This window comes from Superficieibacter sp., assembly GCF_032071645.1.
Taxonomy (GTDB): Bacteria; Pseudomonadota; Gammaproteobacteria; order Enterobacterales; family Enterobacteriaceae; genus Superficieibacter.
Window position 1 is genome coordinate 280,577 of the sequence record NZ_DAMAPU010000003.1, and the last position, 115,343, is coordinate 395,919.

Consider the following 115,343-nt stretch of genomic DNA (forward strand, 5'->3'; position numbering starts at 1 on the left):
GCCTGTCTGTAGACAAAACGTCTGGTGAATCCCACCTGCGTCACCACATCACTGCCGACGGTTACTACCGTGGCCGCAAGGTAATCGCTAAGTAATCACGCGATACTCGAAGAATTTCGCGTTGTCGGACGGCGGCTTCTCCCGAACGCAGGTATCTGTGTGAACGGAGGGCGTAAGCAAAGCCCGCATTCTTAGAGCGCGAAAGACCAAGAGTATAAGCGTGGTGACGCTTAGTGAGGAATTCCCCGCCCGTGCGGGGATAACCAAACCGGGCAGCGACGATACCTTGACTCATCTAACCCTGGCGTTAGATGTCATGGGAGGCGATTTTGGTCCTTCCGTGACGGTGCCTGCATCTTTGCAGGCACTGAGCTCTAATTCGCAACTCACACTCCTCCTGGTCGGCGATCCCGACGCCATCACGCCATTACTTGCCAGAGCTGACTTTGAACAACGCTCGCGTTTGCAGATTATTCCTGCGCAGTCGGTTATTGCCAGTGATGCTCGCCCCTCGCAGGCTGTACGTAACAGCCGGGGCAGCTCTATGCGCATTGCGCTGGAGCTGGTGAAAGAAGGACGTGCCGAGGCCTGCGTCAGCGCGGGCAATACTGGCGCGCTGATGGGCCTGGCGAAATTATTGCTCAAACCGATTGACGGCATTGAGCGTCCGGCGCTGGTGACGATCCTCCCGCATCAGCAGAAGGGCAAAACCGTGGTGCTCGATTTGGGCGCTAACGTAGACTGCGACGGCAAAATGCTGGCGCAGTTTGCCATAATGGGCGCAGTCATGGCCGAGGAAGTGGTTGGCATTGCCCATCCTCGCGTGGCCCTGCTTAATATCGGTGAAGAAGAAACAAAGGGGCTTGATAACATTCGTCAGGCGTCTGAACTGCTGAAAAAGGTGCCCTCGATTAACTATATTGGCTATCTTGAAGCCAATGAACTGTTAACCGGGAAAACGGATGTTATGGTCTGTGATGGATTTACAGGCAACGTCACACTCAAGACCATGGAAGGCGTTGTCAGAATGTTCCTTTCACTGCTGAAGTCTCAGGGTGAAGGCAAAAAAAGGTCGTGGTGGCTGTGGTTATTAAAACACTGGTTACAAAAAAGCCTGACAAGGCGATTCAGTCACCTCAACCCCGACCAGTATAATGGTGCCTGTCTGTTAGGATTGCGCGGCACGGTGATTAAGAGTCATGGTGCGGCCAACCAGCGAGCGTTTAGCGTCGCCATTGAACAGGCAGTGCAGGCGGTGCAGCGGCAAGTCCCCCAGCGGATTGCCGCTCGCCTGGAATCTGTATTAGCAAAAAGTGACTGAGCGTACATGCATACGAAGATTATTGGTACCGGCAGCTATCTGCCCGAACACGTGCGAACCAACGCCGATCTGGAAAAAATGGTCGACACATCTGACGAGTGGATTGTCACCCGTACAGGTATCCGTGAGCGCCGTATCGCCGCGCCGAATGAGACCGTTTCTACAATGGGCTTTGAGGCCGCTAAACGTGCGCTGGAAATGGCGGAGGTCAGTGCCGATCAGATCGAGCTGATTATCGTTGCCACCACGTCGGCCACCCATGCGTTCCCGAGCGCAGCCTGCCAGATCCAAAGTATGCTGGGGATCAAAGGCTGCCCGGCATTTGATATCGGTGCTGCCTGCGCGGGCTTTACCTATGCCTTAAGCGTGGCCGATCAGTACGTTAAATCCGGCGCGGTTAAACATGCGCTGGTGATCGGCGCTGACGTGCTGGCGCGTACCTGCGATCCGAGCGATCGTGGCACTATCATCATCTTTGGTGATGGCGCGGGCGCTGTGGTACTGAGCGCATCTGAAGAGCAGGGTATTATCTCTACCCACCTTCACGCTGACGGTAGCTACGGCGAACTGTTAACGCTGCCTAATCTTGACCGCGTCAATCCTGACAGCTCGCCTTACCTGACCATGGCAGGTAACGAAGTCTTTAAGGTGGCGGTAACGGAACTGGCGCATATCGTTGACGAGACGCTGGCCGCCAATAATCTTGAGCGTTCGGAACTCGACTGGCTGGTGCCGCATCAGGCAAACCTGCGTATTATCAGCGCGACCGCGAAAAAGCTGGGTATGTCGATGGATAACGTCGTCGTGACCCTCGATCGCCACGGTAATACTTCTGCGGCTTCGGTGCCCTGCGCGCTGGATGAAGCCGTCCGCGACGGACGCATTAAAGCAGGCCAACTGGTGCTGCTCGAAGCCTTCGGCGGCGGGTTTACCTGGGGTTCCGCGCTGGTTCGTTTCTAGAATAAGGACAATAACATGACGCAATTTGCATTCGTATTTCCGGGTCAGGGTTCGCAGACCGTTGGGATGCTGGCTGACATGGCCGCCGCTCACCCGGTAATTGAAGACACTTTCCGCGAAGCTTCTGCGGCGCTGGGCTACGATCTCTGGGCATTAACCCAGCAGGGCCCGGCGGAAGAACTGAACAAAACCTGGCAGACCCAGCCTGCGCTGCTGGCGGCTTCCGTCGCGCTGTATCGCGCATGGCAGCAGCAGGGCGGCAAAGCCCCTGCGCTGTTGGCCGGTCATAGCCTCGGTGAATATTCTGCGCTGGTTTGCGCTGGCGTGATCGACTTTGCCGATGCTGTTCGTCTGGTCGAACTGCGCGGTAAGTTCATGCAGGAAGCGGTGCCAGCGGGTACTGGCGCAATGTCTGCCATCATCGGTCTGGATGATGCGGCAATTGCTAAAGCCTGTGAAGAATCGGCTGAAGGCCAGGTGGTGTCGCCGGTGAACTATAATTCTCCGGGCCAGGTCGTTATCGCAGGGCATAAAGAAGCCGTTGAGCGCGCGGGCGCAGCCTGTAAAGCTGCCGGTGCTAAACGTGCGCTGCCGCTGCCGGTTAGCGTGCCGTCCCACTGTGCGCTGATGAAACCTGCAGCTGAAAAACTGGCTGCCGAACTGAAAAATATCACCTTTAACGCGCCGTCCATTCCGGTGGTGAATAACGTAGACGTTAAGTGCGAAACGTCGCCTGACGCCATCCGTGACGCGCTGGTGCGCCAACTGTACAGCCCGGTACAATGGACGAAAAGCGTAGAATTTATGGCTTCTGAAGGTGTTCAGCACCTTTATGAAGTCGGTCCAGGCAAGGTGCTTACCGGCCTGACCAAACGTATTGTTGACACCCTGACCGCATCGGCACTTAACGAGCCGGAAGCGATGTCGGCGGCGATTGCACAATAAAAAGAGGAATATCATGAGTTTTGAAGGAAAAGTTGCCCTTGTGACGGGCGCAAGTCGTGGCATCGGTCGCGCCATTGCGGAAACGCTGGTTGCTCGCGGCGCGAAGGTCATTGGCACGGCGACCAGCGAGAACGGCGCACAGGCTATCAGCGACTATCTCGGCAGCAATGGCAAAGGCCTGATGCTGAACGTGACCGATCCGGCATCTATCGAAAACGTGCTGGAAAAAATTCGCGCAGAGTTTGGCGAAGTGGACATTCTGGTGAATAATGCCGGCATCACTCGTGATAACCTGTTAATGCGAATGAAAGAAGATGAGTGGAATGATATTCTGGAAACCAATCTTTCATCGGTTTTCCGTCTGTCAAAAGCCGTATTGCGCGCTATGATGAAAAAGCGTCATGGGCGTATCATCACCATCGGCTCCGTGGTTGGGACGATGGGCAATGCTGGTCAGGCCAACTATGCTGCGGCAAAAGCTGGCCTGATTGGTTTCAGTAAGTCGCTGGCGCGTGAAGTCGCGTCACGCGGAATTACTGTAAACGTTGTTGCTCCGGGTTTTATTGAAACGGACATGACGCGTGCGCTCTCCGATGAACAGCGTGCGGGTATTCTGGCGCAAGTTCCGGCGGCGCGTCTTGGCGATGCAAAAGAGATCGCCAGCGCGGTGGCATTCTTAGCTTCTGATGAGGCGGGTTACATCTCTGGTGAAACCCTGCACGTCAACGGCGGAATGTACATGGTTTAACCACGAAGCGCTGTGAGTGCTCAGGATACGCGCAAATCGTACTATCCTGAGCACATTCATGTGCAAAATAGTTTGCGTTATTGGGGTGTTCACCCGCAAAATAGCGTAAAATCGTGGTAAGAACTGCCGGGATTTAGTTGCAAATTTTTCAACATTTTATACACTACGAAAACCATCGCGAAAGCGAGTTTTGATAGGAAATTTAAGAGTATGAGCACTATCGAAGAACGCGTTAAGAAAATTATCGGCGAGCAGCTGGGCGTTAAACAGGAAGAAGTGACCAACAATGCTTCTTTCGTTGAAGACCTGGGCGCAGATTCTCTTGACACCGTTGAGCTGGTAATGGCTCTGGAAGAAGAGTTTGATACTGAGATTCCGGACGAAGAAGCTGAGAAAATCACCACCGTTCAGGCTGCCATTGATTATATCAACGGCCACCAGGCGTAAGTGAACATCTCCAGGCGGTCATTCGACCGCCTGAGTTTTATCGTATAGCCCCAGAATCTTTATTTTTCCCTCCCTGGAGGACAACCGTGTCTAAGCGTCGTGTAGTTGTGACCGGACTGGGCATGTTGTCTCCTGTCGGCAATACCGTAGAGTCTACCTGGAAAGCTCTCCTTGCCGGTCAGAGTGGCATCAGCCTGATCGACCATTTCGATACTAGCGCCTATGCAACGAAATTTGCTGGCTTAGTAAAGGATTTTAACTGTGATGACATCATCTCGCGTAAAGAACAGCGCAAGATGGATGCCTTCATTCAATATGGAATTGTTGCGGGCTGGCAGGCCATGCAGGATTCTGGCCTTGTCGTGACGGAAGAGAACGCGACCCGTATTGGTGCCGCTATCGGTTCCGGTATTGGTGGTCTCGGCCTTATCGAAGATAACCACACCTCGTTGGTTAACGGTGGTCCGCGTAAGATCAGCCCGTTCTTCGTACCGTCCACAATTGTGAACATGGTGGCAGGTCACCTGACCATTATGTTCGGGCTACGTGGTCCAAGCATTTCCATCGCCACCGCCTGTACATCCGGCGTGCATAACATCGGCCAGGCTGCGCGAATGATCGCTTATGGCGACGCTGACGCGATGCTGGCGGGTGGGGCTGAAAAAGCCAGTACGCCGCTCGGCGTTGGTGGTTTTGGCGCAGCGCGTGCGCTTTCGACTCGCAATGATAACCCGCAGGCGGCAAGCCGTCCGTGGGATAAAGACCGTGATGGTTTTGTGCTGGGTGACGGCGCGGGCCTGATCGTGCTTGAAGAGTACGAACACGCAAAAAAACGCGGCGCGAAAATCTACGCAGAACTCGTTGGTTTCGGCATGAGCAGCGACGCTTACCACATGACTTCTCCGCCGGAAAATGGCGAAGGTGCTGCGCTGGCAATGGCGAACGCTATTCGCGATGCGGGCATTGATGCGGGTCAAATCGGCTACGTTAACGCGCACGGCACCTCGACGCCTGCGGGTGACAAAGCGGAAACCCAGGCGGTGAAAACGGTCTTCGGTGATGCCGCCAGCCGCGTAATGGTCAGCTCAACCAAATCCATGACCGGTCACCTGCTGGGTGCGGCGGGTGCAGTAGAATCTATCTACTCTATCCTTGCCCTGCGCGATCAGGCCATTCCGCCAACCATCAACCTGGATAACCCGGATGAAGGTTGCGATCTGGACTTTGTTCCGCATGAAGCACGCCAGGTGAGCGGACTGGAGTACACTCTGTGTAACTCCTTCGGCTTTGGTGGCACCAACGGCTCGCTGATCTTCAAAAAGATCTGACGTCGTTACCGAAAGCATCATTTTAAAGGCCCGCTTCGGTGGGCTTTTTTAATTCAGTTTTCTCCACTTGTCCTTCGGTCATCATCCTGCGAGACTGTCCGGCCACTAAGGAGCCTCCATGTTCTTGATCAATGGCGAACGGCAAAACACCCTTGCCGTGACAGACAGGGCAACACAGTTTGGCGATGGCTGTTTTACCACCGCCCGCATTGCCGCAGGCCGGGTCGCGTTTCTGAGCGCCCATCTCAACCGCCTGCGCGTCGCCTGTGAACGGCTGTTTATTCCCTTTACGCAATGGGAAGAGCTGGCCGGGGAAATGCAGCAAATGGCGCAGGCGAAAGGCGACGGTGTGCTAAAAGTCATCCTCAGCCGTGGTGCGGGCGGCCGTGGCTACAGCGGCAAAACCTGCCAGACGCCGTCGCGTATTCTTTCCGTTTCCGATACTCCTTCTCACTATACGCACTGGCGTAAAGATGGCATTCGCCTGGCGTTAAGCCCGGTAAGGCTGGGATGCAACCCGCATCTTGCCGGTATCAAACATCTCAATCGTCTCGAACAGGTGCTTATCCGCTCACATCTTGAGCAGACTGATGCAGATGAGGCGCTGGTGCTTGACAGCGATGGCTGGATAACGGAATGCTGTGCCGCCAATTTGTTCTGGCGCAAAGGGAATGAGGTTTTTACGCCCTTCCTCGATCGCGCAGGCGTGGCGGGCATTATGCGCCAGCATTGCCTGACGCTGCTGGCAGATTCGCCGTGGCGCGTGAGCGAAACGCGCGCGCGGCCGGAAGCGCTGGCAGAGGCGGACGAAGTCATTATTTGCAATGCGCTGATGCCGCTGGTGCCGGTTACTGCTTTTGCCGAACGGCGCTGGTCAGCGCGTGAGCTGTATCATTTTTTAGATCCACTTTGTGAGCCACCGATTACATCATGAAGAAAATGTTGCGTTTTATTCTCCTGTTACTGATTGTGCTGGGCATCGCAGCTGGCGCGGGCATGTGGAAAGTTCGCCAGCTGGCGAGCAGCAAACTGCCGATCAAAGAAGACACGATTTTCACCCTGCAGGCGGGCACCGGGCGTGTCGCGCTGGGTCAGCAGTTATATAAAGAAAAAATTATTACCCGTCCGCGCGTCTTCCAGTGGCTGCTGCGCGTGGAGCCGGATCTCTCGCATTTCAAGGCGGGTACTTATCGCTTCACGCCGGGGATGACCGTGCGCGACATGCTGAAACTGCTGGAAAGTGGGAAAGAGGCGCAGTTCCCGCTGCGTCTGGTGGAAGGGATGCGCGTCAGCGGCTACCTGCGCCAGCTCCGCGACGCGCCGTACATTAAGCACACGCTGAAAGACGATAGCTATGCGACGCTTGCGCAGACGCTAAAACTGGAACATGCCGACTGGGTTGAAGGCTGGTTCTGGCCGGATACCTGGATGTATACCGCCAACACCAGCGACGTGGCGCTGCTGAAAAGGGCGCACGACAGAATGGTCGCGGCAGTCGATAAAGCCTGGGAAGGGCGCGCGGAAGGTCTGCCTTATGCCGACCAGAATCAACTGGTGACGATGGCCTCAATTATTGAAAAAGAGACAGCGGTAGCCAGCGAGCGCACAAGGGTTTCCTCGGTATTTATTAATCGTCTGCGCATCGGTATGCGTCTGCAAACCGATCCGACCGTGATTTACGGAATGGGAGAAAGCTATAACGGCAAGCTTTCGCGTAAGGATCTTGAGACGCCAACCGCGTATAATACCTACGTCATTGCCGGTATGCCGCCAGGCCCGATTGCCGTGCCGGGTGAAGCGTCGCTGAATGCCGCTGCGCACCCGGAAAAAACGCCGTATCTTTATTTTGTCGCCGACGGCAAGGGTGGGCATACCTTTAACACCAATCTTGCCAGCCACAACCGGTCGGTGCAGGACTATCTGAACATCCTCAAGGAAAAAAATGGGCAGTAAATACATCGTCATTGAAGGGCTGGAAGGGGCGGGGAAAACCACCGCCCGCGATGCCGTGGTGCAAACGTTGCAGGATCTGGGCATTGGCGATCTGCAATTTACCCGTGAGCCAGGCGGCACCATTCTGGCCGAAAAGCTGCGCAGCCTGGTGCTGGACATCCGCTCAACGGGCGACGAGACGATTGTAGATAAAGCCGAAGTTTTAATGTTTTATGCGGCGCGCGTGCAGCTCGTTGAAACAGTGATCAAACCCGCGCTGGCAGCCGGGAAGTGGGTAATTGGCGATCGCCACGATCTCTCAACCCAGGCGTATCAGGGCGGCGGGCGCGGCGTGGACCGCGAGATGCTGGCGACCCTGCGCGACGCGGTGCTGGGGGATTTCCGCCCGGACCTGACGCTTTATCTTGATGTGACCCCGGAAGTGGGCCTGAAGCGCGCCCGCGCGCGCGGCGAACTGGATCGCATTGAGCAGGAATCGCTGAATTTCTTTAACCGCACCCGCGCCCGCTATCAGGAACTGGCGGCGCAGGACCCCAGCATCCGCACCATTGACGCTACGCAGCCGCTGGAAAAGGTGCTGAGCGATATTCGCCAGACCGTTACCGGCTGGGTTGAGGAGCTGAAAGCATGAGATGGTATCCGTGGCTACGTCCGCATTTTGAATCGCTGATTACCGGCTACCAGGCCGGGCGCGGTCATCATGCGCTGCTGATCCACGCGTTACCTGGGATGGGCGCAGATGCGCTTATCTATGCTATCAGCCGCTATTTGATGTGCCAGCAGCCGGAAGGGCATAAAAGCTGCGGAAAGTGCCACAGCTGCCAGCTTATGCAGGCGGGGACACATCCCGACTACTATGCGCTGGCCCCGGAAAAGGGCAAAAGTTCGCTGGGCATTGATGCGGTACGTGACGTCAGCGAAAAGCTGTATGAATACGCCCGGCTGGGCGGGGCGAAGGTCGTCTGGATTGGCGATGCCACGCTTCTGACCGACGCGGCGGCGAATGCGTTGCTGAAAACCCTGGAAGAGCCGCCTGCCAACACCTGGTTTTTACTGGCCTGCCGCGAACCGGTGCGCCTGCTGGCGACGCTGCGTAGCCGCTGTCGTTTGCATCACCTTGCGCCGCCCACGGAACAGTACGCGCTGGCGTGGCTTTCCCGGGAGGTGACGGCGTCACAGGATGCGTTGCTGACCGCGCTGCGTCTGTGTGGCAATGCGCCCGCAGCGGCCCTGCAACTGCTGGAAACTGATGCCTGGGCCGCCCGCCAGCAGCTTTGCCAGAGCCTGGAAGCCACGCTAACCCGTCACGACTGGCTCACCCTGCTGCCGGTTTTAAATCATGATGACGTGGCGACGCGTCTGCACTGGCTGGCGACCCTGATGCTGGATGCGCAAAAAGTGCAGCAGCATATTACCCGCTTAACCAATGCCGACAGCCTCGCGCTGGTCACGCATCTTGCCAGCGAGCTTTCTGGTGCCAGGCTACGCGCCATTGCGCAGGACATCTGCGCCTGCCGCGAACAGCTGCTCAATGTCACCGGGCTCAACCGGGAGTTAACCCTGACCGACCGGCTGTTACGCTTTGAACACTACCTGCGCTCCGGCGTAGCGCTTCCCGTATCCCATCTTTGAGAGAGACATTATGTTTTTAGTCGACTCACACTGCCATCTTGATGGCCTTGATTATCAATCGCTGCATAAAGACGTTGATGACGCGCTAGCAAAAGCCGCTGCCCGTGACGTGAAGTTTTATCTTGCGGTGGCGACGACGCTGCCCGGCTACCGTGGAATGCGCGAGCTGGTGGGCAACCGCGCGGACGTCGTTTTCTCCTGTGGCGTTCATCCGCTCAATCAGGACGAGGCGTATGACCCGGACGAACTGCGTGCGCTGGCGGCGGAAGAGGGCGTCGTGGCGATGGGAGAAACCGGGCTGGATTATTTTTACACCCCGGAAACCAAAGCCCGTCAGCAGCAGTCTTTTCGCGATCATATCCGCATTGGCCGCGAGCTGAATAAGCCGGTGATTGTGCATACCCGCGATGCCCGCGCCGACACGCTGCAAATCCTCAGCGAAGAAAAAGTGACGGATTGTGGCGGCGTACTACACTGTTTTACAGAAGATCGTGAAACGGCGGGCAAACTGCTGGATATGGGGTTTTACATCTCGTTTTCCGGGATCGTCACCTTCCGTAACGCGGAACAGCTGCGTGATGCCGCGCGTTATATTCCGCTCGACCGCCTGCTGGTGGAGACGGATTCTCCCTATCTGGCACCGGTGCCGCATCGCGGAAAAGAGAATCAACCTGCGATGACCCGCGATGTGGCAGAATAATGGCCGTGTTAAAAGGCGTGACCCTTGAACAACTGGCGCAACAAACCACGGAAAACTTCGCCAGCCTGTTCCATATCGATCCGCAGCGCCTGCCATCTGCCTGAAAAACTAATTATTTTAATGCTCGTAATTAATCTGCAAACCGCGTAAAGTTCACCGCCGAAAAACGGGCGGTGAAGCGCAATAATTAGTCTCTTTACGGTTCATTTTCCGGGGTTATAAAAATTTTCTAATGATTGATGGCTGAAATGTGATTGCCATCAAACAAAAAAACTGTGATTTATTTTACTCTGTGTAATAAATAAAGGCTCTAAGAAGCCTGATCCCTTGTGAGGCTCTCCCCCCTCACTCATGCGTGAAAACGTAAAAAAGCACAAATACTCAGGAGCACTCTCAATTATGTTCAAGAATGCATTTGCTAACCTGCAAAAGGTCGGTAAATCGCTGATGCTGCCGGTATCCGTACTGCCTATCGCGGGTATCCTGCTGGGCGTCGGTTCTGCAAACTTCAGCTGGCTACCGGCGGTGGTTTCTCATGTCATGGCGGAAGCGGGCGGTTCCGTTTTTGCTAACATGCCGCTGATTTTCGCTATCGGCGTGGCGCTGGGCTTCACCAACAACGATGGCGTATCCGGTCTTGCCGCCGTGGTTGCCTATGGCATCATGGTGAAAACCATGGCGGTGGTTGCACCGCTGGTGCTGCATTTACCTGCGGAAGAAATTGCTGCCAAGCACCTCGCCGATACCGGCGTACTGGGCGGTATCATCGCAGGCTCGATTGCGGCCTACATGTTCAACCGCTTTTATCGCATCAAGCTGCCTGAGTATCTGGGCTTCTTTGCGGGCAAACGCTTCGTACCGATTATCTCCGGTCTGACCGCGATTGTTTTCGGTGTCGTTCTGTCCTTCATTTGGCCGCCGATCGGTACGGCTATTCAGACCTTCTCCCAGTGGGCTGCCTACCAGAACCCGGTAGTGGCATTTGGTATCTACGGCTTTATCGAACGTAGCCTGGTACCCTTTGGTCTGCATCACATCTGGAACGTTCCATTCCAGATGCAGATTGGCGAATACACCAACGCCGCAGGTCAGGTGTTCCACGGTGATATTCCGCGCTACATTGCAGGCGACCCGACGGCGGGTAAACTGTCCGGCGGCTTCCTGTTCAAAATGTATGGTCTGCCTGCTGCCGCGATTGCTATCTGGCACTCCGCTAAGCCGGAAAACCGCGCTAAAGTCGGCGGCATCATGGTCTCCGCTGCGCTGACCTCGTTCCTGACCGGTATCACCGAACCGATTGAATTCTCCTTCATGTTCGTTGCGCCGATCCTGTACGTGATCCACGCGATTCTGGCAGGTCTGGCGTTCCCGATTTGTATTCTGCTGGGAATGCGCGACGGTACGTCGTTCTCACACGGTCTGATTGACTTTGTGGTGCTGAGCGGCAACAGCAGCAACCTGTGGCTGTTCCCGGTTGTCGGCCTGTGCTACGCGGCAGTGTACTACACCGTATTCCGCGTGCTGATCAAAGCGCTGAATCTGAAAACGCCGGGTCGTGAAGACGCCAGCGAAGATGCTAAAGCAGGTGCCAGCAGTGAAATGGCTCCGGCGCTGGTTGCCGCCTTCGGTGGTAAAGACAACATCACCAACCTGGATGCCTGCATCACCCGTCTGCGCGTGAGCGTGGCGGACGTTGCGAAGGTCGATCAGGCTGGCCTGAAACGTCTTGGCGCGGCAGGTGTGGTCGTTGCAGGTTCAGGCGTGCAGGCGATTTTCGGTACCAAATCTGACAACCTGAAAACTGAAATGGATGAGTACATCCGTCACAGTTAAGTCGTAAGTTTGGGGAGACAAAAAGGCAGCCTGCGGGCTGCCTTTTTTATGACTATTTTTCGACGTCGGCTGGCCGGGATAACCGGCGAGGCAGTGTTCAGCACTGCCGTCTCCGGACAGCGTGGCGCTGTAGTTAATCGACCACGACCCTCTGATACGCCTCGCGCATAGCCATAAATGCCGCTCTCCACGGGCTTTATGGGTCGGGTTGTCTGCTATTTAGCGCTGACGGGAATTGTCAAACTCATAGAAATGGAGGGAGGAAATAGAGCGGAAGGGAAGAAGGGAGCCAACAGGCTCCCTTAATGCAGCATCATCAGAAGCTGTAATTCGCGGTCACGGAGAAATTACGCGGCGCGCCGTACACAATGCCACGACTGTTGACGTTGGTGTCGTATTCTTTGTCAAACAGGTTGTCTACGTTGGCCTGAACAGAAAAGTCTTTGGTCAGCTTGTAGCGGGCAAACAGATCCACCAGCGCGAAGCTACCCTGCTCAGAGCGGTAAGTGCCGGTCGGTACGGAAACGTCAGACCAGACGTGATTCTGCCAGTTAACGCCGCCGCCAACGGTAATATCCTCGGCGATCGGCAGGCGATAACTGGTAAACAGTTTTGCGCTGGTGCGCGGCAGATCCGGGTTCACCGCCTCGCCTTCGCTGTCTTCAGCCACGTAGCGGGTAATGCCGAAAGTCATCTGCCAGGCATCGGTCAGCGCGCCGTTGACTTCAAACTCAATACCTTTACTCACCGTGCCATCCACTTCTTTATACGCAGTTTCACCGCTGGTGCCGGGGATCAGCGCCCCCGTTGACTGCGCCAGGTGGTCCTGCTCAATGCGGAAGATCGCCAGCGAGCTGGTCAGACGGCTGTTCATCCAGTCGCCTTTCACACCGGCTTCGTAGTTGTTGCCGGTGATTGGCGACAGATACTTACGCTCGATGTTGCGCTGGGTCTGCGGTTTAAATACCGAGGTATAGCTGGCGTAGGTGGACCAGGTATCATCGATATCAAACACAATCCCGGCATACGGAGAAGTATTGTTTTTCTCCATCTTCTGATTCAGGGTATCCAGATTGTATTTGGTGTAGCGCGCGCCGAGGATCACATGCAGCGGATCGGCCAGCGAAACGCGTGTCGCCATATAAGCGGATTTCTGATGGATGGTATCGTTCTGCGCAACGCTCAGCGGGTTCCAGTCGGTTTCCGGGAAGTTAGCGTCGTAAGTGTAGAAGCTGCCCAGTTCGGTATCGCCGATGTTAGCCCATGAACTGTAGTAGGTGTTGTTTTGACGGCTGTAGCTGGTACCGATCATCAGTTCGTGCTGGCGACCAAACAGTTCATAAGAGCCGTTGGCGAAGGTGTCCAGCGCATCAACTTTACGTTTACCGGTGTTATACCCCGTGCCGCCAACGTATGGATAAGACGCGCCGTACGGGCTGACCATCACGCCGGTGGTTTTATCGACCAGGCCATCAAGGTAAAGCTGCTGGCTGTCGAGATCCATTTCGGTGTGGGTGCCATTGACCGTCAACTGCCAGTCGTTGCCAAGCTTCTGATTGAGGGTCACGAAAGTCCGCTGGGATTCTTTATCGTTATACGCCCAGTCAGGCGCGGCGCTGTAGCTGCGGTCAGGCTTCACTTTGCTGCCGTCGGTGTACCAGCGCGGCGCACCGCCCCAGGTCGGGCTGTTGACGTTTGTTTGCTGATAGTCATAGCCCACGGAGAAACTGGTGTAATCGGTCAGATCGACATCCACCACGCCATAGAAGAATTTTTTCTTCTGATTGTAGTTGTCGAGCCAGCTGTCGTTATCCTGGTAGCCAGCAACCATACGGCCACGGATTTTACCGCTGTCAATCAGCGGGCTTTGCAGATCCATCACGTAGCGCTGTTTGTTCCAGCTACCGTATTCGGCGGACACGTCGCCTTTAAATTCACGGCTGTCGGCGTGCTTGCGGACCATGTTGATGGCGGCGGACGGGTTGCCGGTGCCGGTAGTCAGGCCATTCGCGCCACGAACCACTTCAATACGCTCATAAATCGCGGTATCTGACAGCGCATCGCCAAGATTCCAGCGCGATTCGAACAGCGTCGGGATGCCGTCAACCATATAGTTGTCGATGGCAAAACCGCGCGCGTAGTAGGACGCGCGGTCGGAGTCGGCAAAGCTTTCGCTGATGCCGGTGGTGTTTCTCAGCACATCACCCAGAGACTGCAACTGCTGATCTTCCATGCGCTGTTCGCCAATCACGCTCACCGACTGCGGAATATCGCGCTGGACCAGGTTCATTTTCGTCCCTGCGGTCGTCGCTTTTACGCTGTAATCGCTGTCTTCGGCATCGCTGCTGGCTGGCGTAGCGGCATCAACAACGATGGTATCTTCTTTTTTACTGTCGGCGGCGAAGACGGTGGTGGGCATGAGTGCAAAAGCGATGCAGGCTGCCAGCAATGTTGGCGTGGCGGCAGGCAACTGCTCCCTGGATGAATGAGTGAAAGACATGATAAACCCTTTGTTATGGTCAACGTTTTAGTTCAGAGCCGATGCGATGCCGGCTTTGAAGTAAAGTAAATAGGTCAGGTCGCATTTGCGCATGTAAATGCAAATGCGAAATATACGCATTTAAGTTCAGCGTGTAAACAGATGTAACCGATGTTTCTGGAACGGAGTTTTACTTACCCGGCAGCCATCAGATGATGACTTAAGGGGCGGCGGGCGGTGAAAGGGCGAAGAAAACATCGGATAAAGTTGAAAGAGCGTGAGTAAGTCGCTCATACTCTTAGGGATGTTGTATCCTGTAATCACAGGTACGCACAGCAATAATGAATTAAGGAAAAGGACATGGCTGAAGAGACAATTTTTAGTAAGATTATCCGCCGCGAAATCCCGTCGGACATTGTGTATCAGGATGAACTCGTCACCGCGTTTCGTGACATCTCTCCACAGGCACCGACGCACATCCTTATCGTTCCCAACATTCTGATCCCGACCGTTAATGACGTTAGCGAAGCGCACGAGCAGGCGCTGGGCCGCATGGTCGTAGTGGCGGCGAAAATCGCCCGTGACGAAGGCATTGCTGAAGATGGCTACCGCCTTATCATGAACTGCAATCGTCATGGCGGGCAGGAAGTCTGGCATATTCATATGCATCTGCTGGGCGGTCGCGTGCTGGGACCGATGCTGGCGCACAAAGGCCACTAATATGATAAGAGGACGTTTTGCGGCGCTGCTGGTCATCGCGCTACTGGCCGGATGTCGCTCATCGCACCCGGAAATTCCGGTCGGCGAGCAACAAACGCTGGTCATGGAAGCCACCGTGCTGGCGGCAGGCATCAGCGCGCAGCCGCCTGAACTCAAAAATTCAGACATTCAGGCCAGTGCGTCCTCTGCGCTGTTCAATGAACGCAATGAACCCATTACCGTCCACTACCGTTTCTACTGGTACGACGGCAGGGGGCTGGAAATGCACCCGCTTGAAGCGCCGCGTAGCGTCACCATTCCCGGTCATTCGGGCGTAACGCTGTTCAGCACCGCCAACGGCCTGGGTGCAGAGAAGGTCAGACTTTATCTCTATTTATAACAACAATCCTCTGCGGCTTTCGAGGTTGAGAAAGACGACGAGCAAACTACGGGGTGAACCTTGATGATAACCATGCGTCGCTTTGCGCTTATTAGCGCCCTGGCGATATTTCTCGCGGGCTGTGTGCCTAAAGATCAGCAACCGGCACCGGTGGACACCGTCCAGCCAGGAACCCAGCAGCCACAGCCTGCTCAGCCGACACAGCCGCCGCCGATCGTACCTGGTGTGCCGACGATCCCGCAGCAGCCTGGCCCGATTGAGCATCAGGACGACACTACCGCCCCAGCGCCGCGCGAACGTCACTATGACTGGAACACGGCGTTCCAGCCGCTGGCCGCGAAAATGCTTCAGGCGGACGGTGTGAATGCCGGTAGCGTCCTGCTGGTGGACAGCGTTAATAACCGTACCAATGGTTCGCTGAACGCGGGTGAAGCCACCGAAGCGCTGCGCAATGCGCTGGCGAACAACGGGAAATTCACGCTTGTTTCTGCCCAGCAGCTTTCAATTGCAAAACAGCAGCTTGGCCTGTCGCCGCAGGACAGCCTTGGCAGCCGCAGTAAAGCCATCGGTATTGCCCGCAACGTTGGCGCACACTACGTGCTTTACTCCAATGCTTCCGGCAACGTCAACGCGCCGACTCTCCAAATGCAACTGATGCTGGTGCAGACTGGCGAGATTATCTGGTCAGGTAAAGGTGCCGTTCAGCAACAGTAAACTCACGCGTGACCAGCTACTGGCACGCTTTTTTCCCGGTTTCCGTCCCGCCGCCCCGCAAGCGCATTGCGGATTAAGCGGCGGGAGCGGCATTATCGAAAAGGGGCAGCAGCGTTACGTGCTGCGCCAGCATCACGATCCGCACGCCCCGGAATTCCACTTCCTGCGCCAGTATCATCTTCTTCGCCGCCTGCCCGCCACGCTTGCCCCCGCGCCGATTTTTTATACGCCCGGCTGGATGGTGGTGGATTATCTGCCCGGGGAAGTGAAAACCACACTGCCGGACTCTCGCCCGCTGGCGCAGGTGCTGTATCATCTGCACCAGCAGCCGCGCTACGGCTGGCCGGTAACGCTGATGCCGCTGCTTGAATCTTACTGGCAACATTGCTCTCCCGCGCGTCGCACGCTTTTGTGGCTGCGCCTGTTAACGCGGCTGAGAAAGCAGGGCCAGCCTGCACCGCTGCGTCTGGCTCCGCTGCATATGGATGTGCATCCCGGTAACATCGTCCATACCGCCAACGGTTTGCGGCTGATTGACTGGGAATATGCCGGAGACGGCGATGTGGCGCTTGAGCTGGCGAGCGTGTGGGCAGACGAGCACAGGCGGCGAAAGCTGGTTGCTGAGTATGCCGCTGTTGCGCGTATCCCGCCGGACGATCTCTGGTGGCAGGTGCAGCGCCTGCGACCGTGGGTATTGATGTTAATGGCTGGCTGGTACGAATGCCGCTGGCAGCAGACCGGCGACGGGCAATTTGTCGCTCTCGCCGATGACGTATGGAATCAGTTAAAAATAAAACAACAGGAGAGGTAAGCGTGGGTCCGGTAATGTTGGATGTCGAAAGCTATGAACTGGATGCGGAAGAGCGCGAAATTCTGGCGCATCCGTCGGTAGGCGGATTAATTCTTTTTACCCGCAACTACCACGATCCCGCGCAGCTGCGCGAACTGGTGCGCCAGATCCGCGCGGCTTCGCACCACCGGCTGGTGGTGGCCGTCGATCAGGAAGGCGGACGGGTACAGCGTTTTCGCGAGGGCTTCACCCGGCTTCCCGCTGCGCAGTCCTTTGCCGCGCTGCACGGCCTGGAAGAGGGCGGCAGGCTGGCAGAAGAGGCGGGTTGGCTGATGGCCAGTGAAATGATCGCCATGGATATTGATATCAGCTTCGCGCCGGTACTGGATGTGGGGCATATCTGCACTGCCATTGGCGAACGTTCTTATCATGACGATCCGCAGCAGGCGCTGGCAATGGCGCGGCGTTTTATTGACGGGATGCATAGCGCCGGTATGAAAACGACCGGTAAGCATTTCCCCGGCCACGGTGCGGTCATCGCCGACTCGCATAAAGAAACGCCGCACGATCCGCGCCCGGAAGCCGACATCCGCGCCCGCGATATGACCATCTTCCGCACGCTCATTGATGAAAATCGCCTCGATGCGATCATGCCCGCGCACGTTATTTACACCCAGGTCGATCCGCGCCCGGCCAGCGGCTCCCCGCACTGGCTGAAAACGGTACTGCGTGACGAGCTGAAATTTAACGGGGTAATTTTTTCCGACGATCTGTCTATGGAAGGCGCGGCGATCATGGGCAGCTACGCCGAGCGCGGACAGGCATCGCTGGACGCGGGTTGCGATATGATCCTCGTCTGCAATAATCGTAAAGGGGCGGTCAGCGTGCTGGATAATCTGTCGCCGATCAATGCGCAGCGTGTTACGCAATTGTATCATAAAGGTTCATTTACTCGTCAGGAGCTGATGGATTCCGCGCGATGGAAAACCGTCAGCACGCAGCTGAATGCCCTGCACGAGCGCTGGCAGGAAACCAAAGCAAGCCACTAATCCCTTCACGGGAGATGATGTGTTGTGAGGATGCGATGATTATCTATTTACACGGTTTTGACTCAAACAGTCCCGGCAACCACGAAAAGGTGCTGCAACTGCAATTTATCGATCCCGATGTGCGGCTGATTAGCTACAGCACCCGCCATCCAAAGCATGATATGCAGCATCTGTTGAAAGAGGTTGATAAAATGCTCCAGCTCAACGCTGACGACCGTCCGCTCATCTGCGGCGTCGGGCTTGGCGGTTACTGGGCCGAGCGCATCGGCTTTCTCTGTGACATCCGCCAGGTGGTGTTTAACCCGAACCTGTTCCCGGCGGAAAATATGGAAGGCAAAATCGACCGCCCGGAAGAGTACTCGGATATCGCCACTAAGTGCGTCAGCAACTTCCGTGAAAAAAATCGCGACCGCTGCATGGCTATCCTTTCCCGTCAGGATGAAGCCCTCAACAGCCAGCGCAGCGCGGAGATGTTGCAACCTTTCTATGAAATTGTCTGGGACGAAGAGCAGACCCACAAATTCAAAAACATCTCGCCGCATTTGCAGCGGATCAAAGCCTTTAAAACCCTGGGATAAGCCCGCTCAGCGTCCTGAAGGCCAGCCATGCGCTGGCCTTTTTTATGCCCTGTAAAAGTGCCTGTTCAACTTTTCAGCGGCAAAACTTGATGTACATCAATTTTGGTATGACCAATGAGCCGATCGTGTTATTCTGATGCAGGTGATAAAGTTTCAGGTCAGTAACTTGTTGTTAATTAAACGTTATTTCCATAACTTTTAATTAACAATTGGTTAATAATTTTAGGGGGTCACGTTGACTACACCATTGAAGAAAATTGTGATTGTAGGTGGCGGTGCAGGCGGTCTTGAGCTGGCAACGCAGCTGGGCAAAAAACTGGGGCGCGGCAAAAAAGCCAAAATTACCCTGGTGGATCGCAATCACAGCCATCTGTGGAAACCGCTGCTGCACGAAGTGGCAACCGGCTCGCTGGATGAAGGCGTGGATGCCTTAAGCTATCTGGCGCACGCGCGTAACCATGACTTCCAGTTCCAGCTCGGTTCCGTCACGGATATCAACCGTGACAGTAAAACGCTCACCCTCGCCGAACTGCGCGATGAGAAAGGCGAACTGCTGATGCCGGAGCGTAAGCTGGCCTACGACACGCTGATCATGGCGCTGGGCAGCACCTCCAACGATTTCAACACCCCGGGCGTTAAGGAAAACTGTATTTTCCTCGACAACCCGCATCAGGCGCGTCGTTTCCATCAGGAAATGCTCAACCTGTTCCTGAAATTCTCCGCTAATCTCGGTGCCAGTGGCAAAGTTAACATCGCCATTGTCGGCGGTGGGGCGACCGGGGTAGAGCTGTCGGCGGAACTGCATAATGCCGTGAAGCAATTGCACAGCTACGGCTACAAAGGGCTGACTAACGAAGCGCTGAACGTCACGCTGGTGGAAGCCGGGGAGCGTATTCTTCCGGCGTTGCCGCCGCGTATTTCCGGTGCGGCGCACAATGAACTGACCAAACTCGGCGTGCGGGTACTGACCAAAACGATGGTTACCAGTGCCGATGCGGGCGGCCTGCATACTAAAGAAGGCGAGTATATCGCCGCCGATCTGATGGTCTGGGCGGCGGGCATTAAAGCGCCGGACTTTATGAAAGACATCGGCGGACTGGAAACTAACCGCATCAACCAACTGGTGGTAGAGCCGACGCTGCAAACCACCCGCGACCCGGATATTTACGCCATCGGCGACTGCGCTTCCTGCGCCCGTCCTGAAGGTGGCTTCGTGCCGCCGCGCGCCCAGGCCGCCCACCAGATGGCAACCTGCGCGCTGCACAATATTCTTGCGCAGGACAAAGGCAAGTCGCTGAAAGCGTACGTCTATAAAGATCACGGTTCGCTGGTTTCGCTGTCCCGGTTCTCTACCGTCGGTAGCCTGATGGGGAATCTGATGAGCGGGTCGATGATGATTGAAGGGCGCATCGCGCGTTTCGTTTACATCTCGCTGTACCGGATGCACCAGATTGCGCTGCACGGCTACTTCAAAACCGGCCTGATGATGCTGGTGGGCAGCATTAACCGGGTGATCCGCCCGCGTCTGAAGCTGCACTAAACTTCCTTCCTGCCACACGTTTCCGGCACATAATCCTGTTAAACAGGATTATGTGCTTAAGAGTTCTCTGAATCCTGCTGTTATCCACTATATTCAGCCCTGTTCTGATTGGCGAAATATTCCCTTGATTGCAAAATTATGACTAATTGCAACGAAGGAGGATCTCCCGTGAATAAATCCATGTTGGCGGGTATAGGGATTGGCGTCGCCGCTGCGCTGGGTGTGGCAGCCGTAGCCAGTCTGAACGTCTTTGACCGTGGCCCGCAGTATGCTCAGGTAGTGTCCGCAACGCCGATTAAAGAAACGGTGAAAACCCCGCGCCAGGTATGTCGGAACGTCAATGTGACGCACCGCCGCCCGGTGCAGGATGAAAACCGTATCGCTGGCTCGGTGCTCGGTGCAGTTGCCGGTGGCGTCGTCGGTCATCAGTTTGGCGGCGGACGCGGTAAAGATGTCGCGACCATCGTCGGGGCGCTCGGCGGTGGATACGCCGGTAATCAGATCCAGGGATCGATGCAGGAAGGCGATACCTACACCACTACGCAACAGCGCTGCAAAACGGTGTATGACAAATCGGAAAATATGCTCGGTTATGACGTGACTTACAAAATCGGCGATCAGCAGGGAAAAATTCGGATGAAGAACGATCCGGGTACGCAAATCCCCCTCGACAACAACGGTCAGCTGGTCCTGAATAACAAAGCGTAAAAAAAGCGTTATCTGCTGTTTGCCCCTCATCGCTCAGGCTGAGGGGCTTTTTTGCGACCGTTACAGCTCCAGCATTCGCGGCCACAGGCTGAAAGTGGTGCGGATGATCTGCTGCAAATCTTCAAGCGTTGCGCCTTCACGGGCGCTAATCGACATCCCCTGTAAAATACAGTTTAAAAACTGCGCCAGAGCGGGAATATCTTTCTGCGCAGGGATCTCGCCACGCTGCTGACGGGACAGTAAAAACTGGCGCAACGTTTGCTCCTGCTGGGCGTGACGGGTTTTCAGCGTCCGCGCAATTTCCTTTGATGAAGCAGCGAGCGTCGCCGACGTGTTGATCATAAAGCAGCCCGCAGGGGTTTCTTTGCTGGTAAAGCAGGTGGCGACAGCAGTGAAATAGCCCGTCAGAGCCTGCTCAACGCTTTTCTCTTCGCTGAACAGTTCCGCTTCGTAGCGGGCAGCGAAACGTGAAATATAGCGGTCGAGAACAGCACGAAACAGCCCTTCTTTATTAACAAACTCTGCGTAAAGGGTGGGGGCTTTTGCGCCAGTCGCTTCTACCAGATCGGCAAGCGACGTCGCTTCGTACCCGTGTTCCCAGAAGAGTGTCATGGCCTTGTCCAGCGCCGCTTCCCTGTCGAACACCTTTGGTCGGCCACGGCATTTTTTTGTGCAACTTTGAATGTCAGTTGTCATGGTGCCGTCGTACCTGTATCGGTTAAATGAATAACCATTATAAAAATAAATGTATCCGGGCACCAGCGCGGCGACGAATAAAAAAATTATAAGGTTATTTATTTGAAAGATAAGTGTTTTATTTTACTTTAACGATCGGTAATAAATTAATGTTGACTGTGATATAGATCACGCTTATGATTTACCTATCGATCGTTAAGTTAATCCTGACGACCAAACATTCATCTGCAAAAGGTCACTATCATGAAAAACGTAAAAACCCTTATCGCTGCCGCTGTTCTTAGCTCCCTGTCTTTCGCCAGCTTCGCCGCCGTTCAGGTGCAGTCTACGCCAGCCGATCAGCAAAAAGTCGGTAATATCTCTGCCGATGCCGGGACTAACCTCGGTTCGCTGGAAAATCAACTGGCGCAGAAAGCTGATGAGATGGGCGCGAAATCATTCCGCATCACCTCTGTAAGCGGTCCGAATACGCTGCACGGCACCGCCGTGATTTATAAATAAGAATTAACCCTCTGCCTGATTATGCAGGAAGCCCCACGGTGGATGCCGTGGGGCTTTTTTTTATGCCCGGATCAGGATCAGGCGACGGCGTTTTCTTCAAGCTGGCGCATAAAGTTGCGCACCCATTCCATGCGGATTTTGCGCTCGCCTAACTCCTGGAAAAATTTCAGGCGGGTAGGGCCGTCGAGGCGGAAATGCTGCGGCTGCTTTTGCAGCAGGCCAATCAGCCAGGCCGGGTTAACGTGGTTGGTCGGCGCAAATTCAATTTGTCCGCCTTTGTCATTCCCCTCCAGCTTGCGAATGCCGAGGCGCTGCGCCTGCTGGCGTAAGAGGGCGATATCCAGCAGCGTGCGCGCCGGGTCCGGCAGCAGCCCGAAGCGGTCAATCAGCTCGACTTTAATTTCCTCAAGCTCGTTTTCGCTCTTCGCGCTGGCAATGCGCTTATAGAAAGAGAGGCGGGTGTTGACGTCCGGGATAAAATCATCCGGCAACAGCGATGGCATCCGCAGTTCCACTTCCGTTTGCTGGCTGGTGAGATCTTCCAGCGACGGCTCGCGTCCGGCTTTCAGGGCATCGACGGCGTTTTCCAGCAGGTCCATATACAGCGAGAAGCCAATGGTTTCCATTTGCCCGCTCTGATCTTCGCCGAGCAGTTCGCCCGCGCCACGGATCTCCAGATCGTGGGTCGCCAGCGCAAAACCCGCGCCTAAATCTTCCAGCGAGGCAATGGCCTCCAGACGTTTGTGGGCATCGGTAGTCATCGCTTTCGGATGCGGTGTCAGCAGCCAGGCGTAAGCCTGATGATGCGACCGGCCCACGCGCCCGCGTAGCTGATGAAGCTGCGCAAGGCCGAAGTGATCGGCCCGCTCAATAATGATGGTATTGGCGGTCGGAATATCAATGCCGGTTTCAATGATGGTGGTACATACCAGCACGTTAAAACGCTGATGGTGAAAGTCGTTCATCACCCGCTCCAGCTCGCGCTCGCGCATCTGCCCGTGACCGATGGCAATGCGCGCCTCCGGCACCAGTTCGGCGAGGCGCGACGCGGCTTTCTGAATGTTTTCCACGTCGTTGTAGAGATAATAAACCTGCCCGCCGCGCAGCACTTCACGCAGGATCGCCTCACGCACCACGAGGCTGTCGTACTCGCGCACGAACGTTTTCACTGCCAGACGACGCGCGGGCGGAGTAGCAATAATCGAAAGATCGCGCATTCCGCTCATCGCCATATTCAGCGTGCGCGGGATCGGCGTGGCGGTCAGGGTGAGAATATCCACATCCGCACGCATCGCTTTGATCCGCTCTTTATGCCGCACGCCGAAGCGGTGTTCTTCATCGACAATCAGCAGCCCCAGATCGCGCCATTTCACTTCCGGCTGAAGCAGCTTGTGGGTGCCGATCAGAATATCAATCTTACCCTCGGCAGCCTGCTCCAGAATTTGCGCCTGCTCTTTGGCGCTGCGAAAACGCGAAAGCATCTCGATGCGCACCGGCCAGTTGGCAAAGCGGTCGCGGAAGTTATCAAAATGCTGCTGGGCGAGCAGGGTGGTGGGGACCAGCACCGCCACCTGCTTGTTGTTTTCGATGGCGAGAAAAGCCGCGCGCATCGCGACTTCAGTTTTACCAAAGCCGACGTCGCCGCACACCAGACGATCCATCGCCAGCGGCTGGCACATATCGCTGAGCACTGCGTTAATCGCCACCGCCTGATCCGGGGTGGTTTCAAACGGGAAGCTGTCGCAAAAAAGCTGGTACTGTTCGCGGTTATGCTTAAAGGCGAAGCCTTTTTTCGCCGCGCGCTGGGCGTAAATATCCAGCAGTTCTGCCGCCACGTCGCGCACCCGTTCGGCGGCTTTCTGCCGTGCGCGGGTCCAGACATCGCTGCCGAGCTTATGCAGCGGGGCATTCTCTTCCGCGCCACCCGCATAGCGGCTAATCAGATGCAGCGAGGAGACCGGCACATACAGTTTGGCGTCGTTGGCGTAGGTCAGCATCAGATACTCACCTTTAATTCCGCCCGCTTCCAGAGTGGTCATCCCTGCGTAGCGCCCGACGCCGTGCTCCAGATGCACCACCGGCTGACCGATATGCAGCTCCGCCAGGTTGCGGATCAGGGTTTCCGGGTTAATGGTCCGACGGCTATCCTGACGGCGGCGTGCCACCCGTTCGCCGAGTAAATCGCTTTCGCAGATCAGCGCCCGGTTGCGCAGGGTATCAATATACCCGTGTTCGGCGGAGCCGATCATCAGGTAGCGCCCGTTATCCACGGCCTCATCCAGCCGCAGGATACGCTTCGGCGAAAGCTTAATCCGCGCCAGCAGTTCGCCGAGCGCTTCGCGGCGGCCTTCACTCTCCACCGAGAAAATCACCGGGCCGCTGAACGATTCAACAAATTTGCGCAGGCTGTCGAGCGGCGATTTTTGCTGCGCCTGCACCGCCAGATCCGGCAGGGTCTGGTAACCCAGATTGGTATTCGCGGCTTTCTCGGCCAGCTTTTCGGTTTTTAACTGCACGCGCGGCCAGTGCTTCAGCTCGCTGAACAGCTCCGGTGTCCGCAGCCAGAGCTGTTCCGGCGGCAGAAGCGGGCGCATCGGATCGACTCCGCGATTCTCAAACCGCGCCTGGGCGTCGGCGTAAAAGCGTTCGGCGCTGCTCTCAACGTCGCCGGTATTCACAATCAGCGTATTGGCCGGAAAATAGCTAAACAGCGGCGGTAGTGGCTCGCTGAAAAACAGCGGTTGCCAGTATTCGATCCCCGCAGGCAGGGTGCCTTTGCTCACCTGCTGATAGACATGCTCCGCGTCGCGCTTGACGTCAAATTTATCGCGCCACTGGCTACGAAACAGCTCAATAGCCGTTTTGTCCGTCGGAAACTCGTGTGCCGGAAGCAGATTAATGGCGTCCACTTCTTCGAGGGTGCGTTGGGTATCAGCATCAAACAGCCGCAGACTGTCGATTTCATCATCGAAAAAATCCAGACGGTACGGCTGGGCGCTGCCCATCGGAAAGAGATCCAGCAGCGCACCACGCGTCGCGTACTCGCCGTGCGCCATCACCTGATCAACATGACGATAACCGGCGGAATCCAGCTGCGCGCGTAATGCATCGCGCGACAGACGCTGGCCTTTTTGCATCACCAGCGCGTGACCGTGCAAAAAACTGTGCGGGCAGACGCGCTGCATCAGGGTACTGACCGGCAGGATCAGCACGCCGCGCTGCATGGTCGGTAGCTGGTAAAGCACTGAAAGGCGCGAGGAGATAATCTCCTGGTGCGGCGAGAAGCTGTCGTAGGGCAACGTCTCCCAGTCCGCGAGGTTCATCACCAGGCTGTCAGTGAACTGGTTGATTTCATCGTGCAGGCGCAGAGCATTTTGCATATCGGGTGCGACCAGCACAACCGGACCTGCATGGCGTTCGACGATCCCGGCGATCTCTGTCGCGCAGGCCGCGCCGGTCAACTCTCCCAGTTGGCGTTGATCGCCCGGTTTTGCGGGCAAGGAGTAACGGTGTTGTTCAGGCATAGGTCGTGTCGGGGTCTCTGATAAGTTTGCCGGGAAGATATGGGGACAACTCACGGATTCTCAATGCAAACTATTATCCGCGTTCATTTCGCATATGCAAAGCGTAGAACAATTAGCGATGCGGTGAGGGAATCTGTACACGTCATATTTCAGGTTGTCGGTTAGCTCTTTTCGCTAAATTCCGCCAGATGAACTGCATCGCCGTCTGCATCCCGCGTGAATTATTGAGAGTATTACATCGCTGCAAACTCGCCGGTTTTTTCTGCCCATCGCCAGCTCTCCTTTGTTCGGGTATTGGTCATCGTCAGCATGTGCCAGGAACGGGTACTGGCGTAAAGCGCAAAAAAATGCGACAGCACCGTTCCTAACTGGTGCATTTCACCCTCACAGCAGAAAGGCGCTGGATTAACATACAATGTGGATGAAAGTCCGCGTACCGCGACACCCCGAAAAATACGGTCTGTGGGCCGTGTTTCCAGCTTTTCCAGCGCATCCAGTTTTTCCTCAGACAGGCGTGCACAGAATGGTGTGTGAATGGCACAACGATCAAAAGTACGTAAAATATCGCGTAATCCCTCTATATCGTTCATGGAGAGATAATTTAGCGTCATCGTATTGAGCAGCGACCAGTGCAAAGGTCCGTCCGGTACGGGCGGTACGGGTTTTGTGGGCACGGTAATATTACGGAATGTCGCAACGGATGCATTTTTATCAGCCGCGACGCAGATATCACCTGCGGCCAGGCGGCAGGGATGTTCTGCATTCGTGCAGATAAGCGATATCTGAACAGGTTCAGAGCCGAGCAGAGTGGCATCCGGTATGCTATTGTCACCATGACGGAATGAAATAAAGTGCCCGGAAGCTTTGTTGAGCAAAGAACGCTGAATGCTGTACTGCCAGTAAATGATTCTGCGTTCCCGGTGATATTCAACAGGACGGCGAAAATCGTCTGATGACTGCCATCTGTGCAGACTGCTGTGGCGGGAGAGAGCGTTAAGATCATCCTCCCTGAATGTGCTGCGTTCCTGCCCCTGTACACGTTCAACGCTGAAGATATCAAAATATTCAGGTAAGGTATGTCTGACCCGCAACGGCCAGGCCTGGTGTGATTTATCAGGCGTGACAGGAACCGCATCATGGATAAACAGGTTTACAGCAGGAGCACAATGCAGGCGCAGAGACGAATTTTTCAGTTGAACGGTCTCAGGCAGAGGTCGGTCGAAATGAAGACGCAAAGTGAAGGTCCGGGTGAGGAACTCACCAGGCAGCCATATCCCGCTCAGATCAAAAAAGAAAAACGCATCAGGAAAGCAAAACCAGTCCTGCATTACCCGGAAGCCATTGTGGAGTTTTCTATTTTGCGGCAGCAGCGATTCATGGCGATTAAACCCGGACGGTTTTAAAGCCAGATCCGGCTGTGGATAACAGCGTCCATCAATAATCAGTTCGCATTCGCTGCGGTAGCGGCAAAGCCACAGATAAATTTGCCAGCGGCTGACAGGATTTTCATCTCCCAGCCATAAACTAAGGGTATTCAGGTCTGATGTCGTGACGGCACCGCCAGATAACGGCATGAAAGTGATATCAATCATTCCCCTGGCAGGCGTGCTGCGATTTTTTATAACCGTTATTTTTAATGGCAGTAAACGGATATTACGGCACAGGGAAAATATACAGGTCGGCTCTTCTTCAGGCAGGTCGTCCTGTGCGCCGGGCATCAGATAATTGTCTGTGGCTGTCTCTTTCTCCTGGGATTGGCTCATGACCTGCGTATTACGGGGTATATCGCACGCCACAGAGAGTGTGTGATCCGGCGTGTATTCAATAATAGTCATCGAGGGAACAGGACGAAGGTAATTTGGGCAGAGATGATTAATAAGAGGAACGGTAATTTCGGGGAATTCGTCATCAATCTTTTCGCGTAACCTCGCAGAAAGAAAAGCAAATCCCTCCATTGCTCTTGCTGTATCGGGGTCAATGTTTTTACTGTCCAGAAAACTTTCCAGGCAGGGATTTTCCTGCGCCAGGAGTCTGGCATATCTGCGAATATAGTCTAACTCTGCCCGATAATACTTTTCCTCAGAGGTCATCATATAACTCCAGAATATTTAATGACGTTTTATATTTTCCCTGATTATGCATCACGAATAACAATAAAAATAATAAATGGCACCTTAGCATAGAGTAAAAGTAAAGCGTGAATCTCTCATGCGTTATTTTTTCTGAAAATGAAATTTAAAATATATTAATTGACAACAAACCACGTAGAGCCATGATTGATTCATTTATTAACAACAGTACCAAATTGCCCAGAGAGACAGGCAGATCATATTCAGGCTGATGCACTGTCCCGGCGTTCTGGCATTTTGTTTCTGCTGGCATAATTTTGCTGAGGACACATTTATGTCACAGACCAATCTCCGGTTTACCGTTGAAGTGGACGGACAATCCGCAGAAACTTTTGCCGTTAACCGTTTTCATCTTTCACAGTCTTACTCTTCGCTGTTTAAGCTGAGAATCGATGTTGTCAGTAAACGTTGTGCACTGAAAGCCAGTACGCTTCTTGAGCAGACGGCGCGACTGACCATCTGGCAGGGCGACACACCTTTACGGCATGTGCAGGGCGCGATTACCGGATTTGAACGCGGTGAATACGACGGGAATAAAACCCGTTACAGTTTGTTGGTTCGCCCCTCCCTGTGGCGAAGCAGTTTGCGGCAGAATTTTCGTCATTTCCAGCAGCAGGATATTCAGAGCATTATCCAGCGACTGCTGGATGATAACCGTGTAACGGATACCGCATACCTGCTTGATGAAAAGCATCCGGCGCGGGAGTTTTGCGTACAGTATGGCGAAACAGATTATGATTTTCTCTGTCGCCTGATTGCAGAGGAAGGCATCTTTTTTTATGAGGAACATGCGCGAAAAGGCTCTCGGCAGAAGCTGGTTTTTTGTGATCGCGTGGTCTGCCTGCCGGATACGTTTCCGGTGCCATTCAACCCGCAGCCGCGCAGTACCATAACCGAATGTGTCAGCCGCTTTCTTTACCGCGCGCAGGTCCGACCGGCCTGTGTCATTACACAGGATTACACCTTCAAAGCCCCCCACTGGCAGGCCCGGTATCGTCACAATGCAATGGATCTTAACGGGCAGCGTAATCAGTATGAAATACTGGATTACCCGGGACGTTTCAAGGATGAACAGCATGGGGAGGATTTTTCCCGCTATCAGACAGAGGGCTGGCGTAATAATACAGAAACCGCATCAGGCAGCAGTAATTCACCCAAACTGTGGCCCGGAACGCGTTTTACGCTAACCGACCATCCGGCAGAGGATCTGAACCGGGAGTGGCAGGTCGTGGTCAGCGAGCTGCACGGTGAACAACCCCAGGCCACACCCGGAACGCCCAGGGAAGGTACCACGCTGGTCAATGAATTTCAGGCGATACCGGCAGACAAAACCTGGCGTTCAGCGCCCTTACCCAAACCCAGAGTGGACGGTCCCCAGCCAGCCTTAGTCACCGGGCCTCCGGGCGAGGAGATTTTCTGTGACGAGCACGGACGGGTGCGGGTGCAATTTTTGTGGGATCGCTATCATAAAGCTAATGAAGACAGCTCATGCTGGATACGGGTATCCCAGCCGTGGGCCGGAGCAGGTTTTGGTCATCTTGCCATCCCGAGGGTGGGACAGGAGGTCATTGTCGATTTTCTGAATGGTGATCCCGACCAGCCTGTTATTATGGGGCGCACCTATCACGAAAGTAACCGCTCGCCGGGAAAATTACCCTTAACCCGAACCCGGACAACAATCCGCTCGAAGACCTATAAAGGTGACGGATTTAATGAATTGCGTTTCGAGGATATGGCCGGGCGGGAAGAGGTTTATATTCATGCGCAGAAGGATATGAACCATGTGATAAATAATGACAGAACCAGCCTGACCAAGCGGCATTCTGTGGATAAAATTCAGGGGAACAGCGCAGTTCTGGTGGATGAAAGCCAGGTTACCCAGGTCGGGGGGACACAGAATACCTGTATAGGGGGTGATTGTGTTCTGTCGGTGGGAAATAATTTTACAGACGGGTATCGCAGCATGAAATTAACAGCTTTTCAGGATAATGCCGCAACTTTACTAAAACAAATGGCATTTTCGATAGGTGCTAATGGCATTTTACCTGGAGTGGGAAATATGACCACATTCATACAGGGAAGTCGGATGGAGCATATTAATATGTCTGACACCAGTTCAGTTACGGGAGCAAAACTGATAAATGCGGGTGAAAGAGTTTCCATTAGTGCTGGAACATCTTTGAAGTTTATTTCAGGGGCAAATAGTAAAGAAATATGCGGTGGTGTGAAAATAATTCAGGCCGCTGAGGGAGTGGAGATATATGCTGGAAATGCGTCGCTGATACTAAAACATGATGGTCAAGTAGATATCAAAGGTACTAAGCTGACAATAGAAGGCAGTGAAGAGATTTTGATTAAAAGTGTCAAAGTTAACATTGAGGCCAAATAGTTGAAAAAAAGAAGATTGATTTTTTCTATAATATGTTTTTTTATCGTATGTATAGAACTAGGAATGAGGATTACTATTTGGCAATCAGTTAATTCAATTACTACCAGTTCAGACAAATATAAATTAACTGTTACGATGTATGGTGAAATCGGGTTTGGCTATGTGAGTTGTCTTGCATATGATGAAGAAAATTATTTGGCCATACCTTATTCAATATGGTTAGTAAAAGATGTCTTTCTCCCAAAACTTATTTGTCAGTATCGAAGTGAGCACATTGATTTAAGAGTCATTGGTTCTGATGCTCAGGCAAGTTACCACTGGAGTTTCAAACAGTGGCAGTTTATAGATACAGCTAAAGAAATACAAGAGAAAACTCATGAGTGACACATTCAGTAAGAAAAACGATGCTGGAGAATTAGAGAGATGGTTTTTAAAAATAACTATATCCGGGGGAGAACAACCATTACCAAATGTAACTGACATTGGCGTTGATAGTTTACGGATAAATTATTGCTTATGGAGTCAGCAAGAGTATGAGGATCAGTTTCCGGTTCCATTAAAAATTAACAAAATATACAACCTTGAGAAAAATAGCAAACTCTATCCCAGCGAAGGCGCTTTCCCATGGATTATTTCCGATGATGAATCAGTTCCTTGGAAGTGTCAAATCAGCCAAGAAGAATTTGAAAATAGCTGCTACCTTATAATTTGGGCAGATCCAATTGGTTCTGCTGCTTTTTTTGACAGGGAAAGTAAATACTGGAAAGGAGTATTGAAATTAAATATTTTACCTTCAAAAAAAGCTGAAGAAGAAACTAACAATAATAATGTAAATCACGTGATTGAGGCAAGAATTAATATTGCGCAGAGTGTCATTTCTTATTTTATCGATTTAGTCCAGGAATTTAGTATGGATAACTATAAAGAGTTAAAAGATATTCATGACGATCTCGCACAAGGAAAACTAAGTGCATTGGGGAAGTTAGGTGTTATGGGACCTTCACTCGGGATAAATGATACCTGTTTTGAAGCAGGCGCAATTGATAATTTTGAGGCAGTTAGACATAATAAATTTGGATTTGGTGTAGACCTTTATGACTATCAGTATTATGAAGAACAGAGAAAAAAAGCGTTTGGCCCAGAGGGTAATTGTATTGAGTACTCCTCTGGGATCCCTTATGCATCTCATAATAACGCTGGTGGAAATGTTTCTCACACTAAATATTATAATAATAAAGTTGAGTGGAACCAAAATGGATCCGCGATTAGTATTTATGATTTCAAAACACCAATAAAAAAACTTTATGCTGAGATGATCCGTATAGGTAATGATGGTCGTATTTATAGCAATGAAGGGTTTTCGAACATAAACTGGGGGGTTATTGGGCGTCAACTTAATCTCAAAAAAGGTGATGCTAATTATTTTGCAGCACTTGACCCTTTCTCCAGTAATGAGCCACACGATGATTCTGCAACTGACATTGGGTATGAAATAGCTGACACATTAACTGATGAATTCAGTGACATCCCTGCAAAATTGGATCGACACGCTTTATTTTTGTTGGTTCTCAAGTCACTTACTGAAAATGACTATTTCACCTATTTAGGAGCAGAGTGTAGTAAAACGTTTGGTAAGTTAAGGTATTCACAGATTTGTAATTCAATTAAAAATAAAACTGAGGAAGAAAGAATTTCTTACTTAACTGAATTTAAAGAGAAATGGTTGAAAAACAAAAAATAGCTATAACCATGCGAGTATACATATAGAGTTAAAAGGCATAAAAATATGAAAGCAAGCTTTAAAAACTATCAATGCTATCATCGCTTCATAACATGAAGAATCTATAAGTGAACTTCGTATTTATATTCGTTAAACTTATGAAATGTTTCATGCAAAACAAATAAGGAAATTTATGCGTAGTGTAATAGTCAAATCAAGTTCCACATCTACCGGTGGAAACGTATTACAGGGTACAGATATTCTTATAAACGATGGTTATCCCGTAGCCCTCATCGGTATGCAGGCATCCTGTCCTGTCTGCAAGAAAGGCATCGGTGATATTGTTGCGAAAGGGCCACACCAGCAATTTGTCAACGGTACGGCTATCGCTCTTGAAGGGGACATTGTGGCCTGTGGTTGCCCTGAAGGCAGCAATGTGGTTTTACCGCTGACGCGTTTAACCCAGGTTAAATGAATTTTTTATTTTTGTAGGTTGACTCGCTACGATGCAACCTTTTATTCATTACGGGAGCAGTAAAAATAATTCCCCTGCCTGAGCCACAAAAGCGATAACCTCATGGACATGATGCAATAAGTTATTGGATAAATGAATGATTAAATGAGAAGTCCGTTGAGCACTGAGTTTGCCGTCCGAACCGCCGTTACCGGGCTTTAGGTTGTCCTTATTCAGAAATTCATTACTATGGTGATCGACCGTAGTCGGGTACAGGACACAAAGCCAGAGCACGCATGGCTGAACTTCAGCCTTCAAAGCCCGGAAGAACGGTTTTAATGCGATTGCAAATACGCCCGTCACCCGTGGTGTCGTGAAGACGTTCAAGCTGCCCGGTAATGAATACACCCATAGATAACAGCAGGATCCCTTGTTGGTAGCAAGTCAGGCATCTTCAATCATTATGGGCACATAATAGCAATTTGTTTTATCAGATAATTTTGACAGTCTGATGACGAACTCTTACCGTTTGCCTCATTTACGCTGTGCGTTTTCGCTTATATACTTCCCCCCTCTGCCTTCGCAACCAGACGGATTACATGTACCAACCTGTCGCACTATTTATCGGCCTGCGCTATATGCGTGGGCGCGCAGCGGACCGCTTCGGTCGCTTTGTCTCATGGCTTTCAACTATCGGCATTACGCTCGGCGTGATGGCGCTGGTGACGGTGCTGTCGGTGATGAACGGCTTTGAACGCGAGCTGCAAAACAACATTCTGGGGCTGATGCCGCAGGCGGTACTCTCTTCGACGCAGGGATCGCTCGATCCACAAAAACTGCCCGCCCAGGCAGTGAAACTGCAGGGCGTTAATCGCATCGCTCCGGTCACTACCGGTGACGTGGTGCTGCAAAGCGCCCGCAGCGTGGCGGTTGGCGTGATGCTGGGTATTGACCCGGCGCAAAAAGATCCGCTCACGCCCTATCTGGTTAACGTCAAACAGACCGATCTGCAACCGGGCAGCTACAACATCATCCTCGGCGAGCAGCTGGCGGGGCAGCTTGGGCTGAACCGTGGCGATCAAATTCGCCTGATGGTGCCGTCTGCCAGTCAGTTCACGCCGATGGGACGCATTCCCAGCCAGCGCCTGTTTACGGTTGCCGGGACGTTCGCGGCCAACAGTGAAGTTGACGGGTATCAGATGCTGGTGAACATTCAGGACGCCTCGCGCCTGATGCGCTACCCGGCGGGCAATATCACTGGCTGGCGGCTGTGGCTCAACGAGCCTTTACAGGTCGATACCTTAAGCCAGCAAACGCTGCCGCAAGGCACCCAGTGGCACGACTGGCGCGAGCGCAAAGGCGAACTGTTCCAGGCCGTGCGCATGGAAAAAAATATGATGGGGCTGCTGCTTAGCCTGATCGTCGCCGTCGCCGCCTTCAACATCATCACCTCGCTGGGATTAATGGTGATGGAGAAACAGGGCGAAGTGGCGATCCTGCAAACCCAGGGGCTGACGCCGCGCCAGATCATGGCGGTGTTTATGGTTCAGGGGGCCAGCGCCGGAATTATCGGCGCGTTGCTGGGGGCGGTGCTTGGCGCGCTGCTTGCCAGCCAGCTTAATAATTTAATGCCGATTATCGGCGCGTTTCTGGACGGTGCCGCACTGCCGGTGGCGATCGACCCGTTGCAGGTGATTGTCATCGCGCTGGTGGCGATGGCGATTGCACTGCTGTCCACGCTGTATCCTTCCTGGCGCGCTGCCGCCACCCAACCCGCTGAGGCTTTACGTTATGAATAAAATCCTGTTGCAGTGCGACAACCTGTGCAAGCGCTATCAGGAAGGCAGTGTGCAAACCGACGTCCTGCACGATGTCAGCTTCAGCGTAGGTGAGGGTGAGACGATGGCGATTGTCGGCAGTTCCGGCTCCGGTAAAAGTACGCTGCTGCACCTGCTGGGCGGTCTGGACACGCCGACCTCCGGCGATGTTATTTTCAACGGCCAGCCGATGAGCACGCTCTCCTCTGCGGCGAAAGCGGAACTGCGCAACCAGAATCTCGGCTTTATCTACCAGTTTCATCATCTGCTGCCCGATTTTACCGCGCTGGAAAACGTGGCGATGCCGCTGCTGATCGGTAAAAAACGTCCGGCGGAAATCAACGCCAGAGCGCGGGAGATGCTGAAAGCGGTGGGGCTGGATCACCGCAGCAGCCACCGTCCTTCCGAGCTTTCCGGCGGCGAGCGTCAGCGCGTGGCGATTGCCCGTGCGCTGGTCAACAATCCGCGTCTGGTACTGGCCGACGAACCAACCGGTAATCTGGATGCGCGCAACGCCGACAGCATTTTCAAACTGCTCGGTGAACTGAATGCCTCGCAGGGCACCGCGTTTCTGGTGGTCACTCACGATTTACAGCTCGCCCGCCGCATGAGCCGCCAGCTGGAAATGCGCGACGGCCGCCTGAACACCGAACTGAGCCTGATGGGAGCAGAATAATGGCCTCGCCTTTATCCCTCCTGATCGGCCTGCGTTTTAGTCGTGGACGTCGCCGCAGCGGTATGGTGTCGCTGATCTCCATCATCTCCACCATTGGCATCGCGCTGGGCGTGGCGGTGCTGATCGTCGGCCTTAGCGCCATGAACGGTTTTGAGCGCGAATTGAACAACCGCATTTTAGCCGTGGTGCCGCACGGGCAGATCGAACCCGTTAACCAGCCGTGGAACGGCTGGAATGACAAACTCGCTAAAATCGAAAAAGTGCCGGGCATTCTGGCGGCGGCTCCCTACGTTGACTTTACCGGGCTGGTGGAGAGCGGGGCAAATATCCGCGCTATCCAGGTGAAGGGCGTCGATCCGCAGCAGGAAAACACACTCAGCGCACTGCCGCAGTACGTGCAAAACAATGCCTGGTCCAGCTTTAAGGCCGGGGAGCAGCAAATCATTATCGGCAAAGGCATTGCCGATGCGCTGAAAGTGAAGCAGGGCGACTGGGTGTCGATCATGATCCCGAACGCCAGCGCCGATCGCAAACTCCAGCAGCCGAAGCGCGTAAGATTACACGTCACCGGCATCCTGCAACTGAGCGGTCAGCTCGACCACAGCTTTGCGATGATCCCAATGCAGGATGCCCAGCAGTATCTGGACATGGGCAGCAGCGTGACGGGCATTGCGCTTAAGGTCAGCGACGTATTCAACGCGCCAGCGCTGGTGCGCGCGGCGGGTGAAGTGACTAACGATTACGTTTATATCAAAAGCTGGGTGGGCACCTACGGCTATATGTATCGCGACATTCAGATGATCCGCGCCATTATGTATCTGGCGATGATCCTGGTGATCGGCGTGGCCTGCTTTAACATCGTCTCCACGCTGGTGATGGCGGTGAAAGATAAAAGCAGCGACATTGCGGTACTGCGCACGCTGGGGGCAAAAGATGGCCTGATCCGCGCTATTTTCGTCTGGTACGGCCTGCTGGCGGGGCTGCTCGGCAGCGTGATCGGCGTGGTCATCGGGGTCACAGGTGCCTTCCAACTGACGGCTATTATTAAAGGAATCGAAAAGCTGATCGGCCATCGGTTCCTGTCCGGGGATATCTATTTTATTGATTTTCTGCCTTCAGAATTACACTGGCTGGATGTGCTGTATGTTCTGGTTACGGCGCTGCTGCTTAGCCTTCTGGCGAGCTGGTATCCGGCGCGGCGCGCCAGTAACATTGATCCTGCAAGGGTATTAAGCGGGCAATAATTTACACAAGGAGCGGGCGATGTATTACGGATTTGATATTGGTGGCAGCAAGATTGCGCTGGGCGTCTTTGACAACGAGCGGCATCTGCAATGGGAAACGCGCATCGCCACCCCACGCGACAGTTATGAATCATTTTTACAGGCGGTCACCGGGCTGGTTAACGATGCGGACGCCCGTTTCGGCTGCAAAGGTTCGGTGGGGATCGGTATTCCAGGAATGCCGGAAACTGAAGACGGCACCCTTTACGCCGCCAACGTGCCCGCCGCCTCCGGGCAACCGCTGCGTGCAGACTTAAGCCGCCTGCTGGACCGCGATGTGCGGCTCGATAACGACGCCAACTGTTTTGCGCTTTCGGAAGCGTGGGACGAAGAATTTACCCAGTATCCGTTGGTGATGGGGCTGATCCTCGGCACCGGCGTTGGCGGCGGGCTGGTCCTTGACGGCAAAGCGATCACCGGGCGCAGCTACATCACCGGCGAGTTCGGCCATATCCGTCTGCCGGTAGACGCCTTCACCCTGATGGGCTTTGATTTCCCGCTGAAACGCTGCGGCTGCGGGCAAATCGGCTGTATCGAAAACTACCTTTCCGGTCGCGGCTTCGCCTGGCTGTATCAGCATTTCTATGATGAAGCGCTCAGCGGCGAAGAGATCGTCGCGCGCTGGCAGCAGGGCGATGAAAAAGCGCGTCAGCACGTCGAGCGCTATCTGGATCTGCTGGCGGTGTGCCTGGGTAACATAATGACCATTGTCGATCCCGATTTACTGGTGATTGGCGGTGGATTGTCTAACTTTAGTGCTATAGCAGAAGGACTCGCGGCGCGTCTGCCGCGTCATCTGTTACCGGTTGCCCGCGTGCCGCGAATTGAGCGCGCCCGGCACGGTGACGCCGGAGGAATGCGCGGCGCGGCGTTTCTCCATCTTACTGAATCGCCGCAGAGGTAATTATGCAGTCGCGCCGCCTACATCGCTTAAGCCGTTTTCGCCGCAATAAACGCCGACTGCGCGAGCGTCTGCGTCAGCGGATTTTCTTCAGAGACAGGGTGCCAGAAGAGATGGAAAAACCGAGAGTTGTGGTTCTGACCGGTGCCGGTATTTCAGCCGAATCGGGCATTCGCACTTTCCGCGCGGCGGATGGTCTGTGGGAAGAGCATCGGGTTGAGGATGTGGCGACGCCGGAAGGGTTCGCCCGCGATCCGGCGCTGGTGCAGGCGTTTTACAATGCCCGCCGCCGCCAGCTTCAGCAGCCTGAAATCGCGCCGAACGCGGCGCATTTAGCGCTGGCGCGGCTTGAAGAGGCGCTGGGCGACCGCTTTTTACTGGTGACGCAAAACATTGACAACCTGCACGAGCGCGCGGGCAATAAGAACATCGTCCACATGCACGGCGAACTGTTGAAAGTGCGCTGCTCGTGGAGCGGGCAGGTGCTGGAGTGGACCGGCGACGTCACGCCGGAGGACAAATGCCACTGCTGCCAGTTTCCGGCTCCGCTGCGTCCGCACGTCGTCTGGTTCGGTGAAATGCCGCTCGGCATGGACGAAATCTATCACGCGCTGGGAATGGCGGACGTGTTCATCGCCATCGGGACGTCCGGGCACGTTTACCCGGCGGCAGGTTTTGTGCATGAAGCCCGGCTGCACGGCGCGCATACCGTCGAGCTAAACCTTGAACCCAGCCAGGTCGGCAGCGAGTTCCAGGAGAAGCATTACGGGATGGCAAGCGATGTGGTGCCGGAGTTTGTCGAGAAGTTGCTGAAGGGATTATAGCTGTCCTGGACGGGAATTCTCGCCAGCACGACTACCCCAGCGCATCCGCATCCGGCGGCTGAAATAGCGGGATAAACCGATCCATTTACGCGCTTCCAGGCGGCGGTGGTTTTGCCGCTACAGGGCAATCCCACCATCAAATGTAACGTTGTCATGATCGGGTGACGTCCTTTTCTGGCAGGTACGCCCCCCGCACAGGCGAGGGGCACAGCCGTTTAGCGTCCTGCTTTCAGCTTCTGATAATACTCTTCATAAATCGCGCTGGCGTCGCCGACATCATTCTGCCATTCGCCTTTGCTGATGGTAGCCGCATCCGGGTACAGCGATTTATCATTAGCGACGTCCGGGCTAAGCAGCTTGCGTGCTGCAAGGTTAGGCGTCGGATAACCGATGGTTTCTGCCACTTCCTTCGCCACTTCCGGGCGCAGCAGGAAGTTAATCAGCTTCAGCGCGCCTTCTTTGTTTTTGGCGTTCGCCGGGATCGCCAGGCTGTCCATCCAGAAAATACCGCCTTCTTTCGGCCAGACGATTTGCAGCGGCGTGCCTGCCTGACGGGCGACAAACGCCGAACCATTCCACACCATTCCCAGATTCACTTCGCCTTCCATATACGGGTTAGCCGGGTTATCGGAGTTAAACGCCGCCACGTTTGGCATCAGTTTTTGCAGCTCTTTATACGCCGCTTCGATCTCCTTTGGATCGGTGGTATTCCCGGAGTAGCCCAGCTTGCGCAGCGCAATCTGGAACACTTCGCGCGCGTCATCGGTCAGCAGCAGGCTGCCTTTATATTCCGGCTTCCACAAATCGGCCCAGCTGGTGACGCTTTTAGGATCGATTTCATCGCTGTTGACGCCAATCGCCGTGGCGCCCCAGATATAGGGGATGGAGTAATCGTTGTTGGGATCGAACGGCTTATTGAGCATTTCTGGATCGAGGTTGCTGAAATTGCTCAACCGGGATTTGTCGATCTTCTGGATCATGCCTTCTTTGCGCATTTTGTCGACGAAATAGGTGGAGGGCACCACCAGATCGTACGCGCCGTCTTTATAGGTTTTAAGCTTGGCATACATGGTTTCATTCGACTCATAGGTCGAATAAATCACCTTGATGCCAGTCTCTTTGGTGAACTGCTCCAGCAGTCCCGGCGGCACATATTCGGTCCAGTTGTAGAAATAAAGCGTTTTCGCGTCGTCAGCATGGGCGGCGCTCATGCCGAGAGCCAGCGCGCCCGCAGCCAGCAGATGGCGTGACCATTTTATCATCTTAACGTCCCCTCGTTTTATCGCGTGCAATAAGCTGGCTGGCAATGACCATAACCAGCGACAGAACCAACAGAATTGTTGCCAGCGCGTTCACTTCCGGTGAAACGCCGACTTTAACCATCGAATAAATCTTCAGCGGTAAAATTTCATAGGCCGGTCCGGTCACAAATGACGAGACCACCACGTCGTCCATCGACAGGGTAAAACTCAGCAGCCAGCCCGCAGCAACGGCGGGCATTGCCAGCGGCAGAATGATTTTACGCAGGATCGTCATCTCGCTGGCACCCAGATCTTTTGCCGCCTCCAGCATCCGTACATCAAACCCTTTCAGGCGCGAATAGACCGTCACCACCACAAAGGGCAGGCAAAAGGTGATATGCGAAAACAGCAGCGACCAGAAGCCCAGCTCAATGCCGAGCATCATAAACAGCACCAGCAGCGAGATAGCCATCACGATATCCGGCGACATCATCACCACAAACAGCATTCCGCTGACAAATGGCTTGCCGCGAAAACGGTAGCGGTACAGCGCCACGGCGGTCAGCGAGCCGATAAGCGTCGCCAGCGTTGCCGAAAAAATCGCCATCGTCAGCGAATGCTGGGCGGCCTGTAACAGGCTATCGTTATTCAGCAGCAGGCTATACCAGTTGGTGGTAAAGCCCTGCCAGTTAATGCCGAAGCGCGAACTGTTAAACGAATTGACGATCAGAATGATGATCGGAATATACAGATAAGCATAAATGGCGGTCATGAAACCGCCGCGAAGCAGGCGTCCGATCATTCCAGTTCCACCTTCTTGTTCAGCAACCGCGCGGCGCGCCAGTAAACCAGCAGCATCAGGCCCATCACCACCGTCAGTGTAATGCTGGTGGCGGAACCAAACGGCCAGTCGCGGATATTCAGGAACTGGCTTTTGATGACGTTACCGATCAGCAGGTTTTTCGCGCCACCCATCAGGTCAGACACGTAAAACAGCCCCATCGCCGGTAAAATCACCAGCAGGCAACCGGCGATAATCCCCGGCATGGTCAGCGGCAGAATAATGCGCACAAACGTCTGTAGCTTGTTTGCGCCTAAATCTTTCGCCGCTTCCAGCAGCGGTTTATCGAGCTTCTCAATGCTGGAATAGAGCGGCATCACCATAAACGGCAGCAGAATATACACCAGCCCGATAATTACCGCGCCGGGGGTGAACATAATGCGAATGGGCGTTTCAATAATGCCGAGCCAGAGTAAAAACTCGTTCAGATACCCTTTGGTGCTGAGGAAAATTTTCAGCCCGTAAATACGGATCAGCGAGTTGGTCCAGAACGGCACAATCAGCAGAAACAGCAGCAGCGGGCGGACCTTCTGCGGCAGTCGCGCCAGAAACCAGGCGAACGGATAGCCCAGCACCAGGCAAGCGACGGTAGCAATCAGCGCCATATTCAGCGAGTGCATCAGCACCTGAAAATAGAGCGGGTCCAGCAGACGGGCGTAGTTATCCAGCGTAAAGACCATTTTGACGAAATTAGCGTCGTCCCGGGTCAGGAAGCTGGTGGCGATGATCATCAGGTTGGGCAGAAAGACAAATACCACAAGCCAACCCACGATAGTGGCGATCACCACCTTCTGGAATTTACTTGTGTTCTTCATCAGCCAGTACAACCTCCCAGCTTTCTACCCAGTTAATCGCCATTTTCTGATCCAGCGAGTGGTCAAAATCCGGGTCGTCTTCGTTAAAAAATTCGCTGACCAGCACCATCTTGCCGTTTTCCAGCTCAACGACTGATTCCAGGGTCATGCCTTTGTAGTTACGTTCCCGCACGTAACCGACCAGCCCTTCAACGTCGCTGTTATCGTTAATTTCTTCCACCCGCAGGTCTTCCGGGCGTAGCAGCACGTTCAGGTTTTGCCCTTTTTCGACGGCGAAGTTAACGTCGATATTGCATTCGCGGCCTTCAACGCTGGCGCGCACCCGGCGCGCGTCCAGACGCTCAATCACCGTGGCGCTGAAAATATTGATTTCGCCGATGAAACTGGCGACGAACAGATTTTTTGGCTCTTCATAAATTTCGCGTGGCGTGCCGTCCTGCTCAATGCGCCCGTCGCGCATCACCACAATGCGATCGGACATGGTCAGCGCTTCTTCCTGATCGTGGGTGACAAACACAAAGGTAATGCCGAGCTTGCGCTGGAGCGCCTTTAGCTCGTTCTGCATTTGCTTGCGCAGTTTGTAGTCCAGCGCTGAGAGGGATTCATCAAGCAGTAGCAGACGGGGTTTATTCACCACCGCGCGGGCGATAGCGACACGCTGCTGCTGACCGCCGGAAAGCTGGTGCGGCTTACGCTGGGCGAACTCCTCCAGCTGCACCATATGCAGCGCGTCATTAACGCGGGGAGGGATTTCAGCGGCAGGGGTTTTTTGCATCCGCAGGCCAAACGCCACGTTTTCAAAAACGGTCATATGCGGAAAAAGGGCATAGCTTTGAAAGACGGTGTTAACGTGACGGTTCTCCGCCGGAACATCGGTAATATCCAGATCTTCCAGGCGAATGGTGCCGGTATCGACATTTTCCAGCCCGGCAATCAGGCGCAGAACGGTTGTTTTACCGCAGCCAGAGGGGCCAAGTAGCGTAAGGAATTCACCGTTATTGATAGTCAGGTTAAAATCACTGATAACGTGTTTACCATCAAAACTCTTATTGAGTCCCGCCAGTTGCACCAGTGGTGAAAGCGAACGCGGTTGTGTATTCAATTTATGACTCTGTCCCATGTAGACGTACCGGAACGCTGGCCGATACGGGGTTTGTGATTAACCACCTTAGGGTTTCTGCACATAATGTAAGGGCTGGCATTCTACGGCAAACCTTTGAAATCGCCAATCCTTGATACGTAATGGTACGCTACCTTTAATACAAAGGTCGGCTTAACGGAAAATATTCTCGTTTGCCCGCCTAAAAGTGACCTGACGCAATATTTGTCTTTTCTTGCTTACTGATAATGTTGTCACAAAAAGTGAGGGTGACCGCATGGAAAAATTACTTGAGCGTTTTTTACAGTACGTTTCTCTGGATACGCAATCGAAGCCTGGCGTGCGCCAGGTGCCGAGTACCGAGGGGCAGTGGAAGCTGTTACGGTTGCTCAAAGACCAGCTTGAAGACATGGGGCTGGTTGACGTTACCCTTAGCGAAAAAGGCACCGTGATGGGCACGCTGCCTGGCAACGTTGAAGGCACAGTACCGACAATTGGCTTTATCTCCCACGTAGACACCGCGCCAGACTTCAGCGGTAAAAACGTCCATCCACAAATCATTGAAGGCTATCGCGGTGGCGACATTGCGCTTGGCATTGGTGATGAAGTGCTTTCTCCGGTGATGTTCCCGGTGCTGCACCAGATGCTGGGGCAAACGCTGATCACCACCGACGGTAAAACCCTGCTCGGCGCAGACGATAAAGCAGGGATCGCCGAAATCATGACCGCACTGGCGGTGCTGAAAGCGAAAAACATTCCCCACGGCGATATCCGCGTGGCCTTCACGCCGGATGAAGAAGTCGGCAAGGGCGCGAAGCATTTTGACGTCGCTGCCTTTGGCGCGCAGTGGGCCTATACCGTCGATGGCGGCGGGGTGGGCGAGCTGGAGTTTGAAAACTTCAACGCTGCCTCGGTGACGATCAAAATTGTCGGCAACAACGTGCATCCGGGAACCGCAAAAGGGGTCATGGTGAATGCCCTGTCGCTGGCCGCGCGCATTCACGCCGAAGTGCCGACTGAGGAAAGCCCGGAAGCCACCGAAGGGTACGAAGGTTTTTATCATCTCACCAGCATGAAAGGCAGCGTCGATCGCGCGGAAATGCACTACATCGTGCGCGATTTTGACCGCAAGCAGTTTGAAGCCCGCAAGCGCAAGATGATGGAAATCGCCAAAAAGGTTGGCAAGGGGCTGCACCCGGATTGCTACATAGAGCTGATTATTGAAGACAGCTACTACAATATGCATGAAAAGGTGGCAGAGCATCCGCACATCATCGACATTGCCAAACAGGCGATGATCGACTGCGACATCCAGCCTGATATGAAGCCGATTCGTGGCGGCACCGACGGCGCGCAGCTCTCCTTTATGGGGCTGCCCTGTCCGAACCTGTTTACCGGCGGCTATAACTACCACGGTAAGCACGAGTTTGTGTCGCTGGAAGGTATGGAAAAAGCGGTGAAGGTGATTGTCCGAATTGCCGAATTAACCACCCGTCATCAGTAAACATTCAGGCCGGGCACTCGCGCCCGGCCTGTTAAAAACGACACCCGTTAAAACCTACAGCGAATTTACTTTAGACGAGCATCTGTCCAGCAGTTCCACGCTGCCATCTTCATTCTGCTGCTCCAGCAATACATCAAACCCCCACAGGCGATGCACGTGCTTCAGCACCTCGCGCCGTCCTTTGTCCAGCGGCACGCGGTTTTGCGGAATATAGCGCAGGGACAGTGAACGGTCGCCGCGCAAATCCACATTCCAGACCTGAATATTCGGCTCCAGATTGCTTAAATTGTACTGCGACGACAGGCGGGTACGCAGTTCCCGGTAGCCTTCTTCGTTGTGGATCGCTGAAATCTCCAGGTAATTGTGGTGATCGTCATCGACCACGCTGAACAGGCGGAAATCGCGCATCACTTTCGGTGACAGGAACTGGCTGATAAAACTTTCATCTTTAAAGTCGCGCATCGCAAAATGCAGCGTCTCCAGCCAGTCGGAACCGGCGATATCCGGGAACCAGTACTTATCTTCTTCCGTCGGCGACTGGCAGATGCGTTTGATATCCTGGAACATGGCAAACCCCAGCGCGTAGGGGTTAATCCCGCTGTACCACGGGCTGTTATACGGCGGCTGGAACACTACGTTGGTATGGCTGTGCAAAAACTCCAGCATAAAGCGCTCGGTCACTTTCCCCTCATCGTAAAGATGATTGAGAATGGTGTAGTGCCAGAACGTCGCCCATCCTTCGTTCATCACCTGGGTCTGTTTCTGCGGATAAAAATACTGGCTCACTTTGCGCACAATACGCAGGATCTCACGCTGCCACGGCTCCAGCAGCGGCGCATTTTTCTCCATAAAGTAGAGCAGATTTTCCTGCGGCTCGGACGGATAGCGGCGCGCTTCCACTACCGCTTTCTCTTCCTCGCGCTTCGGCAGGGTACGCCACAGCGTATTCACCTGGCTTTGCAGATACTCTTCCCGGCTTTTTTGCCGCGCTTTCTCTTCCTGCAGTGAAATCTTTTGCGGACGTTTGTAGCGGTCCACGCCGTAGTTCATCAGCGCGTGGCAGGAGTCGAGCAACTTCTCGACCTCATCCACGCCGTAGCGCTCTTCGCATTGGGTGATGTAATTACGGGCGAAAATCAGGTAATCAACAATGGAGCTGGCATCGGTCCAGCTACGGAATAAATAGTTATTTTTAAAGAAGGAGTTATGCCCGTAGCAGGCGTGCGCCATCACCAGCGCCTGCATGGTAATGGTGTTTTCTTCCATCAGATAAGCAATGCAGGGATTCGAGTTAATGACAATCTCATAAGCCAGTCCCTGCTGACCATGCTTATACAGGCGTTCGGTTTCGATGAACTTTTTGCCGAACGACCAGTGCGGATAATTGATCGGCATCCCGACGCTGGAATAGGCGTCCATCATCTGCTCGGAGGTGATCACTTCAATCTGATGCGGATAGGTATCCAGCCGGTAATGCTTCGCCACCCGGTCGATCTCCTGCAAATACACTTCAAGCAGCTCAAACGTCCAGTCGGGTCCATCGCTCAGACGTGTGGTGTCCTTATTCATGGAATCAATCGTAGCCATTAGCGCGCCCTCATTGTTGGCGACTCTCTCTGTCTGGAGAGCCTCATTTCAAGCATAGAACACCGGATAAAATGCGTGCAGGGCGACCTGACTTTTCTTTGCCGGTAACCGGCGCAGAAAAGGGTGAAAACAGGGATTTTCCAGGTTTTTATGCTGGATTAAAAAATCGCGCAGCAGGAGATCGCAAAACATGCCGATCCATAATCGACGGGCGCGGTGTGAGGTAGCTCACCATAAAAAAGTCGAATGTTGAATATTATATTTAACTAGGTTATCAATTTGTAATTAGGTGATTGTTCTTTTACTCATAACGGAGTGGATATGCACGTTGTCGTACTGGGAAGTGGCGTAGTGGGCGTAACCAGCGCCTGGTATTTACGCCAGGCAGGACACGAAGTAACGGTGATCGACAGAGCATCCGGCCCGGCGCAGGAAACCAGCGCCGCCAACGCCGGGCAAATCTCCCCCGGCTACGCCGCACCCTGGGCCGCGCCGGGCGTACCGCTTAAGGCGATTAAATGGATGTTTGAGCGCCATGCGCCGCTGGCGATCTCCCTCGACGGCACGCCTTTCCAGTTGAAATGGATGTGGCAGATGCTGCGCAACTGCGACACCCGCCACTATATGGAAAACAAAGGCCGGATGGTGCGCATCGCCGAGTACAGCCGCGACTGCCTGAAGGCGCTGCGCGCCGACACCGGCATTCAGTATGAAGGGCGGCAGGGCGGCACTCTGCAACTGTTCCGCACCGCGCAGCAGTTTGAAAATGCCGCGCGCGACATCGCGGTGCTGGAAGACGCTGGCGTACCGTATCAGTTGCTGGAAGCCGGGCGGCTGGCGGAGGCAGAACCGGCGCTGGCGGAAGTGGCGGACCACTTAACCGGCGGCCTGTGTTTGCCGAATGACGAAACCGGCGACTGTCAGCTTTTTACCGAACGGCTGGCGGCGATGGCGGAGCAGGCGGGCGTGGTGTTTCGCTACAACACCCCGGTCGATCGATTGCTGTATGAAAACGGAAAAATTTATGCCGTGAAATGCGGCGCGGAAAACATCAAAGCCGATGCCTACGTGATGGCCTTCGGCTCTTATTCAACCGCCATGTTAAAAGGGCTGGTGGACATCCCGGTCTACCCGCTGAAAGGCTACTCGCTGACCATTCCCATCGCCGAAGAAGACGGCGCGCCGGTTTCCACTATTCTTGATGAAACGTACAAAATTGCCATCACCCGTTTTGATCAGCGCATCCGCGTCGGCGGGATGGCGGAAATCGTCGGCTTTAACACTAAACTGTTAAAACCGCGCCGTGAAACGCTGGAGATGGTGGTGCGCGACCTGTTCCCGCGCGGCGGGCGAGTAGAAGACGCCACCTTCTGGACCGGGCTGCGCCCGATGACGCCGGACGGCACGCCAATTGTGGGGCGCACTCCCTATAAAAATCTGTGGCTTAACACCGGACACGGCACTCTGGGCTGGACGATGGCCTGCGGTTCCGGCCAGTTGATCAGCGATCTGATCTCCGGGCGCACCCCGGCGATCCCGTTCGACGATCTGGGCGTGGCCCGTTACACCGATGGATTTGCGCCGTCCCATTCCACACGATTGCACGGTGCGCACCAATAAGGAGTAGTTATGTCCCGACCTGTCCTCGCCACGCTGGATCTCAGCGCGCTGCGGCAGAATCTGCACATTGTCCGCCGCGCCGCGCCAGCTTCCCGCGTCTGGTCGGTGGTCAAAGCCAACGCTTACGGTCACGGGTTGGATCGTGTCTGGGGAGCGTTAAATCAGACCGACGGTTTTGCCCTGCTGAATCTGGAAGAGGCGATTTTGCTGCGCGAACGCGGCTGGAAAGGGCCGATCCTGATGCTGGAAGGCTTTTTCCACGCCGATGAACTGGAGCTGTTTGATAAATACCGGCTCACCACCAGCGTGCACAGTAACTGGCAGCTCAAAGCCATTCAGCTCGCGCGCCTCCATGCGCCGCTCGACGTGTATCTTAAAATCAACAGCGGCATGAACCGGCTGGGCTTTATGCCGGATCGTGTCCACAGCGTCTGGCAGCAGCTACGCGGGCTGGATAATGTCGGCAGCATCACGCTGATGGCGCACTTTGCCGATGCCGAAAAGCCGGAAGGCATCGCCCGTGCCATGCAGCGGGTGGAGCAGGGGGCAGAAGGCATCGACGCCCCGCGCTCGCTGTCCAACTCAGCGGCGACGCTCTGGCATCCGCAGGCGCATTTTGACTGGGTACGGCCCGGTATCGTGCTGTACGGCGCATCCCCCTCCGGTCAGTGGCAGGACATCGCCAACAGCGGCCTGAAACCGGTGATGACGCTTAGCAGTGAAATCATCGGCGTCCAGAATCTGAAAGCAGGTGACACCGTGGGTTACGGCAGCCGCTACCGCGCGCCCGGCGAACAGCGCATTGGCGTCGTGGCCTGCGGCTATGCCGACGGCTACCCCCGCCACGCCCCCGACGGCACCCCGGTACTGGTCGACGGCGTGCGCACGCGCATCATCGGTGCCGTCTCAATGGACATGCTCACCGTAGACCTCACCCCGTGCCCGCAAGCAGGCATCGGCACCACGGTCGAACTCTGGGGAAAAGAAATCAAAATTGACGACGTCGCCGCTGCATCCGGCACCCTCGGCTATGAACTTATGTGCGCTCTGGCTCCAAGAGTCCCGGTTGTGACGGTGTAACATTTGCTTGTCAGGACGGCGGCGACAGAGCCGCCCTGGCGCATTCACCGACGCGGTGCCGCAGTCGATCCAGAGAAATTAAAGTGAACGGAACAACCACGGAAGCCGCCTGTATCCAGACCCTCAGAAACCGGGAAAACGGAACACCCGGTTAGCCGATCTCCTCCTCCGCCACTCTCACTCCCACTTTGCGCACATCATTATCCTCTTTCTCCGCCACCGTCCACACCATCCCGGCGAACTCCACCTGATCCCCTACTACCGGCACCGCCCCCAGCAGCCGCTGCACAATCTCACCCAGCGATTGCTGATTATCGCGAAACTCCTCGCCGCCTTCGAGGCCATAAATCAGCGCCACGTCGGCAAATTTCGCACTGGCTTCAAGAATAAAATCGCCGAAAAAGCGCTGATCGAGCGCCACCGGCGGCGACTGGCTGAACAGCTTGCCAAGCGCGGGTAAATCCCGCTCGCGGCCAATCACGCACAGAATATCGTTCTCGCGCAGCCGGGTACTGCCGGTGGGATGCAGCAGGGCGTTATCGCGAAACAGCGCGGCAATGCGCGTCTCGCGCGGCATATGCAGATCGCGCAGCGCCGCGCCCACGCACCATTTATCGGCGCTAAGCTGGTAAACAAACTGCTCCCACGGATTATCCGGGTGAATATCCAGACCGACGCGCGACGCAGGCCAGCCAACCGGCGGCACCACCACTTTGGCCTTTTTCGCCGCCCAGGACAGCGACGTCCCCTGAAACAGCAGCGAAATCAGCACCACGAAGAACGCGACATTAAAAAAGAGCCGTGCGTGCTCCAGCCCGGCCATCATCGGGAACACGGCGAGAATAATCGGCACCGCTCCGCGCAGGCCCACCCAGCTAATGAAAATGCGCTCGCGCAGATTAAACCCGCGAAACGGCAGCAGGGCGGCAAACACCGACAGCGGACGGGCGATAAAAATCATCCACGCCGACAGCACCAGCGCCAGCGCGGCAATCGGCAGCAGATCCGAGGGCGTCACCAGCAGCCCCAGCACCAGGAACATGCCGATTTGCGCCAGCCAGGCGAGACCGTCGAAGTTTTGCAGAATGCCAAAACGGTTGCGGATCGGTCGATTACCCAGCCACAAACCGCACAGATACACCGCCAGAATGCCGCTGCCATCCAGCGACGTGGTCAGGGCAAACACCAGAATGCCGCCGCTCAGCGCCAGCAGCGGATACAACCCCCCGGGCAGAACGATGCGGTTAATCATCTGCTGAAGCAGGTAGCCGCCGCAAAGCCCGATGGCGATGCCCAGCCCGAACTGCTGAAGGATATGCACTATAAAGATCCAGCTGAGCGACGACTCGTGCTGCTGGATCATCTCAATCAGGGTGATGGTCAGAAACACCGCCATCGGGTCGTTACTGCCGGATTCAATCTCCAGCGTTGAACCGACGCGCTCGTTCAACCCTTTACCGCCGAGCAGCGAGAACACGGCGGCAGCGTCAGTCGAACCGACAATCGCGCCGATCAACAGACCTTCAATCATATTGAGGTGAAAAAGCCAGGCCGCCATCATGCCGGTCAGCCCGGAGGTGATCAGCACCCCGATAGTGGCCAGCGACAGCGCGGGGCCAAGCGCCACGCGAAACGAACTGGCCTGGGTGCGCATCCCGCCGTCAAGCAGGATCACCGCCAGCGCCAGGTTACTGATCAAATACGCCAGCGGGTAGTTATCGAAGGGGATACCGCCGACACCATCAATCCCTGCCAGCATCCCGATGGCAAGGAAGATAACGAGGATGGGAATACCAAGACGCGACGAAAATGAACTCAATAAAATGCTACAGGTGACTAACACCGAACCCAAAATAAACAGACTAATTATCGCCGTGGCGTCCAAAATTCACGTACTCCTCATCCGCGTGAATGGTCTTTACAAAAAACTTACCATACTTGCGAGTAATTAATGGGATTAATACGTGCCGTGAATGCTTTTTTTTATTCGTTTAGCACCGGATGACCGGTCAACGTTAACGTGCTGGCACCGGGGGTGTGAACCAGCGTGGCCTGTGCGCCGAGCGGCAGGGTAACGGTGCGCGGCTCATGACCAAAATCCAGCCCGCCGATCAGCGGCACCGACAACCGCGAACGCAGATACTCCGCCATGCTCTGTAAGCCATATCCGGCATCGTAATCATTCGCCGCCGCGCCGCTAAAACTGCCGAGGACGATGGCACGCTGGCGGGCGAGAATGCCCGCGTGGTGAAGCTGAAGCAGCATCCGCTCGACGCGGAACGGGTGCTCGTTAATATCTTCAACCACCAGAATGCCGTCGCTAATCGCGGGCAGCCACGGCGTACCAATCAATGACACCAGCATCGCCAGATTGCCGCCCCACAGGGTGCCGGATGCCCGACACGCCGGACCCTCGCCGTTCCACTCCACGCTAAACGTGGCGTTGCGCAGCGCCCGCCAGAAATGGTCTTCGGTAAACGTGTTCAGCTCGTCGCCCCCAAAATTGGCGGCAAGCATTGGTCCGCTGAATGTAATGACCCCGGCGGTCGCCAGCAGCCCCATCTGGATGGCGGTGAAATCGCTGTGCCCGCAAATCAGCAGCGGCTGCCGTTGCTGGCGCTCGGCCAGCGCCGACCAGTCGATATTTTCCAGCAGCCGACTGGCTCCGTAGCCGCCACGCACCGGCATCACGATACGGTTATCTCCGCGAAGCGTCGCCAGCGCATTGACGTCCGCCAGCCGCTGTTGATCTGTCCCGGCAAAGCGCTGGTCGCGGCGGGCGATCACCTCGCGGTTCTCCACCCGATGACCGGCCTGTTCGAGCCGCTGAACGCCGCGCAGCGCCGCCGTCTGGTTAATGCAATAGCCGGAAGGGGCGATAAGATGAATCAGAGACATGGCATTTCCTTGCTGGGAATGAAACGGTTATCATGCATTTAACCCCAGGCGTTGTCATCCGCAGCGGCGGATCGCAGGTATTAAAAGGACTGATGCGTGAAATTGAGATGGTTTGCTTTTTTGATTGTATTACTGGCGGGATGTTCTTCAAAACCGGATTATACCAATCCACCGTGGAACCCGGAGGTGCCGGTCAAACGGGCGATGCAATGGCTACCCATCAGCCAGAAAGCGGGCGCGGCGTGGGGCGTGAGCCCACGGCTGGTTACGGCGATCATCGCCGTGGAGTCCGGCGGCAATCCGACGCTGGTCAGCAAATCCAACGCGGTTGGCCTGATGCAGTTAAAAGCGTCAACGGCAGGGCGAGAGGTCTACCGGCATATGGGCTGGAGCGGCCAGCCCTCCACCAGCGAGCTGAAAAACCCGGAACGCAATATCTCAATGGGTACGGCTTATTTGAGCATACTTGAACACGGCGTGCTGGCGGGCATCGAAGACCCGGAAGTGATGCAGTACGCCCTGGTGGTGTCTTACGTCAACGGCGCGGGCGCGTTGCTCCGCACCTTCTCTTCCAACCGCAAAAAAGCGATTGAAGAAATAAACGATCTCAGCCCGGATGAGTTTGTCCAACACGTCGCGGAAAACCACCCCGCGCCGCAGGCTCCGCGCTATATCTGGAAAGTGCAGAAAGCCATGGACGCGATGTAATCAGCGCACTTTTTTGGCGCGCTCGCGCGCTTCCCGCTCCAGCGAAAAAATAATCCGCTGGAGCTGGCGTTCGGCCGCCGCGCTGACGTTTAAAAAGCGAAAGCTCAGGCGTGGCGTGCTGATCGTTTCATTTTTGCCATCCACCACTTTACGCTCAGTAATGGCAATCAGCTGAACGTCAAAATGGAAGCGCCCCCATTCCCCCATATCCAGCTCAATCTGCGACAGCCGCACTCCCGGCTGCAAACTCTCCGGCGGCGCTTCATCCATTAACGCGCCCATGCCGCCCAGCGACAAATCATACAGGCGAAACCGCATGTTTTTATTATCGGCAAGGCGGGCGTGACAGAAATAGGCCGGATGCAGCGGGGCGCTGATGCGAAAATATTCCCGGCGCTGCAAAAACCACAGCGATGGCGGAAGCGGGGTGACGAACGCCGGAAGCTGCTGCCAGTCGGCGCTGCGCAGCGCCGGAAGATGAAACTCGACCTTCGCGCCCTGGGTTTCGGCGGTAATTTCGATATTCTGCGCGCGCTGCACGGCGCTGTTCTCATAATCCTGGCTGCCAAAATCAATGATCAGTTGCTCCTGCGTCACCTCCAGAATACGACTGATAAATTGCCCGGATGCCCAGCTTACGCGGATGGGGATCTGCTGTTTATGCAGATCGCGCAGCACGCCCAGAACGGCCAGCGGATTTTGTTTCAGAAACTGTTCACTGTAATGACTCACGCCGATGGCTCCCTCATGACAATCCTTCGCTGAAGTATCGGCGGGCTGGCGCAGAACTTCATAGCAGCAATCAACTATTTTGCCAGTGAGAAAAATTTTCTCCCTGGACGCACAATTATCAGGATCGCCCTATACTTGAAACGTTAGCGCAGGGAAACAACACCTGCTTTTTGTGTCACTTACAGGAGGATGGACAGATGGGTATTATTGCCTGGATCGTATTTGGGTTAATTGCGGGTATTATTGCCAAACTGATTATGCCGGGACGCGACGGGGGTGGTTTCATCGTCACCTGTATTCTGGGTATCATCGGTGCGGTCGTGGGTGGCTGGCTGAGTACGCTGTTCGGTATCGGCGGTCCGGTAAGCGGCTTTAATCTGCCAAGCTTCCTGGTCGCGGTCGTCGGAGCCATTGTCGTGCTGCTCATCTACCGCATGGTTCGCAGGTAATACAGACCGGGCAGCGCACGCTGCCCGGTACCTTCATCAGAAGTCGTAACCCACCGTTGCCATCACACTTCTTTCTGCTCCCCAGTAACAGTTCCCCGTTCCGTAGCAGCCCGCCACATAGTCGCGGTCGGTCAGATTATTGGCATTCACCTGCACAAACGCCCCTTTCAGCGATGGCGTCCACGCGCCCAGATCGGCACGCACGGAAGCATCCAGCAGGGTCGTCGACGGCAGGCGCTCGGTATTACGATCGTCAGCCCACTGCTTGCCGATGTAGCGGATACCCGTTCCCACGCTGATACCGCCCGCAAACTGATAGTGCGCCCAGAACGACGCCATTTGATCCGGCGTGAGCTGCGGGGTATTACCGTCATTGCCGTCCAGCGAATCCTGGAAGCGCAAACGGTTCCAGGTATACGCGGCGATAGTGCTCAGTGCCGGGGTTATCTGATTACGCGCTTCCAGCTCGACGCCCTGTGAATGCACTTTGCCCGCCGGAATAAAGGTGGCGGTGGCAATATTAATATCGCGCGTCGCCACGTCTTTCTGGGTTAAATCGTAAATCGCCACGCTATAGAGATCGGCGGTGCCCGGCGGCTGGAACTTCAGCCCGGCCTCATACTGCTCGGCGGTGGTCGGCTTCAGCAGGGTGCCGTCGCTACCGGCAAGCGTCGCCGGGGTGATGGCTTCGCTGTAGCTGATATAAGGCGACAGACCGTTTTCAAAGGCGTAGAGCAGCGAGGCGCGGGTGCTGACGTGATCGTCCGAACGGCGATTAGACGTATTGAAGGTGTCGCTGACCTGTTCGGAGACGATGCGATCAAAGCGCCCGGACACATCCAGATGCCAGCGGTTCCACACCATCTCATCCTGCAAATAGGCCCCGGTCTGGTAGTAGCGACGATTATTGTCATCGCGGTAAGTCACTACATGCCCGGTCTGCGCGGTGTAGCCGGTGTACGGATTGAGCGCAGCGGCACTACCCGCGCCGGTCCACAAATCGTTACGGAAGCGATGGTATTCCCCGCCAAACGTCAGAGTATGCGCCACTTCGCCGGTGCTGAAATCGGCCTGCAACCGGTTATCGGTGGACCACGCATCCAGCGATCCGCGCGAGCCGCTGTAGCCACGCGACAGCTCGTCGCTGCCGTCAATCCAGCCGACCTGATATACCTGATCCAGCGACACGTTGGAGTGGGTGTAGCTGCCGCTGGAATGCACAGACCAGACATCATCAAACTGATGATCGAACTCCACGCTGTAAATTTGCTCCCGGCGCTTATAGCCGTCGCCCGGATCGCCTTCGTTGGTCTCATTCGACAGCTTGCGCCCGTTGTGCGCGTAGCGGGTGCCGTCCAGCGGCAGCGAACCGTGGTAACCGCCGGAAGGATCTTTTTGCAGATAGGCCCGCAGCAGCAGGCTGGTATCGGAATCCGGCTGCCAGAGCAGAGAAGGGGAGATGGCGTAGCGCTCTTCGCGGGTATGATCGTACTGGGTGTCGCTGGTGCGGGTCATGCCGATGATCCGGTAAGCCCACTGGTCGTTAATGGCATCGGTATAATCAAACGCGCCGCTTTTGGTATTTTGCGTCCCCCCGCCGAGGCGGAAATGGCCTTCCGGCGTAAACAGCGGACGCTTCGAGGTTAAATTAACCAGGCCGCCCGGCACGCTTTGCCCGTACAGCGCCGACGACGGGCCTTTCACCACGTCCACGCGCTCAACAAACCACGGATCGATCTGAATGACGTTATGGCTGCCGCCATCGCTCATCAGGCGCATTCCGTCGAGGAACAGGTTATCAACGTCGCCGCCGTGGAAGCCGCGCAGCGAAACGGTATCAAAACGGGTCGCGCCGCCGCCGAAGTTTGAATACACCCCCGGCGTGTAGTTCAGCGCCTGGCTGATAGTATTCGCGCCCTGATCGTCAATCTGCTGACGCGTGACTACCGATACCGACTGGGCGGTGGCGATCAGCGGCCGATCGCTTTTGGTCGCCCCGCTTGAGGTTTTGGCGGTATAGCCTTTGGTGGGAGCCTGCGCAGACTCCGTCGGCGCCGCCGTCACCACTACGGTTTCTTCTGCCAGCGCGAGGGCAGGAAACGCCAGGGCCAGCGCCCAGGCGAGCGACGAGCGCTTGATTATACGTTTTGAGGTCATCACAAATTCCGAATTTTGCTGAAAAGAAGGAGAAACAAATGAGAATTATTATTGTTAGCATTCCGTGACACAAGTCTTTTTACAGAGCAAAACGCCTGCAAAATCAGGGGAGATAAGTGCTAATGCCACGTCAGCAAAGGGAATTTCTGATACCAGAGGTTAGACCTGCTACCAAATCTGGTAGCAGGTCAGCGGGTTTACTGCGCCTGTTTTTGCGCTACCGCATCGTCGTTAGCCGCCTGCGGACGGGAAGCGGGGACGTTATCGCAGGGTTTTTCTTTCGGACAAACCAGATCCAGCATCTTCAGCGTTACGCCGTTAGTCCAGCCGAAACCGTCCTGCAACGGATATTCACCGCCGCCACCGCCGGTCCCGGTAGAGCTGACATCGTATTTCTCAACCAGCTTTTTCTCGCGGTCATAAGTATGCTGGACGTTGGTCAGGAAGCGCCAGGTCACGTCCATCGCCACTTTATCATGACCGTAATTTTGCAGCCCGGCGGTGGCGACCCATTGCAGCGGTGCCCAGCCGTTGGGCGCATCCCACTGCTGACCGCTTTTCACGGTTGTGGTGGCAAGACCGCCCGGTTGCAGCAGGTGCGAGGCGGTGGCGGCAGCGACTTTATCTGCCCGATCCTTCGCCGCCGCGTTAACGTACAGCGGGAACAGCGCCGCAGCCGTCAGTTGATGACGCACTTGCTTCGTTTTCAGATCGTAATCCGCGTACCAGCCGTCTTTGTCATTCCACAGCCAGTGCTCCATCGCCTGCTGACGCGCGCTGGCCTGGGCGTCATACTGGCTGGCTTTCGCCGTATCGCCCGCCGCTTTACTGGCGCGAGCCAGCACTTTCTCCATTTTGAACAGCAGGGCGTTCAAATCGACCGGCACAATGCTGGTGGTACGCAGAGTGCCAAGCTGGTTGGGATCGTCCATCCAGCGCGAGCTGAAATCCCAGCCGGAGGCGGCCCCGGCGCGTAAATCGCGATACACCTCGGTGGCCGGGCGACTGGGGGTATTTTTGGCGGTGGTGACGTCGTCAAGCCAGGATTCGGTGCGCGGCGCATCGCGCTCGTCCCAGTAACGGTTGAGGATCGCCCCGTCATCCAGCTTCACCACGCGTTTGTTGCTCTGCCCGGCGGTCAGCGCATCCGCGCCTTCCATCCAGTAGTTATGCTCTTTCTCAAGCTGCGGCAGATACGTTTTCAACACCTCATCGCCCTGGTGGTCGGCGAGCAGTTCAACCATAAAAGCGAAGAAAGGCGGCTGCGAGCGGCTGAGATAATAGCTGCGGTTGCCGTTAGGAATATGGCCCCAGGTGTCGATCTCATAGCCGAAGTTGGCGACCATATCTTCGATCTTATCCCAGTGTCCGCTCTCCGCCAGCCCCAGCATGGTGAAGTAGCTGTCCCAGTAGTAGATCTCACGAAAACGTCCGCCGGGCACCACGTAAGACTTCGGCAGCGGCAGCAGCGAATCCCACTTCGCCGCGTGGTCAGTGGTGCGGGTCAGCACCGGCCACAGGCCGTCAATATGTTCGCGCAGGCTTTGTCCGGCGGGCGGCACATACTTTTCACCTTCGCCGGGCAGAGTAAAATTAACGTCGATAAAATGGCGCAGGTCGAACCCGCGCTGGCTGCGCTGCATGCGGTAATCGGCGAGGATCATCAGCGGATCGCCTTTCGGCACCGCATCGGCAAACGTTTTTTGATCGGGAAAAAGTTTGGCACTTTGCACGTCGGTAAACAGCGGCCCCAGCAGGACATCAGGCGGCTGCGGCTGTTTAACGGCGTCATCCGCCAGGGCGGAAGCGGCGGCAAACAGAATGCCGCTCAGGGCGATCTTCAGCGCCAGCGTGGAAGGACGGCGCAAAGCAGGGGTGGTCATCGGTTATTCTCCTTTCAGGCAATCAGCGGATCCGCTGCAATCAACCTTCTGAAAACCTTAGACGAATATCGCCAGACGCGCGTAAAGAAAGTGGCATTTTGCGGCGCAGCAGACATATTCACGCCACAAAATGTCGCTTTCAGCTCACTCTCATTGCCGGGTTTTATTCTCCCAGAACACCACCCGCCGCTGTAGCCAGCGCACCGTTTGCGCGCCGCATAAGCCAATCAGCGCCAGCAGAACCACCCCCGCGAACATCGTCGCCACGCTCATGCTGACCGAACTGGACGCGATGAGATACCCCAGCCCGCTTTGCGCCGATAAAAACTCTGCCACCACCGCGCCAATCAACGCCAGCGCCACGCCAATTTGCAGTCCGGCGAAAATCTCCCCGGCCGCCGAGGGCAGCTTAACGTGAAACAGCAGAAAGGTGCGCGAAGCGGAAAACGCCCGGCAGGCATCCAGCAGTTCCGCATCGGTACGGCGGATGCCGTTAACGGTATTCACGAACAGCGGGAAAAAACAGACCAGCGTCACCAGCACGATTTTCGACAGGATGCCGAAGCCGAACCACACCAGAATAATCGGCCCCAGCGCCACCTTAGGCGTCGCCTGTAGCGCCACCAGCAGCGGATAAACAAAACGCTCGAAGGTTTGCGACTCGGCCAGCACCACGCCGAACACAATCGCCAGCAGGCTGCCGATCAGGTAGCCGCTTAGCGTTTCGCCAAGCGTGGTGGCGATGTGCGGCCACAGGCTGCCGTCGCGAAAACCATTCGCCAGCGCGTGGCCCACCGCCGCAGGTGAGGGCAGGAGATAATCGGGAATGGCGAAAAAGCGCACGCTCAGATCCCAAATCAGCAGCAGCACCGCGAGGCTTATCAACGGGTAAACGATCGGCAGGACTCTACGCATGGCTGAAATACCTCCGTAAATGCTGGCACAGGGCGAGAAAATCCGCATCGGCAAGGGTTTCCGGCGTGCGCGGACGCGCCAGCGGGATCGGCAGCGCTTCAATAATGCGCCCCGGCCCCGGCGACATCACCAGCACCCGGTCGGCAAGAAAAACCGCTTCCTGAATACTGTGGGTAATAAACAGCACCGATTTGCGCTGTGCGCTCCAGATGCGCTGTAGCTCCAGCGTCAGGGCTTCGCGGGAAAGCGCATCCAGCGCGGCAAACGGCTCGTCCATCAGCAGCAGGTGCGGATCGTGCAGGAGCATCCGGGCAATGCCGACCCGCTGCTGCATCCCGCCGGAAAGCTCATACGGGTAATCGGCAGCGAACTGCGCCAGCCCGACCAGCTCCAGCATCTCCAGCGCCCGCGCTTTTGCAGGCGCGGCGGGCAGTCGCAGGGTGCGGGCAGGCAGCAGAACGTTCTCCAGCACTGTCTTCCACGGCAGCAGGTTCGGCTTCTGAAACACCACTCCCGCCTGCCGACCGGGACCGTTCACCGGTTTGTCCGCCAGCAACACCTCGCCCGTCGTCGCCGACATCAATCCGGCAGCCAGCTTCAGCACCGTCGATTTACCGCAGCCGGACGGCCCCAGCAGCGCCACAAACTCGCCGTCGCCCACCTGAAGATCGACCCCGGACAGCGCGTCAATTTCGCCCCGGCGGGTGGCGTAGGTCAGCCCGACGCCGCGCAGCGTCAGCGCCGCGCTCATCCCTGCGCCTCCCGCGCCTGTACGGCGGCGGCGAGAAACGCCAGCACCCGCGCCCAGCTCTGCCGGTTGGCGCGGGCGTTCGCCACTGGCGTTCCGCCACCGTCAATCACGACCCCCGCTACCGGATGCACTTTGGCGATATCGGTGGTTGGCAGAAAAGGAAAGCTAATCGCATGACCGCTGTGCTCATTGCGCAGATGCTCCACCGGCCAGCGGTGCTGACGGGCCAGCAGCTCGCGCTCAATACGCTCACAGTAGGCCGTTGATGGCCAGAAGCCATCGTCGGTGCCGGAAATCAGCAGCAGCGGCCCGGCGATGCGCTCAACCGGAATGCGTGCCGCCGCCAGACTCCGCGCATCGCGTTCGACGTTAACAAAAGCAGGCGCCTGGCGAATATCCACATCCGGCCGCGCGGGATAATCAAAAGCGTGCCAGTCGGCGTGAGGATTCCCCTGCCAGATATTGCGCAGCGGCGTGCCGCCCAGCGTCCAGGCGTCGGCATCACGCGGCTGATCGGGACGACCGGCGCGCAGGGTGCCATGGATCACCGCGCTCGGCACGTAGCCAATGACCGCCGACACCGCGTGCGGGAAGGTAGCCGCCAGCAGCAGCGCCAGCTCGCCGCCGCGTGAATGCCCGGCCACGGCGATAAAACCGGCGCGCGGGCGCAGCGTCTCCTGCGCCCAGGCCAGCGCCCCGGCAAAATATTCCAGCGGGGTATCGGAAATATATTCCGGGCGACCCGGCGCGTTGAAATACGCCAGCGCCAGCGCGTGATAGCCCCGCGCCGCCAGCAGCGCGGCCCGCTGCTCCGGGGTGCCGCCGCCTGAGCCGTTCAGCACGATCACCAGTGGATGCGGGCCGGTACCGGCAGGCGTAAACAGGGTGCCGGAAAGACCACGCTCGCGGACTTCGCGGCGGGTTACGCCTTCCGCCAGCAGGCGCTGGATCAGCACCGCGTCGGCCTGGTTGCCCTCGCTGTCCTCAATATGCAGCGCGATGTGGCGCGGGGCCACGACGTCGCTGCGCGCGTCATCCAGCGGGGGTGAAATCTGGCGCAGCGCCCACACCGGGGCCATCGGCTCAGCCTCCTGCCAGTCGCCGGAAAGCGGTAGCGCGGCATCGACGTCCAGCGTCCCCGCCGCGCCAATCTGAAACGTCGCGCTGCTCTGCCAGCGGCTACCGTCCGGGTGGACCAGCGAGGCGGTCAGCCGGGCAATGCCGGGCGTCAGGCCGTGCGCTGCGATCCGGCGCGGCTGGTCAATCAGATCATCAGCAATATCAATCGTCAGCGTCGCGCTCATTGTGCCGCCTCCGCCCGCGCCCGCAGCGCGTTTTTATCGAAGTCATCAAAGGAGGAAACAAACTCATTGGAGAAAATTCGCGCGATCGGAACATTCGCGTCGGGGAATTCTCCTGCCTTCGCCATCGCCTCAATGGCCCGGCGGATCACCGCCAGATCGTACTCGCCGGGCTGGCGACGGCTGCCGTCCGCGCGGTACAGCGTGCGCTGAAGGCGTTTGGTCAGCAGCGTTTTGGCCTCCGCCAGACCTTTGCCGTCGGCATCGGCGGGCTTGCTTTCCGGGTGCTGACGCCAGAAGGCGCGCACGCAGTATTCGGGATTAATTTCGCAGACGTACTGCGCTTCGGTGTACGCCCGACCGAAGCGGCGGATCAAATCCGGGTGCTCTTTGAAGGTATCCTGATGGGCGATAAACCCGTTGCCGGGCGCTTCCTGAAACACGTCAGGGTAGGGGATACGGCGGATTTTAGTGCCGGTCAGCTCAAAAATATCGCCCCAGCTATTGTTGTAGTTCAGCGCGTCTACCTGCCCGCTACGCAATGCCTGGAAGCCCGAACCGAGCACGCCGACCGCCACGAACTGCACGTTTTTACCCGGCTCCAGCCCGGCAACCCGCAGCGCGGCGCGGCTGTTTGGCAGCGTCCCCCAGGTCAGCGCGCCAACGCCGATGGTTTTGCCTTTCAAATCCGCCAGCGTTTTAATCGGCGAATCCGCCAGCACCGTATACTCCAGCGTCTGGGCAGGCGTGCCGTTATAGAAATAGCGCACCGGCAGCGGGTTTTTACCGTTGAAATAGCTGGAAATCACCGGTTCTGCCACCGGATAACCAAAGGTCACGCGCTTGCTGGCAACCTGCGGCAGCAGCGCGCCCGCGCCCTGGAATACCAGCACTTTAACGCTGAGATTTTGTTCTTTAAACAGCCCCAGTTCTTCCGCCGCCGCGTAAGGCGCGCCGTCGTGAACCGCAGGGGGAATGGCTAACGCCACCGTGACGTCATCGGGCTTTTGCGCGTGGGCCGCGCCGACAACGCTTAAAGCCAGCAACAGGGAAAGTTTACGCATGGGTGATCCTTGTCCGTCAGAAAACGGCCAGGTTAGAACATGCCCGTCGCCAGCAGAACGAACATTTCTCTCTAAGAATAGAAACAGAACGGGCAAGCTGGAATGCCCAGCGCATTTGCCCCGCAAATCCGCGCCCGTGCCCTGATGCAACCGCAACGAAACCTCCGGCGTGCTTAACCCGCCAGCCCGCATGAATGCTGGACTGACAGCGCTTTGCCACGCGCCATACTGCCATAGTGACCGGCTTTGTGCGTTTCTCTGGGCTGCCCAGCACAGACAAATTTGCGCAATAGATTGCCATTTTAGTTATTAGAATTCCGCGCAAAACCGATCCTAGAATGGCCTCACTAAGAGATTCAAAACGCCGCTGTGAGCTGCTCACAGCATCCGCTAAGAGGCTGAGCATGACGCAAGCATTATCGTTAAGTGACCGGGCGTATCAGGCGATCCGCCGCGACATTCTGACCTGTCGCATGATGCCAGGCTCGCTGGTCACTGAATCCGAGCTGATGGAGCGCTATCTGCTGGGGAAAAGCACCCTGCGGCTGGCGCTGGCGCGTCTTAGCCATGAATGCCTGGTGGAATCGCGTCCGCGCAAAGGCTACCGCATTGCGCCGATCACCCTTCAGGACGTCGAAGAGATCTTCACCGTGCGTGCCCAGCTCGAACCGCTGGCGGCGCGACTGGCGGTGGGGAAGGTGGATATCGACCTGCTGAAAAAGCTGGAGGCGGACTGCCGGGTGGAAGTGGTCGCGCCGCTCTCCACCCGCATCGATGTCTTTATGAATGCCAACACCCGCTTTCACCTGGCGATTGCCGAAGCGGCGGGCAATCAGCATCTGCTGCGCGCACTCTCCGCCCTGATGGATGAAATGTCGCGGCTGGTGGCGCTGGGCTTCAACGTCCAGCAAACCAAACCGGAAATTCGCCACGACCATAACGCGATGATCCAGGCCTTTGAAGAGCAGGATCGCAAGCGGGTGGAGTTCATCGCCCGACGGCATATTGAAACTTTTCAGGCGATGACGCTGGAGAAAATCTACGCCACTTTAACCTCGGACGGCACGCTGCTGCCGATCCAGAACAGGAGTATCCGGGCATGAGCGCGCTTCTCAACGAACAGCCCGCCGCCGTCTCGCCGGTGATCGCCCTTCGCGGCGTCAACAAAAGTTTCGACGGTCAACGGGTATTACAGGATATCTCGCTGGAGGTGTATCCCGGCGAAATCGTCGCCCTGCTCGGCGCATCCGGCGGCGGTAAAAGCACGCTGCTGAATATTATTTCCGGGTTGCTGCCTGCGGACGGCGGCGAAATCACACTTCAGGGCGAGGCCATCGCCCGTTTTAGCCAGTGGCGTCAGGTCGGCTATCTGTTTCAGGAAGACCGCCTGCTGCCGTGGCGCACGGTGCGCCAGAACGTCAACCTCGCGCTGGAAAATACCCCGCTGTCACGCGGTGAGCGTCAGCAGCGGGTGCAGGAGGCGCTCCGGCTGGTGGGTATGGAACAGGTGGCGGGGAAATGGCCGCATCAGCTTTCCGGCGGAATGCGCAGCCGCATCGCACTGGCGCGCAGCCTGGTCGCCGGACCACAAATATTGCTGATGGACGAGCCGTTCTCGCGCCTCGATCCGCAAACCCGCAGCGCCATGCACGCGGAGCTGCTGCGCATCTGCCAGCTTAAAAACATGACCGTGGTGATCGTCACTCACGACGTGGAAGAGGCGGTGATCCTCGCGGATCGGATTGTGATCCTGCAACCGAATCCTGGACGCATCAAACAAAGCGTGGCGCTGTCGTTGCCGCGACCCCGGCAGCCCACCGGGCGCGACGTGGCCGAAAAAATCCGCCTGCTGCGGATGGAGGTATAAATGAAATCGCTGCGTAAAAACGCCTCGCTGATCGTACAGCGGCTGGTATTGCTGGGGATCTTCTTCCTGCTGTGGCTGCTGGCGGCGCAGAACATGCCCGCTTTCGTCCTGCCGGGACCGGAAAAAACCTTTAATGCGGTGCTGGCGCTGTGGCGCAATAACACCCTGTTGCACGACATCGGCGTGACCTTCTCGCGGGTGTTCAGCGGGTTCCTGCTGGCAACGCTGGTCGGCACGCTGGCGGGGCTGGCGCTGGGAGCCAGTCGGCGACTGGCGCAGTTCTTCGAGCCGCTGCTGGCGGTATTCAACACCGTGTCGTCAGCGATCTGGGCCATCTTTGCGATCATCTGGTTTGGCATCTCTAACGCCACCACCATCTTTGTGGTGTTTATGACCGCCATGCCGCTGATCCTCACCAACGTCTGGCAGGGGGCGCAGACCGTTGAACGGCAGTACGTCGAACTGGCGCGCAGCTTTCGCTTCAGCCGTCTGCAACTGCTGCGCAAAATCTACCTGCCGACCATCTTGCCGTACTTTTTCTCCGGCGCGCGGCTGGCGTTTGGCTTCGGCTGGCGCGTGTCGCTGGTGGCAGAAACCCTCGGCGCGTCGGACGGCATCGGCTACCGGCTGCGGCAGGCGGGGGATCTGGTTCAGACCGATCAGGTCTTCGCATGGACGCTGTTATTAGTTTCTCTGATGCTGCTGCTGGAAGGCGGGCTGCTTAAGCCGCTGGAGCGCCATCTTTTTCGCTGGAAATCACCCACACAGGAATAACGGTATGAAAAACTGGTTAAAGGCGGCGACGCTCGCTGCCGGGGCGCTCTTTGCCCTGAATACGGCGGCAGCGGAAAAAGTCCGCATCGGTTACTGGAGCAGCGGCGTCAGCCTCGGCTACGGGACGGTTCTGGAAAATAAAGACTTCCTGGCAAAACGCGGCATTGACGCTGAGTTTGTTCACTTCCCGGACGTCAACGCACCGATCAAAGCGCTGGCTTCCGGCTCCATCGATCTGGCCTTTGGTGCGCCGCTGGCGGGCGTGTTCAGCAGCGCTGCCGAAGGGGTGCCGATCCAAATCTTCGCCGCCACCCAGCCTGCCGACGTGCAGTTTGTGGTGCCGCAGGGATCGCCTGTCACCTCGCTTGACCAGCTGAAAGGCAAAAAAATTGGCATGTCGCCTGCCGGATCGTCGGTGGCGGTTATCGCGTCTACGCTCCTGCAAAACAATAACCACATCGGCGCGAACGAATTCCAGCTGATCGGCGGCAACGAATCGCGGCTGGCGCAGTTCCTCGTGCAAAAACAGGTGGATGCCGCCGCGCTGCGTTCGCTGACCATCGAACAACTGGATGAGCTGAAAGTCACCTCGCTCGGCAGCTTTGCCGACGAATGGAAAAAACTGACCCACAGTGACGCGGTGCCGTACATCGGCGTCGGCGCAGTGCGCAGCGAGTTAATCACCCAACACCCGGAAACGGTGGCGAAAGTCATCGCCGCGCTGCGCGACACGCTGGCGTGGGGCAAGACGCATCGGCAGGAGGTGGTCTCGCTGTTGCAGAAAAACGCCAACCTGCCGCAGCGCGATGCCGAAATCTATTTCAGCCGCTGGGACAGCATGAACCGCATCACGTTTGAACCGGCTGATATTGCCACCCTGAAGCGTCAGCATGACGTTTTTGTCGCCAGCGGCACGGTAAAGGGGCAGGTGCCCGACACGCTGTATAACGATTCCGCTTACCAGGCGGCGAAATCCCTTAAATAACAGGAGATATCCGTGAGTCAGTCAATGAAAGCGCTGGTCCTTACCCAGCATGGTAGCCTGGACAATTTGTCCGTCGTGACCGACAAGCCGCGTCCGACGTTAAAGCCGGGGCACGCCATTATTCGCGTCAAGGCGTCCTCGTTTAACTATCACGACGTATTCACCGTCAACGGGATGCCGGGCATCAAAGTGCCGCTGCCGGTGGTGCCGGGCCTCGATCTGGCCGGGGTTATTGAGGAGATCGCTGACGATGTTAAAGGCTGGCAGCCCGGCAACCGGGTGCTGATCAACCCGCTGAAACCGGGCGTCGGCCTGATGGGCGAGATGACCGACGGCGGGATGGCGGAATATGCGCTGGTGGATGCCGCGCAGCTTATCGCCCTGCCTGACGCGGTGAGCTATGCCCAGGCCGCCGCGCTCCCGGTGGCTTACGGCACCGCCCACCGGATGCTGGTCACCCATAACACCATTAAGCCGGGCGACCGGGTGCTGATCCTCGGCGCGAGCGGTGGCGTCGGCACCGCCTGCGTGGTGCTGGCGAAAAAACTCGGTGCGGAAGTCATCGCCTGCGCGGGCAGCGCAGAAAAGGCGGCGGCACTGAGCGCGCTGGGCGCGGATCGCGTGGTGAACTACCGCGAAGAGGATTTTTCCCGCTGGGCCATTAACCAGTATGGCAAACCGCAGCGCCGGACCTATGAGGGCGGAGTGGACGTGGTGATCAACTTCACCGGCGGCGACACCTGGCGTCCCTCGCTCAAATGCCTGAAGCGCGGCGGCACCCTGCTGGTCTGCGGCGCGACGGCGGGCTATGACCCGGCGGAAGATCTGCGCTACATCTGGAGCTTTGAGCTGAACATCAAAGGCTCCAACAGCTTCTATCAGGACGATCTCGAAGCCCTGCTGACGCTGGTGGCGGACGGCGACATCGTGCCGCTGATCGACCGCGAAGTTCCACTGGAGCAGGCGGCGGAAGGGCTGCGCCTGATCCGCGACCGTGAAGTGCTCGGCAAAGTGATTGTGACCCCTTAAGGAGACGGTAATGAGCGAAACGACATTAAGCGCCGCTGCGGTGCAGGAAAAATTACTCAACGGCCCGTACCACCAGTGGCTGGGGCTGGAAGTGGTCGCGGTGAGCGAAGGGGAAATCACCCTGCGCGCCCGTTTTCGCGACGAGTGGGTCGTCAACCCGGCGGGCGGCTACATTCACGGTGGCATTCTGGCCGCGCTGGTGGATCTCACCGCCGACTGGGCGCTGGTCGCCTGGACCGGCCGGGGCGTGCCGACGCTGGATATCCGCGTTGATTACCACCGTCCGGCGCGCGGCGATCTGCGCGTTGAAGGCAAGGTGATTAAGGTCGGCAAACAGGTCTCCAGCGCTGAAGCCTGGGTCTGGGACAGTGAGGATCGGCTGGTGGCAAGCGGGCGCGGCCTGTACGCCATGCCCGCAGCCTGAGGGGAAAACGATGTCATGGGTTCTGGATCATCTGGTCATCAATAACCACTTTGCGCTGGCGGCCACGCGGGACATTTTCAGCGCGCTCGGCTTCACGCTGACCCCGGAAAGCCGTCATACGCTGGGATCGGCGAATCAACTGGTGATGTTTGACGACCACTATCTGGAGCTGATCGGCCAGCCGCGCGACAGCGCGGTGGTGCGTCAGGAACTGCTGGACAGCCCGCGCGGCATTGACGGGCTGGTGTTTCGCAGCGACGACGCGCAGCAGACCGCGCATCAGCTTGCCGGGCAGGGCTTTGCCGTGCAGCCGGTCCAGCACTTCTCCCGCGCGGTAGAGGCCGACGGCGAACGCGGGGAGGCGCGCTTCAGCACTGTGCGCCTTTCCCCCGGCAGCTTTGTGGCGGGAAGAGTCTATTTTTGCCAGCATCACACCCCGGAATGGCTGTGGCGCGCGCCCTGGCTGCAACATGCCAACGGCGTCAAGGGGATCGAAAGCCTGACCGTCGTGACCGACGATCTGCCGGCGGAACGCCAGGCGTGGCAGCGGCTCGGTCCGCTGGCTCCGGCGTTTACGCTGCGGCTGGCGGGCGACGATCGCTGGCAGGATTTCCCGGCGTGCAGGGACCGCACCCGCCGCAGCCAGTTCGCCGCCATCACTTTTCGCGGCGGCGACGCGGCGCTATTGCGTCAGGCGGCGCAGGAGGCCGGACTGGCGTGGCATCAGGAGGCGGGACGGCTGGTGATTGCGCTCCCGGATATTCACACCTTACTTGAGTTCAGGCTATGACCCTTACGAATTTAGGCGCGCTGCCGCCAGCGGCGCGAGACTCACAGCAGCCCGCGTTTATTACGCCGCTGGCGCACGGCGAGCAGCGTATCACCTTCGCTGAACTGGACGCCCGTGCCGACGCGGTGGCGGCAGCGTTACAGGCGCGCGGCTACGCGCCCGGCGAGCGGATTGCGCTGCTGGGTCGCAACTCCATTGCTTATATGATCGCTTTTCTGGCGATCCTCCGCGCCGGGCTGGTGGCGGTGCCGATCAGCATTAAATTCCCCACCGCGACGCTGGAAAAAATACTCGCCGACTGCGACGCCAGGCTGATCGTCGGCGAGAGTGAACACCTCGCGCCGCTGGATCCCGCTCATTCGCGCTGGGACTTTGCCACGCTTGCCGGGGTGAAACCGGTCAGCGGCTTTTGCGCCTTTGCCCCACAGCCGCAGGATCTGGCGATGCTGCTTTACACCTCCGGCTCCACCGGGATGCCGAAAGGCGTGCGCCTGACCCACGCCAGCCACCGCTGGGTGGTCGAAACCCGGCTGGCCACGGCGGAACTGACCGGGCAGCGGGTACTGATTGCCGCGCCGTTTTACCATATGAACGCTCTGGCGCTGGCGCTGCTGACCTTAGCCAGCGCCGTCACCACTATTCTGCTGCCGCAGTTTCAGGTGCGCGACTACATTGCCGCCATCGCCCGCTACCGCTGTAGCTGGCTGACCGCCGTTCCGCCGATGATCGCCATGATGATGAAAGAGAAAACCCTGCTCGAACAGAGCGATCTCTCCTCGGTGCGGGTGGTGCGGATGGGATCGGCCCCGGTCAACGAAGGGCTGTTTAATCAAATCCGCCAGATCTGGCCCCGGGCGCGGATCATCAACGCCTATGGCACCACCGAGGGCGGTCCGATCGTATTCGGCCCGCATCCCGGCGGGCTGGACGCGCCGCTCTCCTCAAACGGCTATGCGCATCCGGCGGTATCGCTGCGCCTGCGCGATGAACGCGGTGAACTGAGCCACCACGGCGTGCTGGAAATTAAAAGCCCGGCGTTGATGCAGGGTTATCACCAGCGCCCGGACGTTGCCGCGCCGTTTACCGACGACGGCTATTACATCAGCGGCGATGTTTTCCAGCGTGATGAAAACGGCTTTTACACGTTTATTGGACGCCAGGACGATATGTTTGTCTGCGGCGGGGAAAATATCTATCCTGGTGAAGTGGAAAAGCTGCTGGAACAGCACCCGGACGTGCAACAGGCCTGCGTGATTGCGGTCAGCGATGAAATCAAAGGCAGCAAACCGGTAGCGTGGGTGATCCCGCGCGAAGGCAGCGATCCGCAACCGGAGGAGATCAAAGCCTGGACGCTGCAACACGGCCCGGCGTATTTGCATCCGCGCCATATCTGGCTTATCGACCGCTTTCCGCTGGCGGGCACCAATAAAGTGGATCGCCATGATCTGCGCGCTCGCGCTGAGCGCTACCTTGCACAATTATCCGGCTCAGGAGACGCGGCATGATTTTTAACTGGGACAACCCTTATCCGACCACCCGCACGCCGCTGTTTGCCCGTAACGTGGTGGCGACCTCGCACCCGCTGGCGGCACAGGCGGGCAATCAGATTCTTATCAGCGGCGGTAACGCGGTGGACGCGGCGATAGCGGCGGCGGCGACGCTGACGATCGTTGAGCCGGTCTCCAACGGCCTCGGCAGCGATGCCTTTGCAATGATCTGGGACGGACAGCAACTGCACGGCCTGAACGCTTCCGGCACCGCGCCTTCCCACTGGCAGCCGGCGTGGTTTGCGCGCCGTTACGGGCTTGATGCGCGCGGGCACGCCCGTCGCCCGGAGCGCGGCTGGGACAGCGTCACCATTCCCGGCGCGGTGGCCGCCTGGGGGGCGCTGCACGCCCGTTTCGGTAAACTGCCGTTCTCCCGCCTGCTGGAAAGCGCCATCGACATCGCCGAGCGCGGCGTCACCCTTGCCCCGATGGTGGCGCGAAAATGGCAGGCGGCGGTGCCATTGCTGCGCGAACAGCCCGGCTTTGCCCGCACTTTTATGCCTGAGGGGCGCGCACCCGCCGTCGGCGAAAAATTTATTTTGTCCGACGCCGCCCGCACCCTGCGCATTCTGGCAGACCAGGGCGCACGCGCTTTTTATGAAGGCGAAATTGCCGAAGCCATCGCGGGCTTCGCCGCCAAAAGCGACGTCCCGCTCAGCGCGGCAGATTTTGCCCGCTACCAGCCGGAATGGGTCACGCCGATTTCGCGACGCTATCGTGGTTATGATGTTCACGAACTGCCGCCCAACGGACAGGGGATCGCCGCGCTCATTGCGCTGGGGATTCTGGAGCATTTCGACCTTGCCAGCCACCCGTGTGACAGCGTCACGTCACAGCACCTGCAAATTGAAGCCATGAAGCTGGCCTTTGCCGACCTCTACCAGTATGTGGCCGATCCACGTTCGATGGACATCACCCCAGAGCAAATGCTGGATGACGGTTACCTGGCGGAGCGCGCGAAACTGATCGATCCCCGCCGCGCCAGCCTGCCGCAGCCGGGAATGCCTGCCAGCGGCGGCACCGTTTATCTGACCACCGCCGACGAAAGCGGAATGATGGTTTCGTTTATTCAGTCGAACTATATGGGATTTGGTTCCGGGGTAGTGGTGCCGGAATACGGTATCAGCCTGCAAAACCGGGGCGCCGGGTTCTCCAGCGATCCGCGTTCGGCCAACGTCGTCGCGCCGGGGAAACGTCCGTTCCACACCATTATTCCCGGCTTCCTGACCAAAGACGGACTGCCGCAAATGAGCTTTGGCGTGATGGGCGGGGACATGCAGCCGCAGGGACATGTGCAAACGCTGGTGCGGATGCTGGACTATCAGCAGCAGCCGCAGGCCGCCTGCGATGCGCCGCGCTGGAAGGTCAACCGCGATTTCACCCTCGATCTGGAAACGCGCTTCGATGCCGGGGTAACAGAGCAGCTTCGCGCGCGCGGGCATCAGTTTAAATCGGTCAACGATCCGTATATGGATTTTGGGTCCGGCCAGTTTATCTGGAAACTTTCCGCCGACAGCAGCCACGGTTACGTCGCCGCCAGCGACAGCCGCCGCGACGGTCAGGCGGTGGGCTTCTGAACCTTCTGGCGGCTGGCTCCCGGCGGCTGTCCGGTGACGCGCTTAAACGCGCGGCTGAAGGCGGCCTGAGAGGTGTAGCCCAGCCGCTGCGCCACCGTTTCAATCGGCAGCCGGTGTTCCGTCAGCCACTGGCTTGCCAGATGCATTCGCAGCTCGGTGGCGTAGCGCTGGGGCGGCACGCCGATGGTGGCCTGAAAGCGTTCGGCGAACACTGAGCGGGAAATATGGCACTCCGCCGCCAGCTCGCTGACCGTCCAGTCGCGCCCTGGCTGGCGGTGTAGCGCGAGGATCGCCCGCGCCAGTCGGGGATCGCGTAGCGCGGCGACCAGCCCGGAAGCGTTATCGCAACCACACTCCACCCAGCCGCGAACGATCATCGCTGCCACCACATCGGCGAGGCGGGCCAGAATTCCGGCATAGCCGACGCGGGTGGAACAGATTTCCCCCTGCATCGACTCAAGGATCGGCACCAGTCCGGGATAGCGCCCGCTGGTGGTATCCACCAGCATCAGATTCGGCATCAGAGGGCCAAGCCCCTGCATTCCGCCGAGATCGAACTCCATACAGCCATAAAAGAACACCGCGCCGGGGCGGGTTTCGCTCCCACAGCAGGCTTTTACCGCGCACACCGTCTCGGCGAGCGGCGCGGCGTCAAAGCTGTTAATGCACTGCACCGGCATTTCCGCAGCGGAGAGGATCTGGTGCCGCCCGCCGCGTGGCAGAAACACCGCGTTTCCGGCGCACAGGTGATGCAGTTGCCCGTCTCCGGTGCGCAGAAGCGCGGTGCCGACGGCGAGAAAATGGAAGTAAGCGCCGCCGGGACGGGCGGTAAAATCAAGGCCAAACTCCGGCCCGGTTTGCACCCGCCGGTAGTCCACGCCGCGCAGACGCATCCCGGTAAGCAGCTCGCTGATCAGTTCTGAAGAAAGGGCAAAAGGCGGTTGTTGGCTCATTTCAGGCGTTTCGGTCAAAAAACAGGGAGGCACTATCATAGACCCTCCTGGCGATAGCGTCCAGAATCCCCTTTCCGATACTCTTTTCAGGAAGTTTTACGATGAGTCAAACAGTTTGCGACAGCGCTGCGCATCCGGCAGAGAACGCCACGCCTGCATGGATGGCGGTATTTTCCCTCGCCATGGGCGTCTTTGGTTTATTAACGGCGGAGTATCTTCCCGCCAGCCTGCTGACGCCAATGGCGCAGGGGTTAGGCGTTTCTGAAGCGCTGGCGGGGCAGGCCGTCACCGTCACGGCGGGCGTGGCACTGTTTGCCGGGCTGCTGGTGCCGGGACTGACGCGCAGCATCGATCGCCGAACGGTACTGCTGATGTTCTCGACGTTAATGATCGCTTCCAACCTGCTGGTGGCCTTCTCCTCAAGCCTGCTGGTGCTGCTGCTGATGCGCATTCTGCTGGGGATTGCGCTCGGCGGTTTCTGGAGCATGGCGGCGGCGGTAGCGATGCGGCTGGTGCCTTCCGCGCTGCTGCCACGGGCGCTGTCGATTATCTTTAGCGGCGTGGCGGTCGGGACGGTGGTTGCGGTGCCGCTCGGCAGTTACATGGGCGGGCTGTTTGGCTGGCGCAGCGCGTTTATCGCCGCGGCGGCGGTCGGGGCGGTGACGCTGGTGTTCCAGTTTATGACCCTCCCGGCGCTGCCGCCGCATAAACCGTCCCGCCTGCGTACCGTGCTGGAAGTGCTGCTGCGACCGGGAATTGCAATGGGGATGCTGGGCTGCGTGCTGGTACATACCGGACACTTTGCATTATTTACCTATGTCCGGCCTTTTCTGGAAAGCACCAGCGGCGTCAGCGCGCAGGGGCTGGCGCTGATGCTGCTGGGCTTTGGGATCGCTAATTTTGCCGGAACGCTGCTGGCGGGCTGGCTGCTTGAGCGTCTTCCGCGCGGCACGCTGGTACTGATGCCCGCGCTGGTGGGCGCGGCGGCGCTGGCGCTGGTGCTGTTACCCGTCACGCTCACCGGGCAAACGCTGCTGGTGGCGCTGTGGGGACTGGCCTTCGGCGGCATTCCGGTCGCCTGGTCAAACTGGGTGGCACGGTCGGTGCCCGATCAGGCCGAAAGTGCCGGGGGAATGGTGGTCGCTTCCGTCCAGTCGGCAATTGCCATGGGCGCGGCAGGCGGCGGGGCGATGTTCTCGCTCAGCGGCATCCACGGCGTATTTATTGCCGCGGGTGTGCTGATGCTGCTCGCCGCGCTGCTGATAGCGCGACGGGTTAACGTCGCGCCGTCGGTTAATTAGTCCTGCTGCTCGCTGCCGAGCACCTCGCGGATACGTCTGGCGATATGCGCGACGTGGGTTTCCAGCGCGAAGTGCCCGCTGTCGAGCAGCTCAACCACCGCGCGGGGGTTGTCACGCTGCCAGGCGTGCGCGCCAGGCGGAATAAAAAACGGATCGTGCTCGCCCCAGATCACCAGCGTCGGCAACTGCGCCTGGCGGAAAAAGGCCTGGAAATCGGGGTAGCGCGTCAGGTTATTGGCGTAATCAAGAAACAGATCGAGCTGGATGTCCTTGTTTCCCGTTTGCTCAATCATTTTTGTGGCGAGGAACCAGGTTTCCGGCGCGATAAGCTCCGGCTCCTGCACGCCGTGAACGTATTGCCAGCGGATGCCGTCGAGATTCATCACCGCATCGCTCACCGTCTGACGATTTGCCGCCGACGGCTCCTGCCAGTAGGCGCGCACCGGGTCCCACGCCTCGCCCAGTCCTTCCAGATACGCATTGCCGTTCTGTGACACGATCCCCGTCACCCGCTCCGGGTGATTCAGCGCCAGCCGCAGCCCGGCGGGTGCGCCATAATCGAACACGTACAGAGCGTACTGCTCCAGCGCCAGCGCATCCACAAAGGCGGTCAGGGTCTGGCCCAGCGCATCGAAGGTATAGTGATAATCACGCGCTGACGGCACTTCGGTAAAACCAAAGCCCGGTAAATCCGGGGCGACGAGATGAAATTTATCCGCCAGCAGCGGGATTAATTCGCGGAACTGATGCGAGGACGCGCCGAATCCATGCAGCAACAGCAGGGTGGGATGGGCAGGCTCTCCGGCCTCACGATAAAACACGCGCACGCCGTCGGCCTCAGCAAAACGGTAATGGACAGGGTAGTGAGTATTCATAGTCATAGCACGGCTCCGGGTTGTAACTGTTAAAATTTCTTTTCGGGGTTACTGGCTTTCAGTATGCGGCAAAGTTGTAACCTGTCAAATGTTTTTTAAGGGTTACAAGATGACGGGGAGAGTGTACACTGCGGCAAATGCTTATTGCGGAGATATCCCATGACTTCTGAATCGCAGACTGCGTCTGCCGCGCTGTTTCTCGGCGATCACGGCGCGCTGGATTTTCTTAACACGGTGGCGCAGGAAAACGGCCAGCCGCGTGATTACTGGCAGTCGGATGACGACGTTCTGGCCTGGCTGCGCCATACCGGGCTGATGACCGATGCCGACGCGACGAGGGCTGCACCCGGCGAACTGCTGAATGAGGCGCGACAGCTGCGCGAAATCATCCGGGCGCTGGTCGCGCAGAAAAAAGCGGGCCAGCCGGTGGACGCGGAAAAACTCAACCGTTTTCTGGCGTCCGCCGTCAGCTATCCGCAGCTTATCCGCGATGAAGGCGGAAAACTGCACGTCACGCGGATCTTCGCCAGCCCGGCACCGACCCGGCTGCTGGCACCGGTCGCTGAACTGGCAGCGTCGCTGCTGGCGCAGGAAGACTTTGCGCTGGTAAGAAAGTGCGAGCACCCGGAATGCACGCTGTGGTTTTACGATCGCACCAAATCGCATCGCCGACGCTGGTGCAGCATGGCGCTGTGCGGCAACCGGGCGAAAGTGGCGCGTTTCCGCCAGCAGCAGAAATAGTCCGTCGCCTGCCCGCCGGAGCGTTTCGGCAATAACTGCTAAAGTTAACGGATGTCGATCGTCAACGGAGAAGACCGATGTCCGCACGCCAGCCCGTTTTACCCCTGACCCAGCATTTCGCCGCCCATGACTGGGTGCCTAATCATCCCCGGTTGCCGGTATTGATTTACAAACAGTTTTTTACTGACGGCGACATTGCCAGCCGCTTTGAACAGCGCTTCGCCGACAACGGCTGGCCGCCGCAGTGGCGCGACGGCATTTTTGACTATCATCACTACCACTCCAACGCCCACGAAGTGCTGGGCATAGCGGCGGGATCGGCGCGTCTGCTGCTCGGCGGGCCAGGCGGGAAAGAGTTTGAGGTGAAAACGGGCGACGCGCTTTTGCTCCCCGCTGGCACCGGCCATCGACGGCTGACCGCCTCGGAGGATTTTCTGGTCGTCGGCGCGTATCCAGAAGGGCAACTGGATTACGATTTGTGCAGAGACGCCGCCAGCCCGCAGCGACTGGCACGCATTGCCGCGCTGCCTTTCCCGGAGCGCGACCCGCTCAATGGACTAACGCCGCCGCTCGGTGAGTATTGGGAAGGCGAAAGAGATGCCCGGCGAAAGTGAGGGGGCAAACGCGCACCACACGCTCCCGCCAGGCTCACCCCTCTGACTGACTAATAATCGCCAGTCGCGCACGGTAACCATTACGAATATGCTGGCAGGCCGCTGCGCTGGCGGCCTCCGCGTCGCGCAGGGCGAGGGCGGCGACAATCGCCTGGTGCTCGCATTTGGCCTCTTCCGCGCGGTCGGTCAGGGCGTAAGTGGTGCCGCGCAGCAGGGAGAGGTGGATGCGCAAGTTATCAAGCATTTCATTCAGATACGGGTTATGGGTCGAGCGGTAGATCTGACGATGAAACAGCCGGTTATGATCGTGCAGCGCTTTGCTGTCGGTGAGCGTTTTTTCGCTATCCACCATTCTTTGCAGCAGGGCAATTTCCTCGTCGGAGGCCGCCGATACCGCCAGTTGAATGGCCATCTTTTCCAGCCCTTCGCGCACGGCAAACAGCTGGCGTAGCCGCTCGTAGCTGATGCTGGCAACAATCAGACCGCGCTGCGGACCCGGCTCGGCAAGACCGAGCGTTTCGAGACGGTGCAGGGCTTCGCGGATCGGCGTGCGGCTCAGACCAAACTGTTCCGCCAGCCGGGTTTCCTGAAGACGTTCTCCTGGCAGGAGATCGCCCCGCTCAATGGCAGCGATCAGTATCTCAAAAGGTGACATTGTCACATCATGATGGGCAGCTTTTAAGTTCATAATTTTTCGGGGTATTTATCCATTTTACGCGGCCGCGATGAGCCGATTACAGGCCACTGAGAGTAGCGTCATATTGCCACAGTAAATGCGGATTTATCGCTCATTTTGTTCTTAGTATATCTAAAAATCGTCTTTTGAGCTTTATCCTGACGCTGGTATGTTGACGATATGTTTCATTGTATACAAATGAATTCAATAAATCATCGTATTGTTTTATAAGCATTATTTTGTTTGTCAGCACCAGGGAAACACTAATGACCATAACAGACACGGCACAACTGACCCCGACCAGAGGCGCGCAACTTAGCCATTTTATCCATCACGCACACGAGCAGGCGATCCCGGCGTCGGTATTGCACGAAGCGAAACGCGCGCTGATTGACTATTTAGGCGTGGCGCTGGGCGCGGTAAATGATGATGCAGTGCGCGCGGTGCGCCAGGTGGCGAAAAGCTGGAATGCCCAGGGCGCAGCGCGAATTTTTTTCGGCAGTACCACCACACCCGCGCTGGCGGCGCTGGTCAATGCGACGATGGCGCACGCGGCGGATTACGATGATACCCACCCGGCGGGAGCCGGACATCCGGGCGGACCCTGCTGGTCCACCGCGCTGGCGATGGCGCAGGCGCATCCGGTGAGTGAGGAGCGGGTATTACGCGCGTTTATCGCGGGCTTTGAGGTGATGGCGAAGCTCGGCGGTGGCTGGGTGCCGGGCGTCGGGCGCAATTTGCAGCGCCGGGGATTTCATCCCACCGCGATTGTCGGACGCGCCGGGGCGACAGCGGTCGCGGCCTCGGTGCTGGGGCTTAACGAAGAGCAGATCCGCAACGCCCTCGGCGCGGCGGCCACCATGATGGGCGGGCTGCAAAAATCGTCCGGTACGCACGGCAAACCTTTTCATGCCGGTAAAGCCGCGATGGACGGTATCCTCGCCGCACAGCTGGCGGCGGAAGGTTTCGTCGGCGCACAGCATTTTTACGAAGCCGATGGCTGGGTGAAAAACTTTATCCAGGACGGCAGCGCGGAGATCCCGCCGCTCGATTTCGGCGAAAGCTGGGAACTGCTGACCAACGGCTACAAACTTTACGCCAGTTGCCGGGGCACGCACGCCTCGATTGAAACGGCCCGGCAGATCTATCCGCAGCTTCACGGCCGCGCCATTACCCGCATTGCGGCGAAAGTGCATCCGATGGGGATGGTGAACGCCGGTATTCTGAATCCGCAAACGCCGCTGGAAAGTAAATTCAGCATTCCGCACTGCATCGCGCTGGCCCTGTGCGGCTACAACCTGACCGACACCGATTTTACGCCGCAGACCGTCGCCGATCCGCGTGCGCGTGCGCTGCTGCCGCTGATGCAGGTGGAGGCGGTGGACGGTCAGTCCGCCAGCTCGGCGTTTATCGACGTCTGGCTGGAGGATGGCGAAACGATTCATGCCAGCACCGACGTTTATCGCGGCCACGCGCAGAATCCGCTGACCGATGACGAACTGCGCGCCAAATTCGACGCTCTGACGATCCCGCTGCTCGGCAATCAGCGCAGCGAGGCGCTGTATCAGGCGGCGGCACATTTTGAACGTCCCGGCTCGCTGGCGCAGATTGCTGCGCTGCTGGCGGGAGAATACTGATTTTTTCAAGGAAAGTGGTTCATGACTATTGCCCGACAATTCGCCGCCAGCCTGCTGGCATTTTCCCGCCAGCGTTTTTCCGCGGCGGCGCAGGAACAGGCGCGTACCGCCATTATTGATACTCTCGGCGTCACCCTGGCAGGCGGCGTGCAGGACGGTGCGACTAAACTGCGGCGGGTCATCACGCCCGGAGCGGCAGCGGGAAAAAGCCGGGTCTTCGGCACCGGTTTGCGGCTGAACGCGCTGGATGCGGCGCTGCTCAACGGCACCTCCGCGCATCTGCTGGATTTTGATGATTCCAACTCCTGGCTGCACGGACATATTTCCGTCGCTGTCCTGCCTGCGCTGCTGGCGCTGGCGGACGAGCATGAGCTTAACGGCGAAGCGGTGCTGCGCGCCTATCTGGCGGGCTATGAAACCGCCGTGCGGATGGGCAAAGCGGTGAGTCCGTTCCAGTACCGTCACGGCTGGCACCCGACCACCAGCGTCGGCATTTTTGCCGGTGTTGCGGCCTGCGCGGTGCTGCTGGATCTGAATGAGGCACAGACGGCGACGGCGTTGTCCATTTGCGCATCGCTGGCGTCGGGGATCAAATCCAACTTTGGCAGTCAGACCAAAGCGCTGGTCGTCGGGCAGGCGGCGCGCAGCGCCGTGCTGGCGGTCAGGCTGGCGCAGGAAGGCTTCAGCGCCGGGCAAACGGCGTTTGAGCATCACCACGGCTATTTCAACGTTTTCAACGGCAGCGACAATGCCGATTCGACGCCGCTGACCGAACCCTGGACGGCAACGCCGCATATTCTTGATACTGCGAAGCCTAACAACTTCAAATATTTCTCCTGCTGCTACGCGATCTTATCGCCGCTGGACGGGGTGCTGGCGCTGCGCGAGCAGACCGGATTACGCCCGCAGGAGGTGGAACACATTGACGTACAGGTGCATCCGATCCGCTTCCCGCACATCAATATTCCGCAGCCGGAAAACCCGCTGGCGGGCAAATTCAGCCTGCATTATTGCGTGGCGCGGGCGTTTGTTGGCGGAACGCTGACGCTGGATGATTTTATTGATACCGCGCGGTTTGCCGACCCGGCGACGCAGCGGCTGATGCACAACGTTACCCTCAGCTGTCACGACGAGGCGACGACGCACAGCGCTTACGTCACGCTGACCGCCACCGATGGTCGCCAGTTTCACCAGTTTGTCGCGGGGGCGCGCGGCTCCAGCGTGGATAACTCGCTGCCGGAAGGGCTGCTGGCGGAAAAATTCGTCGACTGCGCCAGCCGGGCGCTGTCGCGCGACGAGGCGCAGGCGCTGTATCAACGCCTGCTGGCGGATGATTACCTGCAATGACCTTCTCGCTGATCCCCGCAGAAATTACCCCGCTGTTTGCTGGCGTGATGGTGTTTTGCAGTTTTCTGACCTCAGCACTGACGGCGGCGATGGGGCTGGGCGGGGGGACTGCGCTGCTGGCGGTGATGGCCGCCGGTATGCCGGTCAGCAGCCTGATGCCGGTACACGGCATGGTGCAGCTTGGCTCCAACCTCAGCCGCACGCTGATCCAGCGGATGCACGTCGTCTGGCCGCTGGTGCTGTGGTTTTTGCTCGGCAGCGCGGTGGGCATTGCGCTGGGTGCACCGGTTGCCGCAGCGATCCCGGATAGCGTGGCGCGCATCGCGCTGGGACTGTTTATTCTCTGGTCGGTGTTGCGCCGACGCGCCGAGGCGAAACCGCTGAACCGGGCGCTGTTTGTCATTGGCGGCGGGCTAAGCAGTATCGGCACGATGATCGTCGGAGCCACCGGGCCGATGGTCGCCGGGCTTATCAGTTCTCAGGGGCTGAAGAAGCAGCCGCTGATTGCCACGCACGCCACCTGCATGGTGTTACAGCACGGGCTGAAGATCCTCGCCTTTGGGCTGATGGGATTTGCCTGGGCCGCGTGGCTGCCGGTACTAGTGGCGATGATCGCCAGCGGCGCGCTGGGGACCTGGCTGGGAACGCGGATGCTCGACAATCTGCCGGAGCGGATTTTTCGCGTGGCGTTCCGCCTGACCATGCTGCTACTGAGCGGGCAACTGCTGTGGCAGGGCATTCAGGGCTGGCTGCGTTAGCACATTTTCGCATTTGCTCTGACAGATCCGTTGGTTGCCAGACGGGCGCGAATACGCCGAGCATAAGCAGGCACGGGCAACACAAAGTTAAACAATTACAACATATTAGTTTTTTATAAAGGAACGATGATGCTGAAAAGAACCTCATTTTATGCGTCGGCCCTGCTGCTGACGCTGGCGGGCCTGGCGCTTCCGGCACTCGCCGATAACGCTCCGGCGGCAAGCGGCGATACGCTGAAGAAAATTAAAGCGCGTGGCGAACTGGTCTGCGGCGTCCATCCTGCCCGCCACGGGTTTGCTTCCATTGACAGCAAAGGCAACTGGGAAGGGCTGGACGTTGATTTTTGCCGGGCGCTGGCGGCGGCGGTATTAGGCGATGCGAAAAAAGTCCGCTTTACGCCGCTGTCCACCGCCCAGCGCTTCCCGGCGATCCAGTCCGGTGAAGTGGACGTACTGTCGCGCAATATCACCGCCTCGCTGACCCGCGATGTCTCGCTGGGACTGAACTTCGCGCCGCCAAACTTTTATACCGGCACCGGCTTTATGGTGCGCGCTAACAGCGGCGTGAAAAAAATTGAAGATCTGGACGGGGCCACGGTGTGCATCACGCCGGGCAGCAGCACCGAGCAGAACGTGGCGCAGATTTTCGCTTCCCGCCATCTGCATTACACCCCGGTAGTGATTGAGAATAACAAAGAGTATGTCGCGGCCTATCTCGCCGGACGCTGCGACGCCATCGCCCGCGACAAAGTGGCGCTGCCGGGAGTGAAAAACTTCGATGCTGAAAACCCGGACGAGCATCAGATCCTGCCGGGGATTTACTCGAAAGAGCCGCTGGCCATGGCGGTGCGGAAAGGCGATGACCAGTGGTTTGATATCGTGAAATGGGTGGTGTACGCCACTTTCAACGCCGAAGAGCTGAAGGTGAACCAGGCCAACGTTGAAGAACAGTTAAAATCTGCCGACCCGGACGTGCAGGGGCTGCTGGGGGTAACCGGCGACTTTGGCAACAAGCTGGGGCTGGATAATAAATGGGTCTTCAACCTGGTGAAGCAGGTGGGCAACTATGGTGACATTTATAACCGTCACTTCGGGCCAAAAAGCGCCGAGCCGCTGGATCGCGATCTGAATAATTTGTGGACCGACGGCGGTCTGCTGTACGGCTTGCCCATTCGTTAACCGACGTGTCCCTCCGCGCGAGGGACTTTTTAGACTCTGGCCGTTGCATAAGCAGATATGATGAAACAAACCGAACGCTCCGCCGCCATGCCGTTGCCCGCCGCAGGCAACGCGCCTGCGCTGTTGGGGAGCAAAACTACCCGCGCCTGGTGCTACCAGATTTTGCTGGCGCTGCTGCTCGCGCTTTTTGCCTGGTGGCTGTACAGCAACGTGGTGGACAATATGCGCAATCAGCGCATTACGACCGGCTTTGCTTTTCTTGCACAAAGCGCGCAGTTCGCCATTGGCGAGACGCTGATCGACTATACCCCGCGTGACAGCTACGCCCGCGCCATTCTGGTCGGGCTGCTCAATACCCTGTACGTCACGGTGTGCGGCATTGTGCTGGCGACGGTGCTGGGGGTTCTGGTCGGCCTCGGTCGGGTGTCGAAAAACTGGCTGCTGGTGAAGCTGGCGGAAGTGTATGTCGAACTGCTGCGCAACGTGCCGGTGATTTTGCAGGTGATTTTCTGGTCAGTGGTGATCCGCAATCTGCCGTCGCCGCGCGCGGCCATTGAGCTGGCGGACATCGGCTTTTTAACGAATCGCGGCCTGACGCTGACTGTGTTACAGGCCCACGATGGCTGGCTGTGGACCGGCGCGGCGCTGCTGGTGGCGCTGGTGCTAAGCATCGCGCTGTCGGCGCTCGCCCGGCACCAACGCGAACAGCGCGGGCGGATCTGGCCGGTTGCCCGCCTGCGGCTGGCGCTGATTATCGGCCTGCCGCTGCTGGTGTGGCTGATCTGCGGCGCGCCGCATGAACTGAATCGCCCGACGCTGCGCGGGTTTAACTTCCGTGGCGGTTTTACCGTCAGCCCGGAATTCACCGCCCTGCTGCTGGGGATTGCGCTTTACTCTTCCGCGTTTATCGCCGAAATCGTCCGCGCCGGGATCCAGTCGGTGCCGAAAGGTCAGCTTGAGGCCGCGCGCTCGCTGTCACTCTCTCCCTGGCACGTGGTGCGCCATGTGGTGATCCCGCAGGCGATGCGCGTGATGGTGCCGTCGCTTGCCAGCCAGTATGTCAGCCTCGCCAAAAACAGCTCTATTGCCGTGGTGGTGGGCTACCCGGAACTGGCAAATATCAGCAATACCCTGATGAACCAGACCGGGCAGGCGCTGGAGGCGATCGCCATCATGATGGTGGTGTACCTGCTGATCAGCGGAACCACTTCGCTGCTGATGAACCTGTTTAACCGCTACGTCGCCATTCACGAGCGCTAAGGATTGACCATGCCTTATTCTGCCCTTCTCTGGCTGCGCCGGAACTTATTCAGCAGCGTGGCGCAATCACTGCTGACGGTGGCGCTGATCCTGCTGATCGCCTTTGTCGGGGCCAGGCTGCTGCGCTGGGGTGTCACCGATGCTGTCTTCGTCGGCGATGCCACACAATGCCGCGCGGCGGCGGGCGCCTGCTGGGCGGTGATCGGCGAAAAGTATCGCCCGATCCTGTTCGGCCTGTACCCTTACGCGGAGCAGTGGCGGCCCGCGCTGTGCCTGCTGATCTGGTTTGCGGTGGTGGTGCTGTCGCTGTCCCCGGTGTGCTGGCACTCGCGCCTGCTGTGGCCGCTGTGGGGCGCGGCGCTGGTGTCGATGTCCGTGCTGATGAGCGGCGGCGTGTTCGGCCTGCCGCCGGTATCGTCCGCCGACTGGGGCGGCCTGCCGCTCACGCTGCTGCTGTTTTCCGGCACCGTGATCATCGGAATGCCCGCGTCGGTGGCGCTGGCGCTGGGACGCCGTTCGCCGCTGCCGTTTTTACGCGGTCTGTCGGTGATTTTTATCGAAGGGCTGCGCGGCGTGCCGCTGATCACCATTCTGTTTGTGGCGGTCAACGTCTTCCCGCTGTTTTTGCCGACCGATATGGAGGTCAACAAGCTGCTGCGTATCGTGGTCGGTATCGCGCTGTTTTTCGCCTGCTATCAGGCGGAGGTGATCCGGGGCGGGCTACAGTCGGTGCCGCGCGGGCAGTATGAAGCGGCGGCGGTGCTGAATCTCGGCTACTGGCACACCACCACCAAAATCATCCTGCCGCAGGCGCTGCGCATCTGTCTCCCGGCGGTGACTAACCATATTATCGCCGCCATGAAAAATACCTCGTTTGTGATCATCATCGGTCTGTTTGACGTGCTGACCGCCACCAGCGCGGTGATGCAGGACCCGCAGTGGCGTCGGTATTACATCGAAACCTACGTATTTATTTCCGCTATTTATATTTTGTTCGGCTTCATGCTTTCCCGCTACGCCATCTGGGTAGAAAAACGCATTGATGCCAGCCGTAACGTACAAGGGAACGCCTGATGTCTCAGTCTCCGATTATCGAAATTAACGCCGTCAGCAAATGGTACGGAAAATTCCAGGTGCTGGATGAGGTGTCGCTGAACGTGGCGAAAGGGGAGCGGGTGGTGATTTGCGGCCCGTCCGGCTCCGGCAAATCGACGCTGATCCGCTGTATTAACCGGCTCGAAGAGCACCAGAAAGGGCAGATTTGGGTCAACGGCATTGAGATGAACGACAACGTGCGCAATATCAACCGCATTCGTCTGAACATCGGCATGTTGTTCCAGCAGTTTAATTTGTTCCCGCATCTGAGCGTGCTGGATAACCTGACCCTCGGCCCGACGCTGGTGCGCAAAATGAGCCAGAAGCAGGCGACGGAACTGGCGATGCACTATCTGGAGAAGGTGCATATCGGTAATCAGGCGCATAAGTTCCCGCTACAGCTTTCCGGCGGTCAGCAGCAGCGCGTCGCGATTGCCCGCGCCCTGTGTATGCAGCCGGAAATCATGCTGTTTGATGAACCGACGTCGGCGCTGGACCCGGAGATGATCAAGGAGGTGCTCGACGTGATGCTGGATCTGGCGGAGGGCGGAATGACGATGATTGTGGTGACGCATGAGATGGGCTTTGCCCGCACGGTGGCGGATAAGGTCGTGCTGATGGTCGACGGGCGGATTGTCGAATCCGCGCCGCCGGAACGTTTTTTCAGCCAGCCGGAGCATCCGCGCACCCGGCAGTTCCTGGAACAAATTTTAAGCCACTAGCGGCTATTCAGGAATGTTCTCCTCGCTCTGCTGCGAAGGCCATTTCCAGCCCTGCACTTCAGGCAGATCTTCGCCGTACTCCCGCACATACTGATGGTGGGCGGCGATTTTCTGCTGCAACGTTTCCAGAATATCGTCGGCTTTGCCCTGAAGTTCAGGCACCCGCAAAATGGCCTCTTGCGCCAGATGGAAGCGGTCCAGTTCATTCATCACCGTCATGTCAAACGGCGTGGTGGTGGTGCCTTCCTCCATAAATCCGCGCACGTGGAAATTCCGATGGTTGTTACGCGGATAGGTCAGACGATGGATCAGGCTGGGGTAGCCGTGGAAGGCAAAAATCACCGGTTTGTCGGGCGTAAAAAGAGCGTCGAACGCCTCATCGCTTAGCCCGTGCGGATGTTGATCTTTCGGCTGGAGCGCCATCAGATCCACCACGTTCACCACCTGTACCCGCAGATCGGGCAGATATTCACGCAGCAGATCCACCGCCGCCAGCGCTTCCATCGTTGGCACGTCTCCGGCACAGGCCATCACCACATCGGGCGATTCGCCTTCCGCCACGTTACCCGCCCAGCGCCAGATCCCCATTCCGGCGGCGCAGTGCGCTGCCGCTTCATCCGGCGTCAGCCACTGCGGTGCGGGCTGTTTTCCGGCGACGATCACGTTGATGCGATCCCAGGTGCGCAGGCAGTGATCGGCCACCCACAGCAGGGTATTGGCATCCGGCGGCAGGTAGATGCGCACGATATCGGCCTTTTTATTGGCGACGTGATCGATAAATCCCGGATCCTGATGGCTGTAGCCATTGTGATCCTGTCGCCAGACGTGCGAGGAAAGCAGGTAGTTCAGCGAGGCCACCGGGGCGCGCCACGGCAGGGTGCGGGAAACCTTCAGCCACTTCGCGTGCTGGTTAAACATCGAATCAATAATATGAATAAAGGCTTCATAGCAGTTAAACAACCCGTGTCGCCCGGTCAGCAGATAGCCCTCCAGCCAGCCCTGGCACTGGTGTTCGCTGAGAATTTCCATCACCCGACCGTCGGGGGACAGTTGTTCGTCATAAGGTTTAATCGGCTCCTGCCAGGTGCGGTTAGTCACCTTAAACACGTTGCCGAGGCGGTTGGATTCCGTTTCATCCGGTCCAAACAGGCGGAAGTTATCCGGGTTGCGCTGAATAATGCCCGCCAGCCAGGTGCCCAGCGCTTTGGTGGATTCGGCCTGCGTTTCGCCGGGGGCGCTGACCGCTACGGCGGACTCGCGGATGTCCGGCAGATCCAGCGCCTGGCGCAGCCTGCCGCCGTTGGCCCACGGCGACGATCCCATGCGTTTGTCGCCCTCCGGGGCCAGCGCGCGCAGCTCCGGCTTCAGCCGCCCCGCGTCATCAAACAGATCGTCGGGCTGGTAGCTGCGCATCCAGGTTTCAAGAATATGCCGGTGATCGTCGTTTTCCCGGCAGGCCGAGACCGGCACCTGATGCGCGCGCCAGAAATCTTCCACTTTTTTGCCGTCTACCGTTTGCGGCCCGGTCCAGCCTTTCGGGCTGCGCAGAATGATCATCGGCCAGCGCGGCAGGGCGTCCGGCTGCTGTCCGCTGCGCGCCTGCTGCTGATAGCGCCGGATGGTGTCCAGCGCCCTCGCCAGCGTTTGCGCCATCTGGCGGTGCATTTTTTCCGGCTCGTGACCGCTGACCAGCAGCGGCTCATAGCCCAGCCCGCTGAAATACTGGCGCAGATTGTCATCGCTTTCACGCCCGAGGATCGTCGGGTTGGCGATTTTATAACCGTTCAGATGGAGGATCGGCAGCACCATCCCGTCGCGTTGGGGATTGAGGAATTTAATGCCGTGCCAGCTGGAGGCCAGCGGACCGGTTTCCGCTTCGCCATCGCCGATCACACAGGCGGCGATTAACGAAGGATTATCGAATACCGCGCCGAAGGCATGCGACAGCGAATAGCCCAGCTCACCGCCTTCGTTAATGGAGCCGGGCGTTTCCGGCGCGGCGTGGCTGGGAATACCGCCGGGAAAGGAGAACTGGCGGAACAGTTTTTTCATCCCGTCGGCGTCCGCTGAGATTTGCGGATAGACCTCGCTGTAACTGCCTTCAAGCCAGGTATTCGCCACCATTCCCGGCCCGCCGTGGCCCGGCCCGCAGATGTAAATCATGTCGAGGTCACGCTGGCGAATGGCCCGGTTGAGGTGGGCATAGATAAAATTTAACCCCGGCGTGGTGCCCCAGTGTCCCAGCAGGCGCGGCTTGATGTGTTCAGGCTTCAGCGGCTCGCGCAGCAGCGGGTTATCCATCAGGTAGATTTGCCCTACGGACAGATAGTTTGCGGCACGCCAGTAGCGGTCAAGAAGGTGGAGATCGCTATCGGTAAAGGGGGTTTCCTGGGTCATGCGGTGTTCCTCAGGGTTGATGATCGAAAGTATGCCTGCGGGCAGTCAGCAGGTCGGAAAGCGTGTCGATGTCCTGCACGATCCCGCCATCGTCAAGCGCTAGATCCCGCACCCCGCCGCTGGCTCTGGCGGTGCGGACAATCGCGGCGGCACCGACGTCACCGGAAAGGGCGCACAGGGCGTCGCGGTGCTCGTGGCGAAAGGCCACCGGATGGCCGTATTGCTGGCGGTAGCGGGGCACCACGACGCTGCTGCTGAGCAGGGCGCGTGCCACGGCGTGCAGGGTGGCGGGGCGGATAAAGGGTAAATCGCCGGGCAGGATTAGCCAGCCGTCCGCATCCGGCAGGGCGCGGACGCCTGCGGCAATGGAATCGCCCATGCCCGGCGTGCCGCCGTCGGGGCGGACCAGATGCCCACCCAGGCCGCTGGCGCTGACGGCATCCAGAACGTGTTGCAGCACGGTTTTGCCGTTCAGCAGGGCGTCCAGCTTATGCGTTGTTCCGCCGGAAGCCAGAAAGCGCTCGCCCCGTCCGGCGGCAAGAATAATCACTACCGGCATTAACCCGACTCCTGACGGCGGGCGGCGATGTCCGCCAGCACGGATAATGCCAGCGTGCTGGCGTCGCGCGCTTTCGGGAAAATCCCTACCGGGGCGTTGATGCGGGCAATCTCCGCCGACGAGTAGCCGAGGCGGGTGAGGGTGGCGACGCGCTGCTGATGAGTGCGATAACTCCCGAGCGCCCCGATATAAAACGGCGCGGCGTTCAGTGCCGCCTGGAGCAGCGGCAGCTCCTGATGAAGATCGTGATAGAGCAGCACCACGGCGGTATCCGGGTCGATAAGCGCCGTCGTGGCGCTCAGCCTGCTGGCGTCGCAAATATGCACGTCATAGCCTGCGGCTTCGGCAATTCTGGCGGTGGTGTCAGCAGCGCCGGAGCGACCGAACAAAACGATCCTCGGCTGAGGACGATAGAGAATGCAGAAACCCTGTGCGTGGCAGTCAGTTGCGGCAGGCGGCGCGACCTGCGCCAGCGTGCCGTCCGGGGAATAGCGTAACCCGGCCCGCTGACGCTGCGCCACTGCCGCCAGCACCGCCGTCAGCGGATCGGCCCCGCGCAGCAGGTGCAGGACGAGGGTAATACTGCCGCCGCAGGGCAGGACGATATCCAGCCACGGCGACCCTTTGCCGTAGATAATCTCCCGGTCCTGACCCTCGCGGATCGCCGCCAGCGCTTCATGCGCGGCGGCAGCCTCCACGCAGCCGCCCGAGACCACGCCGCAATAGAGGCCGTCTTCGCGCACCGCCATCTGCGCGCCGACCGGACGCGCCGAGCCGCCACGAATGGCGGTCAGCGTCACCAGTACCGTCGCATAGCCCGCGTTCAGCGCCTCAGTGGCGAAGCGCAGCACCTCCAGCGGATCGTCCGTCTGCCGGGCAGCCTGCGGGGTGATGGTCTGTAGAACCTGTTGCAGCACGATGTCTTATCCTTATCAGGCCAGCGCGGGCAGTTTTGCCAGCAGCTTATCGAGAGTGATCGGATAGTCGCGCACCCGCACGCCGGTGGCGTTATAGATGGCATTGGCAATCGCCGCGCCCACGCCGCACAGACCCAGCTCGCCGACGCCTTTTGCCTTCATCGGCGAGGAGATCGGATCGACTTCATCAAGGAAAATGACCTCCTGCTCGCCGATATCGGCGTGAACGGGCACCTCGTAGGTCGCCATATCGTGATTGACGAAATAGCCCCGGCGGGTATCGACAATCAGCTCCTCCATTAGCGCCGCGCCCACGCCCATCGTCATGGCACCGATCACCTGGCTGCGGGCGGTTTTCGGGTTAAGGATGCGTCCCGCCGCGCACACCGCCAGCATCCGGCGGATGCGCACTTCGCCGGTGGCGATATCCACGCCGACTTCAACAAAATGCCCGGCGAAGGTCGATTGCTGGTATTTTTTATCCAGATCGCCAAATTCGATGGCGTCTTCCGCCGTCAGCCTGCCACCGCGTGCCGCTTCGGTGAGCGCGACGCGTTGCCCGCCCGCCTGAACGTAACCGTCGGCAAAGTCGGCTTCGTCAGCATCGAGTCCCAGCGCCTGCGCCACCTGCTCGCGCAGCTTAACGCAGGCCGCGTAGACCCCGGCGGTGGAAGTATTGGCACCCCACTGGCCGCCGGATCCTGCCGAGACCGGGAAGTCGGAGTCGCCGAGTTTGACCTCGACCTGCTCCAGCGGAAGGCCGAGCATTTCGGCAGCGGTCTGGCCGATGATGGTGTAGCTGCCGGTGCCGATGTCGGTCATATCGGTTTCCACAATCAGCCGCCCGTCGGGTTCCAGATGAACGCGGGCGGCGGATTTATCCACCAGGTTATTACGAATGGCCGCGGCGACGCCCATCCCGACCAGCCAGCGCCCGTCGCGCACCTGACCCGGCGTGGACTGCCGCTGCTGCCAGCCAAAGCGCGCTGCGCCTTCGCGCAGACAGGTGGCGAGCTGACGCTGGGAGAAAAAACGCTCCGGCTGGGTCGGATCGACCTGGGTGTCGTTGAGGATGCGAAAATCCACCGGATCGATACCCACTTTTTCCGCCATTTCATCCACGGCAATTTCCAGCGCCAGCAGGCCAGCGGCTTCGCCCGGTGCGCGCATCGCGTTGCCTTCCGGCAAATCCAGTTCAGCGAGCCGCAGGCCGGTCAGACGGTGCGCCCCGGCATACAATAAATTGGTCTGCTGCACCGCCGTTTCCGGCGTTCCGCCGGGCAGATTGCCGGACCAGCTAATGTGCGAGATGGCGTTGATATGCCCCTGCGCATCGCTGCCGATACGGATCTGCTGGATAGTGGCGGGGCGATGGGTGGTGTTATTGGGAATGAACGGGCGCGGCAGCATCACTTTGACCGGACGTTTTGCCGCCCGCGCGCCCAGCGCCGCCAGCAGGGCATCGCTGCGCAAAAACAGCTTGCTGCCAAAGCCCCCGCCGATAAACGGCGACCAGATGCGCACGTTTTCTGGCGCGATCTTCAGCGTCGCCGCCAGCTCTTTGTGGCACCAGGCGATCATCTGGTTTGAGGTCCACAGCGTGACCTTATCACCGTCCCAGGCCGCCATTGAGGCGTGCGGCTCCATCGCGGCGTGCGACTGGTCCGGGGTGGTGTAGGTCTGGTCGAGCTGGATCGCCGAGGCGGCGAACGCCTCCGGGAAGTTGCCGGTAACGTTATCCGGCGTATCTTCCGGCGGTTCCGTCACGCCCGGTTTGGCCTCTGCCAGACTGAATTCGCCTTCCTGCGGCTGATAGCGGACCTTCACCAGACCCGCCGCCGCGCGCGCCTGTTCAAACGTCTCCGCCACCACCAGCGCAATGGCCTGGTGATAATGCTCGATGTCCGGGCCGCCGAGCAGGGCGGCGGTGTTCATTTCGCCCTTGCCGAGCGGTCCGGCATTTTCGGCGGTCACGATAGCCAGCACGCCCGGCGCACGGCTTGCGGCGTCGGTATCAATGGCGGCAATTTTACCTTTGGCAATGGCGGAGCCGACGACGTGCCCGTAAGCGACATTGTCAACTTCATCATGCCATTCATAAGCGTAGCGGGCGCTGCCGGAGGTTTTCAGCGGGCCGTCGATCCGGTCGCGGGGCTGACCGACCACTTTCAGGCGGTCAACGGGATTATCGGTTGCGGGTTTATCAAATTTCATGTGCTTATGCCCTCGCTTGTGCCAGCACCGAGGCGAGCGTGCGCTCCGCCAGCAGCAGCTTAAACTGATTTTCAGAGGTCGGGTGGGCGTCAGCAAACAGACGCTGGCAGGCCGCTTTCGCGCCGTTGGCTAATTCGGCATCGGCATCGTCGCTGCGCCAGGGTCTGGGCGCCACGCCGCCTAAGGCCACGCGGCCGCTGCCGTCCGGCTGCATAATCACCGCCACCGAAACCAGCGCAAACGCATAGGATGCGCGGTCGCGGACCTTCTGATAAAACTGCCTGCCGCCGACCGGGGCGGGCAACGTCACTGACGCAATCAGCTCACCGGGGCGCAGCACGGTTTCAATATGCGGCGTATCGCCCGGCGCGCGGTAAAATTCCGCAATCGGGATGCTGCGCTCGCTGCCGTCGGGCAGAACCGTATCAATGACGGCATCAAGGATGCGCATCGCGACCGCCATATCGCTGGGATGGGTCGCAATACAGGCTTTACTGGCACCGACTACCGCAAGCTGGCGGCTGGCTCCGTCCAGCGCCGCGCAGCCGCTGCCGGGCTGACGTTTATTGCAGGGCTGGTGAGTATCATAAAAATAGGGGCAGCGGGTGCGCTGGAGTAAATTGCCCGCCGTGGTCGCCTGATTACGTAGTTGGCCCGACGCGCCCGCCAGCAGCGCCCGCGACAGCACTCCATAGTCCCGACGTACCCGCAGGTCGGCCGCCAGATCGGTATTGCGCACCAGCGCGCCGATGCGCAGACCGCCTTCCGGCGTCTCTTCAATGCGGTCCAGCGGCAGGCCGTTAACGTCGATCAAATGACGCGGGGTTTCAATTTCCAGCTTCATCAGGTCGAGCAGGTTTGTGCCACCGGCAATAAACCGCGCGTCCGGGTGTTTTGCCGCGCTGGCGGCGGCTTCCGCCACGGTCGTGGCCCGCTCGTAGTGAAATGTTTTCATTTTTTTGCCTCCCCCGCGACGTCGGTGATGGCGGCAAGAATATTGCTGTACGCCCCGCAGCGGCAGATATTGCCGCTCATCCGCTCGCGTACTTCGTCGGCGCTGAAGCCAACGGGTGAGAGCAGATCGTCGGTGACGTGGCTTGGAATGCCCGCTTCAATTTCCTTCAGCATGGCAACGGAGGAGCAGATTTGCCCCGGCGTGCAGTAGCCACACTGGAAGCCGTCGTGCTTCACAAATGCCGCCTGCATCGGATGCAGATCCTCCGCGCTGCCCAGACCTTCAATGGTGGTAATGTCGGCGTTCTGATGCATCACGGCGAGCGTCAGGCAGGCGTTAATGCGCCGCCCGTTCACCAGCGTGGTGCAGGCACCGCACTGGCCGTGATCGCAGCCTTTTTTACTGCCGGTCAGATGCAGGTGCTCGCGCAGGGCGTCAAGCAGGGTGGTACGAGTGTCAATGTCCAGCTCGTGCTGTTCGCCGTTGACGGTAAAGCGCAGATGCGCGATTTCAGGCGAATCAGTATCGACAAGAGCACGGCTCTCGATGGGTGAGGATAGATTGCTCATTGGATTCTCCAGTATGTGAATCGCGAAAATAAAAAAATGACATGCGCAGTGCGCTGTTTTTATGGATACCCATAAGCGTAGTCGGCTTTGCCGGACGCGGGTTTTTGGCGGGATACAGATGTTGCTGAAAATTCGCTGCTGGCGATACGCGGAAGGTCATTACGGTCTATACCTTTATTGACATAAATTTACAAAGGGGAAGGCCGTGTCATTATTTACATCGCGCATCTGGAGCCTTATCACCGGTTGGCTGGTGGTGCTGATCGGGCTGGGGTATTTGACGTTAGGCGGATGGCTGGCCTGGCTGGGCGGGACGCCGTGGTATTTGCTGTTTGGGGCGGGCTTTTTTATCAGCGGCGTACTGCTGACGCGTCGTCGCGCGGCGGGCGTCTGGTTGTACCTGTTCACTTTTTTGATCTGTGTGGGCTGGGCGCTGTGGGAAGTGGGGCTGGATGGCTGGCAACTGATGCCGCGCCTGTTTGTTCCGGCAGTGACAGGGGTGTGGATCAGTCTGCCGTGGGTGCAGCGTCCGCTGCTGCCGGTCACCCGTCGGCGCGGGCAGTTCGCCGGGGTGATTTATCTCGCCGCCATCGTCGGGATTTTCTGGGCGGGCTGGCACGTGACCGATACCCGCTTCGTCCACCCGCAGCCGTTCCCGTCCGCGCGCAGCACCGTTGCAGCGGACACTGACAGCGACTGGAAATACTACGGGCGCACCGCCGCCGGGCAGCGTTTTTCGCCTCTCACCCAGATCACTCCGGCTAACGTGGCGACGCTGCAACCCGCGTGGCAGTTTAATTCGGGCGATGTGATGCAAAAGGGTGAAGACAAGAACGGGCGCGAGTTTAACCTTGAGGTGACGCCGATTAAGGTCGGTAACGCGCTTTATCTCTGTACGCCGCACCGTCAGGTGATCGCGCTGAACGCCACCACCGGCAAGCCGCTGTGGAAATTCGATCCGCGCAATGACACCGCTGCCAATCAGTATCTCGCCTGTCGCGGGGTGGCGTGGAGCGAGGACGCCAGCGACGCCGTTTGTCCGCAGAAAATCATTTCCACGACGGCCGATGCCCGGCTGGTGGCGCTTAACGCGATGACCGGTAAACCCTGTGAGGATTTTGGCGAGAAGGGATTTGTCAGCCTGACCGACCATCTGGGCGACGTGCCGCCCGGTTTTCATTTCATTACTTCCCAGCCGATGGTGATGGACGGCAGGATCGTCCTCGGTGGCTGGATTTATGATAATCAGGCGACCGGCGAGCCTTCCGGGGTGGTGCGCGCATATGACGCCCGTAGCGGCCAACTGGCGTGGGCGTGGGATATGGGACGCACTCCGGCGAACGCGCCGCTGCAACCCGGCGAGCAGTATACGCGCGGGACGCCGAACGGCTGGGGAACCTATACCGCCGACCCGGCGCTGGGGCTGATTTATATTCCTCTGGGCAATGCCACTCCCGATTATTACGGTGCACAGAGGCGACCGTTTGACGATCGCTACTCCAGCTCGCTGGTGGCACTGGATATTCGTACCGGGGCGGAGCGCTGGCATTTTCAGACCGTGCATCATGACGTCTGGGATTATGACGTTCCGATTGGCCCGACGCTGGTCGATCTGCCGACGGCAGAGGGCGGCACGCTGCCTGCGCTGGTGCAGACCACCAAAATGGGCCAGCTTTTTATGCTCGACCGTCGCAACGGCAAACCGCTGGCGCAGGTTAATGAGAAGCCAGTGCCTGTAGATCCGCACCTGCCGGGAGAGCGGCTTTCCGCCACCCAGCCTGACTCGGTGGGAATGCCGAATCTGGCCCCTGCCGCGCTTCGCGAAACCGATATGTGGGGCGCGACGCCGTTCGATCAGCTGTGGTGTCGTATTCAGTTTAAGCGCTACCGCTATCAGGGTATTTTCACTCCACCCGCCGAGGGAACCTCGATCGCTTATCCGGCGTTTGACGGGGTGATTGACTGGTACGGGGCGTCGGTTGACCCGAACCGCCATGTGCTGATCGCCAACACCAGCTACATCCCGTTCACCATGCAGATGATGAAAAGCGAAGAGGCGATCCGTCAGGGTATGATGAAAAAATGGGCGGGCTGGGGCAACGGACAGCCCCCGAAACCGAAAGAGTTTGCCGTCGGACCCGAATACGGCACCCCGTGGGCGGCTATTGTAAAACCGTGGCTCGGTGCGCTGGATGCGCCCTGTAACTCGCCGCCGTGGGGCAAAATTTACGCTATCGACCTGGTGAGTAAAAAAATCGTCTGGGAACGTCCGGCAGGCACCACCCGCGACATGAACATTTTCGGCACCCACGTGAATGCGCCGCTGCCGACCGGGATTTTTATGATGGGCGGGAATGTCATCACCGGCAGCGGGCTGATTTTCACCGGTGCGACCGCGGATGATTATCTGCGGGCATTTGATGAGGCCAGCGGCAAAGAACTCTGGCGCGCGCGTCTGCCCGCGGGGGGGCAGGCGACGCCGATGACTTATCAGGGTGAGGACGGTAAGCAGTATGTGGTGATTGCGGCAGGCGGTCATGGCGGGCTGGGAACCCGTTCAGGCGATGCGCTGATGGCCTATGCGCTGCCGTAACTAAACGAGCGGGCGCGTCGCTGGCGGCGCGCCCCTTTTTTAATGCTGCTGCTTTTTACTGCGCAGCGTCAGCAAAGGCGTCACGGTAATACCGTGTACCAGCACGCTGATGGTCACCAGCGTAATGGCGATATCCGTCACCAGATTCGCTTCCGCGCCGCTAAATCCGTTAACCCACGCATAAGCAATGTAGTTCAGGCTACCGATCCCGCGTATTCCCAGCCAGCCGAGGCTAAGCCGGTGAAACCACGAACGCTGGCATCGCCAGGTCACGACGATCACCGCCAGCGGGCGGATGATAAAAAACAGCAGGAACGCCAGTGGCAGGGCGGCAAAACTCCAGTGTTGTGACAGCGTCACGCCAAGTACGATAATCAGCACCGCCGCGAACAGCCGCTCTACCGTATCGCCAAACGACAGCGCATCGCCAATAATCAGCCCTACTGATTTAATCGGGTTGCTTTCACTTAGCGCGTGGCGGGTATGCGGATTGACCTGCATTTCTGCCGGTAAATCATCCTCCGCCGCCTCCCGCTGATCCGGGTGGTGTTTCTGCACGCTTTTTTCCGCGCTGCGCAGGCCGACGCCCGCCGCAAACGCCGCCAGAAAGCCGGAAGCATCCAGCGCCTGAGCGAGGGCGAAACTTAAGCATATCAGCGCCAGCGCCACAAAATCGCTGGGAGCCACTTCCCCCTGCGCATGGCGGGAGCGGGTGGCAATCAGGCCAATCAGCCGCCCCAGTATAAAACCAATCAGCAGGCCGCCGACCAGCGCCCACAGCAAATCAACGCTGAACCATTTGACCATTTCCTCCACGCTTAGCGCGGAACCCGCTTTGTGCCACAGCAGCGCCAGCATCAAAAACGGCAGCGCGGTGCCATCGTTCAGCCCGGCCTCGCTGGAGAGCGCGACCCGCAGCCGATCGCCGTCCTGAGCATCGTTAATCGCCACCAGGCTTGCCAGCACCGGATCGGTCGGGGCGAGGATCGCCGCCAGCGCCAGTGACAGCGGCCAGGAAAGATCGATAAAGTAATGCGCAGCCAGCATGATCCCCGCAATGGTCAGCAGCATCGCGGGCAGCGCCAGCATGATCCCGGTGCGCCAGTAAGAAAACGCCAGCGGTAAGCGGATTTTCAGCCCGGTGATAAACAGCGAAGCCGCCATCGCAATTTCCGTGATGTGGCTGGTTAATGGGGCGTGGTCAATAACGTCAAGGTGCAGAATGCCCAGCCCCCACGGGCCGCAGCCAATTCCCACCAGCAGGTATAGCCCAAATACCGGCACGGCGACGCGACTTATCCAGCCATAGGATAAGGACATAAGCAGTAATAAAACGCCGGTGGCGGTGGTCCACGCCAGATAACCCATAGATGCCTCTTAGTAAACGTAACCAATAGGGTATAGTTGTTAACTATGTGTTATTCCAGAAGGTGGGGGTACGGAAGGGTAATAAGATGAAAAAATCCACGCCGTGGCGTGGATTTTTGGGGAAAGGGGAAATCAGACGTTGAACAAAAATTAATGTCTCAATATCTTGTTTTTATTGTTAATATATTTTAATTTCTTTAATTATACTCACTTTTGTACTCATCTTTGACTTTGTTTGCCACGCGAATGGACGGATGAAGTGTGTTGTCGTTTGCCACCACAGAACTATACTTGGCGATCTGCGACGGATACACAGTGCAAAGCAAACCTGAATTTTGCTAGTGTAGCGGGTTTGTAAATCCCATACTCATTAGTTCAGACGTGCCAGCGCCAGCTCTTTTTTGCCAGTATGTCCTACAGCATGGTTTTGTCGAAGCTCAGTCGGCAACCAGTCGCATCTGTTCCAATTCTAAGGGGAATTCCCATCATATTCTTGCGTCACGTATGAAATGTGGAATCGGAGGTACTCAGCTTACGACAAACTTCCGGCACAGATGTACCCAACTCGTCCAACTTCAGGGCAAAGATAATCTGTTTGTCGGTAAATCGTAACATTTTCATCGGGATAACCTCCGCTTAGGGGAGTGAATATCATGCCGGAGTCCGGTTTTTGAATGGCACAGAATGTCGGGGTAGGGTGAAAAAATCAAACATGCTGATGTAAGATTTGTTGTGCTAATGTATAATCTTTCCTCATGATTTTATGGATAAATTGATAATCCATTGAGAGTTTTTGCACTGTTATAAAAGAATTTTGGCATGGGTATATGAACAGTATTTTCGAAAGAGACAATGATAATATCCGAGTACTTTCACTATTCTCCGGTTGTGGTGGTATGGATTTTGGGATTACCTCAGCCGGTGGAGACATCGTCTTTGCCAACGATGTCGTAGAGAATACCTGTAAAACATTAGGAAATTATTTCCCCGATACTGATATCAGACATAGCGATATCTCTCAAATTCAGTCTTTTCCAGATGTTGATATTGTTGTTGGTGGCTATCCTTGCCAGTCATTTTCAATGGCAGGTAACAGAAAACCAAACAATGACGACAGAACAAATCTTTATAAACACTTTCTACGGGTATTAGAGACCGTTCGGCCGAAGTATTTTGTTGCTGAGAATGTTTCTGGCTTGAAACATTTGGGAGCCGGTAGTTTTCTGGGACAACAGCTCACAGCATACAAAGCTGCCGGATACCAGGTCAGCTATCATATGGTAAACGCAAGGGCTTATGGCGTACCTCAGTCACGCAAGCGTTTGTTTATCATTGGTGTCAGAAACGATCTGGGGCAATACTTTGAATTTCCTGCTGAAACACATGGCAAAGCGACAAAAAAGAATCCTCATTTAAAACCCTATGTTTCACATGGTGAGGCTATTAGGGATTTACCACTATGGCCTGAAGGTGAGTTTTACGAACGACCACATGATCCTGAAGGGCATTTCTCATGGTATTTCATGTCCCGAAATCGTAAAGCTCTATGGGACAGCCCTGCTTACACCGTCGTAGCTAACTGGCGTCATGTGACATTACATCCTGCCAGCCCGGTGATGAAGTTAACATGGTCAAATCTGGAGGATGGCTGGAAGCAGCGCTGGGACTTTTCTGATGAATATGAGCATCTAATTGTTGATACTTCTCGTCCCAAACTGGAACAGGCAAGGCGGTTATCATGGCGGGAATGTGCACGAATACAAACTTTTCCACAGGGTTTTGAGCCTGTAGGAGACGTCGAGTCAAAATTTACCCAAATTGGTAATGCTGTTCCTCCACTGCTGGCTGAGGTACTTTTTCGGCATTTATTTTCTGGTACTGGTTTGAAAATGATGACAGCGAACGGTAATTAGGCGGTGAGTATGGATGATTCTTTCCCGGTTACTTTAGAAGAATGGAATGCTGAATTAGTAAAGATCGTCTTTCTTGAGTCTTCGCATACGGGCTCGACTTTAAGCCGAATTGATACTACGGGCCGCATTTTTGAGCAACTTGCAGGTCCACGTAGCAAAGAGGATGCTAAGCGAAGTTTCCTGATTTCGTTTGGAAAAAAAGCGTCTAAAATCCAGGATGCTCTCAGAGATGAGTCGCGATTAGACATTTTAGCGCAAATAAAAGGATACCCTACTTATTTTGCCGTTTTATATTTAACATTACTTGCTGCCAGTGCTGATGATGAAACACATGACGAAGGGGATTTTCGGGTTCGATTTTCTGTGCTGCTTGGCTTTGATAAAAATAAAAAATTTGTTTTTACTGAATTACCCAACTTATGGGAAAGGTTAGAAAGATGGAGTAGTAAAAGACAAAACTGTACCCGTTTAATCTTGCCAAGGCCATCAAAGCATGAAAGATTGATTGGGTATTCCAAGAGAATTGCTTTTCCCTGCTACAAAGATGAGGTCTTTTTACGGAATATTCTCATCGATAATAAACTAGATAACTATTCAACTTTTGAATCAGTTAATAAGGTAGTACATCAATATATATCTTATTTTAGCGAGGTTTTTAACCAAGAGTTTATTGAGTTCAGAACATTACTTTCAAAGGCTGCCATGCAGCAGGCTTATGACTCTCCTTTTTGGGGCGCTGTTCGTGATATCACTGTACATACGGAGAGAGAACAACTCAAAGAGAATGGTAAGTATTGTATTCACATGGAGTTTAATGATTCAGGTAATCCGGAGATTTATCTTCTTATGGATGACGCTGCTGCTACAGCCTCAGAAATCCAGCATTATTACTCCTTGCCTAATGAAATAGAGAACTATAATAATATATATTACGAACGAGACATAGGCACCACATTAAATTCCTTGGATTTATTATTAAAACAACGGAAGGGTTATTTCTATAAATCACGAGTGGGAGTCGCATTGCGGTCTGGGTGTTTACCGCTTTTTCGTGATGATTTTTGTCATATTAGTTCAGAAGGAGAATATTATGAAGATTCTCCAACCTATTTAATACTTCATCATACATATGCAGACAGTGTTTTCACTGTCTTGAAGAAGGTTGGCGAAAGAGTACAACGTCGGGATATTAAATCTACCAAATGGTCGATAGTTTCTTCCGATAAAGTTGGCAGGCAAACGCTGGATAAGATTGCCCGTTTGTTACCAGAAGAAGCCCGTCGTTTTCTAATACAGGGATGGCAGCCTGCTCGACCTCGTATGTCAGGTGCAGCGCGATTTGGACAGGCTATACTGCTTAACCCTGCCAGTACACCGATAATTCATATGCCTGAAGTACTAAGAGGATGCTATGTCATCAGCAATAAAGACGGAGAAGAATTAACTCATGGCTCGCTATCTCAGGGAGCTGAAGGATTATTCATTCCACCAGAGGAGTTGATGGAAATATCTGGTCAGGCATTTTGTCGCTACGAACTTACGTTAGCGCATTCAGATATCCCAGTAAATTTTGATGTGCACGTGTTAGATCATGCGCCTTACGCCACTTATTGTAAAATTTCAGAGCCACATGATTGGCTGACTGATGGACCATCGGGAGTATTAATGGCGTTAGGGGATACGGCAGTGATCCCCCCACTGAAACGCGAAGAAATAACGCCATTGAGTGGTGCTCAGATGTTATGGCAGTATGAAAATGGCTTTCCTGTAACATGTCAATATACTGAATTACATAATATACCCGCAGCATTTGACTGGATCGCTGAAGCGCTGGCCTTGCGTTTTCAACGCCGTAGCACATTGCCTTTTGGTGAATTAAAAAAACATATTGAACCGGTATCACAGGTAACGAGGATACCCGAATGGCAATTGCGTCGCATGCTCTTTGCCGCTGGCTGGCTTTGTGTAGTACAACTACGTCATGCGCCATATTCGTTAGTCTCATTGGCTGAAAGAACCATTTCCGTTGATGTCACTGAGCAGGGAATTGTTGCCCGAATTCTGGGGATGTTTACAAGAAGTGAACGTAATCTTCTACAAGAAGCACTTAATAACGGTGAGCGAATAGGGCGTCGGTTAGTTGAGGATAACGGCTGTTCAATGGGTTGTATTGAATTGCATCTGTCAGCCAGAGAGCGTGTCCATGCTTTCATTGAACAGTTTGGGTTACGTTTGGTTAATCACGACGATTTCCCCGTAAATGCTTTGAGCGGAGTATTGCTACCGATGTCTCAAATGCAGTTTACCCCGGCTTTACCCCCGGATCTCCATGTGTCGCTATGGCAAGCTGAAAAATACCAATGGTCAGAAGAACAGCGGATTACTCAAACGGCAAATAATCTATTGATACGGTGTCAGGAAAAACAGCGTTATCGTTATTTTATTAGGCAGAATGCTGGATACTGGCAAACCGATAGCTTCTCCTGGGCCTTAATGGCTCAGATGATATGTTCAGGAGAAACGGTTGGTGTGCAAAAAGGCGATAGTGGCTGGTGCTGGTCAACGAAAATTATTGCGTTACCGCCCTCCGTTTTACAGTGGTGGATCCATGTTGCCCATGGATGCTTGTCGATAACAGATAACGGTGGTTACTTATTTGCAGGGGGGAAAGTTCCACTCTGGGACAATGTAATGACCTTCCCCTCCTGTCAACGAGCGTTGGCACGACGGAACAGAGCGCTGACAACACGCAAGTTGCGCAGAACCTTACAGTAATGTTACAGAATCAGGTGGTAAGGAGAACGTTTAAGATGGCTAAAAAGAAAAATATTATCAGCGACCGGCTGGGCCAAATGTACTACTTCGGTACAGAATCTCATGAATTGATCAGATGCTTGCAAGAGTGCAAGCAAAGACTCACCAGAAATGGCGCTAAAGCGGATAATTTACCGAAAGGACCGGAGAAAAGGTTACATTTTCTCCGTACGTTACCACCTAAGGCCAAACCTGTTGTGTCTGATTGGCTTCGTGAAAATTTAACGTTTTCTGAACAAAATGACCCACAAATTGTTCTTAGAGATCTGTTAGAAGCAGAAAGTAATGCAGAAGATATTGAATTCTGTAAACCGTTATGGCGCACCATTCTGGGATTCTATATCTCTTCTGACTGCCCTGAAATTATAACGAAATTCCTGAATGGTGAAGAAATTGATTTACCCCAACATGGTGTTTCTGACTCGTTGACAATTAATTTCACTGACGAAGACATTGAACAATGTGCCTTAATTAGTCAGGGTAAAGAAATTTCTATGCCAGAGCGCACTATTCCACTGTTTGTTGGGGGATTGGTTGACGCTCTTAGGGGAACGCGTACAGCCGATAATCGATGGCGGACAAAGCTATCAGAACATTCTTTACCGCTGGCGCGAAAATTGGGTGAACTTGTCGATCAGTTTGAAGCCAGTCACGACCTTAAAAAAATGGATGGTACCAGTGTAATACAGGCTCCTCCCGTTGTTTCCAAAGAAATCGACAGTTCGATGGACGAAGTTATGTTCATTGGAAAAGTGTTAGCGTTAACCGCGTCCGGCGCTTTTTTTGTTACGCCGATTAGTCTGTTAATTAATGGCAACCTACGAGACCTCCCGGAGGAACTGGTAAAAGATCTTTTCCCTCATGGTGGTGAAGCCATTGGTTTTGAGAATCATTTCAGCAAAAAATTTACTCGGGGTGAAATTGCAATATGGAAAGCCCGATATCAGCCGTCTGATAAACCCGCGCAGTATGTCATTACTGACTACCTGTCGCGCGTTTATCCTGTCGTCGCGCTGCCTCATGCCTCTGATGAACCTGATACTGTCAGAGAGTGGTTACTCACCAGCTACCAACCGCAAAACGATACGTCGGTCATTTTTCAGCTAAGTGATGGAGTATCCCTGAGATTACCGGGTGACTTGTCTGATCCTAAAAAATATGACTTTGATATGCCGCTGGAGAGTTATCGTCAGGTTCCTCAGACATTACTTGGTTCTCATGCCCTCACGGTGATCACTGAACTCCCTCAGGTCAGTGAAAAGTATGATTGTGCTGAAGCTACTACGTGGATCAAACGCCTGCTTAAACGAACTGATTCAGCAAAAGACTTCCCTCAATTCAGTAAAGGGCAGCTACAAAACTTAACCCATTTTATTGCTGAACATGAATCTGATAATGAGGCATCCTATCTTCGTGCAGTATCTCATCTGGAACAGATAGCAGATACAAGATCCTTTCTTAATGATACGACTCAACAGTTACTGGCTTTACCTGAGGTTGAGGCGCAAATTAATATTGAGAAACAGGAAATACTGACTCGTTACGAAGACGAACAGTATCAGATTAAACAATCAATAATGGTATTATCTGAAAAGAAAATACAGCTTGAAAATGTAATAGCCGATCAGAAGAAAAAACTGAAAAAAGAGACCGATCGAATTAATAAAGCACTACGTCAGCAAGAAAATGAGCTGGAACAACGGATTAAAAAGACCTTCGAAGCCGCATCTCAAGCGGGAGTGGAAACGCTAGCCCAGACAGCGCTACTGCGGGCGATTATCAAAAATGAAACAGCGCAGGAACAACCTGTCCAACAACGGATAACACCAGAACCTGTAGCCGAATCAGTAAATTCTAATTTCCCATTAGCAGAGGTGAGCATCCTGACTCGCAAGCATCAACTATCATTGGCTATCGAAAAACAGGCACAGGCAACGGGACTAAGTGAATCTTTATTATCCAGCCTGATTGCCACTGCGAGTATTACACCCGCGATCGGATTGATGGGAAAACAGACAAAACAGACTATCGCTTCATTAGCGAACCTTTTAGCCGGTAATGTTTGGGGGGAAGTATCGGTACATAGCGATCATTTTAGCTTCAGCGATTTAATGAACTCCCCCACGCTGATCCGCTTATCCGGCGATACTCATACCATGACACTGGGCGATTTTTTGACCCAACAACAAGAGGCAGGGCTGGCGAGCATTATTGAATTGCGTGGTTTTAACCGTACTCCGCCAGAAACGCTGCTCCCCGAACTCCACGAGTGTTTATTCACAACTCCCCATTCTGCCGCATGCAGTTGGACGGATCGGCGACAGGCTTTGCGACATTTGCCCATCCGGCACCCAATACTTTTTTTACTCACATTCACCACCGGGAAAAGCACATTTCCATTACAGGCTCCTCTTGCTTACCAGTTACCTCTGTTTCTGGCAGGGAATATATGGTCGGATGAACGGCCATTTGAGCAAAATACTGACATCACGCCTTCTCGTATTGCCCCAGAACTATGGCAGACAATCTATGTGGACAACCACCAGCCAGAACACCCGGCTTGTGCGCCATGGGAGGCACTAAAAGCAGCGCTACTCTCTTTACTTCCTGATGAACAAGCGCAAGCCGTTGCCCGTCTGGCTTACGGTCTCGGTCGTAGTACAACACAAGATATTGCGACCACGATTGACATTCTTGCACCGGAATTAGGGCCATATGTTCAGGAAATGACTAGCGGTGAATCGGCAAGCGTACTTGAGCACCTTTTCCAGTTATAAGCAAAGGAATAATAATGAATAATCCACTGGAAACATTTGAATCAATAAGAGATTTTTATATTTCGTACCTTGAAACAGCCTTCCGTATTGATTCATCAGACATACAGTCTGAACGGCGAGCGTTACTGGAACAGCAAGGGACATTATGTGCCGATCTATTTCTTGAACCGATGCCCCGATATCAGCATTATGGCTTAACTATCAGCGAATTACGAAATGATGCTTATGGTCAGACATGGTTGCCAGGGTTTAATGCGCAACAAAGGGCGGCATTCATCGACCTCTGTTTAGGTGGACTTCTGCCCCACAATAAAACGGATTCAACTAAGGGACGTTTTAATCTTTATACCCATCAACTGGACATGCTGAAAAGAGGGGTACAGCCAAGGAAACCGGGTATTGTCACCTCCGGGACCGGTTCCGGTAAAACCGAATCATTTTTACTGCCTGTTCTGGCACAGATCGCAAAAGAAGCTACCGGCTGGCCGCAAAGCCCGGCGTTGAAGTGCTGGCAACCGTGGTGGCATAAGGTAGCGGATAAACAGCCCAGCTTCATGCGCGAGCATGAAGCCGCTGCTCGTCCGAAAGCGGTACGCGCGCTGATCCTCTACCCGATGAATGCCTTGGTAGAGGATCAACTGGTACGTATGCGACGGGCGCTGGATTCCAGCGAAGCTCATGATGTCATGGATACGCATTTCGGCGGCAACCGGATCTTCTTTGGCCGTTATACCAGCGCAACTAAAGTAACAGGCTGGCTTAAACATCCCCGACTCAGTGAAGAAAAAAATGAGAAAAAGCGCGTGGCTAAAAAAATCACTGAGCTGCGTGAATATATGCAATTAACGGAAGAGACCCATCAGGAGGCGGTACGACAAGCGCAGCAGGACAAGGATAACGAATTATCGTTTAATTTCCCCCGAACCGCTGGCGGAGAGGTTCTCAGCCGCTGGGAAATGCAAAAGACACCGCCCGATATTCTGATCACCAACACCAGCATGCTCTCAACGATGCTGGTTCGCGAGGTGGACGATCCTATTTTTGAGCAAACCCGACAGTGGATTGAGCGCGATCCTGATGCCTATTTTTATCTTATTCTTGACGAACTTCATCTACAGCGAGGAACCGCTGGTACTGAAGTCAGCTACTTGCTTAAACATTTGATCAACCGGCTGGGGCTGGATCAGGAAAAACACCGACACAAATTGCGCATTCTGGCCTCCAGCGCCTCTTTACCCGTTGAAGGTGCTGAAGGTGATCAAAGCGTCGAATATTTATGGGGGATGTTCGGTCAGCGGGGATTACCCGCAGGTGCCTCTTCCAGCGACTGGAGAGAATGTATTATTAAAGGTGACACCCTTCCCTCAGGCAATATGTCTCTTTTCCAGGGGGATCTGGAGGCGTTTTATCACGCAGTGCTTCAGTTACAGCAAGCACCACTTACCTCATTACAACACTGGCAGAATGTCGCCCGCAGCATGGAAATGACAGCCAGTGAAGCCTCTACAGAACAACTAGCGCAACGTGTCGTTTTACAGGCGGGCAACCTGCTTGAAAGTGGCTGCTATACGGACGATCATTCTCCGAGAGCTACGTCAATCAAAATGCTTAGTTCACGCCTTTTTAACGCCCAACCCCATAGTGACAAAGCGCTCCAGGCATTAATCTGGTTACGTTCGACTGAGGGAGATTGGCCGCAATGGTTTTCACATGCCTTTCCTGATGATATCGGTGCGCCACGTTTCCGCGCTCATGCTTTTTTGCGCGCTCTTGAGGGGTTATATGTCGCGCCATTGCCCGTCCCTAGCGCTGCATCTGCGCAAGAAATTAATCAAAGATATTTTGGCGATCTTACCGTGGAGTCCGGCTTACGTTACGGCAAAGATAAAAAATCGCGGCGTGTCGAATTACTCTATTGTGAATGTTGCGGTAATCTCTTTTGGGGGGGTAAACCTTCGGTCTTTTCCGGTTCAGAAAGTCGAATTGAACTTTTACCCAACGACCCTGATACGGAACAACTGCCGGAACACGCAAAATCAGTCATGGTTGAACGCCGATCTGCTGAAGAATATGCGCTATTTATGCCCGTGGTCGAACGTTTCTGGCCGAAAGGAGATGAGGAGCTAAACAGCGACAATGACAATACTTTTGGTACTTGGGTAAAAGCCAGCTACGATCCATTTACCGCCACTATTCAACACCCAGTATCGCTCTTAAAACCGCTACCGGAAAACCATATCGCGGGCTGGTTCTATTACGTCAAACCCGGTGAATTTGCCTCCTCGGAAAGAGGCCAGTCATCCAGCCAGTCACCGGGAACGGCACTACCTTTTCAGTGTCCGGCATGTGGTACATCCTACAAATACGGCAAAGGTAAGCTCTCCCCTATCCGTAGCTTTCGCGTCGGTTTTTCGAAAACGACACAGCTACTGACCAGCTCGCTAATGGCGGAACTACAGCGATCGGGTAACCGTGAGCAACTGGTAACGTTTTCAGACAGTCGTCAGGATGCTGCCAGGGCGGCACTCGATCTGGAATCGGGTCATCATGACGACGTCAGACGAGAAATTGTTGTCCATTCGCTACAGTCCATTGCGGCTGATAAACCGTCCCATAGCCAACTAAAAATACGCCAGGCAGAGATAGAGAACCGGAACAAAACACTGATTAACCTCAACGTAAGGTCGGATGAGGAAGAAGATGAATTGGATCAACTTGCTGATGAACGCAAGAAAATCAGGGGGTTATTATCAAAGCCTGAAGCTGACAGCATACCTCTACGTGAAATCCTCGAACCTGAATCACCGGATGCAGGTCAACCTCTTGGCCTGCTGTTAAGGGCGCAGGTAGATGCAGGTATTCACCCTTCCGATCGTACTGGCATCGCGCCTGTTCCCGATCCTGAAAAACATGAAGAAGGCACGCTGACCTTTGCATGGCAACAGCTCTTTGAAAAGAACGCGCAGGGGGCGTGGTGCTGGAAGGCGCTTCCATCCTATGAAGAGAACCTGCTTGTGGCACGACAGGAGATTTCACGCGATCTGAAACGGCTGGTGGGGGAAAGCGTATTCAGTAAAACCTACTTCGCGCTGGAAGAGTCCGGTTGGGGTTATCCCTGCCTTCCCATTACCGGAAACGACTCACGGGAACATCTCGCAATTTATGACGCAATGTTTCGTGTGTTGGCGGACGCGTACCGGGTTACCCCTTCACAATATACAACAAAGGAAACTCGCTGGAGTTCAGCGCGCGATGTCAATCGTAGAAACCGCCTGTACCGCTTTACGCAGGAGATATGCCAGCGTTCAGGAGGCGAGCCTTTCTCTTTAATTGATAGTTTTCTCGGGCGACTTGAGCTGGCGGGTCATCAGGGCGGTATTATTGAGATTGGCAAAATGCACTTTCGCCTGGCGGAACCTTCCGATCGCGTCTGGCGCTGCTCTCGTTGTGGGCGTATACACATGCACACCGGCGCGGGAATCTGTACTCGCTGCTACTCTCCTTTACCAGAAACGCCGTGCAGCGAGGCAAAAACGCTCCAGATGCAACACTATCTTGGCAAACGTCTCTCACATTCTTCTGGTATTCACCGGATGCGCTCAGAGGAACTGACTGGAATGACCGAAAATCCGGCGGCAAGGCTACGCCGGTTTAAAGGTATTCTGATTGCCGACGACGATGATATTTTACCGGAAGGAATGAAAGATTTTGAGCCAGATCGAGATCTTGACCGGGCAGCTCGCGTAGTAGATGTGCTTTCCGTAACCACAACCATGGAAGTGGGCGTGGATATCGGTGATTTACGTGCGGTCTTTCAGGCCAACATGCCGCCACAGCGCTTTAATTATCAACAACGTGTCGGACGTGCCGGACGACGTGGACAAGCGTTTTCATTCGTATTAACCGCCTGTCGCAGCAAGAGTCACGATCTGTTTTACTTCCGCTATCCGGAAAAAATTACCGGCGACCTCCCTCCGCCACCGTTTCTGACCACAAAGCTGGAAATGATCTGCCAGAGACTGGTACGAAAAATCTGGCTGGTGTCGGCTTTCAAATGGTTAAGGCAGCAAACGGAAAAAGCCGATCACCCATGGCCGGTTGACGACTATGCACACGTCCCTGATAACCACGGTGAGTTTTTCCCGGTGCATTGGCTGAAAGACAACCAAACGGACTGGCTACCAAAAATTCGGCAGGCTATCGAAGCAACCATCCTGGCGCGCGATGAATTTGCCCGGACCAGCACACAGCAAAACCCCCATTTGTTCCAGAAAATTATTCAGCCTTTGACGCCGGAACAGCTGATTCAGGATATCAAAGCCGTACTGAACGACAGCGCGATGGAGGCGAAAGGGCTGGCAGAAGCGCTGGCGGAACACGGTAAATTCCCAATGTATGGCATGCCGACCCGATCACGCCTTTTGCTGACAAGGCCTGTCAGCACAGGTGAAAAAGAAATTGAATTTGCCAGCATGGATCGCGATCTGGATATTGCGATACAGGAATTTGCCCCCGGAAAAATTCTGGTTCAGGATAAACGACGCTACTTTACAGCAGGTTATAGTGGAATGCTTAAACAGAACAGAAAAAATCCACGATCATTTTATTCAAATGCCTGCGAACCGGGTGAACTCAGAACAATGACCGCCTGTCCGGTGTGCAACATCTGGGCACCGGCAAACTCTCTGGCCACCGAATGTACTATCTGCGGTGCCCTTATGGAGAAGGCAGAGCGCTATCAATGCTATGTTCCTTATGGATTTATCACCACGCTGGAACCAAAATCGGCCAAAGAGGATTTTGATCAGGTCCTGACCACGGCCAGTCGTGTATCAATTGCAGAAGCCTACACTTTTTCTGCAACGCCAGAGCCTGACGTTAATGTGGCGATACAGCTTCAGCCACAAACGTGTCTGCACCGCCTGAATCGGGGAATTTATACCGATAAAACATGGCGTGGTTTCAGCGCAACACAGGGGAGCCTATCGGTCCCTTTCAGAAAGGAGGGGACTTACCAGCCGCTTTGGGCGAACCGGGTTTGGATGGATAGTCAAATTACTGAGACCGACTTGTTAGTTAAAAACCGCTTTACCGATCGGGGAGAAACCCGAAATACATTTTATCTTGCAGCGCCTAAAGTGACTGATCTACTTGCGCTGATGGTTGCCCAAACCCCGCCGGGTCTCCGGCTACAGTATTCCACTCTAACTCCGGCATTCAGAGCTGCTGCGCTCTCGGCGTCTTTTATCATTGTTAACTATGCATCAAAAGAGCTACTGGATATTGATCCTGAAGAAATCGAAATTCTGGAACCCCGCGTTCAAATGCTGAAAAACGGTAAGTCGGTACCGGTTCTGCAAATGGCCGATCGCCTGGTTAATGGTTCAGGGTTATGTGAACGGCTACAGCAGAAGGGCGCATCCGGTTCTCTCATTATCCTTGAGGTCATGAAGAATATTTTAAATAACAACACGGCCTACCCGCTGGCTGAGTTCCTGCAATCCGATCATCGCGAACGATGCTTTCAAGGGTGTTATCACTGCCTGCACCGATACGGAAACCAGCCGTATCACGGATTGCTGGACTGGCGACTGGGACTGGATGTTATTCAACTTCTTCTGGATCAAACCTATAGCGCCGGGCTTAACGGTGATTTTACCTCTCCGGGCGTGGCTGACTGGCCGGTAAATGCCCTACGATTAGCCAAAGAGGCCGCTTCGCTGTACAGCGACAGTGACGTAAAAGTGATGGGGAATATACCCTTGATACGCACCGGGGCCGAGCGTTGGGCCGCCGTACTACATCCCTTCTGGGACCCCGATGCTGCATTTGCTGCAAACCCCGAACTTGAGGCATTTTCATATGAGGTGGACGTAGACGCTACGAATACTTTTGCATTGTCCCGCCGCATGGGGACTGAAATGGCAAAATTACGGACTCAGGCGTCCTTATTTCAGGAGTGATGATGCAATGAATGAAATGACGCTATCGCGTACTCGTCCGGTACTTCCTTCGCTGTTGGGGTGTATCGCCGTTTGCCCGGCGAAATACCTGCTGGAAAGTGAAGCCCATTCTTACGCTCGTTTACCGCTGCATCCGGGAGTGATTCTGGGCCAAGTAATACATCAACGCGTCAATTCAGTGATTCACAGAGAGGCTACTTTCGAGAATTATACTCTCAGGCAACTGGAAAATGATTTTACGATCGCGCTGACAGCCAATCGACGCGCCGGGCCGGTAGCAAACTGGATATATGACCGTCACGGTGTTGCCGGGCTAGTGTCGCGCCAAATGCTTGTTACCCAGATCCGCTACGTAAGATCGCTTCCGCCGCCTGTTTTCGTAAAAGGGGTTCCTGCACATGAAAAAACATTACCCGTTGGCCGGGAGGTTATGCTGACCAGCAATGATTTCGATATGCATGGGCGGGCCGACCTCATATATCAGGAGCGACCCGATCGGTTAAACGTAGTTGATTTTAAAACCGGAAAGGTAGCAGACGAACAAAACCAGCCGAAAGAAGCAAACCTGTTACAGGTTGCGGCCTATGGCATAATGGTAAAAGAGCGAGCACCTGATATAAACATTGGGTTAGTTCTGACGGGGAGCCGTGATAGCTGGGAAGGGACACTGAATACAGACCTGATTGAACGGGTCACTACGATTATCAAAAATATTAATCGACTTTTGCCACGAAATATCCCACTTTCAGTATATGAGCTTGCTTGTCCTGGCACGTACTGCTCCCATTGTTCCTGCCGTTGCTCGTGCCCCGGCTGGACAGAAAAGCTACGCAAGCAGATGCAACCGTCTCTTTTGGATTATCAGCATGGCGGAATCGATATCAGCGGGAAATTACTTGAAGTGGAAAGCGACGAGCATTTTCTTACGCTGAAGATCCTACTACCCGATGGTTCAGTTGTTAAGGTCTTTCGTGTGCCTTCCAGCATCATCTCAGAACCAACGGAAATAACAGGAAAAAAAATCGCACTGTACGGATTAAATACCTTTAGCGAGACATCAAAAGAATATTTCCCCCGCAACTTCTATGTCATCAATATGCAGGATACGAGAAGATCGGCGTTTCAGTTTCACTGGCAAAGTGAGGGGAATAATTAAATCTGGGGAAAACGCTTACCTTAAACAACGCTTGCTGTTCCTACCCGTCATATATTGACGTTCGGCCAGCGGTGATTACTCATGATAAAACCAGCATCGACCGGCAAAATGGCCCGTAAACAGTACACATCCTAATTCCTCGATGAAGCCCTGAAACTGGCTGAGCGTATTGGTATCGCTGCCTCTGCCCGTGAACTCAGCCTGTGACCTGCTCCCTTTTGATTGATACTTAATGTCTGTATATAGCACGTAGCGCACATATAGAGTTAATTAAGTTAGCGCGTCGGAACAACGGCGGTCATTGATTGGGCATAGTCCCCGACATTACTAATGTATAGCATGAATGTCTTCGGCAGTTGTGCCCATCTGAATCAATCCCATCCACCGGTCCAATTCTAAAAAAAGATCCTCTTCTTGTCGCTTGGCATCCTTTTCCGTTTAACTATCATAAGCCATATACATTTATATAAAACTGCCCTTTACCATCCTCTGTTTTCTGCACCCGATACGTAATAGGCAATGAGTCTTTCATATTTGGTTTGACGAAAGTCAAATCAGCGGCGCACTGGTAAACATCAAGACCCGACTCATGACTAACAGTCCTGACGTTCTCGACAGAAATACGTACATCCTTATCCAGCGTCATTCCTTTCTCTATCGTTTTCCGCGCTATATCAACGACCAGATTCTTGGCATCATCACTGTTGCATTTGGGTGTCTTATCACCGCAACCGGCCATTAAACTCGCTGCTGCCAGCACCAGAATTATGTTCAATTTCATTCATTGTTTCCCTTCAATTCAAAGTGGTTGTCTTGTTACTTTTTGTTGTATTGACCATCCATTAAGCCCGCCGCAGAAGCCCCGCAGTATCCTTCGCAACCACGAGTTATCACGCCGGCTTTCCCATTATTCATCTCACTGAGCACGGCAACACACTGGCTGGAACCGTCGTTCCAGACCCAACGGCGTTTCTGATTCTCGCCAGCAGCTATTCGTTGTGCCGTACCTTCCATGTTGCAGGTCCCTGATCCATCTTTGGCTGATGCATTGATGCTGAATTCCAGATTACTGTTGCCTGGTTTTAGCGTTAAAACTGCACCAGGCTTAGCGTATTGAGCTGCGATTGCCGGGAGAGCGAAGGCTGTCAGTACTAATGCAGTAACTATTCTCTTCATCACTAAATTCCTTGTTAGCTGATACGAATGTTTTTGGTGATTTTCCCCAGTGCCAGCGGCCTGCGTTTTTCTACAAAGAAATACACTACGTTGAAAGCTGATTTACGGTGATTCCCACGACCGAGAGATGGCCAGTTGCGAAAAGACTCGATCTGTTCTTCTGAATAAGGAGTATCTGAGAAGTCAAACAGGACAAGCAGGGCTTTGCCGTCGTGCTTCATCAACTTCTTCACTTCCGTGCTGTTTACGGTTGCGGAGACATTGGAACGAGCTGCTGTTGGCTTACGGACTGCAAACTCAACGGCCACATCGTCAATGACAAAATCAATGAAACCATGCCCGGATACCGTTCCTGGTAGTTTGCTTTTTACTTCCGGCGAGACGTTATCCGCAAACCAGCCCAGTAAATAGCAACGTACTAGTGGCAGTAGTTCACGTTCGCTACATTCATTCAGACGCAAAGTTTTGACAAATTCGCGCCGGTAAAGGGAGCTGAAAAAGTACTCAAAGCAGTCCGTTATCTCAGTAATGGTGGTTGTCATAGTGTTCCCCTTTTCAGGCCACCTTTGTTCGAAGATTCAACTAATGGTGATTTTGGCACCACTCGATTGCTCAGTTATAGCCTTTCATTGTCCATAAGTGAGTATTTTATCGATTTTATGTCCATTGGTGATGTTCATGCAAGAGTAAAAAAGCCCCAGACTTCCTCTTATGGACGTTCTGGAGATGAAATGATGGTTAAACTGGTGGCAGATTCAGCTGATAAGTTGGTAGGGCAGCGTATTCAGACCAGACGTAAGGAAGCTGGGCTAACTGCAGCCGATCTCGCAGAGACTATCGATATTTCTCAGCAGCAAATCTCTCGCTACGAGCGGGGAACTAATAAGATCAACGTTGCTCATTTAGTTAAAATTGCAGCTGCATTAAAAACGCCAATAAGCTGGTTCTTTATTGATTGCATGGAGGATTTAAACGTTTCTAATATACCGTCTAACTTTGTGGCTGGACTTGATGCCGAATTAAAACAGCGTCTCGATCAAGTCTGGAATAAGCTAGATAGCTCTAAAAAGAAAAGCCTTATCCATTTTTTAGATGAATTCACAAAACCACATTAAAATTAGTTCTCAAGTGAAACTATTTGCATTGAAAGTATATTCCTGGTAAAATGTCATTACTGGATAGTGTCATATTATTCAGTGGCTGATACTCAAGCTGATTTCCAACTTAGCATTTTATTTTATATCCCTTCTGACGGGAGGACGTTTATCGTCTATAGAGTCAGTACGGGTAATGGATAATTAGTTTTTTGTGTCATCAATACAAACGTATATCTACCGGAATAAACATGATGAATATTATCCGTCAGGAAGGGCTGTCTATGCCCGTAAGTCAGGAACTGATTAATATTATTTTTTCTGAAATCTGCAAGAAACCACCTCTCAAACCTAATAACTATGCCATCACCTTATTATTCAAGGATATCAACTATAGCTTTGAAAATGGTGGCTTCCATCCTGTCGAAATAAGGCTTATTTCTCGCAATGATGAATGGTATTTCGATTATATCACTGACTTCAAATATATGGGCATAGACCCGGAGCTCGAAAAAGAGATCGATATTAGCTGGAGTCAGCGTTATGTCTTTCTGTCCTATGCCGGTGATTTACCACCAGGGGAAGGGCGCGACATCTTTGCTCTCTGGCAGCGTAACTTTGTCCACTATCACTTCCTGAATATCTACACGCCCACGGTTATCTGGGAAAGCTAATCCCACCGCACTGATTACCCATTATTACAACGGAGATATGATCTGTGACTGCAAACAGTGGGATACACGCGTCAGTACAAGGGGAGCTTGATAGTCTTTGCGGCGCGTACTGTCTGGTCAATATGCTGAGCTGGCTCTACGACGGCAGGGTGAAGCGCAGACCACTCATGAACCGGCTTTTTCAGGCCTACCAGCAACGGTGGCCATTACATGAATGGTTAGCAGAAGGGATAGATGAAAATCAGCTCGACTGGCTGATTAAGCAGGTACTCCAGAAAGGTCACTATAACCGCCAGTTTCCGGTCAAAATCTACAAACCTTTCGATGAAAGCCGGAGTCTTGTGGAAGGGCGTGTATTCAGCGAAATGAGGCGGTTCCTAGCGGTAACAGACCACTCCCGCCTGATTATGGTCAGCGATCAGTTTCACTGGTCCCTTATCACCAAAATGGATGAAGAAACACTCTGGTTCTTCGACAGTAACGGGCGAACCACCATGCCCCGCAAAGCCTTCTCCTTACGTACTGGCGTGACCCGCCGCCAGTTGTTTCCCGAAGCCATTTACTTTATCGAACGGGAGTTCTGAATATGACGACGTTTACCCTTCGCGAAACCCGCATCCTTGACCGTGCCCGCGACATCATCAGCCGGTACTACCAGCCAGGTGTTCAACTTTGCTCCCCTGATGATGTAAGGCGGTATGTGATGTACGAAATGGCCCTGCTGGAACACGAAGAGTTTGGCATCATCCTGCTCGATAACCAGCATCATTTTCTGTATCGCGAGACCCTGTTCAGAGGCTCGATAAACATTGTTAACGTCCACCCCAGGGAGGTTATTAAGCGGGTACTCAGGCATAACGCCGCCGCCGTCATCCTTGTCCATAACCACCCAAGCGGCGAACCTGAACCCAGTAAATGCGATATCCAGATGACTAAAAGATTGCAGGAGCTTCTGGAAATGCTGGATGTCAGGTTACTGGACCACTTTATTGTGGCCGGGACTGAGACGGTGTCCCTGGCTGAGCGAGGGCTGATGTGATGCAGACAGTTACCTGGTTTAATACATGTTATAGCAGGTTAGACGCATGAGCAGGCCTGCACTGCGCCAGGTCGCGCGGGTGGTGGAAACCATCGTGCTGGACGCCTATATCAGCGGTCTTGCGCCATCGGGACGGCGAGGTATCACCAGCCTGTTAAACCGTAGCGCCAGCATACTCAAACGCGGTGCGGATGCAGCCAGCTACCCCTGGGAGCAACTTAGCTTCGCCGCTGTCGCAAAAGTACGTGCGGCACTGCTGGATGGCGGTTACGCCGTGTCAACGGTCAACATGGCACTATCCGCGCTCCGGGGCATCGCGCAGACGGCCTTTAACCTCAATTGCCTGGAGGCGGACACACTTGCCCGTATCCGGGCAGTTAAGCGCGTCAATGGCGATAACCAGCGTAAGGGAAGGGCACTCAGCCGTGAAGACGTTCGCGCGCTTATTCAGGCCGCTAAACGACATCCGCAACGTATCCGCTGTTGTCGTGATGCCGCCATTGTAATGACGCTTTGCGGTGCGGGTTTGCGGGCCGGGGAACTGGTCAGCCTTGAGCGCCGGGACTATGACAATGGCATCCTTACAGTCAGGCAGGGGAAGGGGCGTAAATACCGGGAGATACACGTTGCGGCAGCGGTAGATAGGGCCATCCGCGCATGGTTAAAAGCCAGTGGCGCTAAAGAGGCCGGGGATGCATTGTTTAACCGTGTTCAGCGCAACGGCAGGGGTGTCAGCCATGCTCTGACAACTACCGGTTTAACCGGCATCCTGGAGCAGTTACAGCAGGACGCAGGCATAGCGCGTTTTACGCCGCACGACATGCGCAGGACCTTCATTACGCGCTTGTTAGAGCAGGGCGTGGATATCAACACCGTGCGCCAGCTGGCAGGGCATAGCGACGTGTCTACTACTACCCGGTATGACTTCCGTGGAGAGAGTATGATAATTAGTGCCAGCCGTCATGTTGAATGTTTCTAATTCGATACAGCTTGCATATCTTCGGTCATTCTATATTGTGAAATTCTTACTTGTCTGCATGGAATGGTAGATGAAACTATATGAAAATGTAGTAATAGGGAATTTTCTGTATGGCCTTGGTTTTGCAGTTAGCAAGTATAGCAATGATGGGCATATTCCAGGGGTTGTTAACTTACTACAGCAAACCCCATGTGATACCTTGTTAGGTGACTTGCTACTTTCATTTCCAGGTACTGTACGGTTAATTGAGTTTAAAGCAAGCCATAACCGCTCAACTAAGGAGCGTGCAAGGTATACCTCGCTATCAGCAAGTTTGTCAAATAATCCCCGTTTGACGGAAGTATCACGTATTGTGCACTGGTATGTTGAATCCTCGCCATCAGCTACAGGGCTTGAAGTAGTTTTTGAACCTTATTTAGATGCATTCAGGAAAGAACGAGCTACATCCCGGATGGAACTGTTTTTACAAAAAACAGCTGAGGATATTGTTTTTAAAAATGATAAAGCTACTCCTGAGGAAATTAAAAAATATCTTAAGTGGGTGATAAGAACTCAAGGTGGAGGCAAAGTTGGCACCGGAGGAGTGTTGTTTACTATTGATGGCAATGGCAAGATGCATTATGTTCAACTGACAGACCTTTTGGAGCTTAGACTCACTCACAAGGAGTGGGTGGCATTTTACGAAAATAAAATCGAAAAAGAATACAAACTACAAAAAGACTTAGATCGTGGACGAACTAAGTCAAAAGACTTTGATGGGCCAATACTATGAATAATAATGCCGAGAATGAAATCCAAGAACTACTTGATGGTGCCCAGAAAATATTAGATGCATCATTTAAAAATGAAATTTATGTGAGAAGTCTTATCGCAAAACTCAATAATATTAGTGAGCATGTTGAGAGTGCTAGCGTGGAAATTAATGGTAACATAAATGAGCTTGTTAACCATGCTCAGTCAACATTAGATATTATTGCAAAAGATACAGCGGAAATAGCTGCAAAACAATTACAGGAGAAATTTTTTTATGCAGATCAAGCTGCATTAAAAGCAGCAGAACATTATGATCGAGTTGCAAAGAGACTAAATGTGAAATTTGCAGTGGTTTCACTCTCTATAGCATTGTTAATTGCTGCCTCTATATGGTTTGTTATGCTAAAAACATTACCTTCTCGTGAGGATATAAGTAATCGTGAGATGAAAGTAAGCCAACTTAATCAGACAATTGAGAAAATGCAGGCTAAAGTTAAAGTATTGGAAGCCAAAGGGGGGGGCGTTCAGTTTACGAACTGTAAAGATAGCAATGGACATCTCCATTTGTGTTTTCGTACCGATATGGCTAAATATCCTGGTAATTACTTGAGTGATGATGGGAATATTACGTGGATGATACCATATGGTTATTAGATGAGTCATTTGATTTTTATTATAAGGTTAGATAATTTATGCATCCTTCAAAAGGAAAATTATGAAAAAAATAGTAGCATTACTTATTTTTAGCGTATCTCTTTCAGGATGTGTATCTCCTCAGCCTTACCAGTCTCAAGCGGAACGACCTAAACAGACTGTTAAAAGGCCTTCATTCCCGGTTGATGAGTATCTTGCTCTCCCTAAGAAAGGCACTGGAGTAGTCAAAGGGGAGCTATTTGGTG

General features: G+C 55.6%; 100 protein-coding genes and 3 pseudogenes (2 of these 103 running past the window's edge). 70 read left to right on the top strand and 33 right to left on the bottom strand.

Going from position 1 to position 115,343, the window contains the following annotated elements; translation table 11 throughout:
• The 13 genes and pseudogenes from rpmF to ptsG form a co-directional block, all read left to right on the top strand.
• Window positions 1-95, top strand: partial view of a 50S ribosomal protein L32 gene (rpmF, locus tag RT197_RS08110; RefSeq protein ID WP_058913977.1) — the 3' portion only. 79 nt of this gene lie to the left of the window's left edge; 95 of the gene's 174 nt are visible here — the last part of the coding sequence; its start codon lies off the left edge, out of view; it ends in the stop codon at window positions 93-95.
• Window positions 96-286: 191 nt separating this feature from the next.
• Window positions 287-1,321, top strand: coding sequence for a phosphate acyltransferase PlsX (gene plsX, locus RT197_RS08115; protein WP_312949059.1), 1,035 nt, complete (start codon window positions 287-289; stop codon window positions 1,319-1,321).
• A gap of 6 nt (window positions 1,322-1,327) precedes the next feature.
• Window positions 1,328-2,281, top strand: a complete 954-nt coding sequence (locus RT197_RS08120; protein WP_312949061.1) for a beta-ketoacyl-ACP synthase III — start codon at window positions 1,328-1,330, stop codon at window positions 2,279-2,281.
• Window positions 2,282-2,296: 15 nt separating this feature from the next.
• The gene (gene fabD / locus RT197_RS08125; protein ID WP_312949063.1) at window positions 2,297-3,226 is read left to right on the top strand and encodes an ACP S-malonyltransferase; all 930 of its coding nucleotides are present in this window, start codon (window positions 2,297-2,299) and stop codon (window positions 3,224-3,226) included.
• Between the two features lie 13 nt (window positions 3,227-3,239).
• Window positions 3,240-3,974, top strand: a complete 735-nt coding sequence (gene fabG / locus RT197_RS08130; RefSeq protein ID WP_312949065.1) for a 3-oxoacyl-ACP reductase FabG — start codon at window positions 3,240-3,242, stop codon at window positions 3,972-3,974.
• A 210-nt stretch (window positions 3,975-4,184) separates the two neighbouring features.
• On the top strand, window positions 4,185-4,421 hold the full coding sequence (acpP, locus tag RT197_RS08135; protein ID WP_000103754.1) for an acyl carrier protein: 237 nt from the start codon (window positions 4,185-4,187) through the stop codon (window positions 4,419-4,421).
• An 86-nt stretch (window positions 4,422-4,507) separates the two neighbouring features.
• Entirely contained in the window at window positions 4,508-5,749 is a 1,242-nt protein-coding gene (gene fabF, locus RT197_RS08140) for a beta-ketoacyl-ACP synthase II (RefSeq protein WP_312949080.1), read from the top strand.
• Window positions 5,750-5,867: 118 nt separating this feature from the next.
• Window positions 5,868-6,683: an aminodeoxychorismate lyase gene (gene pabC / locus RT197_RS08145; RefSeq protein WP_312949082.1), complete on the top strand. Its 816-nt coding sequence runs from the start codon at window positions 5,868-5,870 to the stop codon at window positions 6,681-6,683.
• Window positions 6,680-7,702 carry a cell division protein YceG gene (yceG, locus tag RT197_RS08150; protein WP_312949084.1) on the top strand — a complete coding sequence of 341 codons (1,023 nt, stop codon included), beginning with the start codon at window positions 6,680-6,682 and terminating at the stop codon, window positions 7,700-7,702. The genes pabC and yceG overlap by 4 nt, the downstream gene beginning before the upstream one ends.
• A complete protein-coding gene (gene tmk / locus RT197_RS08155) occupies window positions 7,692-8,333 on the top strand; it encodes a dTMP kinase (protein WP_312949086.1) in 642 nt (213 codons plus the stop codon). Before yceG ends, tmk begins: the two co-directional genes overlap by 11 nt.
• Complete coding sequence (gene holB, locus RT197_RS08160) at window positions 8,330-9,334, top strand: DNA polymerase III subunit delta' (RefSeq protein ID WP_312949088.1); 1,005 nt, start codon at window positions 8,330-8,332, stop codon at window positions 9,332-9,334. The genes tmk and holB overlap by 4 nt, the downstream gene beginning before the upstream one ends.
• 10 nt (window positions 9,335-9,344) lie before the next feature.
• Window positions 9,345-10,138: pseudogene (locus tag RT197_RS08165) on the top strand (metal-dependent hydrolase).
• 295 nt (window positions 10,139-10,433) lie between these two features.
• Complete coding sequence (ptsG, locus tag RT197_RS08170) at window positions 10,434-11,867, top strand: PTS glucose transporter subunit IIBC (protein ID WP_312949090.1); 1,434 nt, start codon at window positions 10,434-10,436, stop codon at window positions 11,865-11,867.
• A gap of 316 nt (window positions 11,868-12,183) precedes the next feature.
• On the opposite strand, the gene fhuE is transcribed toward ptsG, so the two are convergent.
• On the bottom strand, window positions 12,184-14,367 hold the full coding sequence (fhuE, locus tag RT197_RS08175) for a ferric-rhodotorulic acid/ferric-coprogen receptor FhuE (protein WP_312949092.1): 2,184 nt from the start codon (window positions 14,365-14,367) through the stop codon (window positions 12,184-12,186).
• A 339-nt stretch (window positions 14,368-14,706) separates the two neighbouring features.
• Between fhuE and hinT the strand changes: the two genes are divergently transcribed.
• The 8 genes from hinT (at window position 14,707) to RT197_RS08215 (ending at window position 20,824) form a co-directional block, all read left to right on the top strand.
• Window positions 14,707-15,066, top strand: a complete 360-nt coding sequence (gene hinT, locus RT197_RS08180) for a purine nucleoside phosphoramidase (RefSeq protein WP_312949094.1) — start codon at window positions 14,707-14,709, stop codon at window positions 15,064-15,066.
• Window position 15,067: 1 nt separating this feature from the next.
• Entirely contained in the window at window positions 15,068-15,445 is a 378-nt protein-coding gene (locus RT197_RS08185; RefSeq protein WP_312949096.1) for a YcfL family protein, read from the top strand.
• A 63-nt stretch (window positions 15,446-15,508) separates the two neighbouring features.
• Window positions 15,509-16,159, top strand: a complete 651-nt coding sequence (gene lpoB / locus RT197_RS08190; RefSeq protein ID WP_312949098.1) for a penicillin-binding protein activator LpoB — start codon at window positions 15,509-15,511, stop codon at window positions 16,157-16,159.
• Window positions 16,140-16,970 (top strand): thiamine kinase, encoded by an 831-nt coding sequence (gene thiK / locus RT197_RS08195; RefSeq protein ID WP_312949100.1) that lies wholly within the window; start codon window positions 16,140-16,142, stop codon window positions 16,968-16,970. Before lpoB ends, thiK begins: the two co-directional genes overlap by 20 nt.
• A gap of 2 nt (window positions 16,971-16,972) precedes the next feature.
• Window positions 16,973-17,998 carry a beta-N-acetylhexosaminidase gene (nagZ, locus tag RT197_RS08200; protein ID WP_312949102.1) on the top strand — a complete coding sequence of 342 codons (1,026 nt, stop codon included), beginning with the start codon at window positions 16,973-16,975 and terminating at the stop codon, window positions 17,996-17,998.
• 35 nt (window positions 17,999-18,033) lie between these two features.
• Window positions 18,034-18,576 (top strand): alpha/beta hydrolase YcfP, encoded by a 543-nt coding sequence (gene ycfP, locus RT197_RS08205; protein WP_312949103.1) that lies wholly within the window; start codon window positions 18,034-18,036, stop codon window positions 18,574-18,576.
• A gap of 235 nt (window positions 18,577-18,811) precedes the next feature.
• Window positions 18,812-20,116 (top strand): NAD(P)/FAD-dependent oxidoreductase, encoded by a 1,305-nt coding sequence (locus RT197_RS08210; protein WP_312949105.1) that lies wholly within the window; start codon window positions 18,812-18,814, stop codon window positions 20,114-20,116.
• Window positions 20,117-20,284: 168 nt separating this feature from the next.
• The gene (locus RT197_RS08215) at window positions 20,285-20,824 is read left to right on the top strand and encodes a glycine zipper 2TM domain-containing protein (protein WP_312949107.1); all 540 of its coding nucleotides are present in this window, start codon (window positions 20,285-20,287) and stop codon (window positions 20,822-20,824) included.
• Window positions 20,825-20,884: 60 nt separating this feature from the next.
• Here RT197_RS08215 and RT197_RS08220 read toward each other — a convergent pair whose 3' ends face one another.
• The gene (locus RT197_RS08220) at window positions 20,885-21,520 is read right to left on the bottom strand and encodes a TetR/AcrR family transcriptional regulator (protein ID WP_312949109.1); all 636 of its coding nucleotides are present in this window, start codon (window positions 21,518-21,520) and stop codon (window positions 20,885-20,887) included.
• A gap of 243 nt (window positions 21,521-21,763) precedes the next feature.
• Between RT197_RS08220 and bhsA the strand changes: the two genes are divergently transcribed.
• The gene (gene bhsA / locus RT197_RS08225; protein ID WP_312949111.1) at window positions 21,764-22,021 is read left to right on the top strand and encodes a multiple stress resistance protein BhsA; all 258 of its coding nucleotides are present in this window, start codon (window positions 21,764-21,766) and stop codon (window positions 22,019-22,021) included.
• Between the two features lie 77 nt (window positions 22,022-22,098).
• On the opposite strand, the gene mfd is transcribed toward bhsA, so the two are convergent.
• Window positions 22,099-25,545, bottom strand: coding sequence for a transcription-repair coupling factor (gene mfd, locus RT197_RS08230; RefSeq protein WP_312949112.1), 3,447 nt, complete (start codon window positions 25,543-25,545; stop codon window positions 22,099-22,101).
• 233 nt (window positions 25,546-25,778) lie between these two features.
• Window positions 25,779-27,638 (bottom strand): type VI secretion system baseplate subunit TssF, encoded by a 1,860-nt coding sequence (tssF, locus tag RT197_RS08235; RefSeq protein ID WP_312949114.1) that lies wholly within the window; start codon window positions 27,636-27,638, stop codon window positions 25,779-25,781.
• A gap of 310 nt (window positions 27,639-27,948) precedes the next feature.
• Here tssF and tssI point away from each other — a divergent pair, with 310 nt between their 5' ends.
• The 4 genes from tssI (at window position 27,949) to RT197_RS08255 (ending at window position 32,258) form a co-directional block, all read left to right on the top strand.
• Window positions 27,949-30,063 carry a type VI secretion system tip protein TssI/VgrG gene (gene tssI / locus RT197_RS08240; protein WP_312949116.1) on the top strand — a complete coding sequence of 705 codons (2,115 nt, stop codon included), beginning with the start codon at window positions 27,949-27,951 and terminating at the stop codon, window positions 30,061-30,063.
• Window positions 30,064-30,447 (top strand): hypothetical protein, encoded by a 384-nt coding sequence (locus RT197_RS08245; protein WP_312949118.1) that lies wholly within the window; start codon window positions 30,064-30,066, stop codon window positions 30,445-30,447.
• Window positions 30,440-31,804: a hypothetical protein gene (locus RT197_RS08250; RefSeq protein ID WP_312949120.1), complete on the top strand. Its 1,365-nt coding sequence runs from the start codon at window positions 30,440-30,442 to the stop codon at window positions 31,802-31,804. The genes RT197_RS08245 and RT197_RS08250 overlap by 8 nt, the downstream gene beginning before the upstream one ends.
• A gap of 172 nt (window positions 31,805-31,976) precedes the next feature.
• The gene (locus RT197_RS08255) at window positions 31,977-32,258 is read left to right on the top strand and encodes a PAAR domain-containing protein (protein ID WP_312949122.1); all 282 of its coding nucleotides are present in this window, start codon (window positions 31,977-31,979) and stop codon (window positions 32,256-32,258) included.
• Window positions 32,259-32,268: 10 nt separating this feature from the next.
• Here the strand turns inward: RT197_RS08255 and RT197_RS08260 are convergent.
• Window positions 32,269-32,649 (bottom strand): annotated as a pseudogene (locus tag RT197_RS08260) (IS630 family transposase); the annotation flags it as partial.
• Window positions 32,650-32,836: 187 nt separating this feature from the next.
• Between RT197_RS08260 and lolC the strand changes: the two are divergent.
• The 5 genes from lolC to cobB are packed head-to-tail and all read left to right on the top strand — an operon-like array spanning window position 32,837 to window position 37,738.
• Complete coding sequence (gene lolC, locus RT197_RS08265) at window positions 32,837-34,036, top strand: lipoprotein-releasing ABC transporter permease subunit LolC (RefSeq protein ID WP_312949123.1); 1,200 nt, start codon at window positions 32,837-32,839, stop codon at window positions 34,034-34,036.
• Window positions 34,029-34,730, top strand: coding sequence for a lipoprotein-releasing ABC transporter ATP-binding protein LolD (lolD, locus tag RT197_RS08270; RefSeq protein WP_312949125.1), 702 nt, complete (start codon window positions 34,029-34,031; stop codon window positions 34,728-34,730). Before lolC ends, lolD begins: the two co-directional genes overlap by 8 nt.
• On the top strand, window positions 34,730-35,974 hold the full coding sequence (gene lolE, locus RT197_RS08275) for a lipoprotein-releasing ABC transporter permease subunit LolE (protein WP_312949127.1): 1,245 nt from the start codon (window positions 34,730-34,732) through the stop codon (window positions 35,972-35,974). Before lolD ends, lolE begins: the two co-directional genes overlap by 1 nt.
• 19 nt (window positions 35,975-35,993) lie before the next feature.
• Complete coding sequence (gene nagK / locus RT197_RS08280; protein WP_312949129.1) at window positions 35,994-36,917, top strand: N-acetylglucosamine kinase; 924 nt, start codon at window positions 35,994-35,996, stop codon at window positions 36,915-36,917.
• Window positions 36,918-36,919: 2 nt separating this feature from the next.
• A complete protein-coding gene (gene cobB, locus RT197_RS08285; RefSeq protein WP_312949131.1) occupies window positions 36,920-37,738 on the top strand; it encodes a Sir2 family NAD+-dependent deacetylase in 819 nt (272 codons plus the stop codon).
• A gap of 215 nt (window positions 37,739-37,953) precedes the next feature.
• Here cobB and potD read toward each other — a convergent pair whose 3' ends face one another.
• The 4 genes from potD to potA are packed head-to-tail and all read right to left on the bottom strand — an operon-like array spanning window position 37,954 to window position 41,755.
• Window positions 37,954-39,000, bottom strand: coding sequence for a spermidine/putrescine ABC transporter substrate-binding protein PotD (potD, locus tag RT197_RS08290; RefSeq protein ID WP_312949133.1), 1,047 nt, complete (start codon window positions 38,998-39,000; stop codon window positions 37,954-37,956).
• A gap of 1 nt (window position 39,001) precedes the next feature.
• Window positions 39,002-39,781: a spermidine/putrescine ABC transporter permease PotC gene (gene potC / locus RT197_RS08295; RefSeq protein ID WP_312949135.1), complete on the bottom strand. Its 780-nt coding sequence runs from the start codon at window positions 39,779-39,781 to the stop codon at window positions 39,002-39,004.
• Complete coding sequence (potB, locus tag RT197_RS08300) at window positions 39,778-40,635, bottom strand: spermidine/putrescine ABC transporter permease PotB (RefSeq protein ID WP_312949137.1); 858 nt, start codon at window positions 40,633-40,635, stop codon at window positions 39,778-39,780. The genes potC and potB overlap by 4 nt, the downstream gene beginning before the upstream one ends.
• The gene (potA, locus tag RT197_RS08305) at window positions 40,619-41,755 is read right to left on the bottom strand and encodes a spermidine/putrescine ABC transporter ATP-binding protein PotA (protein ID WP_312949139.1); all 1,137 of its coding nucleotides are present in this window, start codon (window positions 41,753-41,755) and stop codon (window positions 40,619-40,621) included. The genes potB and potA overlap by 17 nt, the downstream gene beginning before the upstream one ends.
• A gap of 256 nt (window positions 41,756-42,011) precedes the next feature.
• Here potA and pepT point away from each other — a divergent pair, with 256 nt between their 5' ends.
• Window positions 42,012-43,238 carry a peptidase T gene (gene pepT / locus RT197_RS08310; protein ID WP_312949141.1) on the top strand — a complete coding sequence of 409 codons (1,227 nt, stop codon included), beginning with the start codon at window positions 42,012-42,014 and terminating at the stop codon, window positions 43,236-43,238.
• Between the two features lie 54 nt (window positions 43,239-43,292).
• Here pepT and RT197_RS08315 read toward each other — a convergent pair whose 3' ends face one another.
• Window positions 43,293-44,825, bottom strand: a complete 1,533-nt coding sequence (locus tag RT197_RS08315; protein WP_312949143.1) for a SpoVR family protein — start codon at window positions 44,823-44,825, stop codon at window positions 43,293-43,295.
• Window positions 44,826-45,146: 321 nt separating this feature from the next.
• On the opposite strand from RT197_RS08315, the gene RT197_RS08320 reads away from it, so the two are divergent.
• Window positions 45,147-46,445, top strand: coding sequence for a D-amino acid dehydrogenase (locus RT197_RS08320; RefSeq protein WP_312949145.1), 1,299 nt, complete (start codon window positions 45,147-45,149; stop codon window positions 46,443-46,445).
• 9 nt (window positions 46,446-46,454) lie between these two features.
• A complete protein-coding gene (dadX, locus tag RT197_RS08325; protein ID WP_312949147.1) occupies window positions 46,455-47,525 on the top strand; it encodes a catabolic alanine racemase DadX in 1,071 nt (356 codons plus the stop codon).
• A gap of 151 nt (window positions 47,526-47,676) precedes the next feature.
• Here dadX and RT197_RS08330 read toward each other — a convergent pair whose 3' ends face one another.
• Together RT197_RS08330 and ldcA are read right to left on the bottom strand one after the other, a co-directional pair.
• Window positions 47,677-49,410 carry a potassium/proton antiporter gene (locus RT197_RS08330; RefSeq protein WP_312949148.1) on the bottom strand — a complete coding sequence of 578 codons (1,734 nt, stop codon included), beginning with the start codon at window positions 49,408-49,410 and terminating at the stop codon, window positions 47,677-47,679.
• Between the two features lie 98 nt (window positions 49,411-49,508).
• Window positions 49,509-50,423, bottom strand: a complete 915-nt coding sequence (gene ldcA, locus RT197_RS08335; RefSeq protein WP_312949149.1) for a muramoyltetrapeptide carboxypeptidase — start codon at window positions 50,421-50,423, stop codon at window positions 49,509-49,511.
• A gap of 96 nt (window positions 50,424-50,519) precedes the next feature.
• On the opposite strand from ldcA, the gene emtA reads away from it, so the two are divergent.
• Window positions 50,520-51,131, top strand: coding sequence for a membrane-bound lytic murein transglycosylase EmtA (gene emtA, locus RT197_RS08340; protein ID WP_312949151.1), 612 nt, complete (start codon window positions 50,520-50,522; stop codon window positions 51,129-51,131).
• On the opposite strand, the gene RT197_RS08345 is transcribed toward emtA, so the two are convergent.
• The gene (locus tag RT197_RS08345; protein WP_312949153.1) at window positions 51,132-51,863 is read right to left on the bottom strand and encodes a flagellar brake protein; all 732 of its coding nucleotides are present in this window, start codon (window positions 51,861-51,863) and stop codon (window positions 51,132-51,134) included.
• Window positions 51,864-52,060: 197 nt separating this feature from the next.
• Here RT197_RS08345 and RT197_RS08350 point away from each other — a divergent pair, with 197 nt between their 5' ends.
• Window positions 52,061-52,312, top strand: coding sequence for a GlsB/YeaQ/YmgE family stress response membrane protein (locus tag RT197_RS08350; protein ID WP_312949155.1), 252 nt, complete (start codon window positions 52,061-52,063; stop codon window positions 52,310-52,312).
• Window positions 52,313-52,348: 36 nt separating this feature from the next.
• On the opposite strand, the gene RT197_RS08355 is transcribed toward RT197_RS08350, so the two are convergent.
• From RT197_RS08355 to RT197_RS08380, 6 genes are all read right to left on the bottom strand, one after another.
• Complete coding sequence (locus tag RT197_RS08355; RefSeq protein WP_312949156.1) at window positions 52,349-54,469, bottom strand: TonB-dependent siderophore receptor; 2,121 nt, start codon at window positions 54,467-54,469, stop codon at window positions 52,349-52,351.
• Window positions 54,470-54,666: 197 nt separating this feature from the next.
• Complete coding sequence (locus tag RT197_RS08360) at window positions 54,667-56,352, bottom strand: alpha,alpha-trehalase (RefSeq protein ID WP_312949157.1); 1,686 nt, start codon at window positions 56,350-56,352, stop codon at window positions 54,667-54,669.
• A 150-nt stretch (window positions 56,353-56,502) separates the two neighbouring features.
• Window positions 56,503-57,267 (bottom strand): ABC transporter permease, encoded by a 765-nt coding sequence (locus RT197_RS08365; RefSeq protein WP_312949158.1) that lies wholly within the window; start codon window positions 57,265-57,267, stop codon window positions 56,503-56,505.
• Entirely contained in the window at window positions 57,260-58,018 is a 759-nt protein-coding gene (locus RT197_RS08370) for an ABC transporter ATP-binding protein (protein WP_312949160.1), read from the bottom strand. The genes RT197_RS08365 and RT197_RS08370 overlap by 8 nt, the downstream gene beginning before the upstream one ends.
• A complete protein-coding gene (locus RT197_RS08375) occupies window positions 58,015-59,322 on the bottom strand; it encodes an acyl-CoA thioester hydrolase/BAAT C-terminal domain-containing protein (protein WP_312949162.1) in 1,308 nt (435 codons plus the stop codon). The genes RT197_RS08370 and RT197_RS08375 overlap by 4 nt, the downstream gene beginning before the upstream one ends.
• Complete coding sequence (locus RT197_RS08380; protein ID WP_312949164.1) at window positions 59,319-60,383, bottom strand: ABC transporter substrate-binding protein; 1,065 nt, start codon at window positions 60,381-60,383, stop codon at window positions 59,319-59,321. Before RT197_RS08380 ends, RT197_RS08375 begins: the two co-directional genes overlap by 4 nt.
• A gap of 404 nt (window positions 60,384-60,787) precedes the next feature.
• On the opposite strand from RT197_RS08380, the gene RT197_RS08385 reads away from it, so the two are divergent.
• The 9 genes from RT197_RS08385 to RT197_RS08425 are packed head-to-tail and all read left to right on the top strand — an operon-like array spanning window position 60,788 to window position 69,376.
• Entirely contained in the window at window positions 60,788-61,486 is a 699-nt protein-coding gene (locus RT197_RS08385; RefSeq protein WP_312949166.1) for a GntR family transcriptional regulator, read from the top strand.
• Window positions 61,483-62,250 carry an ABC transporter ATP-binding protein gene (locus tag RT197_RS08390; protein WP_312949168.1) on the top strand — a complete coding sequence of 256 codons (768 nt, stop codon included), beginning with the start codon at window positions 61,483-61,485 and terminating at the stop codon, window positions 62,248-62,250. Before RT197_RS08385 ends, RT197_RS08390 begins: the two co-directional genes overlap by 4 nt.
• Window positions 62,251-63,024, top strand: a complete 774-nt coding sequence (locus tag RT197_RS08395) for an ABC transporter permease (protein WP_312949170.1) — start codon at window positions 62,251-62,253, stop codon at window positions 63,022-63,024.
• A gap of 4 nt (window positions 63,025-63,028) precedes the next feature.
• Window positions 63,029-64,009: an ABC transporter substrate-binding protein gene (locus RT197_RS08400; protein ID WP_312949171.1), complete on the top strand. Its 981-nt coding sequence runs from the start codon at window positions 63,029-63,031 to the stop codon at window positions 64,007-64,009.
• 12 nt (window positions 64,010-64,021) lie between these two features.
• Window positions 64,022-65,038: a zinc-binding dehydrogenase gene (locus tag RT197_RS08405; protein WP_312949172.1), complete on the top strand. Its 1,017-nt coding sequence runs from the start codon at window positions 64,022-64,024 to the stop codon at window positions 65,036-65,038.
• Window positions 65,039-65,048: 10 nt separating this feature from the next.
• Entirely contained in the window at window positions 65,049-65,462 is a 414-nt protein-coding gene (locus RT197_RS08410; protein ID WP_312949173.1) for a PaaI family thioesterase, read from the top strand.
• Window positions 65,463-65,472: 10 nt separating this feature from the next.
• A complete protein-coding gene (locus tag RT197_RS08415; RefSeq protein ID WP_312949175.1) occupies window positions 65,473-66,252 on the top strand; it encodes a VOC family protein in 780 nt (259 codons plus the stop codon).
• On the top strand, window positions 66,249-67,757 hold the full coding sequence (locus RT197_RS08420) for a class I adenylate-forming enzyme family protein (protein WP_312949176.1): 1,509 nt from the start codon (window positions 66,249-66,251) through the stop codon (window positions 67,755-67,757). Before RT197_RS08415 ends, RT197_RS08420 begins: the two co-directional genes overlap by 4 nt.
• A complete protein-coding gene (locus RT197_RS08425; protein WP_312949178.1) occupies window positions 67,754-69,376 on the top strand; it encodes a gamma-glutamyltransferase family protein in 1,623 nt (540 codons plus the stop codon). The genes RT197_RS08420 and RT197_RS08425 overlap by 4 nt, the downstream gene beginning before the upstream one ends.
• Here RT197_RS08425 and RT197_RS08430 read toward each other — a convergent pair.
• Complete coding sequence (locus tag RT197_RS08430) at window positions 69,358-70,368, bottom strand: AraC family transcriptional regulator (protein ID WP_312949180.1); 1,011 nt, start codon at window positions 70,366-70,368, stop codon at window positions 69,358-69,360. The two genes, RT197_RS08425 and RT197_RS08430, sit on opposite strands and share 19 nt — an antisense overlap.
• Window positions 70,369-70,430: 62 nt before the next feature.
• Here RT197_RS08430 and RT197_RS08435 point away from each other — a divergent pair, with 62 nt between their 5' ends.
• Window positions 70,431-71,630 carry an MFS transporter gene (locus tag RT197_RS08435; protein ID WP_312949182.1) on the top strand — a complete coding sequence of 400 codons (1,200 nt, stop codon included), beginning with the start codon at window positions 70,431-70,433 and terminating at the stop codon, window positions 71,628-71,630.
• Here RT197_RS08435 and RT197_RS08440 read toward each other — a convergent pair.
• Window positions 71,627-72,511 (bottom strand): alpha/beta hydrolase, encoded by an 885-nt coding sequence (locus RT197_RS08440; RefSeq protein WP_312949184.1) that lies wholly within the window; start codon window positions 72,509-72,511, stop codon window positions 71,627-71,629. The genes RT197_RS08435 and RT197_RS08440 overlap by 4 nt on opposite strands.
• Before the next feature lie 153 nt (window positions 72,512-72,664).
• Between RT197_RS08440 and RT197_RS08445 the strand changes: the two genes are divergently transcribed.
• Together RT197_RS08445 and RT197_RS08450 are read left to right on the top strand one after the other, a co-directional pair.
• Window positions 72,665-73,246 (top strand): CGNR zinc finger domain-containing protein, encoded by a 582-nt coding sequence (locus RT197_RS08445; protein WP_312949186.1) that lies wholly within the window; start codon window positions 72,665-72,667, stop codon window positions 73,244-73,246.
• A gap of 77 nt (window positions 73,247-73,323) precedes the next feature.
• Window positions 73,324-73,860, top strand: coding sequence for a cupin (locus RT197_RS08450; RefSeq protein ID WP_312949188.1), 537 nt, complete (start codon window positions 73,324-73,326; stop codon window positions 73,858-73,860).
• A 34-nt stretch (window positions 73,861-73,894) separates the two neighbouring features.
• Here RT197_RS08450 and RT197_RS08455 read toward each other — a convergent pair whose 3' ends face one another.
• Window positions 73,895-74,515, bottom strand: coding sequence for a GntR family transcriptional regulator (locus RT197_RS08455; protein WP_312949190.1), 621 nt, complete (start codon window positions 74,513-74,515; stop codon window positions 73,895-73,897).
• A gap of 287 nt (window positions 74,516-74,802) precedes the next feature.
• Here RT197_RS08455 and RT197_RS08460 point away from each other — a divergent pair, with 287 nt between their 5' ends.
• The 7 genes from RT197_RS08460 (at window position 74,803) to RT197_RS08490 (ending at window position 82,534) form a co-directional block, all read left to right on the top strand.
• Window positions 74,803-76,173 (top strand): MmgE/PrpD family protein, encoded by a 1,371-nt coding sequence (locus tag RT197_RS08460; protein ID WP_312949192.1) that lies wholly within the window; start codon window positions 74,803-74,805, stop codon window positions 76,171-76,173.
• Between the two features lie 21 nt (window positions 76,174-76,194).
• A complete protein-coding gene (locus RT197_RS08465) occupies window positions 76,195-77,520 on the top strand; it encodes an MmgE/PrpD family protein (RefSeq protein WP_312949193.1) in 1,326 nt (441 codons plus the stop codon).
• Window positions 77,517-78,278, top strand: a complete 762-nt coding sequence (locus tag RT197_RS08470) for a sulfite exporter TauE/SafE family protein (RefSeq protein ID WP_312949195.1) — start codon at window positions 77,517-77,519, stop codon at window positions 78,276-78,278. The genes RT197_RS08465 and RT197_RS08470 overlap by 4 nt, the downstream gene beginning before the upstream one ends.
• Before the next feature lie 129 nt (window positions 78,279-78,407).
• A complete protein-coding gene (locus RT197_RS08475; RefSeq protein WP_312949196.1) occupies window positions 78,408-79,457 on the top strand; it encodes an amino acid ABC transporter substrate-binding protein in 1,050 nt (349 codons plus the stop codon).
• An 87-nt stretch (window positions 79,458-79,544) separates the two neighbouring features.
• Entirely contained in the window at window positions 79,545-80,717 is a 1,173-nt protein-coding gene (locus tag RT197_RS08480; RefSeq protein WP_312949479.1) for an ABC transporter permease subunit, read from the top strand.
• 9 nt (window positions 80,718-80,726) lie between these two features.
• Window positions 80,727-81,791, top strand: a complete 1,065-nt coding sequence (locus tag RT197_RS08485; RefSeq protein ID WP_312949198.1) for an amino acid ABC transporter permease — start codon at window positions 80,727-80,729, stop codon at window positions 81,789-81,791.
• On the top strand, window positions 81,791-82,534 hold the full coding sequence (locus RT197_RS08490) for an amino acid ABC transporter ATP-binding protein (RefSeq protein ID WP_312949200.1): 744 nt from the start codon (window positions 81,791-81,793) through the stop codon (window positions 82,532-82,534). Before RT197_RS08485 ends, RT197_RS08490 begins: the two co-directional genes overlap by 1 nt.
• 3 nt (window positions 82,535-82,537) lie before the next feature.
• On the opposite strand, the gene RT197_RS08495 is transcribed toward RT197_RS08490, so the two are convergent.
• The 6 genes from RT197_RS08495 to paoA are packed head-to-tail and all read right to left on the bottom strand — an operon-like array spanning window position 82,538 to window position 90,145.
• Window positions 82,538-84,931: a phosphoketolase family protein gene (locus RT197_RS08495; RefSeq protein WP_312949202.1), complete on the bottom strand. Its 2,394-nt coding sequence runs from the start codon at window positions 84,929-84,931 to the stop codon at window positions 82,538-82,540.
• A 10-nt stretch (window positions 84,932-84,941) separates the two neighbouring features.
• Window positions 84,942-85,490 (bottom strand): nucleotidyltransferase family protein, encoded by a 549-nt coding sequence (locus tag RT197_RS08500; protein ID WP_312949204.1) that lies wholly within the window; start codon window positions 85,488-85,490, stop codon window positions 84,942-84,944.
• The gene (locus RT197_RS08505) at window positions 85,490-86,407 is read right to left on the bottom strand and encodes an XdhC family protein (protein WP_312949206.1); all 918 of its coding nucleotides are present in this window, start codon (window positions 86,405-86,407) and stop codon (window positions 85,490-85,492) included. Before RT197_RS08505 ends, RT197_RS08500 begins: the two co-directional genes overlap by 1 nt.
• 15 nt (window positions 86,408-86,422) lie before the next feature.
• Window positions 86,423-88,621: an aldehyde oxidoreductase molybdenum-binding subunit PaoC gene (gene paoC / locus RT197_RS08510; protein WP_312949208.1), complete on the bottom strand. Its 2,199-nt coding sequence runs from the start codon at window positions 88,619-88,621 to the stop codon at window positions 86,423-86,425.
• A 4-nt stretch (window positions 88,622-88,625) separates the two neighbouring features.
• Entirely contained in the window at window positions 88,626-89,576 is a 951-nt protein-coding gene (locus RT197_RS08515) for a xanthine dehydrogenase family protein subunit M (RefSeq protein ID WP_312949210.1), read from the bottom strand.
• On the bottom strand, window positions 89,573-90,145 hold the full coding sequence (paoA, locus tag RT197_RS08520) for an aldehyde dehydrogenase iron-sulfur subunit PaoA (protein WP_312949213.1): 573 nt from the start codon (window positions 90,143-90,145) through the stop codon (window positions 89,573-89,575). The genes RT197_RS08515 and paoA overlap by 4 nt, the downstream gene beginning before the upstream one ends.
• A 205-nt stretch (window positions 90,146-90,350) precedes the next feature.
• On the opposite strand from paoA, the gene RT197_RS08525 reads away from it, so the two are divergent.
• Window positions 90,351-92,738, top strand: a complete 2,388-nt coding sequence (locus tag RT197_RS08525; protein ID WP_312949216.1) for a membrane-bound PQQ-dependent dehydrogenase, glucose/quinate/shikimate family — start codon at window positions 90,351-90,353, stop codon at window positions 92,736-92,738.
• Between the two features lie 39 nt (window positions 92,739-92,777).
• On the opposite strand, the gene RT197_RS08530 is transcribed toward RT197_RS08525, so the two are convergent.
• Both RT197_RS08530 and RT197_RS21985 read right to left on the bottom strand, forming a co-directional pair.
• Complete coding sequence (locus RT197_RS08530) at window positions 92,778-94,106, bottom strand: cation:proton antiporter (RefSeq protein WP_312949218.1); 1,329 nt, start codon at window positions 94,104-94,106, stop codon at window positions 92,778-92,780.
• A 498-nt stretch (window positions 94,107-94,604) separates the two neighbouring features.
• A complete protein-coding gene (locus RT197_RS21985; RefSeq protein ID WP_219817862.1) occupies window positions 94,605-94,727 on the bottom strand; it encodes a transposase in 123 nt (40 codons plus the stop codon).
• Window positions 94,728-94,933: 206 nt separating this feature from the next.
• Between RT197_RS21985 and RT197_RS08535 the strand changes: the two genes are divergently transcribed.
• The 6 genes and pseudogenes from RT197_RS08535 to RT197_RS08560 all read left to right on the top strand — a co-directional run.
• Entirely contained in the window at window positions 94,934-96,019 is a 1,086-nt protein-coding gene (locus RT197_RS08535) for a DNA (cytosine-5-)-methyltransferase (protein WP_312949220.1), read from the top strand.
• A gap of 9 nt (window positions 96,020-96,028) precedes the next feature.
• Window positions 96,029-98,794, top strand: coding sequence for a hypothetical protein (locus tag RT197_RS08540; protein ID WP_312949222.1), 2,766 nt, complete (start codon window positions 96,029-96,031; stop codon window positions 98,792-98,794).
• Window positions 98,795-98,829: 35 nt separating this feature from the next.
• A complete protein-coding gene (locus RT197_RS08545; RefSeq protein WP_312949225.1) occupies window positions 98,830-101,610 on the top strand; it encodes a kinetochore protein in 2,781 nt (926 codons plus the stop codon).
• 14 nt (window positions 101,611-101,624) lie between these two features.
• Complete coding sequence (locus RT197_RS08550; RefSeq protein ID WP_312949227.1) at window positions 101,625-107,573, top strand: DEAD/DEAH box helicase; 5,949 nt, start codon at window positions 101,625-101,627, stop codon at window positions 107,571-107,573.
• 7 nt (window positions 107,574-107,580) lie between these two features.
• Window positions 107,581-108,729, top strand: coding sequence for a PD-(D/E)XK nuclease family protein (locus RT197_RS08555; protein ID WP_312949230.1), 1,149 nt, complete (start codon window positions 107,581-107,583; stop codon window positions 108,727-108,729).
• Window positions 108,730-108,810: 81 nt separating this feature from the next.
• Window positions 108,811-108,933 (top strand): annotated as a pseudogene (locus RT197_RS08560) (IS3 family transposase); the annotation flags it as partial.
• 241 nt (window positions 108,934-109,174) lie between these two features.
• Here RT197_RS08560 and RT197_RS08565 read toward each other — a convergent pair.
• From RT197_RS08565 to RT197_RS08575, 3 genes are read right to left on the bottom strand one after another with little or no spacing between them, the layout of a single operon-like run.
• Complete coding sequence (locus tag RT197_RS08565) at window positions 109,175-109,510, bottom strand: hypothetical protein (RefSeq protein ID WP_312949233.1); 336 nt, start codon at window positions 109,508-109,510, stop codon at window positions 109,175-109,177.
• Between the two features lie 35 nt (window positions 109,511-109,545).
• Complete coding sequence (locus RT197_RS08570; RefSeq protein WP_264443209.1) at window positions 109,546-109,905, bottom strand: acyl-CoA dehydrogenase; 360 nt, start codon at window positions 109,903-109,905, stop codon at window positions 109,546-109,548.
• Window positions 109,906-109,919: 14 nt separating this feature from the next.
• Complete coding sequence (locus RT197_RS08575) at window positions 109,920-110,447, bottom strand: hypothetical protein (RefSeq protein ID WP_312949240.1); 528 nt, start codon at window positions 110,445-110,447, stop codon at window positions 109,920-109,922.
• A gap of 24 nt (window positions 110,448-110,471) precedes the next feature.
• Here RT197_RS08575 and RT197_RS08580 point away from each other — a divergent pair, with 24 nt between their 5' ends.
• The 8 genes from RT197_RS08580 to RT197_RS08615 all read left to right on the top strand — a co-directional run.
• Window positions 110,472-111,020: a helix-turn-helix domain-containing protein gene (locus RT197_RS08580; protein WP_409529682.1), complete on the top strand. Its 549-nt coding sequence runs from the start codon at window positions 110,472-110,474 to the stop codon at window positions 111,018-111,020.
• 233 nt (window positions 111,021-111,253) lie between these two features.
• On the top strand, window positions 111,254-111,673 hold the full coding sequence (locus RT197_RS08585) for a DUF2787 family protein (protein WP_312949486.1): 420 nt from the start codon (window positions 111,254-111,256) through the stop codon (window positions 111,671-111,673).
• Window positions 111,674-111,795: 122 nt separating this feature from the next.
• Window positions 111,796-112,257 carry a hypothetical protein gene (locus tag RT197_RS08590; RefSeq protein ID WP_312949489.1) on the top strand — a complete coding sequence of 154 codons (462 nt, stop codon included), beginning with the start codon at window positions 111,796-111,798 and terminating at the stop codon, window positions 112,255-112,257.
• A gap of 2 nt (window positions 112,258-112,259) precedes the next feature.
• A complete protein-coding gene (gene radC, locus RT197_RS08595) occupies window positions 112,260-112,712 on the top strand; it encodes a RadC family protein (RefSeq protein WP_264443212.1) in 453 nt (150 codons plus the stop codon).
• Between the two features lie 46 nt (window positions 112,713-112,758).
• Window positions 112,759-113,691: a site-specific integrase gene (locus RT197_RS08600; protein ID WP_312949243.1), complete on the top strand. Its 933-nt coding sequence runs from the start codon at window positions 112,759-112,761 to the stop codon at window positions 113,689-113,691.
• A gap of 70 nt (window positions 113,692-113,761) precedes the next feature.
• On the top strand, window positions 113,762-114,463 hold the full coding sequence (locus tag RT197_RS08605) for a hypothetical protein (RefSeq protein ID WP_312949246.1): 702 nt from the start codon (window positions 113,762-113,764) through the stop codon (window positions 114,461-114,463).
• Complete coding sequence (locus tag RT197_RS08610; RefSeq protein ID WP_312949248.1) at window positions 114,460-115,098, top strand: hypothetical protein; 639 nt, start codon at window positions 114,460-114,462, stop codon at window positions 115,096-115,098. Before RT197_RS08605 ends, RT197_RS08610 begins: the two co-directional genes overlap by 4 nt.
• 61 nt (window positions 115,099-115,159) lie before the next feature.
• Window positions 115,160-115,343, top strand: the beginning of a protein-coding gene (locus RT197_RS08615) for a hypothetical protein (protein WP_312949250.1). 314 nt of this gene lie beyond the right edge of the window; the window shows 184 of its 498 coding nt (coding positions 1-184); its start codon is at window positions 115,160-115,162; its stop codon lies beyond the right edge, outside the window.

Bases quoted from the DNA above. Each gene is read 5' to 3' on its own strand.
- RT197_RS08120 (WP_312949061.1), top strand. From the start codon at position 1,328: ATGCATACGAAGATTATTGGTACCGGCAGCTATCTGCCCGAACACGTG.
- fabD (WP_312949063.1), top strand. From the start codon at position 2,297: ATGACGCAATTTGCATTCGTATTTCCGGGTCAGGGTTCGCAGACCGTT.
- fabG (WP_312949065.1), top strand. From the start codon at position 3,240: ATGAGTTTTGAAGGAAAAGTTGCCCTTGTGACGGGCGCAAGTCGTGGC.
- acpP (WP_000103754.1), top strand. From the start codon at position 4,185: ATGAGCACTATCGAAGAACGCGTTAAGAAAATTATCGGCGAGCAGCTG.
- pabC (WP_312949082.1), top strand. From the start codon at position 5,868: ATGTTCTTGATCAATGGCGAACGGCAAAACACCCTTGCCGTGACAGAC.
- yceG (WP_312949084.1), top strand. From the start codon at position 6,680: ATGAAGAAAATGTTGCGTTTTATTCTCCTGTTACTGATTGTGCTGGGC.
- tmk (WP_312949086.1), top strand. From the start codon at position 7,692: ATGGGCAGTAAATACATCGTCATTGAAGGGCTGGAAGGGGCGGGGAAA.
- holB (WP_312949088.1), top strand. From the start codon at position 8,330: ATGAGATGGTATCCGTGGCTACGTCCGCATTTTGAATCGCTGATTACC.
- ptsG (WP_312949090.1), top strand. From the start codon at position 10,434: ATGTTCAAGAATGCATTTGCTAACCTGCAAAAGGTCGGTAAATCGCTG.
- fhuE (WP_312949092.1), bottom strand. From the start codon at position 14,367: ATGTCTTTCACTCATTCATCCAGGGAGCAGTTGCCTGCCGCCACGCCA.
- hinT (WP_312949094.1), top strand. From the start codon at position 14,707: ATGGCTGAAGAGACAATTTTTAGTAAGATTATCCGCCGCGAAATCCCG.
- RT197_RS08185 (WP_312949096.1), top strand. From the start codon at position 15,068: ATGATAAGAGGACGTTTTGCGGCGCTGCTGGTCATCGCGCTACTGGCC.
- lpoB (WP_312949098.1), top strand. From the start codon at position 15,509: ATGATAACCATGCGTCGCTTTGCGCTTATTAGCGCCCTGGCGATATTT.
- ycfP (WP_312949103.1), top strand. From the start codon at position 18,034: ATGATTATCTATTTACACGGTTTTGACTCAAACAGTCCCGGCAACCAC.
- RT197_RS08220 (WP_312949109.1), bottom strand. From the start codon at position 21,520: ATGACAACTGACATTCAAAGTTGCACAAAAAAATGCCGTGGCCGACCA.
- bhsA (WP_312949111.1), top strand. From the start codon at position 21,764: ATGAAAAACGTAAAAACCCTTATCGCTGCCGCTGTTCTTAGCTCCCTG.
- mfd (WP_312949112.1), bottom strand. From the start codon at position 25,545: ATGCCTGAACAACACCGTTACTCCTTGCCCGCAAAACCGGGCGATCAA.
- tssF (WP_312949114.1), bottom strand. From the start codon at position 27,638: ATGATGACCTCTGAGGAAAAGTATTATCGGGCAGAGTTAGACTATATT.
- tssI (WP_312949116.1), top strand. From the start codon at position 27,949: ATGTCACAGACCAATCTCCGGTTTACCGTTGAAGTGGACGGACAATCC.
- RT197_RS08250 (WP_312949120.1), top strand. From the start codon at position 30,440: ATGAGTGACACATTCAGTAAGAAAAACGATGCTGGAGAATTAGAGAGA.
- RT197_RS08255 (WP_312949122.1), top strand. From the start codon at position 31,977: ATGCGTAGTGTAATAGTCAAATCAAGTTCCACATCTACCGGTGGAAAC.
- lolC (WP_312949123.1), top strand. From the start codon at position 32,837: ATGTACCAACCTGTCGCACTATTTATCGGCCTGCGCTATATGCGTGGG.
- lolD (WP_312949125.1), top strand. From the start codon at position 34,029: ATGAATAAAATCCTGTTGCAGTGCGACAACCTGTGCAAGCGCTATCAG.
- lolE (WP_312949127.1), top strand. From the start codon at position 34,730: ATGGCCTCGCCTTTATCCCTCCTGATCGGCCTGCGTTTTAGTCGTGGA.
- nagK (WP_312949129.1), top strand. From the start codon at position 35,994: ATGTATTACGGATTTGATATTGGTGGCAGCAAGATTGCGCTGGGCGTC.
- cobB (WP_312949131.1), top strand. From the start codon at position 36,920: ATGCAGTCGCGCCGCCTACATCGCTTAAGCCGTTTTCGCCGCAATAAA.
- potD (WP_312949133.1), bottom strand. From the start codon at position 39,000: ATGATAAAATGGTCACGCCATCTGCTGGCTGCGGGCGCGCTGGCTCTC.
- potC (WP_312949135.1), bottom strand. From the start codon at position 39,781: ATGATCGGACGCCTGCTTCGCGGCGGTTTCATGACCGCCATTTATGCT.
- potB (WP_312949137.1), bottom strand. From the start codon at position 40,635: ATGAAGAACACAAGTAAATTCCAGAAGGTGGTGATCGCCACTATCGTG.
- potA (WP_312949139.1), bottom strand. From the start codon at position 41,755: ATGGGACAGAGTCATAAATTGAATACACAACCGCGTTCGCTTTCACCA.
- pepT (WP_312949141.1), top strand. From the start codon at position 42,012: ATGGAAAAATTACTTGAGCGTTTTTTACAGTACGTTTCTCTGGATACG.
- RT197_RS08315 (WP_312949143.1), bottom strand. From the start codon at position 44,825: ATGGCTACGATTGATTCCATGAATAAGGACACCACACGTCTGAGCGAT.
- RT197_RS08320 (WP_312949145.1), top strand. From the start codon at position 45,147: ATGCACGTTGTCGTACTGGGAAGTGGCGTAGTGGGCGTAACCAGCGCC.
- dadX (WP_312949147.1), top strand. From the start codon at position 46,455: ATGTCCCGACCTGTCCTCGCCACGCTGGATCTCAGCGCGCTGCGGCAG.
- ldcA (WP_312949149.1), bottom strand. From the start codon at position 50,423: ATGTCTCTGATTCATCTTATCGCCCCTTCCGGCTATTGCATTAACCAG.
- RT197_RS08350 (WP_312949155.1), top strand. From the start codon at position 52,061: ATGGGTATTATTGCCTGGATCGTATTTGGGTTAATTGCGGGTATTATT.
- RT197_RS08355 (WP_312949156.1), bottom strand. From the start codon at position 54,469: ATGACCTCAAAACGTATAATCAAGCGCTCGTCGCTCGCCTGGGCGCTG.
- RT197_RS08360 (WP_312949157.1), bottom strand. From the start codon at position 56,352: ATGACCACCCCTGCTTTGCGCCGTCCTTCCACGCTGGCGCTGAAGATC.
- RT197_RS08365 (WP_312949158.1), bottom strand. From the start codon at position 57,267: ATGCGTAGAGTCCTGCCGATCGTTTACCCGTTGATAAGCCTCGCGGTG.
- RT197_RS08370 (WP_312949160.1), bottom strand. From the start codon at position 58,018: ATGAGCGCGGCGCTGACGCTGCGCGGCGTCGGGCTGACCTACGCCACC.
- RT197_RS08375 (WP_312949162.1), bottom strand. From the start codon at position 59,322: ATGAGCGCGACGCTGACGATTGATATTGCTGATGATCTGATTGACCAG.
- RT197_RS08380 (WP_312949164.1), bottom strand. From the start codon at position 60,383: ATGCGTAAACTTTCCCTGTTGCTGGCTTTAAGCGTTGTCGGCGCGGCC.
- RT197_RS08385 (WP_312949166.1), top strand. From the start codon at position 60,788: ATGACGCAAGCATTATCGTTAAGTGACCGGGCGTATCAGGCGATCCGC.
- RT197_RS08390 (WP_312949168.1), top strand. From the start codon at position 61,483: ATGAGCGCGCTTCTCAACGAACAGCCCGCCGCCGTCTCGCCGGTGATC.
- RT197_RS08395 (WP_312949170.1), top strand. From the start codon at position 62,251: ATGAAATCGCTGCGTAAAAACGCCTCGCTGATCGTACAGCGGCTGGTA.
- RT197_RS08400 (WP_312949171.1), top strand. From the start codon at position 63,029: ATGAAAAACTGGTTAAAGGCGGCGACGCTCGCTGCCGGGGCGCTCTTT.
- RT197_RS08410 (WP_312949173.1), top strand. From the start codon at position 65,049: ATGAGCGAAACGACATTAAGCGCCGCTGCGGTGCAGGAAAAATTACTC.
- RT197_RS08415 (WP_312949175.1), top strand. From the start codon at position 65,473: ATGTCATGGGTTCTGGATCATCTGGTCATCAATAACCACTTTGCGCTG.
- RT197_RS08420 (WP_312949176.1), top strand. From the start codon at position 66,249: ATGACCCTTACGAATTTAGGCGCGCTGCCGCCAGCGGCGCGAGACTCA.
- RT197_RS08425 (WP_312949178.1), top strand. From the start codon at position 67,754: ATGATTTTTAACTGGGACAACCCTTATCCGACCACCCGCACGCCGCTG.
- RT197_RS08430 (WP_312949180.1), bottom strand. From the start codon at position 70,368: ATGATAGTGCCTCCCTGTTTTTTGACCGAAACGCCTGAAATGAGCCAA.
- RT197_RS08435 (WP_312949182.1), top strand. From the start codon at position 70,431: ATGAGTCAAACAGTTTGCGACAGCGCTGCGCATCCGGCAGAGAACGCC.
- RT197_RS08440 (WP_312949184.1), bottom strand. From the start codon at position 72,511: ATGACTATGAATACTCACTACCCTGTCCATTACCGTTTTGCTGAGGCC.
- RT197_RS08445 (WP_312949186.1), top strand. From the start codon at position 72,665: ATGACTTCTGAATCGCAGACTGCGTCTGCCGCGCTGTTTCTCGGCGAT.
- RT197_RS08450 (WP_312949188.1), top strand. From the start codon at position 73,324: ATGTCCGCACGCCAGCCCGTTTTACCCCTGACCCAGCATTTCGCCGCC.
- RT197_RS08455 (WP_312949190.1), bottom strand. From the start codon at position 74,515: ATGTCACCTTTTGAGATACTGATCGCTGCCATTGAGCGGGGCGATCTC.
- RT197_RS08460 (WP_312949192.1), top strand. From the start codon at position 74,803: ATGACCATAACAGACACGGCACAACTGACCCCGACCAGAGGCGCGCAA.
- RT197_RS08465 (WP_312949193.1), top strand. From the start codon at position 76,195: ATGACTATTGCCCGACAATTCGCCGCCAGCCTGCTGGCATTTTCCCGC.
- RT197_RS08470 (WP_312949195.1), top strand. From the start codon at position 77,517: ATGACCTTCTCGCTGATCCCCGCAGAAATTACCCCGCTGTTTGCTGGC.
- RT197_RS08475 (WP_312949196.1), top strand. From the start codon at position 78,408: ATGCTGAAAAGAACCTCATTTTATGCGTCGGCCCTGCTGCTGACGCTG.
- RT197_RS08480 (WP_312949479.1), top strand. From the start codon at position 79,545: ATGCCGTTGCCCGCCGCAGGCAACGCGCCTGCGCTGTTGGGGAGCAAA.
- RT197_RS08485 (WP_312949198.1), top strand. From the start codon at position 80,727: ATGCCTTATTCTGCCCTTCTCTGGCTGCGCCGGAACTTATTCAGCAGC.
- RT197_RS08490 (WP_312949200.1), top strand. From the start codon at position 81,791: ATGTCTCAGTCTCCGATTATCGAAATTAACGCCGTCAGCAAATGGTAC.
- RT197_RS08495 (WP_312949202.1), bottom strand. From the start codon at position 84,931: ATGACCCAGGAAACCCCCTTTACCGATAGCGATCTCCACCTTCTTGAC.
- RT197_RS08500 (WP_312949204.1), bottom strand. From the start codon at position 85,490: ATGCCGGTAGTGATTATTCTTGCCGCCGGACGGGGCGAGCGCTTTCTG.
- paoC (WP_312949208.1), bottom strand. From the start codon at position 88,621: ATGAAATTTGATAAACCCGCAACCGATAATCCCGTTGACCGCCTGAAA.
- RT197_RS08515 (WP_312949210.1), bottom strand. From the start codon at position 89,576: ATGAAAACATTTCACTACGAGCGGGCCACGACCGTGGCGGAAGCCGCC.
- paoA (WP_312949213.1), bottom strand. From the start codon at position 90,145: ATGAGCAATCTATCCTCACCCATCGAGAGCCGTGCTCTTGTCGATACT.
- RT197_RS08530 (WP_312949218.1), bottom strand. From the start codon at position 94,106: ATGGGTTATCTGGCGTGGACCACCGCCACCGGCGTTTTATTACTGCTT.
- RT197_RS21985 (WP_219817862.1), bottom strand. From the start codon at position 94,727: ATGAAAATGTTACGATTTACCGACAAACAGATTATCTTTGCCCTGAAG.
- RT197_RS08535 (WP_312949220.1), top strand. From the start codon at position 94,934: ATGAACAGTATTTTCGAAAGAGACAATGATAATATCCGAGTACTTTCA.
- RT197_RS08540 (WP_312949222.1), top strand. From the start codon at position 96,029: ATGGATGATTCTTTCCCGGTTACTTTAGAAGAATGGAATGCTGAATTA.
- RT197_RS08545 (WP_312949225.1), top strand. From the start codon at position 98,830: ATGGCTAAAAAGAAAAATATTATCAGCGACCGGCTGGGCCAAATGTAC.
- RT197_RS08550 (WP_312949227.1), top strand. From the start codon at position 101,625: ATGAATAATCCACTGGAAACATTTGAATCAATAAGAGATTTTTATATT.
- RT197_RS08555 (WP_312949230.1), top strand. From the start codon at position 107,581: ATGAATGAAATGACGCTATCGCGTACTCGTCCGGTACTTCCTTCGCTG.
- RT197_RS08565 (WP_312949233.1), bottom strand. From the start codon at position 109,510: ATGAAATTGAACATAATTCTGGTGCTGGCAGCAGCGAGTTTAATGGCC.
- RT197_RS08570 (WP_264443209.1), bottom strand. From the start codon at position 109,905: ATGAAGAGAATAGTTACTGCATTAGTACTGACAGCCTTCGCTCTCCCG.
- RT197_RS08575 (WP_312949240.1), bottom strand. From the start codon at position 110,447: ATGACAACCACCATTACTGAGATAACGGACTGCTTTGAGTACTTTTTC.
- RT197_RS08585 (WP_312949486.1), top strand. From the start codon at position 111,254: ATGAATATTATCCGTCAGGAAGGGCTGTCTATGCCCGTAAGTCAGGAA.
- RT197_RS08590 (WP_312949489.1), top strand. From the start codon at position 111,796: ATGCTGAGCTGGCTCTACGACGGCAGGGTGAAGCGCAGACCACTCATG.
- radC (WP_264443212.1), top strand. From the start codon at position 112,260: ATGACGACGTTTACCCTTCGCGAAACCCGCATCCTTGACCGTGCCCGC.
- RT197_RS08600 (WP_312949243.1), top strand. From the start codon at position 112,759: ATGAGCAGGCCTGCACTGCGCCAGGTCGCGCGGGTGGTGGAAACCATC.
- RT197_RS08605 (WP_312949246.1), top strand. From the start codon at position 113,762: ATGAAACTATATGAAAATGTAGTAATAGGGAATTTTCTGTATGGCCTT.
- RT197_RS08610 (WP_312949248.1), top strand. From the start codon at position 114,460: ATGAATAATAATGCCGAGAATGAAATCCAAGAACTACTTGATGGTGCC.